Consider the following 115343-nt stretch of genomic DNA (forward strand, 5'->3'; position numbering starts at 1 on the left):
CTTGTCGGCCGCACGGCAACGCTCGAACAGGCCATCGAAAACGGCTTTGGCCGCGTCCGGCTCGATGACACGGTATGGCGTGTCGCCGGCCCGGACCTCCCGGCCGGCACGCGCGTGAAGATCGCAGCGGTGGACGGCTCCACATTGCGCGTCGAGGCAGTCTGAATCACAAAAAGCCCCGGAGCCGATGGCGTCCGGGGCTTCTTTTTATCTGCCATCAAGAACGCCTCTGCCACCGCCTGTTTCACAACAGGCAGCGCTCCGGCCATCATGATCGGGACAGGAGCAGCCTGAGACCGGCATAGCCAAAGACCAGAGCCAACACGCCTTCGATCCACTTGCTGAACTTCTGGTAGGCCCGCCCCAGAACGCCGGTGGAGAAAAGTAACGCGTAGCCAACATTCACCGTCAGGCCCAGAATGGCGCATCCCACGATGATCGTGAGCAGAGTGTATGACGGTGCATCCGGCCTCAGCCCAAGCGCCATGATCGCGACCCAGCCAAGAACGGCTTTGGGGTTGGACAGGTGCAAAAGCACCCCTCTGCGATAGAACATCACCTTCCTTGCCGGCGCCATTGGCTTCAACTGTCCGGCCTTGGCCGTCAGTGCCGACCTGGCGGACTTCCAGGCCAGAAAAAGAAGATAGAGACCACCGGCGACCTTGATGAAAAAGACCGCTTCAGCATAGGCGGTCAGCACCGTCGCAACACCGGTCGCGGCCAAAACGGCCCAGAACATGCTTCCCGTCACCACCCCGAGCGCCAGAAGGACCGCGCTTTCGCGGCCCTGCTTCATGGCAACGCCCATTATCGCCATGGTGCTGGGGCCGGGGCTGGCAATCACAACGAGATAAGCGGCGAAGACGACCAGAAGATGCTGAACGTGTTCTGCAAGCATCGGAACTCCTTCACATTGTGAGGCCTACTGGGGCCGAACAGTGGACGCTTGAGCGAAGCCGGTCTCATTCGGCCAATATGACACGCGATGGGTTCGCCCCCAATTGCAGAATTGTACCCCTTGGCATCATCCCCGCTGGCGGCACACAGCCCTGAAACAAGCAAACCGGTCAATCCTGCAAACCCTGCAGCCAAACAAAAAACGCCCCGTTTGAAACGGGGCGCCTGTCAATTTCACATGGTCCTGAATCACAGCCTGTCAGATTCAGGCAGCGCCAATCCGCAGCAGGTCGTGCAGATGCACCACGCCGCAGGGCTTGCCGCCCTCCACCACCATCAGCGTGGTGATCGACGAGGAATTGACGATCTGCAGCGCGCTTTCGGCCAGCGTTTCCGGCCCAATCGTCTTCGGATCGCGGGTCATCACCTGATCCACCGTCATCGCCAGAAGCTCGCTGTCGATGTGGCGGCGCAGATCGCCGTCGGTGATGATGCCGATCAGTGCGCCATCGCCGTCGGTGATGCCGACGCAGCCAAAGCCCTTCTGGGTCATTTCCAGAATGGCCTCGCGCATCAGCGCACCGCTTTTCGCCAGCGGAAGCTCCGCGCCCGAATGCATGATCTGGCGCACCTGCGTCAGCTTTGCGCCCAGCTGCCCGCCGGGATGGAAGGTGCGGAAATGGTCAGCCGTAAAGCCGCGCGCCTCCAGAAGCGCCACGGCCAGCGCATCGCCGATCACCAGCTGCAGCACGGTCGAGGTGGTGGGAGCGAGCCCATGCGGGCAGGCTTCGGGAGCCCGGGGCAGACCGAGCACCACCGTTGCTTCCTTCGCCAGCGCCGAAGCCTTGCCGGCGGTGATTGCGATGATCGGAATGGCGAAGCGACGCGCATAGGCGATGATGCCATGCAGCTCGGTCGTCTCGCCGGACCACGACATGGCAAGGATGACATCGTCGCTGCCGATCATGCCGAGATCGCCATGATTGGCTTCGGCGGGATGCACGAAGAATGCCGGCGTTCCCGTGGAAGCCATGGTTGCGGCAATCTTGGAACCGATATGCCCGCTCTTGCCCACGCCGGTAACGATCAGGCGGCCCCTGATCCCGGCAACGGTGCGCACCGCTTCGGCAAAGGGTTCGGCAAGCCCGTTGTCGAGGGCTTCGGCCAGTTCTTTAAGTCCGGCGCGTTCGGTTTCAAGCGTGCGAACAGCAGAAGCGATAACGCTTTGCTGGTCCAGGTTCATGGAAGAGTTTTTCAGCATGGCATTGCCATTACCGCCTTGATGCCGCGCTGTCCATTCAGTTTGTCCATTGTGCCCGCCCCAGTCGTAGACGTCCGCACACAAGGTTTTGTTAACCACGATGATTTACTGCTGGGTAAGTACAATTGTGGCGCGTCTTTATAGTCTGGATCTGAATGTCTTCTCCCGGTTTCAGAGTGGGTTGGAATACGCGCATATGGCGCAGATCCACTGCGCTGGGTCTCAGTCTTTCAGCATGTGTCTACGGCGTCGCTACGGCGCAGGAAGTCAGTGGTCTGCGCGGGCTCGTTTCCGAAACAGACATCACCTCTTCCATACAGAGTGGCGCTGGTGCGGAAACGGGCCTGCCCGCCCCGCGCTATGAACCCGTAACGCCGAGCCCCTCGGGCGATCCGGCTTCTGCGGAAGCGCCAGCCGAAACCAGCAACAGCCGTTCCAGCCGCACACCATCGACCGCCATCGCGCGCGAGCGCGCCCGCGAGGCGCGCAACGTTCCCGCGCAGGCCGGCCAGACGCCGCTTGACGGTGTCGTCACCAATGGCATTCCCGAAGGCGATCTGGACGAGACCGACGGCGTCGACCGGGCTGACAGCACGGACGCCCTCAACCCCCGCGTCGGCGCCATCGAGAGCAATTTTCAGGCTTCGGAAGAAAATCCCTATGCACCGCTCGGCCTGCGCGTCGGCACGTTCACCGTCACCCCAACGCTCGAACAGGGCGTAACCTGGACCACGAATGCCGATTCCAGCCCCGGCAGCGGCGAGGCGGCGATCTCGGAGACCACGCTCAGGCTCAACGCCGTGTCCGACTGGTCGCGCCACGCAGCCACCATCGACGCTTACGGCATCTACCGCAAATCCGTTTCGGGCGAAGCGGTCTCGGACATCGAAGGCGGCATCGATGGCGCGCTGCGTTTCGATCTGGCGGGCGACTATACGGCGCTTGCAAGCCTTGGTTACACGGTCAGCCCGGAATCCGCCTCCTCCCCCGTCGTCATCGTCGGGGTCGAAGACCGGCCAATCCGGCACATCATCGACGGCAGCCTCGGGCTCTCCAAGGATCTCGGCAAGCTGCGGCTGAGCGCCACCGGCTCGCTGACGCGCGAGCATTATGGCGACGCCACGCTCATCGATGGCAGCACGCTTTCGCAGAAAGAGCGCAACTCGACGCTGGCCACGCTGCGCCTGCGCACCGGCTATGCCATCTCGCCAGCCCTTGCCCCCTTCATCGAAGGCGAGATCGGTCGTCGCTTCTACGATGAAGAGAGAGACAGCGCCGGCTATGAGCGTTCGGCCACACGCTTCGCAGCCCGCGCCGGCGTCATGGTCGACATTGAAGAAAAACTGTCGGGCGAAGCCTCCATCGGCTGGGTCGCAGAAGACATCGACGACGACCGCCTCAACACGGTTTCAGGGCTTGCACTTGCCGCCGCGCTCAACTGGTCGCCGCAGCGCGGCACCGATGTGCGCCTCGACGCCTCGACCACGATTGAAGGCACCACCGATCCCGGTGACAGCGGCTCGATTCTTCACTCGGGAACTCTTCGGGTGGAACGCCAGATCCGCGCCAATCTGACGGCCGAAGCCGCCGCCGGACTTTCCTGGCGCGACTATGAAAATGGCGGGCACGACCTGACCATGAACGGCGAAGCCGGCATGACCTGGTGGCTCAACCGCACACTCGGTCTCACCGGTCGGGCGCGTTACGAGAAACGCACCAGCAGCGTTCCCAGCCGGGAGTATGACGCAAGCAGCGTGTTCCTGGGCGTGCGCATGCAGCGCTAGACCGTTGCGCGACCTGGAAAATCAGTTTGTTAGGAATTCGGTGCGGAATTTCCGCAAAAAAGACGAAACGCCGCCATTTCGGAGAAAATGGCGGCGTTTTTCGAAATTGCGTCAGACGCGGCCGGAGGCCTCCACGACGCGCAGCACATGCTCGCGCAGATCGGGGCGTTCCAGCGCGAAAGCGAGGTTCGCTTCCACGAAACCTTCCGGCGAACCGCAGTCAAATGTGCGGCCCGTGAAGGGGAAACCGTGGAAGGGCTGATTCTTCAGAAGCTTCAGCATGGCGTCGGTCAACTGGATCTCGCCACCCGCGCCGCGTTCCTGCTCGGCGAGAAGGTCAAAGATCTCCGGTCGCAGGATGTAACGGCCATTGATGTAGAAGTTCGACGGCGCATCCTCGGGCTTCGGCTTCTCCACCATGGCGTTGATTTCGAACCCGCCGGCAACCGTATCGCCGCGACCGACGATGCCGTATTTGTGGGTCTGCGAGGGCTCGCACTCTTCGACGGAGACAACGTTTCCGTCCGTCTTTTCAAAGAGTTCCACCATCTGCGACAGGCAGCCCCTGGGCGACTGCATGATCATGTCGGGCAGAAGAAGCGCGAAGGGCTCATTGCCCACCAGTTCGCGCGCGCACCAGACGGCGTGGCCAAGGCCCAGCGGCTCCTGCTGACGGGTGAAGCTGGTCTGGCCGGGCAGCGGCTGCATGCTGTGCAGGCGGTCGAGAACCTCGTTCTTGCCGCGCCGCTCCAGTGTGTCGTACAATTCGACCTGAATGTCGAAGTGATCTTCAATGACCGCCTTGTTGCGCCCGGTCACGAAAATGAAGTGCTCAATGCCGGCTTCGCGGGCCTCATCGACGACATACTGGATCACGGGCTTATCGACGACAGTCAGCATTTCCTTGGGGATTGCCTTGGTGGCCGGAAGAAAACGCGTTCCCAGACCAGCGACAGGAAATACCGCTTTGCGAAGTTTCGTCATCAGAAATCTATCCCCGAAAGGTTGAAATGAAGGCGTTTGGCGCTGCCTTAGCAACGTCGGATTGATGTTTCCTGAATGAATGCGCGTATATCGTGACAAGTTCCGGAGAACCCGATCACGGACATTAACAGCATGGTAAACGTTTTTCTAACCGGGACCTGCCATGGAAAGGCTGGACTACCTGTAACGGAGATCGTGATGTTGTTCCGCTTGCCCCCACGAAACCTCGTCGCGACGTTGATCGCTTCTTTCGTGCTCGCATTTACCGTAACCCTCCAGCCGGCCAGCGCCGATGCCGGCTTCCAGCGCTGGGTCCAGCAGTTTCGCGCTGTTGCGATCAAGAACGGCGTTTCCGGCGCCACCTATGACCGCGCCTTTCGCGGCATCACCGCCCCCGATCCGGAGGTGCTGGAGAAAGCCCGCTACCAGCCCGAATTCCGCGCCGAGGCGTGGGAATATTTCGACAACCGCGTTCAGGCCGACGCCATCCAGCGCGGTCAGCAGCTCGCCCGCCAGTGGAAACCCTGGCTCGACCGCATCGAAAGCCAGTACGGCGTCAGCCGCTATGTGCTGCTCGCCATCTGGTCGATCGAATCGAACTATGGCGAAGTGCTGAAGAACGAACGCGTCATGCGCAGCGTGCCACGCTCGCTGGCCACGCTCGCCTATGCCGACAAGCGCCGCGCCAAATTTGCCCGTCAGCAGCTCATCGCCGCGCTCAAGATCCTGCAGAGCGGCGACATTGATGTTGGCCACCTGACCGGCTCCTGGGCCGGCGCGATGGGCCACACGCAGTTCATCCCCACCAGCTATCAGGCCTATGCTGTCGACATGGACGGCAATGGCCGCCGCGACATCTGGACCTCAATCCCGGACGCCCTTGCCACCGCAGCAAACCTGCTGCGCCGCAATGGCTGGCGCACCGGCGAAACCTGGGGCTATGAAACGGCTGCGCTGCCAGGCGGACGCAAGTTCCCGGGCGGCAACATGTCGCTTGCCCGCTGGGCTTCCATCGGCGTCGTGCGCGCCAATGGCAAGCCTTTCCCGCGTCCGAACGACAGCGCCGAGCTGAAGGTCCCGGACGGTCGCGCAGGCCCCGCCTTCCTCGTGACCAAGAATTTCCAGGTCATCAAGCGCTACAACAATTCGGACAAATACGCACTTGCCGTGGGCCTTCTTGCCGACGAAATCGCCGGCTATGGCGGCCTCGTGCGTGACTGGAATCGTCCCTTCGAACGTCTCAGCTACAACGAGACGGAAGAACTGCAGCGCCGCCTTGGTGCGCTTGGCTATTATGACGGCCCCATCGATGGCAAGATCGGCTCCGGCTCGCGCGCCGCGATCCGCGCCTTCCAGTCCCGCAACGGAATGCAGGAAGACGGCCATCCGGGCAAGGAAGTGCTCCGCCGCCTGCGCGGGAACTGACCGGAGGCAATTGACCGGAGACAGGGGAAACAGGACATGAAAACGGACAGGGCAGAGGCAGGACGAGAAGGCGGCAAACGCTTCGTCATTGCCATCATCTCGTTAAGCCTCGCCCTGCCCGTTATCCTCTCCACGCCCTCGCCTGCCGGGGCCCAGGAGAGAAGTCGCGGCCTTCTGGATTTCCTGTTCGGCGGGCGGGCGCGCCAACGCGAGCCCGAGCGCCCTGCGGTGCGGCAACCCAGCCAGCGCCGGAGCCAGCCGGCCACGCGAAGCCCCAGCCGCTCGACAACACGCGCCGCACCCCGCCAGCCAACGACGCCTCCACCGCCGCCGGAAGTGGAGAAGCTTGAGAATGCACGCACGGTGCTGGTCGTTGGCGACTTCATGGCCGGAGGGCTCGCCGAGGGCCTGAGCGACGCATATGCAGAGTCTCCCGGTGTGCGCGTGATCAATCGCAGCAACGGTTCGTCCGGCTTTGTGCGCGACGACTATTATGACTGGAATGCCGAGATTTCGGGCATTCTGGAAGAGGTTTCCCCGACCGTCGTGGTCGTGATGATCGGCTCCAACGACCGGCAGCAACTGCGCATCGACGGTCAGCGCGAGGCCCCGCGGTCGGAGCCCTGGCTCGCCGAATACACCGACCGCGTCAAGACCTTCGCGGCGGCCATCGAAGAAAAGCAGATCCCACTCGTGTGGAGCGGCTTACCGGCCTTCAAATCATCGACCATGTCGTCCGACATGCTGGCCTTCAACGACATCTACAAGACCACAGTGGAGAGCATAGGCGGCACATTCGTCGACATCTGGGACGGTTTCGTGGATGAGAATGGAGCCTTCATCTTTACCGGGCCGGACATGAACGGGCAGCCGGTGCGGCTGCGCGGCAGCGACGGCATCAATCTCACGCGTTCCGGCAAGCGCAAGGTGGCCTTCTACGTGGAGAAACCGCTGAACAAGCTTCTCGGCGAAGCCATCTCGCCCGATATCGGCGAGGTCGGGATCGAGAACCTGCCAAACCTCGTTCTCTTCCCCGAAGAGCCCACACCTGTCGACCGGACCGTGCCGATCTCGCTGTCTGACCCGGCGCTCGATGGCGGGCTGGAGCTGATGGGCGCCGTGGTGGAGCCAATCGGGCGACAGGAGCGCAGTGACGAAGCGGACATCGACAGCGCCACATCAAGTCAGCCCGGCCGCGCCGACAATTTCTCGTTACGTCCGGTCGCACCAGTGGCAGAAAAGAAAACGCCGCCGCAGCCAGAAGCCACGGCGACGCCCTGATTTCATCCAGACCTCTTCGGGCTCGCAGATCACTGCAGGCAGGCGGGATCACCTGACGCCCGCATGATGCGTGGAATGACGCGATGGGGCACCGACTTCGAGGCCCCTTCTCCCCGCGCGCGGGGAGAAGGTGAGGATGAGGGGCGAGCGCCAGGTTCTGCCAACCCCACAATATGGCGAGATTTTCTTGCGCCGCGCTCGCCCCTCATCCCCCTGCCGGGACCTTCTCCCCGCTAGCGGGGAGAAGGGGGCCGTCATCCATCTGGCTCCCCTCTAGCGGGGAGAAGGAAGCCGTCATCCACCTGGAGCGTCCTTTGTGCGTCTAAATGGACGCACGGCGCCCTAACGCGGCAGGACCGAACTGCCCATGAGGAACGTGTCAATCGCGTGGGCGGCCTGACGCCCTTCGCGGATCGCCCAGACCACCAGAGACTGACCGCGCCGCGCATCGCCCGCTGCAAACAGACGGTCGATGGTGGTGCGATACTCACGGTCGTCAGCATTGACGTTCACAGAGTTGCGGCGGTCGATATCGGTTTTCAGCCGGTCGCCAAACTCGGACAGAACGCCTGTTTCCAGCGGGCCGGAAAAGCCGATGGCGATGAAGGCGAGATCTGCGCGAATGAGGAATTCCGTGCCCGGAACGGGCTTGCGCTTCTCGTCCACCTGACAGCATTTCACACCGGTCAGAACGCCATCCTCACCAACGAATTCAAGCGTCGCCACCTGGAATTCGCGATCGGCGCCTTCGGCCTGTGAAGAGGAGGTGCGCATCTTCGTCGCCCAATAGGGCCAGACGGCAAGCTTGTCTTCCTTCTCCGGCGGACGCGGGCGGATGTCGAGCTGGGTGACGCGCACCGCGCCCTGACGGAAGGCCGTGCCGACGCAATCCGATGCGGTGTCACCACCACCCACGACAACCACATGCTTGCCGCCGGCAAGGATGGGCTCTGCCGCCCATGCGACGGACTGAATGTCCTCACCGCCCACACGCCGGTTCTGCTGAACCAGATAGGGCATGGCGTCGTGAACGCCGTGGAATTCGCCTCCGGGGATACCGGCCGGGCGCGGGCGCTCCGAGCCACCGCAGTAGAGAACGGCGTCGTGCTCGGCCAGAAGCTCTTCCACCGGCTTGTCCACGCCGACATTGACACCGCAATGGAAGGTCACGCCTTCGCCCTGCATCTGCTCGATGCGGCGGTCGATATAGTGTTTTTCGATCTTGAAATCGGGAATGCCGTAGCGCATCAGGCCGCCGGGCCGGCTTTCGCGCTCATAGACATGGACCTGATGACCGGCACGCCCGAGCTGCTGGGCGGCAGCCATGCCGGCCGGGCCGGAGCCGATGATGGCGACCTTCTTGCCGGTCGTGTGGTCGGCCGGATAGGGCCGCACGAAACCGGCCTCATAGGCCTTGTCGGCAATGGCCTGCTCGACCGTCTTGATGGCGACGGGAATATCTTCGAGATTGAGCGTGCAGGCTTCCTCGCAGGGTGCAGGGCAGATGCGGCCAGTCCACTCCGGGAAGTTGTTGGTGGAGTGCAGATTGCGGATCGCCTCCTCCCAGTCGCCATTATAGACGAGGTCGTTCCAGTCCGGGATCTGGTTGTGGACCGGACAGCCTGTCGGGCCGTGGCAATAGGGAATGCCGCAATCCATGCAGCGCGCGGCCTGTTTCTCGACTTCCCTGTCCGACATGGGCAGCGTGAATTCGCGGAAATGGCGAATGCGGTCGGACGCCGGCTGGTACTTGTGCACCTGACGGTCGATTTCGAGAAAACCTGTAACCTTACCCATCGAGTAAACCCCGTTATTTTAGAGCTTCGAACCGAAAAGCGGATACCGTTTTCCGGTTGTTCCGATGCCCCATCAATAATTCAGATCGTCCATTGTGCGCCCCGGTGGACGCATGGCGATCTAGTGAAGTGCCGGAAGTCCGAGAACATCCTCGCACCGTGCAATCCAGCGGGTGAGCGCCCTGCGCCCGTCGAGTTCAAAGCCCCCCTGAGGGGCAAGCCGCGTGTAGCCGAGGAGCGCGATATCGGCGATGGTGAGCCCGTCACCGACAAAGAAATCGCGCGTCTTCAGCGTCTCGTCCATCAAATCGAGCGCGGCCTCACCCCGCTCGACCTTCAAAGGATCGCGCGCTTCAACCGGCTCCTTGCGGTAGAACACCTGAAAGCGCGCACCGGCCACATTGGGCTCATGGAAGTTCTGCTCCCAGAACATCCACTGATCGATTTCCGCCTGGGCAAACGCGTCTTCGGGCAAAAGCGCCGAACCGCGCGCCAGATAGCGGATGATTGCGCCCGACTGGCCAAGCGTGCGCCCGTCATCGAACCGCACGACCGGCACCTGCCCAAAGGGCGACATGGCGAGAAACGCGTCCGTGCGGCTCTCGCCAGCCATGAGGTCGAGCTCATGCCAGCGATAGGGCAGACCGAGATGGTCCGCCGTGTATCTGACCTTCAGGCAATTGCCCGAATTCCGGTCACCAAAAATATCCATGGGCAACAGATCTCCAGAACCCACGGCTATTCCGCCGCCAGACCGAGCTTCATGCGCTCCATTTCTTCCAGTGCACGGCGGTACTCGACCGGCATCACCTTGCGGAATTTGGGACGGTATTCCGCCCAATGATCCAGAATGGCGCGCGCCCGCTCAGAGCCCGTGTAGTGGAGGTGGTTGGAGATAAGCTGCGCCAGTCGCTCTTCATCGTGCCGGGTCATGTCGCCGGTAACGTCGACACGGCCCTTGTGCATGAGGTCACCGCCATGGTGGTGCAGCTTTTCGAGGATATCGTCCTCCTCCGGCACCGGCTCCAGCTCGACCATGGCCATGTTGCAGCGCTCGGCGAAGTCGCCCGCCTCATCCAGCACATAGGCAACGCCGCCGGACATGCCGGCCGCGAAGTTGCGGCCCGTCTGACCGAGCACGACCACCACGCCGCCCGTCATGTACTCGCAGCCATGATCGCCGACGCCCTCGACAACGGCGACCGCGCCCGAATTGCGCACGGCAAAACGCTCGCCCGCAACGCCGCGAAAATAGCATTCACCCTCGGTTGCGCCGTAAAGCACCGTGTTGCCGACAATGATGGAGTCTTCCGCGACAATGCGGGAATCGTCCGTCGGGCGGATGACGATGCGGCCGCCGGAAAGGCCCTTGCCGACATAATCATTGGCGTCGCCCTCAAGCCTGAACGAGACGCCGCGCGCCAGAAACGCGCCGAAGGACTGACCGGCCGTGCCCGTGAGGCGCACGTCGATGGTGTTTTCCTTCAGGCCCTTGTGGCCGTAGCGCTTGGCGACCGCGCCCGACAGCATCGCGCCGGCCGACCGGTCGGTGTTGCAGATCGGGAAGTCGAGCGACACGGGCTCACGGTTTTCAAGGGCCGGCCTTGCCGCCTCGATGAGCTTGCGGTCGAGCACATCATCGATGGGATGCTCCTGACGCTCGGTCCAGTGGATCGCCTCGCGCGGGGCATCGGGCTTGTAGAAGATCTTCGTGAAATCGAGGCCACGCGCCTTCCAGTGCGCGATCATGCCATCCTTTTCGAGAAGGTCGGACTGGCCGACGATATCGTCGAGCTTGGTGTAGCCCATCTCGGCGAGATACTGGCGCACCTCTTCCGCGACGTAGAAGAAGTAGTTGATCACATGCTCGGGCGTGCCCTTGAAGCGCTTGCGCAGCACCGGGTCCTGCGTGGCGACGCCAACGGGGCAGGTGTTCAGGTGGCACTTGCGCATCATGATGCAGCCGGCGGCGATCAGCGGTGCGGTGGAGAAGCCATATTCGTCGGCGCCCAGCAGCGCGCCGATGATGACATCGCGACCGGTCTTCAGCCCGCCATCGACCTGCAGCGCTACGCGCGAGCGCAGACCGTTCAGCACCAGGGTCTGGTGCGTTTCGGCAAGGCCCATCTCCCACGGGCTGCCCGCATGCTTGATGGAGGTGAGCGGCGAAGCGCCGGTGCCGCCATCATAGCCGGAAATGGTGATGTGGTCGGCGCGCGCCTTGGCGACGCCGGCGGCGACCGTGCCCACGCCAACCTCGGAGACGAGCTTGACGGACACATCCGCATCCGGATTGACGTTCTTCAGGTCGAAGATGAGCTGCGCCAGATCCTCAATGGAATAGATGTCGTGGTGTGGCGGCGGCGAAATGAGGCCGACGCCCGGCGTGGAGTGGCGCACCTTGGCGATGGTGGCGTCGACCTTGTGGCCGGGAAGCTGACCGCCCTCGCCCGGCTTTGCGCCCTGCGCCACCTTGATCTGCATCATGTCGGAATTGACGAGATATTCGGTGGTGACGCCGAAACGGCCGCTGGCGATCTGCTTGATGGAGGAGCGCTCCGGGTTCATCGAACCGTCGGGCATCGGCAGATAGCGATCAGGCTCCTCGCCGCCCTCGCCGGTGTTCGACTTGCCGCCCAGCGCGTTCATGGCGCGCGCCAGCGTGGTGTGCGCCTCGCGGCTGATGGAGCCGAAGGACATGGCGCCGGTGGAGAACCGCTTGACGATTTCGGCTGCGGGCTCGACCTCATCCAGCGAGACCGGCTTGCGGCCTGTATCCTTCGCCTTCCTGACAGCGAACAGGCCGCGAATGGACTTGGCGTCGGCTGCCTGCCCGTCGACCATTTTCGCAAATTCGCGATAGGTCTCCCAGGATTTGCCGCGCACGGCATGCTGGAGGGAGGCGACGGCGTCGGGCGACCAGATGTGGGATTCGCCGCGCATGCGGAAATTGTATTCACCGCCCACTTCCAGCGCGCTCTTCAGCACCGGGTCCGCGCCGAAGGCGGCGGCATGGCGGCCAACCGTCTCGGCGGAAATCTCGTCCAGACCGACACCTTCGATGGTGGTGGCGGTGTTTGTGAAGAAGTGCTCGATGAAGTCGCTTTCCAGCCCCACGGCGTCGAAGATCTGCGCACCGCAATAGGACTGGTAGGTGGAGATGCCCATCTTGGACATCACCTTGAGGATGCCCTTGCCGATGGCCTTGATGTAGCGCTGAACCACCTCCTGCGTGTCGACCTCCGGCGGGAAATCGCCCGCCTTGTGCATGGACAGAAGCGTGTCGAAGGCGAGGTAGGGGTTGATCGCCTCCGCGCCGTAGCCCGCCAGGCAGCAGAAGTGGTGCACTTCGCGCGGCTCGCCGGATTCGACCACGAGGCCAACCGCCGTGCGCAGACCCTTGCGGATCAGGTGATGGTGAACAGCCGCCGTTGCCAGAAGCATCGGGATGGCGATGCGGTCCGGGCCGATCTGGCGGTCGGACAGGATGATGATGTTGTAGCCGCCGGCAACCGCAGCCTCGGCGCGGTCGCACACGCGCTCCAGCGCACCGCGCATGCCGGCGGCACCCTCGCCCGCCGCATAGGTGACGTCGATGGTCTTGGTGTCGAACCGGTCCTCGGTGTGGCCGATGGAGCGGATCTTCTCCAGATCGCCATTGGTGAGGATGGGCTGGCGCACCTCAAGCCGCTTGCGGCGCGAAGAACCGACCAGATCGAAAATGTTGGGGCGCGGGCCGATGAAGGAGACGAGGCTCATCACCAGTTCTTCGCGGATCGGATCGATCGGCGGATTGGTGACCTGCGCAAAGTTCTGCTTGAAATAGGTGTAGAGCAGCTTGGGCTTGTCGGACATGGCCGAGATCGGCGTGTCGGTGCCCATGGAGCCGATGCCTTCCTGGCCGGTCGTGGCCATGGGCGCCATCAGCATCTTCGTGTCTTCCTGCGTGTAGCCGAAAGCCTGCTGAAGATCGAGCTGGGCCACATCCTTGCGCAGCGCGCGCGGTTCGACCGGCTTCAGGTCTTCGAGGATGAGCTGGGTGTTGTCGAGCCACTTCTTGAAGGGATGCCTGGTGGCGATGGCCGCCTTCACATCCTCGTCGGAGATGATGCGGCCTTCCTTCATGTCGATCAGAAGCATGCGGCCGGGCTGGAGACGCCACTTGCTGACGATCTTGTCTTCGGGAACCACGAGCGCGCCGGCTTCCGAAGCCATGATGACGCGGTCGTCATCCGTGACCACATAGCGGGCCGGGCGAAGGCCGTTGCGGTCAAGCGTTGCGCCGATCTGAATGCCGTCGGTAAAGGCCACGGCAGCCGGGCCATCCCACGGCTCCATTAACGCGGCGTGGTATTCGTAGAACGCCTTGCGCTCGTCGCTCATCAGACGGTTGCCGGCCCAGGCTTCCGGGATCAGCATCATCATCGAATGGACGAGCGAATAACCGCCCTGGAACAGGAATTCGAGCGCGTTGTCGAAGCAGGCCGTGTCGGACTGGCCCTCATAGGAAATGGGCCAGAGCTTGGAAATGTCGTTGCCGAACAGCTCCGAATCCACCGAGGCCTGACGCGCGGCCATCCAGTTGACGTTGCCACGCACCGTGTTGATCTCGCCATTGTGGGCGACCATGCGATAGGGGTGCGCGAGTTCCCAGGAGGGGAACGTGTTGGTCGAAAAGCGCTGGTGAACGAGCGCCAGCGCCGTTTCAAAACGCGGGTCTTTCAGGTCGCTGTAATAAGCGCCGAGCTGATAGGCGAGGAACATGCCCTTGTAGACAATGGTGCGCGCCGACAGCGACACGGTGTAGAAACCTTTGATGCCGCCCTCGAGCTCCTCGCGCACGCGGCCCGAAATGACCTTGCGCAGAATATAGAGACGACGCTCGAAATCCTCCTCGTCGTGAATGCCCGCGCCACGGCTGACGAAAATCTGGCGGTGGACGGGCTCGGAAGCGGCAATGTCGGGTGCCTTGGAAAGACAGGCATTGTCGACCGGCACATCACGGAAGCCGATCAGCTCCTGGCCTTCCGAGCGCACCACATCGGCGATGATGTCGTAGATCTGTTTGCGCAGCTCCGCATCGCGCGGCATGAAGAAGTGACCGACGCCATAATGGCCGGGCTCCGGCAGTTCGACGCCGCGCTCCGCCCATTCCTCCCGATAGAGGCGGTCGGGGATCTGCATCAGCATGCCCGCGCCATCGCCGACCAGCGGATCAGCACCCACCGCGCCGCGATGGGTCAGGTTTTCGAGCATGGCCAGGCCATCGCGCACGATATCATGCGAGCGACTGCCCTTCATATGCGCGACGAAGCCGACGCCGCAGGCATCGCGCTCATTGCGGGGATCGTAAAGCCCCTGCGCAGCGGGCACGCCCGGCGCGGACATCTTCACGGTGCGTTTGACGGCGGCCGTTTCGGCCTCGTTGGCCGGCCCGAACCCGGTCGAAAAAGAGGGCGTCATTTCCGTCATCGCAAATCCTCACATTCTAGAGCCCGGGGCAAGCCTCCCTGGGCGGTCGTTCAGTCGCCAGAAAGCCCTTGCGGCCTTCCGGGGTGTATGCACGGCATTTCCATTTAGAAGCCGGAGCAACGCTACCGATATGCTCCGGCGCGTGTTCTTGTTCTTGGGCGGGCATCCCTGCCTGTGCTCCGGTCATTGCCGGACCGCCTTTGTTGCACCGGTCGTTCGCAACACTATCACGAGCGCAAAAGCCACGCTGAGACGCTGGCAACCGAACTGCACAACAATAGGACAGCACTGCTGTCTTATTCGCTGAAATGCCAGAAATACCAACACCAGACAAGACGGAAATGCAAATTTTTTGCGCAAAACACGAAATAAAATACCTAAACTGCAAGTATTGATGACATTTTGATAAACCGCCGCAGAATATCCTGTCAGGCGCAAAAATCACCGCAACATCTCATCCGAAGGGCTTGAACCGGAGCATCGAAGCGCGCAATCTCCCGCCGCCACTGCTTATTTTGGGGTCAAAAGAGAGATCTGCCGCATGAATTTCGCCTCCGACAACTGGGCCGGCGCCCACCCGCAAATCGCCGAAGCGCTCGTCACCAATGCAGGCGGCTTTGCGCCGGCCTATGGAACCAGCGAGCTGGACAAACGGGTGGAGAAGATGTTCAGCGACATCTTCGAACGCGAGGTGGCGGTGTTTTTCGTCGGAACGGGAACGGCGGCAAACAGCCTGTCGCTCACCTGGGCCTCGAAACCCGGCGGGGTCGCCTTCTGCCATTCGGAAGCGCACGCCATTGATGATGAGGGTGGCGCACCGGAATATCTGACCGGCGGCGCGCGCCTGAAGGGCGTGGCGGGTCAGCTTGGCCGCATGGACCCGAACGCGCTCGACGCGGCGATCCGCGAACACCCGGCCCAGTTCGTGCACGCCGGGCAGCCCATGGCCGCCTCGATCACCCAGGCGACCGAGATCGGCACACTCTATTCACTCGAACAGATCGAAGAGATCGCCGGCATCTGCCGCGAAGCGGGCATTCCGCTGCATCTGGACGGCGCGCGCTTTGCCAATGCGCTCGTGTCTCTGGACACGACGCCGGCCGAGATGACCTGGAAGCGCGGCGTGGAGATTGCCTCTTTCGGCGGCACGAAGAATGGCTGCTGGTGCGCGGAAGCGATCATCGTGTTCGATCCGGCGAAGATCGGCCAGATGCACTTCCTGCGCAAGCGCGCCGCACAGCTCTTCTCCAAGTCGCGTTTCATCGCGGCGCAGTTCGAGGCCTATTTCCGTGACGACCTCTGGCTGAAGAATGCGCGCCACGCCAACGCGATGGCCGCGGAGCTCGCAACCGCCATCTCCAATGCCGATGGCGCGCGCCTTGCCTGGCAGCCGCAGGCCAATGAAGTGTTTGCGCTCATGAAGGATGAGAAGGCCCAGGCGCTTCAGGCCGCTGGCGCGCAGTTCTATCCGTGGAAGCCACCGCTCTCATTCGCAGGCGAAATGACGGCGGGCGACACGCTCTATCGTTTCGTCACAAGCTTCGCCACCGAGGCCGCCGACATCCAGAAGTGCGCGGAAGCATTGAAGGCCTGAGCAACACGGCGCGCGCGGCACGACAACAACCTTCGCGATAAACAAAGCCTCACACGCAAGTGATGCCGGCTCGCGCGCGCTTGATTTCCAAGTGAACGATCCCTCTGAAAAAACGAGTCCTGCCGGGACGGAACCCCGGTTTCGACAGGACCCGAGAGGAGATCATTCATGTCCACCAAAACCGCACTCACCGCCGCCTATATCGCCGGAACGGTCGCAGCCGCCCTTTCGGTAGGCACGCTGGCCACCACCACGGCCGCCCAGGCCCAGGAAAAAGAAAAGTGCTATGGCGTGTCCATGGCCGGCAAGAACGATTGCGCGGCCGGGCCCGGCACCACCTGCGCCGGCACCTCCAAGGTCGATTACCAGGGCAATGCCTGGAAATATGTCGATGCAGGCACCTGCGCCACGATGGAACTGCCCGGCGAGCGCATGGGTTCGCTTGAGCCGCTTGAGCGCGACATGCCCTCCTGATCCAGCCAGCATGATCTGACCTGACACCAAATGCCGGGAGGCGACCTCATGGCACGCGAAGCAAAACCCCTTTCCGCCATCCAGAGCCGCTTTCCGGCATTTCACCCCGCTGATGCCCCCACTGGTGCCCCCGCTGGCCGGGCCGGTGCGAGTTTCAAGCCGCAGCATTTCGACGCAATCGCTGAAAACCCTGCGTCAGTGGGTTTCGTAGAAGTACACGCAGAAAACTATATGGGCGCGGGCGGCCCGCCGCACGCCGCGCTGACCGCAATCCGCAACATGCTGCCCGTCTCGTTACACGGCGTGTGCATGTCGATTGGCGGTCTCGACCCGCTCGACCCCGAACATCTTCAACGCTTTGCCGGGCTGGTGGAGCGCTACGAACCCTTCAAAGTGTCGGAGCACCTGGCTTGGTCGACCCATGACGATGTATTTTTCAACGACCTCCTGCCCCTGCCCTACACCGATGAGACGCTTGCACGGGTGTGCGAGCACATCGATCAGGTGCAGGAAGCCATCGGCAGGCCGATGTTTTTGGAAAACCCGTCCACCTACGTCCTTTTCTCCGAATCCGAATGGCGGGAAACGGATTTCCTGCGTGAAATCGTGAAGCGCACGGGCTGCGGGCTGCTGCTCGACATCAACAATGTGTTCGTTTCTGCGACCAATCACGGCTTCAGCGCCACGGAGTATCTCGCCGATTTCCCGCTGGCGCATGTGGGAGAAATCCACCTTGCCGGCCATGACGAACAGGAAGACGACGAGGGTGCGCCGCTGCTGATCGACAGCCATGACCGACCGGTCGCGGACCCCGTGTGGAGCCTTTATGAAACGGTGATCGCCGCATGCGGCCCCGTCGACACGCTGATCGAATGGGATGCGGACATTCCCGACTGGCCGATCCTGCAATCCGAGGCGGCGGCGGCTGAACGCATTCTCGACCGTCATCGCACCCTCAAGCCGGAAGTGAAACGCCATGCGCTCCACTCCTGAAACCACGAGACAGGACCCTGCGCAGCCCTATGACGACGCCTTTGGCGCCGTGCTGCTCAACCCGGATCGCGCCACGCCGCAGGGCGTGAGCGGCCCGCATGGCAAGGCGGTGATCAAGCGCTTCAACGTCTATCGCAACAATGTCACCCATAGTCTCGTAACCGCGCTTTCAGAAATCTTTCCGGCGGTCGCCATGATCCTTGGCGAAGAGAATTTCCGCATGATCGCGCGGGAGTTTCTGCGCGTGCATCCACCGCGCTCACGCCTCGTCTTCGAATACGGGCACGGGTTCGGCGATTTTCTGGCCGGGTTCGAGCCGATACGGCATCTGAGATATCTGCCCGACGTGGCCCGGCTGGAACGCGCCTGGCTTGACGCCTTTCACGCAGCCGACCGCACACCGCTCGCGCCCGCCGATCTCGCTGCCCTGCCGCCGGAAGCGCTGGCAACAGCCCGTTTCACGCCGCACCCGGCCATGCATCTCATGCGTTCGGATTATGCGGTGCATACGATCTTCACGGCGCACCGCACCGGGCCGATGCCTGATCGCATCGACGCGGGCATTGCCGAAGCAGCGCTGGTGACCCGGCCCGCACTTGATGTGCAGGTGCGCGAGCTCGACCGGGGCCAATTCGCCTTTCTGAAGGCGCTCGCCAATGGCGCAGCGCTGCAACAGGCGGCCGGGGCGGCGCTTGAAGCCGATCCCGGCTTCGATCTTTCCGCCGCCATCGCCCTGATGCTCGAAAGCGGCGCATTCGAGACATGCCAGGCAGGCAATGACAGTCAGAACAAGGATGAAAGCCCGTGATCCACGCAATCCAGATGCTTCATGCGCGCGTTTTCTCCACCCTTGAGCGGATGCTCGATGGCTGGTTTCCGGGCCTTGCCGCGCGCTTTGCCTTCTTCGCCGTTCTTTATTTTTACTTCCTGAATTCGGCCCGCACGAAGGTGGGTGACGGCCTGCTCGGCTTCTTCAGCGTCGCAGACGGGGCCTATTACCAGATCGCGCTGCCGGCGGTGGAGGCTGCGGGCGGCGATGTTTCAGCCGTGCCCTTCATCCCATGGGGCGCAATCGTGTGGGCCGGCACCTATGCGGAGTTTGTCCTGCCGCTCCTGATCGTGATCGGGCTTTTCACCCGGATTGCCGCACTCGGCATGATCGGTTTCGTGCTGGTGCAGTCCTATGTGGACATTGCCGTACACAAGGTGGGCGCGGAAACCGCAGGCGCGTGGTTCGACCGCTTCTCCGACGGGCTGATCTGGGACCAGCGCACGCTCTGGGTGTTTCTGCTGCTTTATCTTGTGGTGAAGGGTGCGGGACGCATCTCGCTGGATGCCGTTCTTGGCCGCAAATTCGCGAGCACTGCCTGAAAACACAAAAGCGGCGCCACACGGGCGCCGCCATCATTCAAACTCTTATCCGTCTGCTTCTAGCAAATCGGGAATTCCCTCAGGCCGAAGCCTTAGTGGGTCCTGGCCTCGATCTCCTTCGTTTCCTTCGCCGAAGCGATGGGAATACGGCGCGGCTTCATCTCCTCGGGGATGTTGCGCGTGAGATCAATGTGAAGGAGCCCGTTTTCAAGGTTGGCGCCCGTCACTTCGACGTGGTCCGCGAGCTGGAAGCGGCGCTCGAAGCTGCGTGCGGCGATGCCGCGATAAAGCAGTTCGCCTTCGCTTTTCTGCTCGGCGTTCTTCTCACCCTTGACGGTGAGCACATTGCGATGGGCCTCAATGGAGATGTCCTCATCGCCAAAGCCGGCGACAGCCATCGAGATGCGGTAGGAATCATCGCCCGTGCGCTCGATATTGTAGGGCGGATAGGTCTGGCCGCCCTCGGGCTGGGCCAGCGTATCGAGCATGCCAAAGAGCCGGTCGAAGCCGACGGTGGAACGATAGAGAGGCGAAAAATCAACGTGACGCATGGTCTGTTCTCCAGTTGAGCAACATTGCGTTATGGCCATTTTCGGAAACCCGCTTCGGGCGTTTCCCGCTGGCCAGCGACCCCGTTCTGGCGGCCGCAGAAGATATATGGGAACCCCAAAAATCGGGTTCAAGAGCCCGTCGATTTCAGATGAACGGCGGATGAACGGACCGCTCGGATACCGTTCAGCTTCACGCTGCTAGCGTTAGCGCAATGGATCGGCGGCGGACTTATGACGCTGCCCTGCGGAACGTACCGGATGTAACGTCCCTTCCAGCCGGTGCGGAATGCCGGAAGTGGTTCAGGCCACTTCCGGCTTTCAGTTTCAGTCGCAACCGTTCTGTTTCTTGCCATTCACGCATCCCGGCTCTATTCCTTCTTAGGAATATCATCTTCCACACCCCTCAAAGCCGCTCTTGAGGTCCATGATCCTGCATGAATGACCTGCTTATCGTCGTTCCGGAAAATCCCCCGCCCGAGGGGATGAACGCGGACCTGTTCCAGACGAAGGACGGGGTTTCGATCCGCTTTGCGCGCGCACCGGGACGCGGAGCCGAGAAACACGGCACGGTGGTGATCCTGCCCGGCCGCAACGAGTATATCGAGAAATATTTCGAGACTGCGAACGACCTGACCGAACGCGGCTATGGCGCGGCGATACTGGACTGGCGCGGACAGGGGCGCTCGCAGAGACTGCTGCCGGACGCCAATAGGGGCTATGTTGAGAGCTTCGACGATTATGTGCGCGACCTGGATGCGTTCTTCGAACAGGTGGTGCTGCCCGACTGCCGTGGCCCCTACTACATTCTCGCCCATTCCACCGGCGTTCTGATTGCGCTTCTGGCCGCACCCATGATGGCCAACCGGGTGCGCCGCATGGTGCTTTGCACGCCGCTTCTGGGACTTCCGGTCTCGCCCAGAACAACACGCTGGGTGTCGCACTTCGCGCAGCTTCTCTACGCTTTGGGACTTGGCCGAATGTATATGCCAGGCCGCCGCAACCGGATGAAAATGCCTGAATTTTCGCCGGCGGCGCTGAGTTCCGACCCGCAGCGCTTTGCCCGCAACCGGGCGACGGTCAGCGCCTGGCCCGGACTTGCCATCAACGGGCCGACGGTCGCCTGGACGCGCGCCATGTTTCTGGCCATCGAACGGGTGACGGACCCGGCCTTTGCAGCCCGGATCCACATTCCCTCGCTCATCCTTTCGGCCGGAGCGGACCGCGTGGTCTCCAACCCGGCAATCGAGCGCTTTTCCCGGCAATTACGCAGCACATCGCTCCTGACCATTGATGGCGCGCGGCACGAATTGCTGCAGGAGGCAGACCTTTACCGGGAACAGGTGATGGCCGCCTTCTTCGCCTTCGTGGAAGGCACCGGCGACATCAATTTCTGAACGCCAGAGCGGGTTCTCTGCCGCAATGTTCTAGCGCAGAAGCGCCATCGCCTTCTTGTGCAGTTCGGGCGTGGCGGCGGCGATGATGTCGCCTCCGCTCTCAGGACGGCCGCCGGCCCAGCTGGTGATCACGCCGCCCGCCTGCTCGATGATCGGGACAAGCGCAGCGATGTCGTAAGTCTGAAGACCGGTCTCGATGACCAGATCGATCTGGCCGGCTGCCAGCATCGCGTAGGCGTAGCAATCGGTGCCGTAGCGGGCGAGGCAGACCGAATTTTCCACCCGGTCATAGGCGGCGCGGTGCAGCGGATCGAACAGCGCCGGCGTGGTGGTGCACAGCGTAGCGTCGGACAGCTCGGTCGTGTCGCGCGTCTTGAGACGGCGGGCGCCGCCCGGCCCCTCGTAATGCGCGCCATCGCCAACCGTATAGAAGAGCTCGCCGGTAAAGGGCTGGGACATCATGCCGGCAACGGCGCGGCCCGAAACGGTAAGCCCCACCAGCGTGCCCCAGAGCGGCAGGCCGGAAATGAAAGCGCGCGTGCCGTCGATGGGATCGATGATCCAGCGGTGGTCGCTCGCCTCGCCTTCAAGGCCGAATTCCTCACCCAGAATGCCGTGATCGGGAAACGCCTCGCTGATCAGCCCGCGAATGGCGCGCTCGGCCTCGCGGTCAGCCTCCGTGACCGGATCGAAACCGCTTTCGAGCTTGTTGTCGATCAACACCGGCTGACGGAAGCGCGGCAGGGTCTGGGCTGCGGCGGCCTCGGCAATGCGGCGCATCAAAGCCGGCGAGACGGTCATGGAACTCTCCTGAATTTACGGATTCGCTGCCTGAAAGGGCTGTTAAGAGCGGCGATCTTTGCCGCGTTTGATGCGGTTTGCAATGGGCGCGTTACGGTTAACGCTTGACAATTGTGCATCGCAACATAGACTTTGTTCAGGCAGTTGATCTGCCGGATGCCCTTATTGGGCGTTTCCTCCCTAGACTTTTGGCCGTATCGCCAGGGCGATGCGGTCTTTTTTTGTCGCCGTCCAGAGCAAATTTGCTGCACCGCAGCAAAGCGCGACTTCACTCGGCGGCGAGCGGATAGTCGGTGAAATACTGCCCGGCGATCGCCATCAGCTCACGCACGAAGCCGGTGAGATCGTCCATCAGCGCGTTGAAGCCCGGCCTTTTCTCCAGTGTGCGCTCATCCATATAGAGGCTGCGGTTGATTTCAATCTGCAGCGCGTGAAGCCCCTGTGCGGGGCGGCCGTAATGCTCGGTGATGAAACCACCGGCATAGGGCTTGTTGTGCACCACGCAATAGCCGCGCGCCGCCAGGAGACCGATCACGCATTCGGTGAGCGCCGAAGCGGCGGAAACGCCGAAGCGGTCACCGATGATGAAATCGGGCCGCAGCGCGCCATCGCCGGAACGCACACCCGCCGGCATGGAGTGGCAATCGATCAGAATGCCGTGGCCGAAGGTGCAGTGCGTGTCGATCAAAAGGCGCTTCAGGCGCTCGTGATAGGGCACGTAGATGGTCTCGATGCGCGACACGGCCTCGGCCAGCGGCAGGCGACCCTGATAGATGTCCATCCCCTCGCCCACCAGCTTGGGCACGGTGCCGAGGCCACCGGCCACACGCGGCGAGCGGATATTGGCGTAAGGCGGCACCGGCTCGGAGAACATGCGCGGGTCGAGTTCCCACGGCTCGCGGTTCACATCCAGATAGGCGCGCGGAAAATTGGCGGTGAGAAGCGGCGCGCCACAGGCGACCACGCCGGAGAAGAGCTCATCCACATAGCAGTCTTCGGAGCGCCTGATCATGGTCGCATCCAGACGACTCATGTCGAGGAAGCGCTGGGGATAATGTCGCCCGCTATGCGGCGAGTTGAAAACGAAGGGAGCAGTCTGGAACGCAGGAGAACGCACCTCGAAAGCGGGGATTTTCGCAAAATCCGCTGCGGCAGTCATACGATTTTCACGCCTCCGGCATACTATTTCGGTATAAAATCTGCCATTCGTGCGCACGCCTGTCCAGCCAGTCCACAAGCTGGATCAGCAGGTTTCACTTGATATTTACCACGCTGGAATCATATAGCTGGTCTCATTCAAGTGAATTGTGGGCAAGCGATTTTTGGGCAAGCGTTTGCGGGTCAATCGCTCTCGCACTATCTGGACGGCAAAATGGCACGGATTCTCCTGGCGGAAGACGACAATGATATGCGGCGCTTTCTGGTGAAGGCGCTGGAGCGGGCTGGTTACGAGGTCGTCGACTTCGACAATGGCGCCGGCGCTTATGACAGGCTGCGCGAAGAACCCTTCTCCCTTCTGTTGACCGACATCGTGATGCCCGAGATGGACGGCATCGAGCTGGCTCGCCGCGCCACCGAGATCGATCCGGATCTGAAGGTGATGTTCATCACGGGATTCGCGGCTGTCGCGCTCAATCCCGATTCGAACGCACCGCAGGACGCGAAAGTTCTCTCCAAGCCCTTCCATCTGCGTGACCTCGTGAACGAGGTGGAGAAACTTTTGCAGGCCGCCTGACCGCGGTTTTCAAGGCGTTCGGCGAGAGCCGGCAGAGTGATCGTCACATTGCGGTAAAAACACTCAAACTACCTATTGACGCCGGCCTGATTTGTGTGATCTATGCGCGGCGTCGGATGGGCGTGTAGCTCAGCGGGAGAGCACTACGTTGACATCGTAGGGGTCACTGGTTCAATCCCAGTCACGCCCACCATCCTTCCCAAACATCTTGAATAAAGATGATGATCTCGAACCGCTCCCGGGTCATCGAGATATCTCGAACAACTTCCATTCTACCCACTGCGCAGACGCCGCAACGGCGACAGCTCAGTCGCTCACTCCCCCTCCCCGCCGGAAGCCGCGCGGTGCACGGCCAGCGTGAACTGTACGTGGGCGCGCAGCAGCGTGGCGGCATGATCCACGTCGCGGGCAAGTGCCGCATCCATCAGGCGGGTGTGGCCCTCAAGAGCAAGCGCCTCCTCAAGAAGCGCCCGCGTTGCCGGGTCATGGGTAATGACCTCCCCGCCCGCATCGGCAGGGGAAAAGAGAAGCGCGTGGTGGTGGCGGCGCAATTGCTCGGAAAGCTGCCGCTGAAACGATTTCAGCCAGACAGAGCGTGCAGCTGCAAGAAGCGCGGCGTGAAAGGCGTCATGCGCCTCCATCCACTCCGAATAGGCCTGCGCACCGTCATCCAGCGCGGCCGAGGCGCGCGCAAGACGATGATGCGCGGCAACGATGGCAGCCTCCCACGCAAGGTCGCCATGGGCGATGGCGTCTTCCAGAAGCGCCACCTCGATCAAAGCACGCGACTGCTCAAGATCCTCCAGCTCCGCAAACGAAACGGGAGCCACCCGGTAACCCCTGTTGGGGCTCAGCACCACAAGCCCCGCCTCCTCGAACCGCGACAGCGCCTCGCGCAGCGGCGTGTAGCCAACGCCATAGCGCTTCGAGAGCGCCATCAGGCGCAGCGGCTCCCCCGGTGCGAGAACGCCGCTCACAATGTCGCGCTTCAGCGCTGCAACGCCGCCCTCGCCTTCCGGAGTTTTGGTCTGAAGCATTGTCTTGACCTGAAATCCCATATAATCAATCATATTATATATAATAATTCGATCCAGTGGGATAGCGACCAATGAATGCACGGGCGGACAATCAGGACACACAGACGATGGCGCGGGCCGATGAGGCCGACCGGCTGGACCCGCTGAAGGCGTTTCGCGAGCGCTTTGCCCTGCCCGAAGGCGTGATCTATCTGGACGGCAACAGCCTGGGCGTTCTGCCGGCCGGCCTCAGCGCGCATATGAAGGACGTGGTGGAACAGCAATGGGGCGAGCGGCTCGTGCGCGGCTGGAACGATGCCGGCTGGATCGACCTGCCGGCGCGCGTCGCGGGCAAGATCGCCCGGCTGGTGGGTGCAAAGAAAGACAGTGTCGCGGTTGGCGATTCCACGACGATCAACGTGTTCAAGGTCCTTTCGGCAGCCCTTTCGCTCAGACCTGACCGCCGCGTGATCCTTTCCGACCGCAACAATTTCCCGACCGATCTCTATGTTGCGGACGGGCTCGCGCGTCTTCTGGGCCAGGGTTACGAGCTGAAACTGGCGACCGCCGACGATATGGAAGAAGCCGTCGACGAAAACGTGGCGGCGGTGCTTTTGACCGAGGTCGATTACCGCACGGGCCGGCGCTACGACATGGCGGCCATGACGAAGCACATCCACGACAAGGGCGCGCTTGCGATCTGGGATCTTTGCCACAGCGCCGGTGCTTTTCCGGTTCATCTGGATGCAACGGGCGCAGATTTTGCCATTGGCTGCGGCTACAAATATCTGAATGGCGGCCCCGGCGCGCCCGCTTTCCTCTACATTGCAGAGCGCCACGTGGCGCATGTGGCCCCGGCGCTTTCGGGCTGGATGGGGCATCAGACGCCCTTCGCCTTCACCGAGAACTACACGCCGGCAGACGGCATTGCGCGCATGATGGTCGGCACGCCGCCAATCCTTTCCATGTCATCGCTCGACAGGGCGCTGGACGCCTTCGACGGCGTCGACATGGCGCTGGTGCGCGAGAAGTCGCAGCAGCTTTGTGACCGGTTCATCGCCGAGGTTGAGCAGCGCTGCCCGGAGCTGGAACTGGCGACCCCGCGCGACCATGACCAGCGCGGCAGCCAGGTTTCCTTCCGCCATCCGGAAGGCTATGCGGTGATGCAGGCGCTGATCGCCAATGGCGTGATCGGCGACTTCCGCGCGCCCGACATTCTGCGCTTCGGCATGACACCGCTCTATCTCAGCCATGCGGATATCGTCACGGCGGCGGAGATCCTGGAACGGGTCATGCGGGAGCGGCTGTGGGATCAGGAAATCTACCGCAAACGCGCCAAGGTGACCTGAACCGCGGCCATTTCGGCCTGCGTGCCCTGCCCTAGCCTTACGAGAATTTAATACTAGAACAGATGAAAAGCCGCCCGGAAGCTGGCATAAGACAAGTGGCCTGAAGCGACCGGTATACCGGCTGATGAATGCCACCTCCACCGCCACAAGATAACAGCCGGAGCGTGCATGTCTTTCTGGAAACAGGCAGTTCTCTGCCTCCTCATTCTCGTTGCCGCCGCGCTGGCGTGGTTCTGGTATTATCCCGGCGCGCAGAACATTCTGGCCCGTGCGGGACTGATGGAAGAGGCGCCTGCGGCCACGAGTGGAGCCGCTTCAGGCAATGGGCAGCGCGGCCCGGGTGGCGGCGCGCCCGGTCCCGTGGTCACCGCACCGGTGGCCTATGCCACGATCAATGACAGGCTGAACGCCATCGGCACCGGCCGCGCGCTGCGGTCGGTTTCGGTGAACCCGCTCACCTCCGGCACGCTGACCGAGCTTGCCGTCGCATCGGGCGCGGAGGTTCAGGCCGGCGATTTGATCGCAAAGCTGGATTCGGATTCCGAAGAGATTGCGCTCGACCGCGCCGTCATCGCGCTCGACGACGCCACGACGAAGCTTGAGCGCATCATGGCGCTGCGCGCCTCGAACACGGTGAGCGTGGTACAGCAGAACGAAGCGGAACTGGCGTTACGCAATGCCGAGCTTGCCAAGCGGGAAGCGCAGCTGGCGCTCGACCGCCGCTCCATCACCGCCCCCATCGACGGCACGGTCGGCATTCTGCCGATTTCCGCCGGCAGCTATGTAACCAACAGCACCGAGATCGCGACCATTGACGACCGCTCGCAGATCCTCGTCGATTTCTGGATTCCCGAGCGCTATGCCGACCTGATCGAGATCGGCGCGCCGCTGACCGCAGCTTCGGTCGCGCGCAGCTCTTCCGTTCATGAGGGCGAAATCAGCGCGCTCGACAACCGCATCGACCCCGACAGCCGCACGCTGCGCGTGGAAGGCCGCATCGAGAACCCGGACGACCGGCTGCGCGCGGGCATGGCCTTCACCATCACCATGCGCTTCCCCGGCGAAACCTATCCGGCAATCGATCCGCTGGCCGTGCAGTGGAGCGCGGACGGGCCGTTTGTTTGGATCGTGGAGAACGGGAAGGCGCGCCAGAAGCCGGTGCGGATCATCCAGCGCAACGCAGACAGCGTGCTGGTCGACGCCGAGTTCGCCGAGGGCGATCTGGTGGTGACGCAGGGCATTCACAACATGCGTGAAGGCGCGCCGGTGAACACGGCCGGCAACCCGGCCAGCGCCGGATCGCGCCTTGCCACCGCGGAAGGGTCAGCGACGTGAGGGAAGCGCTCCACAACGCCCAGACGGGCATTACCGCCCTTTTCGTAAGGCGACCTGTTCTGGCCTTCGTCTTCAACACACTGATCGCCGTTGCGGGTCTGGCAGCGCTGTTCGGCATCGAGGTGCGCGAACTGCCGGACGTGGACCGCCCGGTAATCACCGTCTCGACCAATTTTTCCGGCGCAGCCGCCGAGACCATGGATCGCGAAGTGACCGCGATCATTGAAGGCGCTGTCGCCCGCGTGCCGGGCGTGCAGGCGATCTCGTCGGATTCCTATTACGGACGCAGCCGCGTGACGGTGGAATTCAGCGACAGCGTCAACCTCGACACCGCCGCCTCCGACCTTCGCGACGCGGTGAGCCGCATCCAGAACAGCCTGCCCGACGACGCCGATGCGCCACGCATCATCAAGGCCGACAATGACGCGCAGGCCGTGATGCGCATTGCACTCACCTCCACCACCATGCCTATCCAGGACATGACGACGCTGGTGGAAGACGAGGTGGTGGACGTCTTGTCCGCCGTGCCCGGCGTCGCCGATGTGCAGGTCTATGGCGACCGCACCGAGATTTTCCGCATCGACATCAACCAGACGAGGCTTTCGAGCCTTGGGCTGACGGTGGCCGATGTCTCCAGAGCGCTTGGCACGGTCGCGTTCGACACGCCGGCCGGATCTCTGAGCAACACGACGCAGAACCTGACGGTGCGCGCGACGGCGGCCATTTCGACGCCCGGGCAGTTCGAAGCGATCTATCTGAAAGACCATGTGCGGCTCGGCGACGTGGCCACGGTGACGCTGGGCGGCGACATCGGCGAAAGCCAGTTACGCGCCAATGGCCGCACGGGCATCGGCATCGGCATCGTGCGTCAGGCCCAGTCGAACACGCTGGAAATCTCGTCCGGCGTGCGTGCCGCAGTGGAGCAGCTGAGCACCACCCTGCCCGACGGGGTGGACATTGAGGTGACCAGCGATGATGCGACCTTCATCAATGGCGCAATCCATGAGGTGGAAATCGCGCTGGTGATCGCCGTGACGGTCGTGCTTCTGGTGATCTTCCTGTTCCTGCGCGACTTCCGCGCGACACTTATTCCCGGGCTTGCCATTCCGGTGGCCCTGATCGGCACGCTGGCGACGATCTATCTGGCGGGCTTCTCCATCAACATTCTCACCCTTCTGGCGCTGGTGCTCGCCACCGGCCTTGTGGTGGACGACGCCATCGTGGTTCTGGAAAACATCGTGCGCCGTCGCAATGAGGGCATGGGCGCGCGGGCAGCCGCCGTTCTGGGCACGCAGGAGGTGTTTTTCGCCGTGCTTGCGACCACGGCAACGCTGATCGCGGTGTTCGTGCCGATCTCCTTCCTGCCGGGACAGGCCGGCGGCCTGTTCAAGGAATTCGGCTTCGTGCTGGCGATGGCGGTGTTCCTGTCTTCGCTGGTTGCGCTTTCGCTCTGCCCGATGCTCGCCTCACGCATGCTGATCGCGCATCCCGAAGGCGAAGCACGCGAAGACACCGGCGTCATCGCCAGGGTGGGCGGCGCGATGACGACGCTCTATCGGAAACTTCTGCGCTTCTGCCTCGATGCACCGGCGCTGATCCTGCTCATTTCGGTGCTGTTTGCGGGCGCATCCTATGGCGCGTTCGGCTTCATCAAATCCGAAATCACGCCGAGTGAAGACCGCTCCATGGCGTTCATGCGGGTCTCGGCACCGCAGGGTGTGAGCCTCGATTATTTCGCAGAGCGCCTGCGCCGCATCGAAGCGCTGATCGAGCCGCTGCGCGACAGTGGCGAGATCGTCAGCACCTTCTCCATTGCCGGACAGGGTGCTGGCAATAGCGGTTTTCTGGTGCTGCGGCTTGCCCCGTGGGACGAGCGCGACCGCAGCCAGCAGGAAATCGTCGCCGACATCTCCGAACGGGTCCGCAATGAGCCGGGTGTGCGCGCCTTTGTCTTCCAGCCCAACAGCCTCGGCATCCGTGGCGCGGGCAACGGGCTGAGCTTCGCGGTTGCGGGCAACAATTTCACAAAGTTATCGGCCACCGCCGCCACCATCGTAGAGGCCATGGGCGAAGATCCGAGTTTCCGGCAGGCGCGGCTTTCCAGCGATTCCACGCAGCCGCAGCTCTCCATCGCCATCGACCGCGACCGCGCCTTCGATCTGGGGATCGACATTGACGGCCTCGGCAACACGATCCAGGCCATGCTCGACGGCCGCAGGATCGGCTCGGTGTTCATCAACGACCGCAGCGTCGACGTGAAACTCGTCTCGACCACCAATCCGGTCGATGACCCGACCGACCTCGAAAACACCTATGTGAAGGCCGGTGACGGGCGTTTCGTGCCGCTTTCGGTGATCGCGCGGCTCGAAGAACAGGCCGTGCCGCCATCGCTCTCACGCGAGAACCAGCTGCGCGCCGTGGGCGTCAGCGCGTCGCTTGCGCCGGGTGTTGCGCTGGGCGAAGCCTATCAGCGGGCGCAGGAGATCGCGGAGCCCCTGCTCGAACCCGGCATGCGGCTTGTCCCGCTTGGCGAGGCTGCGGCCCTTGGCGAAACCGCCAATTCGATGCAGATCATCTTCGGCTTTGCGCTGGTGATCATCCTTCTGGTGCTGGCGGCGCAGTTTGAGAGTTTCATCAGTGCGCTGATCATCATGGCAACGGTGCCGCTGGGGCTGGCCTGCGCGGTGTTCGCCATGCTGCTGACGGGCACGAGCCTCAACGTCTACAGCCAGATCGGCCTTGTGCTTCTGGTCGGCATCATGGCCAAGAACGGCATCCTCATCGTGGAGTTCGCCAATCAGCTTCGTGACCGCGGGCTCGGGGTGCGCGAAGCCATCGAACAGGCGTCCCTCATCCGCCTGCGGCCCGTGGCGATGACCATGATCTGCACGATCGTGGGCGGGGTGCCGCTGGTGATGGCGAGCGGTGCGGGCGCAGAAGCGCGCATCGCGCTCGGCTGGGTGATGGTGGGTGGTCTCGGCCTTGCCACCGTCTCCACCCTCTTCCTCACGCCGGTCGCCTATCTGCTGCTCGGCCGGTTCATCACGCCCAAGGCGGAAGAGGAGGCGCGGCTGGTGCGCGAGCTCGATCATGCGACCCGACTTGGGGACAAAACCACCTGAATGGGCGCGCCGCGCAATCGCGCGGCGCCAGGCGGGTGACAATCGCAAAACAAAACTGTATCTGTTCGCGGCGCGCAGGCGGGATCCATCCCGCCCGCCTGACCAGCTCAACAGCCACGGAGTGCCCCGTTGACCACCGGGACAATCAGCATTGAAGAAGCGCAGAAACTGGTGGGACAGGAAGTCGGCCTGTCCGACTGGCGTGTTGTCACCCAGGAGATGATCGACCAGTTCGCTGCGGCGACGGACGATCACCAGTTCATTCACACCGATCCAGAGCGCGCCGCACGCGAGACGCCCTATGGCGGAACCATCGCGCATGGTTTCCTGTCGCTCTCGCTGCTCTCGACCATGGTTTTCGAGGCCGTGCCCCGTCTCGACGGTTCGGCGATGGGCGTGAATTTCGGCTTTGAGCGCATCCGCTTTCTGGCTCCTATCCGCAGCGGCGCACGCATTCGCGCACGCTTCGTGCTCGCCAACATCAAGCTGCGCCCCTCGGGCATTGCAGAGGTCAATTACGATGTGACGGTGGAGATCGAGAACTCGATCAAACCCGCCCTCACCGCGCACTGGCTGACGCTTGCCATGCCGGACCGCTCGCGCGAGGACTAGTTTCGCAAAGCAGGAAGCAGGCGAACACTGGCTGATGCGAATTGCAACAGTCGGTGGCTTTCGCACAGGACATAAGCGCGCTGCATCATCAACTGTTCAGCGACCTGTTTTTTTTGCAGAAAGAGACAGAATAAGAGAATTATTCTTTATCTTTCGCAAATATCAAATCATAAGGCCTGAAACGCAGAGCGACGGGCGCGAAAAGAATATTTTCATGACTACAGATTTTAAAGTTCTGAATGATGAGCCAGCAAAGAAAACTCCATACGACAATCCTAAAAGCATCGAGTTCAATTTTCGGGCAAAGCGTTTTCAAAATGTACGGACGCTGATCGAGGACGCTCTTTCAGAGAAAACCCAGATTCGCATTCTGGACCTTGGCGGAACCGAGGAATACTGGAAAATCGGATCCGATTTTCTTGAAAAACACCGTCAGAATCTGAAAATCACGCTCGTCAACCTCGAAGCCGAGCGCGTCAAGAACACCGAACTGTTTGATTCACTTGCCGGTGACGCTGCCGATCCGCAGCTCCTGGCGGGAGAGAGCTTCGACCTGGTGCATTCCAATTCCGTGGTCGAGCATGTCGGAAGCTGGGAACGGATGATCCAGTTTGCCGAGAACACCAAGCGGCTTTCGAAGCGCTATTTCGTGCAGACGCCGAATTACTGGTTTCCCTTCGAGCCGCACTTCCGGACACCGGGATTTCAGTATCTGCCAAACAGTGTGAAGGTTGGCCTTGTCAGGCGCTTTCAGCTGGGCTTTTTCCCGCGCACCCCGGACCTTGAGGAAGCGCGCAATCTGGTCGAGCACAACAAGCTCATTTCGGCCCGCCAGATGCGGCGTCTGTTCGACGATGGAGAGATCCTGTTCGAGAAACTCGCATTCCTCAACAAATCGATCATGGCGATCCGGGCGGGCTAACCGCCAATCACTGACAGAGCGCCTCCCCTGACGCAATGAAGCGGCGGGAGGTCAGGCGACAGCGCCACCTGCAATAAAGACCGGCGATGAACCGCGCAGTCATGAGGCGGGCCGGCAGCGCATGCGCCACCGGCCCGGCCCCCTATTCTTCCGTCAGAGCCTGAACATCATGCTCCGGCGCAGCCGAAACCAGCTCCGAGGCCGGCGACTGCACGAGCAAGAGATAACGCTCATACTGGATCAGAACATCGTGGATGATCTGATCGCGCGTCATGCCCATGATGTCATAACCCTTGCTGCCACTGGAGAACTGCGTCCGCGCCTCATAGCGCAGGCCCGAGCGCGCAGCCTCGAACGCCGAGAATGCAGGCAGTTTCTGAGAAACGGGCGCAACGCCATAGACGAAGTCGCGCATGTCTTCGGCCGGTGAGGTCAGAGCGATGGCGCCCGCCTCTCCATCCTCGACAAAGGCCTCGCGACCGCGATCCGTCAGTTCCTTGGCAACCTGCTCCAGCGCGGGCTTCACATTGCTCTGAATGAAGGTGTGAATTTCCTTCTCGCTGGGCGCATGCATCATCAGGCTCAGCCGGCGCTGCCAGGTGATGCCCGACGCCGGATGCGCCGGCGCAACCTGCGGAATTCCGGCATGCGCCTCACGTTGGGCAAGGTCTGCCCGCATGCCCACGAAGAGCGCCCAGACAAGCGCCAGCATGACGAAGGTGAACGGCAGCGCACTGGCGACGGTTGCAGACTGCAACGCGCCGAGACCGCCGGCCAGAAGCAGGCTTGCCGCAACCAGCCCTTCCATGCCGCACCAGAACACGCGCTGCAGGGTGGTGGTTTCGGTTTCGCCACCGGCGGCGATTGTGTCGATGACCAGCGAACCGGAATCCGAGGAGGTGATAAAGAAGATCGCCACCAGAAGGACGGCCAGCGTCGAGGTAATCGCCGTCAGCGGCAGGTAGGTGAAAAACTGGAACAGGCCGACCGAAACATCGGCCGCGACCGCAGCGCCAAGCTCGCCGGCGGCAACACCGGTGTCGATGAAGATCGCGGTGTTGCCGAACACGGTCATCCAGAAGAAGGTGAAGCCGGCGGGGATGAACAGAACCGCCGTCACGAACTGGCGCACCGTACGGCCGCGCGAGATGCGGGCGATGAACATGCCCACGAAAGGCGACCAGGAAATCCACCAGGCCCAGTAGAACAGCGTCCAGCCGTCGATCCACGGGGTCGGCTCATAGGCGTAGATGTTGAAGGTGCGTAACACCAGCGTGTCGAGATAGAGACCGATGTTCTGCACGAAATCGCGGAACAGCGCTGATGTCGGACCGACAACCAGCACGAAAACCATCAACAGAACGGCGACGATCAGGTTGGTCTCGGAGAGGATGCGCACGCCCTTGTCGAGGCCGGTGACGACCGAAATGGTGGCAAGCGCGGTGATGACCGCAATGAGCGGCACCTGCACCCAGGGGGCGATGGGAACGCCGACCAGATAGTTGAGGCCGGCATTGATCTGCGTCACGCCAAGACCGAGCGACGTGGCGATGCCGAACATGGTGCCGACGATGGCGAAGATGTCCACCGCGTGGCCAATGGGACCATTGATGCGGTCTTTCAGAAGCGGATAAAGGCCCGAACGAATGGTGAGCGGCAGGTTGTAGCGATAGCCGAAATAGGCGAGCGACAGACCGACCACCGCATAGATGGCCCAGGCGTGAATGCCCCAGTGGAAGAAGGTGACCGACATGGACTCGCGCATGGCGGCGATGCTGCCCGGCTCCGCAGTGGGCGGTGCGAGGAAATGCGTCATGGGCTCGCCCACGGCATAGAACATCAGGCCGATGCCCATGCCGGCGGCAAAGAGCATGGCAACCCAGGAATGATATTTGAAGTCAGGCTCGGAATCGTCCGGTCCCAGCTTCAGCCTGCCGAAACGGCCGATGGAAAACAGAAGAACGGAAGCAAGGAAAATACCGACGGAAAGCAGGTACAGCCAGCCGAATGCGGACAGGATATTGCTTTGCAGGGCGGAAAAAACATCGCCGGCCCGGCCGGGGAAGATAACGCCGATCAGGAGAAACACGGCGATAATAATCACCGAGCCGAAAAAGACCGGCGGGTTGATGACAAAACGACTAAACATGGGGAATTACTTTGCGCTCCCGTTTGTGAAACTGGCAGATGGCGCTCGCGATAAAAGCTCCCGACAGAAGCTGACAGCCTGTACAAGGCAAAAAAAGCTGAAATCGAGCACCGGCGGCAGGCCTCCCGTTTCTGCTTGCCGCCGGCTAACTTGTCAATGATAGACACGTCAGGCTCACGACAAGACACGAAATGACTTTGCTGAACGGCAATTATCCTGTGTTTTTCTCTAAAAACCCAGAGAACAGAACCATTCAGGATCGCACGTGGCCTTGCGGGATCAAACGACCCCGCACGCCCGAACAAGCTTGAGCAGACGCGGCAGGGATGGCGGCGTGTTTAGCGCACACCAGGTTTCACGCGCCTCGCCGCCATAGCTTTCCTTGTGCCGGGCAAGCGACTGGGTCGGGTAAACCAGTTTCTGGGCGATCGGGTTTGTGTAGATGAACCGGAAGGCGCGGCGCGTGAGCCAGTCCTTCTGGAACTCCTGATCCTCGATCTTGTGAAACGGCATGAGGCCCAGATAGAGCTTCGGCACGCCTTCGGCCTGAAAGGTTTCCACCGCACGGCGAACGAGGAAATAGGCCGCCAGCGGATCGGTATCGGGCAGCCAGCGGCGCGTGGCTGACAAATAGCCGATCAGCCTGCCATCTTCATAAAGCGGGTCGAAGAAAGCGAAGGCGACCGGCTGGTCGTTCTCGTCGAGGATAAAGAACTTTCGCACATCCGGTTCGTCGCGAAGCTGGATCGGTCGCACGAGAAAAGAGAGTTCGCGCCGCTTGGTGGTGCGGGTGCGCCGCCAGCCCAGCGAAATGGCCTCCACGCGTTTCGGGTCCAGCGAGGCCACCGGCACTTCGGCAACACGATGCCCCATGCGCTCGAAGCGGTTGGTCGCGGTGCGGAAACTGCGTCGGCTGGGACCGGTGAAACTGTAGGTATCGAGGTCGATCAGGCTTTCGATGCCGAGCGCGTTGACGAAAAAACCCTTGGTCGAAAGCAGTTCAGCCATGGGGCGCGATATCTGCCAGAAGGTGACGTCCGGCCGGACCGCGACAAACGCATCGATCAGATCGGACCAGAGCGCACGCGGGGCAAGCGGGTCTGCCAGCACATAGGCCGTACGGCCCACCATGCGATAGGCGATGGCGCCATGCTCACTGCCGAAATAACGCATGTCGGGCTGATGCGCGACGGAATAGGCCAGCACGAAATTTCCGTGCCGCTGAAGAAGCGCATGGCGCTGTTCATCGGAAAGGTGAGCGTCGTCGCTCGGGAGACTGGTTCTGGACAAGCGCGTAATCTGGTTCACGGCGAAGAATCAAGTTCTGCGCCCCCACGTGGCGATGGATGCCACGCATCGCGGAAAGTGACAAGGTGGAATTGACAATAAAGAAACCATTAGGTTATTTAATTGTCGACTGGAGACTCGCCATGACTGCCTCGATCCTGCCCGCCCAGCCTGAAGCCGCCCCGGAAACGGCGGATGAACGCGTTCTTTTTGCCCTGAAGACCAAAGGGGCCATGACCGCGCAGCGTCTTGCACATCATCTCGCAATCTCGCCGGTCGCCGCGCGCAAACAGCTCGCCCGGCTGGAGGATGCAGCGCTGGTGCAGTTTCAGGAGGAAGCGCGCGGACCGGGCCGCCCGGAGCGCGTGTGGCGGCTGACGGCAAAGGGCCATGGTCGCTTTCCCGACAGCCATTCCGACCTGACGCTGGAGTTGATCGGCTCGATCCGCCGCCTGTTTGGCGAGGAAGGTCTCGACCGCCTGATCGGCCAGCGCGAGCAGATCATGCAGCACTCCTATGAGAGCGCGCTGGAGACACAGGACGACCTGAAGGACCGGGTGGCCGCACTGGCCCGCATTCGCGCCCGCGAAGGGTATATGGCGGAGGTGGAGGCGCTCGAAGACGGGGCCTTTCTCCTGATCGAGAACCACTGCCCGATCTGCGCTGCGGCGACGGCCTGCCAGGGTTTCTGCCGCTCCGAACTCAGCGTTTTCAGAACCGTGCTCGGCCCGCAGACGCGGGTGGAGCGCACGGACCACATTCTGGCGGGCGCGCGGCGCTGCGCCTACCGCATAGAAGCCCGTTCAGGCGACTGAACATTTGAAAGCCGGATGCCGCTTTTCGGCCCGGCGCACCAGACGAGGCACATCATGAGCACGACAGACACCGGGCAACAGCCCGGCAATTCCGGCTGGGCTGCCATCTCGCAAACCGGCCAGCTGGGGCAGTTCGCCCTCTTATGTCTCGGCATCTGGCTACACGCCGCCGACACGCTTCTGGTGGCGACGGCGATGCCGGCTGCGGTGGCGGAAATCGGTGGCGACCGGCTGGTGAGCTGGACGCTGTCGCTCTACCTTTTAGGCTCCATCATCTCGGCGGCGGCTGCCGCACTCATCGCCTCGGCGGCGGGCCTGCGCCGCGCTTTCGTGATCGCAGCGCTCATCTACACGGTGGGCTGCGTGATCAGCGCGCTCGCCCCGAACATGCCAGCCATGCTGCTTGGCCGTTTTGGCCAGGGCGTGGGCGGCGGTCTTCTGGTGGCGCTTACCTATGTGGCGACCCAGCGCCTTTTCCCGGAAGAGATGTGGCCGCGGCTGATCGCCCTGATGTCGGCCATATGGGGCGCATCCGCCTTTTGCGGGCCGATGATCGGTGGTTTCTTCGCCGATATGGGCCTGTGGCGCTGGGGCTTCTGGACCTTCGCGATACAGGCGGTTCTACTGGCGGTTCTGGTGCCGTTGTTCATGCGCCCGACCAAAGGGGCCTCGGAAACGGCGCAGCGCTTTCCGGTGGTGCGGCTCGCGCTCCTGTCACTCGCCGTTCTGGCGGTTGCGACCGCCGGCATTTATGTGACGCCCGGCATCTCGCTGCCGCTGGTGACGGCGGGCGCGCTGCTCTTCTATCTGTTCCTGAAGCGTGACGGCAGCCGCGCGACCGACAAAATGTTCCCCACCCGCGCCTTCGACCCGCGCACGGTGGTTGGCTGCGGCTTCATCGCCAATCTGGCGCTCGGAACGGCCATCATGTCCTTCACCGTCTACGGGCCATTCTTCCTGCAGCGCATTCACGGCATGTCGGCACTGGGCGCGGGCTATGTGATGGCGGCGGAAGCCGTGGCCTGGAGCACGATGGCAGTGGTGTTTGCCGGCGTGGGCGCAAAGGGCGAAGTGCGGGTCATCAAGGGTGGCGCATTGCTGATCGTGCTGGCGATTGCCCTGCTCGGGCCGGCGATGGCGGAGGGGCCGCTCTCAGCCATCGTGCTTCTGTCGATCGCGCAGGGCGCGGGCTTCGGCATGATGTGGGGCTTTCTGATCCGCCGTGTGGTCGCGGCAGCGCCCGGAGACGAGCGCGACAGCGCATCGGCCGCCATGCCGACCACGCAGCAGATCGCCTTCGCGCTGGGGGCAGCCCTTTCCGGCATCATCGCCAACTTGGCGGGCTTCGCGGAAGCGCAAACGCCGGCAGCCATGCAGCCGGTGGCCATCTGGGTGTTCATCAGCTTCCTGCCGCTGGCCGTGCTTGGCGCTGCTGCTGCCTGGCGGCTCGCCCGCGAGGTTGCGGCAGGAGATTAGTCATCCCGCCTCGGACGGCCCGTATGGGTGGTCGAGGTGACGGAAACGGGATCACTGGCCGGGAAGGTGTCTTCGAGACCTTCCTCCAGCTCCTCTTCCAGTTCCTCGTCATCCAGCTTTCTGCGCGCCGGCTTTTTGGCGAATTCGGCAGGTGCGCCGGTGCGGGTCGTGCGTGTGACGGAAACCGGATCGCTTGCCGGGAAACTATCCTCAAGCCCTTCTTCAAGGGCTTCTTCCCTGGCCGCGCGTTCGCTTTCGGTTTCAGGTTTTGGCTTCTTGGGGTCAGGCTGCATCGAAATCATCCCTTTTCAGGGTCAATGACGAGACAGCCCGTCCGGTTCCAATCTTTCAGCGATTACCGGTCGCGCGAGGCTGCCTCCAGAAGCATGAAGACATAGTCGGAAAAGGAGCGCCAGCATTCCACACGGAAAGCGTCCCTCTCCGTGCGCCACAGAATGACCTCCGCCTTGCCGAACACCGTGCGTGAACATGCGCCAACGGGAAAGACGTCAAGCGAGAGATCCTGCGGGCAGCCGGCATTGAGTACCGCCTCGACACGCGGGCCGGAGACAAGCACCGCCGTGTTGCGGTGCGAGACATCGACGGCGGAGTGAAACGCGCTGACAGAGGCGCAGTCCTCCATCAGGTCGCCGCCATTCTCATCGATCACCAGCCATTCGTCGGGACCGAGCCAAAGCGCTGCGCGTTTGCCGCCTGAAACCGACGCTTTGGGGCGCTGCGGCAGGTCGAGCCCGAGCGCCTTCGACAGCGGTTTTAGCGCCGTTTCGGGTGCGCGAAGCAAAAGCCGCGTGGCCGGCTCCGCACGCACCAGCGTGATGCCTTCATCATTGAGAAAGCGCCCTTCGAGCGCGCCTGTGCGGGCGATTGCGTCAGCCATTGGTGCGCGCTCCCTTCTCGTCAAAGAAAACCGTGGAGGTGACTTCCACCGTGATCGCGCCTTCGGGCATTGGCACGTAGAGGGTTTCGCCCATGCGTTCATGTCCGCCTGCCACCAGCGCCAGCGCGATGGAATGGCCGCAATTCTCCGACCAGTAGGAGGAGGTGACATGGCCGAGCATGGGCACGGGAACCGGGGCGTCCGGATCGGCGACGATCTGCGCGCCCTCTTCCAGAACGGTTTTCGGGTCGCGCGTCCTGAGGCCCACGAGCTGTTTGCGACCGGGAGCCACGAGATCCGGCCGGGCAAGGCCGCGCATGCCGACGAAATCCGTCTTCTTCTTGCCAATGGCCCATGAAAGCCCCGCATCGTGGGGCGTTACGGTGCCATCGGTCTCCTGCCCGACAATGATGAAGCCTTTTTCGGCGCGCAGCACATGCATGGTTTCAGTGCCGTAGGCGCAGGCCCCGTGCTTTTCGCCTTCCGCCCAGACGGCCTCCCACACGGCGCGGCCATAGTCGGCCGGGACGTTGATCTCGAAACCGCGCTCGCCGGTGAACGACATGCGGAAAAGCCTCGTGGGAACGCCGCAGATCATCCCCTCGCGCACCGACATATGCGGCATCGCATCGTCGGAGAGGTCGATGCCTTCCACCAGCGGGGCGATGATGTCGCGGCTTTTCGGCCCCTGAACGGCGATCACCGCCCATTGCTCCGAGGTGGAGGTCAGATAGACCTTCAGATCCGGGAACTCGGTCTGGAGATAGTCTTCCATGTGGTTGAGCACGCGCGGCGCGCCGCCGGTCGTGGTGGTCACGTGGAAGCGGTCTTCGGCGAGCCGCCCCACCACGCCGTCATCATAGATGAACCCGTCCTCGCGCAGCATGACGCCATAGCGGCAGCGCCCGACGCCGAGCTTCTGCCACGGGTTGGTGTACATCAGCTCCATGAAGCGCGCGGCATCCGGCCCGACGACCTCGATCTTGCCAAGCGTGGTGGCGTCGAAAATGCCCGCACTCTGACGCACCGTGCGGCACTCGCGGGCAACCGCTGCATGCATGTCTTCACCGGCTTGCGGAAAATACCATGCGCGCTTCCACTGGCCGACATCCTCGAACACGGCCCCGTGCGCCTCCGCCCAGTCATGCATGGGCGTGCGCCGCACCGGCTCGAACAGACGGCCCTTGCCGTGCCCCACAAGCGCACCGAAGGTGACGGGCGTGTAGGGCGCGCGGAACGTGGTGAGCCCCACTTCGGGGATCGGCCGGTCCAGCATCTCGGCGGCAATGGCGAGCCCGTGCATGTTGGATGTCTTGCCCTGATCGGTCGCCATGCCGGTGGTGGTGAAACGCTTGACGTGCTCGATGGAGCGCATGCCCTCGCGCACCGCCTGGCGGATGTCCTTCGCGGTCACATCGTTCTGGAAATCGACAAAAGCCTTGGCCGTGCTTTCGGCTCCGGCCCCCTCGCCCGCACCCAGCATGCCGCCGGACCAGCGCTCGGTGCTGTCGGCCGCAAGTTTTGGCAGCTTGCGGGCCACGCCACCGGCGGCCTCATGCCCGGCCTTCAGGGCCTCGGCGACGGTTTCGCCAAGATCGATGTTGCCCGCACACGCGCCAACCGAGACCAGTTCCTGCACGGCATTGCCCGGCAGGAAGCGCTGTGTTTCCGCATCGAAGGCCAGCTTGCCGCGCGACTGCGAGAAGAGGTGGACGGCCGGTGTCCAGCCAGACGAGGTCAGAAGCGCATCGCAGGCGATCGTGCGCTCCGCGCCGCCGGAAACCGGTCGTACCTTTATGGATGAAACCCTGAGCCGCCCGCCCGTGCCGGTGACGGCATGCCCCGTCAGGCACTCGATGCCAAGCCGGCGGGCCTCTTCCACATGCGGCCCCTGCGGATCGGGCCGGCAGTCGACGATGGCGGCAATGCTCACGCCGGAACGCTTCAGGTCCAGAGCAGCCTGCCAGGCACTGTCCCCGGCCGTGTAGATCGCCACATTGCGCCCCACCGTGACGCCGAAATGGTTCAGATAGGTGCGGGCGGCGGACGCCAGCATGATGCCCGGCCTGTCATTGTCGGGAAACACCATGTGCCGCTCGATGGCACCGGTGGCGAGCACGACACGCTTTGCCCGCACCTGCCAGAGCCGTTCGCGCGGCTGATCGGTGGCCGGACTGACCAGATGATCGGTCAGCCGCTCGACGAGCCCCACCATGTTCTGCGCGTAATAGCCGAAACCCGTGGTGCGGGTGAGAAGCCGGACATTGTCGCGCGCGGCGAGATCCGCCGTCACGGCCTGCGCCCAGTTCCAGCCGGGCATGCCGTCGATCATCGCGCCGGTCTCATAGCGCAGAGCACCGCCCGTTTCCGCCTGTTCGTCGGCCAGAATGACGCGCGCACCGGCATTGGCGGCAGCAAGCGCTGCCGAAAGCCCGGCAGCCCCACCGCCGATGACAAGAACGTCGCAATGGGCGAAACGGTTTGCATAACAATCCGGATCGGGCCGGTCGGGCGCTTCGCCAAGACCGGCGGCGCGCCGGATGAAGGGCTCGTACACCCGCTCCCAGGCAGCCTTCGGCCACATGAAGGTCTTGTAGTAGAACCCGGCGGAGAAGAAGGGCGACGCCAGATCGTTGAGCGCACCGACATCGAAGGAGAGCGAGGGCCAGCGGTTCTGTGACACCGCGTTGAGCCCCTCATGAATTTCCTGAACCGTAGCCCGCACATTGGGCGCCCTGCGTGCTGCATCACGGTGAACGCCGACCAGCGCATTGGGTTCTTCCGCACCGGCGGAGACCATGCCGCGCGGGCGATGATATTTGAAGGAGCGGCCGACAAGATGCACGCCATTGGCAAGCAGGGCCGATGCAAGCGTGTCGCCATGCAGCCCCTCGAAGGACTTGCCATCGAAGGTGAAACGAACGGGATCGGCCTTGCCGAGCCTGCCGGCGGTGGCGATGCGGAAAGGCTGAGCCATCACTTGCCCTCCCCGTCTAGATCAGGTTTGGGCTCGCCTGCCTTATAGGTCGTCAGGAACCGGTCCGACACGGTGTCGCGCGCGGCATTGAAAAACCGGGCGCAGCCATGGATGTGCCGCCAGCGTTCATAGACGATGCCCTTGGGGTTTGAGCGAATGAAGAAGAAGCGCTCGAAATCTTCATCCGACAGTTCGGCCATGTTTTCAGGCCGGGCGATATGCGCCTCGCCGGCATGGCGGAACTCCAGCTCAGGCCGGCCTTCTTCGCAATAGGGGCAGTGAATGAGAAGCATGTGATCCCCTTGTTTTTAGAGCGCCGTGCGTCCATTCGGACGCACAAAGGTCGCTCTGACCTGTTGAATCTGCGCATCGTGCTTTCCGAAGATCGTTTCCGATTTTCGGGCCGATGCGCTAGTGCGCCACGGCGGCAGCAGCCGCCTCATCGATGAGCCGGCCATTGCGGAACCGCTCCAGCGTGAAAGGCGCGTTGACGGGATGCGGCTCGTCGCGCGCGACGGTGTGGGCAAAGACATGCGCCGAGCCCGGCGTCGCCTTGAAGCCACCCGTGCCCCAGCCGCAATTCACATAGAGCCCGCTGACCGGCGTTTTTGCGAGAATGGGCGAACGGTCGGGCGTGACATCGACAATGCCGCCCCAGGACCGCAGCATCTTCATGCGGGTGAAGATCGGGAACATCTCGCAGATGGCGTCGAGCGTGTGCTGGATGATGTGCAGCCCGCCGGTCTGTGAGTAGGAGGTGTATTGATCGGTGCCCGCCCCGATGACCAGTTCGCCCTTGTCGGACTGGGAGATATAGGCGTGGACCGTGTTGGACATGACCACGCAGGGGAAGACCGGCTTGACCGGCTCCGACACCAGCGCCTGAAGCGGGTAGGATTCCAGCGGCACCTGAACGCCCGCCATCTGCATCAGCACCGAGGAATGACCGGCGGCGACGACGCCCACCTTCTTCGCGCCGATGGTTCCACGCGTGGTCTCCACGCCGGTGACGGCCCCGTCTGGCCCGCGATTGATGTCGGTGACCTCGCAGTTCTGGATGATGTCGACGCCGCGCGCGGCGGCTGCCCGCGCATAGCCCCAGGCAACCGCATCATGGCGGGCCGTGCCGCCGCGCCGCTGCAGCGCTGCACCCATGACCGGATAGCGCGCCTCGCGCGAAATGTTGAGCGGCGGGCAATAGGCCTTCGCCTCTTCAGGCGTCAGCCACTCATTGTCCACGCCGTTCAGCCGGTTGGCGTGGATATGGCGCTTGAACACCTGCACATCGTGCACATTGTGCGCCAGCATCATCACGCCGCGCGGCGAATACATGACGTTGTAGTTCAGATCCTGCGAAAGCCCGTCCCAGAGCTTCACGGAATGATCGTAGATGCCCGCGCTCTCGTCATAGAGATAATTGGAGCGGATGATGGTGGTGTTGCGGCCTGTGTTGCCGCCGCCGAGCCAGCCCTTTTCCAGCACGGCGACATTGGTGATGCCGTGCTCCTTTGCGAGATAATAGGCCGTTCCGAGCCCATGGCCGCCGGCTCCGACAATGATGACGTCGTAACTCTTCTTCGGCTCGGGAGAGGACCACTGTTCCGGCCAGCCCTTGTGGCCACGCATGGCCTCGCGGGCGATGGCGAAGACGGAATATTTGCGCATGGGCCTCTCCGCAATGCAGGCAGCGCGCCGCAGCCGGGCGCGTTCAGACACAGCCTAGCAGTAACGAAATCCCGCGCAATGGCTTGCGCTGATTGCGACGGCGCTTGCCGTTTTGCGTCAAATTTCGCGCTGAAGAAGACCCGTTGTCACGCAGCCAGATACTGGCTCTCTGCCTGCCGGCGAACACGCTGCGCCAGCAGACAGCCATAGGCCAGGAAAAGAAGCGAGATATAGAGCTCGCGCACCTCGGAGAGCTCATATCCATCCACCATGTCGACGCCGCGAATGATGAACACCAGCTTGGAGAACACATAAATGGCGGCAAGGGCGATGGCGGCAAGGCGCAGCTCGGAGGATTTGAGCTGGCGCACGATATCGAGACAGATCAGCAGCCCCAGGAAAAACCAGACCTGATAGGGCACGATGTTCCAGGATTCGAACATCAGTGACGCCACGGGCAGCCCGAAAAGCGCGAAGATGCGCGGCGGGATATAGGGCTCCACCTGACCGAAGAGACCGCCCGCACCACGCGGCCAGCACCAGGGCAGGACCACGAAGCAGAAGATCGCGCTCGTGTAGTAGATGGCCTCGAACTGGTAGGTGTAGAAATTGTGGATGTTGGTTTCATTCTGGATGTTCTTGCTGAAGAGATCGGGCGTACCCCAGCCCAGCCAATGCTGCCCCCAGGACATCTCCTCCATCAGAATGAGAAACACCACGCCGGCCATGCCGGCCAGCACGAGACATGGCGGGAAGACACCGAGAAGGCGCGCGCCGCGCACGCTGCGCGACCGCCAGGCCGCAACGAGGAAGCTGATGACTGCCGCAATGAGCAGAACCTCGGTCGCCATGCCCAGCGGCTGCATCTCGCGCACAAAATCATTCAACGAGGTGGGAACGAAATGAACGGCGGCGGCGACCGCCAGAAGGAACCCACCAGCGACACCAATGCCCCAGAACGCCTGCGCCCGCTCGCCCCGAACGACCTCCAGGGTGCGCATGACAGGCTTCAACGCGATGAAAAGAAAAAGTGCAGCCAGAAAGGAAATGCCAATCCGGGCGCGACCGAAGGGCGTGAAGTCCGGATCCCCCTTGCGCAGCAGGCCATATCCATGGATGAGTTCGCCATAGACGGCCGAGCCAACAACCAATGCGAAAGCGGCCATGCCGAAACCGAGCCTCATCACGCTGGTTTTTAAGCCAGTGCCGGCCCGCCCATACTTCTCCGACATGTCGATATACTCCAATATACAAGACACGCCTGTGTAGTGCTCTTTCCTTTTCTCTACGTTAACGGGAACTGCCAGTTGAGCGCTTCCGGAAAAAATGCGAAAGAAAGCGCTCGACAGAAATATACCGTTCTGGTATGAGCCAGCGCTATTCGTGGCAGAATATGGCTGCGGAAACCTCTGCCCATGGGCGGAGGAAACCAGAATTCACTTTTGAAAATTAGAAGACCAACGTTCTGACAGGAAACCCACGTGCAGGTACTCGTCCGCGACAACAATGTTGATCAGGCGCTTCGCGCGCTGAAGAAGAAAATGCAGCGCGAAGGCATCTTCCGCGAGATGAAGATGCGTGGGCATTACGAAAAGCCGTCGGAAAAGCGCGCCCGCGAAAAGGCTGAAGCCGTTCGCCGCGCCCGCAAGCTGGCCCGCAAGCGCGCCCAGCGCGAAGGTCTGGTCGGCGGTCGTCCGGGCGCACGCTAACAGCGCCCATCTTTCGACGATTTCTGTCTGTATCGAACGCGGTTCGACCCTGTGGTCGCGCCGCGTTTTTGCTTACATATATCTCTGCACGAGGATGGGAGTTCTGCATGAGGACGGCAATGGCTTGGTTTGACACTTCGGTTATGGCATTAAAAGCCATGACTTTTTTCCCAGCGCCTTCGCCCAACCCCCAGAGCCCTCGTGACATGAGCCCCCGTAACATGAGCCCCCCTGACATGAGGCCCAGCCGCATGCGTTCCCGCCCCCTCAGCCATGGACTTGCCGGCCTCGCACTGGCGGCCCTGTTACCGCTGGCCGCCTGCCAGTCCGGCTCCAATCCGGCGACGGACATCAGCCGTGTGGATACGGCTCAGGGTTCTGCGCAGAACATCGGGTCGCTCAGCTCGGTCATCGACCGCACACCCAACGAGCCCGAAGCCTACAATATGCGTGGCGCGGCTTACGGACGTGCAGGGCGCTATCAGGAGGCGCTGAAGGATTTCGACAAGGCGATCTCGCTTAATCCGCGCTCGCCAAACGCCTATGCCAATCGCGCGCTGATCCACCGCTATATGGGCAACGACCAGCAGGCGCTGGCGGACTATAATCAGGCGATCTCGCTCGATCCCAATTACGACACCGCCTATATCGGCCGCGCGGAAATCTATCGCCTGGCCGGCCGCAGCACGGATGCGCTGGCGGATCTGGAGCGTGCGATCCAGCTCGATACGACGGACCCGCGCGCCTATTACCGTCGCGGCCTTCTCTATCAGGCTACGGGCCAGCATCCGTTCGCCATCGAGGATTTCGCCAAGGCGATCTCGCTCGCGCCCGATCAGCCCTATGGCTATAATGGCCGCGGCCTCTCCTACCTCGCCCAGGGCGACGACGAGAACGCATTCTCCGACTTCAACACGGCCATCCGGCTCGACAAGGACGTGGCGGAGAGCTGGGCAAACCAGGCGCTTGTCTACGAGAAACGCGGCGACAGGGCGAAGGCTGCCAAGTCCTATTCGCGCGCCCTTCAGCTCGATCCGGACTACATTCCCGCACGCGATGGTCTGGCGCGCACCCGCGCCTGATTCTCACGCACTCGCAGACTGCTGATCTTCTTTCAACGGCCCGCCATCGCGCGGGCCGTTGACGTATGGTCACCAAATTTAATCTGGAACCTTCTCTTTCGTGACGGGTTGTGAGGCCGGACGAAAAAGGAGTTCCAGTGATGAAAAAAGCAATCATTCTCGCTTCCGCCCTGACCGCCGCAGCCGCAGCGCCTGCCTTTGCGCAGGAACGCGTCGAGGTCGGCGTTCTGGACTGCGTGATCGAAGGCGGCGCGGGCGTTGTGATCGCCTCTTCCCAGGAACTGGCCTGCACCTTCGAGCCCGCCGGTGACGAGCGCCCGCCGGAGACCTATGTGGGCGTGGTGAACAAGTTCGGCATCGATGTGGGCGTGAAGGACGCCACGCAGATGCAGTGGCTGGTTCTGGCCCCGACGGCGGACGCCTATGCGCCGGGCGCGCTTGAGGGCGACTATGCCGGCGTGAGCGCGGAGATCGCAGCAGGCCTGGGTGCGGGTGCAAACATCCTTGTCACCAAGGAGAGCGAGAGCCTGATGCTGCAGCCGGTGAGCCTTGAGGGCAAGACCGGGCTCAACGTCGCCCTTGGCGTCAGCGAATTCCAGCTGCGTTCGACCTCTGCTGCCGAGTGAGCCCTCCCTGCCCCACCCGGCACCAATAAAAAAGCCCGGCTTCAGGCCGGGCTTTCTTTTGTCCAGAGCGCTTCCACTGTTCGTTGAATCGCGGAAGCGCTCTCATTCACTGTCTTTGCGCAATTCCGGGCGGAAAACCGGTTCCCACTTTTCCTGGAACTGCTCTAGTGATCCATCGCCTTGACGATGTCTTCGGTCATCTTCTTGGCGTCGCCCAGAAGCATCATCGTGCCGTCCTTGTAGAACAGCGTGTTGTCGATGCCGGCATAGCCGGAGCCGAGCGAGCGCTTGACGAAGAGACAGGTGCGCGCCTTGTCCACATCGAGGATCGGCATGCCGTAGATCGGCGAGGTCTTGTCGTCACGCGCGGCCGGGTTGGTCACGTCGTTCGCGCCGATGACATAGGCAACGTCTGCCTGAGCGAACTCGGAGTTGATGTCTTCGAGCTCGAACACCTCGTCATAAGGCACCTGGGCCTCTGCGAGCAGAACGTTCATGTGACCGGGCATGCGGCCTGCAACCGGGTGAATGGCGTATTTCACCTCGACACCGGCTTCCTTCAGCTTGTCGGCCAGCTCACGCAGCGCATGCTGCGCCTGGGCGACGGCCATGCCGTAACCGGGCACGATGATGACCTTCTGCGCATTGGCCATCAGGTAGGCGGCATCGTCTGCCGAACCCTGCTTGACCGTGCGCTCGATGCCATCGTCTGCAGCCGCTGCCGTCTCGCCGCCGAAGCCGCCGAGAATGACCGAGATGAAGGAGCGGTTCATGCCCTTGCACATGATGTAGGACAGGATCGCACCGGAAGAGCCAACCAGCGCGCCGGTGATGATGAGCGCGAGGTTGCCGAGCGTGAAGCCGATGCCGGCTGCGGCCCAACCCGAATAGGAGTTGAGCATGGACACGACGACCGGCATGTCAGCACCGCCGATCGGGATGATGATGAGTACACCGAGCACGAGCGAGGCGATCACGATCAGCCAGAAGATCGAGGTGCTCTGCGTGGTGACGAGCAGCACGATCAGAACGACCAGCGCGATTGCCAGACCTGCATTCACCACATGGCGCATGGGCAGGAGGATCGGCTTGCCGGACATGCGGCCATCGAGCTTCAGGAAGGCGATGATGGAGCCAGTGAAGGTGATCGCGCCAATGGCAACGCCCAGCGACATCTCGACCAGCGCCTGCGCGTGGATCGCGCCCAGCGTGCCGATGCCGAAGCTTTCCGGCGCATAGAGCGCCGCGGCGGCAACCATCACGGCGGCCAGACCGACCAGCGAGTGGAAGGCAGCCACGAGCTGCGGCATCGCGGTCATGGCGATGCGCTTTGCAATCACCGCGCCGATGCCGCCGCCGATGGCGAGGCCGAGCACGATGAGCACGAACCCGCCGAAGGAGGGCGTTGCGTAGAGCAGCGTCGTGCCGATGGCGATGGCCATGCCGACCATGCCGTAGACATTGCCCTGACGGCTGGTGGTGGGATGCGACAGGCCCCTCAGCGCGAGGATGAAGAGAATGCCGGAAACGAGGTAGAGGAAGGATGCAAGATTGGCGCTCACGTCACTTGTCCTTCTTCTTGTACATGGCCAGCATGCGGCTGGTCACGAGGAAGCCGCCGAAGATGTTCACCGACGCCAGGATGAGCGCGATGAAGCCAAAGCCCGTGGCAAGCCCGGAAGCGGAGATGCCCACGGCGAGCAGCGCACCGACCACGATCACCGAGGAGATCGCGTTGGTGACCGACATCAGCGGCGTGTGCAGCGCCGGCGTCACCGACCAGACAACGTAGTAGCCAACGAAAATCGCCAGTACGAAGATCGCGAAGCGGAAGACGAACGGGTCGATCGCCCCGCCGGATGCGGCATGCGCGAGTGCGCTGGCTGCATCGGCGACTTCGGCCGACTGCATGCTTTCAACGGCGGCGCGAACGCTCGCCCCGGCGCTGTCGAGCTGGTCGAGCGCCTTTTCTAGTGCGGTTGGTTCCATCAGGATTCTCCCCCCGATTTGGCTGCGGCAGGCTTGTCGGCAGCGCTGGACGCGCCAGCAGGCTTTGCTGCCGTTTTCTGGGCCGCTGTTTTCTTCGTCGCCGCGCCTGCTGCAGCCTTGGCTGCGGGCTTGCGGGCCGGCGCCTTCTTGGGCGCGGCCTTCCTGGGCGCGGCCGCCTTGGCCACCGGCTTTACGGTGTCGACGAAATTGGGATGAACCACCTTGCCGTCATGGGTGAGCATGGTGGCCTTCACCAGCTCGTCTTCCATGTCGACGGCGAGTTCCTTCTTCTCCTTGTCGACCATGGTCTCAAGGAAGGTGTAGAGGTTCTTGGCGTAGAGCAGCGAGGCGGAAGCAGCCACACGGCCCGGCACATTGAGGTGACCGACGATCTTCACGCCATTGGCCGTGGTGACGACCTCACCCGCCTTCGCGCCTTCCACATTGCCGCCTCGCTCGACCGCCAGATCGACGATGATGGAGCCCGGCTTCATGGACTTGACCATGTCGGTGCTGACGAGGCGCGGCGCGGGCCGGCCCGGAATGAGCGCCGTGGTGATGACGATGTCCTGCTTGGCGATGTGCTCGGCGACGAGTTCGGCCTGGGCCTTCTTCTCTTCATCCGTCAGCTCGCGGGCATAACCGCCATCGCCGGAAGCATCCTTCAGCGCCTCGGTCATGATGAACTTCGCGCCGAGCGACTGGACCTGCTCGCCCGCAGCCGCACGAACGTCGGTGGCGGTGACGACAGCGCCCAGACGGCGCGCGGTTGCGATGGCCTGAAGGCCGGCAACACCAGCGCCCATGACGAACACCTTGGCAGCCGGAACGGTGCCGGCGGCGGTCATCATCATCGGCAGCGCACGATCATACTCGGCGGCTGCGTCGATCACCGCGCGGTAACCGGCAAGGTTGGCCTGCGAGGACAGGACGTCCATGGACTGGGCGCGCGTGATGCGCGGCATGAACTCCATGGCAAAAGCGGTGACGCCCGCAGCAGCCATGGCCGCAACGTCGCCCTCATTGCCGTAAGGGTCCATGCTGGCGAGAACCAGCGCGCCTTTTTTGTAGGTTTTGACTTCGGCCGGCGTCGGACGCCGCAGCTTCAGAACGACATCGGCTTTCGAGGCATCGGATGCCTTGCCGATTTTCGCTCCGGCTTTTTCAAATTCACTATCGACAATACGCGACTGCTCGCCTGCGTTCTTCTCGACGACAATGTCGAAACCCAGTCCAGCAAGCCGTTTGACCGTTTCGGGAGAGACCGCAACGCGACCTTCCGTAACGTCAACTTCTTTAGGCACAAATATGCTTTGTCCCACCGTCATATCCTTTCGGTTGGACCGTCCTCCCGGTCACGGAGCTGCGGCGGCAGCCCCGTTTGTTGTAGCGGATGACTGCTTCAGGGCAGCAGCCAGACACCCAGCGCAGTGATGAGGATGAAGAGAACGGTGCTGGAGAAAAAGCCAGCAGGGGTGAAGAAACCAAAAGCCATGGCCACCAGAATGGCGACGATCACCAGGCTTGAATATTTGATGACGGCCAGGAAGAGATTGTAGGTCTTCTCGTGCTCGGCGTAGTCCATTTCTGCGCCCGTTTCGGCCGGTCCGGCCGGCATATTCTCTGCCATCACAAAAACCCCATCGGAATAGAATTGGTCTTGGGAGATAGCGAAAAGATGGCGCAAGGGCAATGGGAGGATTGCCCGATAAACAGCCAGATGCGCTTTCAAACGGTTTGGGAGAACCGTTTTGGCCCAATCGGTACGCTTTTTGGAACAAATCGTCGGCACACCGCCGCAATGGAGGCGCGCAATCTCACTGCCAGATGAGAAAAGCCAGCCCGGGCGTCAGGAAAGCCAGCGCTTGCGCCGCTTGTAGTGCTTCACATTGCGGAAGGAGCGCCGTCCCTCGCCGCCGACGCCAAGGTAGAATTCCTTCACGTCTTCGTTTTCGCGCAGGGCCTTGGCCTCGCCATCCAGCACCACGCGTCCCGATTCCAGAATGTAACCGTATTTTGCATAGCGCAGCGCCACATTGGTGTTCTGCTCGGCCAGCAGGAACGACACGCCCTGCTCTTCATTGAGCTGTTTGACGATCTCGAAAATCTCTTCGACCAGCTGCGGCGCGAGCCCCATGGAGGGTTCGTCAAGCAGGATCATCTTCGGGCGCGACATCAGCGCCCGGCCAATCGCCGTCATCTGTTGCTCGCCGCCCGATGTGTAACCGGCCTGCGAGTTGCGCCGCTCCCTGAGGCGCGGGAAATAAGTGTAGACGAGTTCGAGATCCTCGCGGATCGCGGCCTGCCCGTCGCGACGGGTGAAAGCGCCCGTCAGGAGATTGTCCTCGACCGAGAGATGGCCGAAACAGTGCCGCCCTTCCATGACCTGAATGCAGCCCCGGCGCACCAGATCATTGGGCGAGAGGTTCTGCACCTCATCGCCACCGAACAGGATGGATCCCTTGGTCACTTCTCCGCGCTCTGCGTGAAGCAGGTTGGAGATCGCCTTCAGCGTCGTGGTCTTGCCGGCGCCATTGGCCCCCAGAAGGGCCGTGATGCCGCCGCGCGGCACCGAGAGCGAAACGCCCTTCAAAACCAGAATGACGTGATCGTAGATCACCTCGATATTGTTGACTTCAAGGATCTGCTCTGCGGCTTCTGCCGGTGATGCTGGCGCTGTGGTCGTCATGCTTGCATGTCCTGTTTGAGCGGATCGCCGCTCCCCGTCGGGGCATTGAAGGGGAGCGGCGGCAGAAGGTGCTACATCTTGCACTCTTCATTGACCGGCCAGGGCGCATTCGCCTCGGCATACTCCTTGGCCTTTTCAAGCTCGAGCGGCTCGATCTCGGCGCGGTCGGGCGTCAGGAGGTCGGACGCCTTGACGAACTTTGCGCCGTCCCACTGCAGCATCCAGCCGCCGCCATGGCCCGTGTGGTTGGAGCAGGAGGTGCTGAAGGGCACGAGCATGCCATCCGCGCCCAGCTCTTTCAGGCGGGCTTCATCCAGATTGATGTTCTCCAGCCCCCAGCGCAGCTGCTCCGGGCTCGGCGTGCGAACGTCGAACTCTTCCTGAGCGGCCTTGATGCCTTCGACCAGGATCACGGAGATCATCAGACCGCGCTGATAGAACACGGAGTCGAACTCGCCCTCGGACTGGTTGATCTGCGACTTGCCGGCATCGACGACATATTTCTTGATGTCGGCCATCAGCGGGGCTTCGGAATTCGGCACACTCCACGAGATGGAGCGATAACCCTTGCCCTGTTCGCCAACCAGTTTCAGGTCGCCATCATGGCCGGACCACCAGACGCCGACGAACTGATCCATCGGATATTTCGTCTTCACGGCTTCGGTGATGGCGCCGGCGTTCATCGCGCCCCAGCCCCACATGACCACGAAATCCGGACGCTCACGGCGGATCTGCAGCCACTGCGCCGACTGGTTCTGCATCTCGGTCAGACCGACCGGGATCGGCACCAGTTCGAAGCCGTGCTTCTCGGCCAGCACTTCAAGCAGCGGAATGGGCTCCTTGCCGAAGGGGTGATCGAGGTGCAGGAAGGCAATCTTCTTGTCCTTGAGACTGTCGAGATTGCCGTCGGAAATGTTCTTCAGGATCATCGACGCGCCATCCCAGTAGGACGATGGCGGGTTGTAGGCCCACTGGAACACCTTGCCGTCGGCCATCGGCGAGAAGCCGTAGCCGGGAGCCAGAATCGGGATCTTGTCGACATTCGATTTCGGCAGAACCTGAAGCGTAATGCCCGTGGACCAGGGCTGCGTGACCACGGCCCGCGCCTTGGTCTTCTCGTAGCACTCGACGCCCTTTTCGGTGTTGTAGCCGGTCTCGCACTCGTCATAGTCGAGTTTGACGCCGTTCAGCCCGCCATCACGTTCGTTGAGCAGGGTGATGTAATCGCGCTGACCGTTCATCAGCGGCGTACCGGTGGCCGCAAACGGGCCTGTGCGGTAGGCCAGGTTCGGAATGTAGATGCTATCGTCCTGCGCCATGGCAGGCCCGGCAATGCCAACGCCCATCATGAGCGCCGACGACAGGATCGCAGTTTTGAGCATTCTCTTCATACTGTCTCCTCCACTTGTTCCGTTCTTCAAAAGGAAGGGGCGAACAATCCCCGTTTGATGCCCCCTGCCCGCCTAGTGCGGGAAGGGCCAAAGAATGAACTTTTCGCGGATCATGGCCCAGAAACGCGCCAGACCGTGCGGTTCGATGATCAGGAAGGCGATGATGAGCGCGCCGATGATCATGATGTTCAGGTGCTCGACCATGGCGGAATCGACCGGGATGCCGAAGGCCCCCGGCACGCTGCTGATGATGACCGGCAGCGCCACGATCAGGATCGCCCCGAGGAAATTGCCGAGGATCGAGCCAAGCCCGCCGATGATGGCGATGAACAGCACACGGAACGAGAGCGGAATGTCGAACAGGTTCGCTTCCGCCGCGCCGCGCCACAGGAACACGAACAGCGCCCCGGCAATGCCCACCACATAGGACGACACGAAGAAGGCCATCAGCTTGGTGCGCATCAGGTTGATGCCCACGAGCTCGGCGGCGATGTCCATGTCGCGCACCGCCTTCCACATGCGCCCGATGCGGCCGCGCGTGATGTTGATGGCGAAGAAGGTGATCGCACAGACCACGCACAGAACGAAATAATACTGCGCCATGGCCGTGGCGCGCGGCCCCGCGACCGTGATGCCGAACAGATCGATATTGGGCACCTGGATCGCGCCGGAGGCGTTGTAATTGTAGAGCCAGGCCCATTTCTGGAACAGCCAGACGAGGAAGAACTGCGCCGCCAGCGTGGCGATGGCCAGATAGAAGCCCTTGATGCGCAGCGATGGCAGGCCGAACAGCACGCCAATGGCCGCCGAGAAGAAGCCCGACAGCGCGATCGCCACGACGATGTTCATCTCCGGAAAGATTGAGACGAGCTTGTAGCAGGCATAGGCACCCACGCCCATGAATGCGCCGGTGCCGAGCGACAGCTGCCCCGCATAACCGGTGAGGATGTTGAGGCCGAGGGCTGCCAGCGAATAGATGAGCACCGGGATCAGGAGTGCGCGAAACGCGAACTCGCTTGCGGTGAACGGAAAGATGACGAAGGCGAAGATCAGGATGACGCCGAGCAGGATCGCATCCTGACGCACCGGAAACAGCGCGTGATCGGCTTCATAGCTGGTCTTGAACTGGCCTGCTGTGCGGTAAAACATGGATTACACCCGCTCGATGATTTTTTCGCCAAACAGCCCCTGCGGGCGGAAGAGAAGCACGAGCAGCGCCAGCATGTAGGCGAACCACGCTTCGGTGTTGCCGCCAAGCAGCGGCTGGCCCCAGTAGATCTCGAAGACCTTTTCCAGAATGCCGATGGCCAGCCCGCCGATGATCGCGCCCATCACGCTTTCCAGACCGCCGAGCATGAGCACCGGCAGCGCCTTGAAGGCGATGACCTCCAGCGCGAAGGACACACCGGCCCGCGCGCCCCAGACAATGCCCGTGGCGAGTGCGATGACACCGGCGATGAACCAGACGATCACCCAGATGGTGGAGAGCGAAATGCCGACGGACAGCGCGGCCTGATGGTCATCGCCAAGCGCGCGGATGGCCCGGCCGATCTTGGATTTGTTGAGGAAGACCAGAAGAGCCGCCACGAGAACCATGGCTCCGATGACCGCCGTCAAATCCTTTTCCTCGATGGAGACGAAACCGCCAAACGGCTCGAACACAATGCTGCCGGTCGGGATGAAGAGCTGCTCGGTGATCATCACCTTGTTCTCGCCGCCGAAGATCAGTTCGCCGAAGCCGATCAAAAACAGGGTGATGCCGATGGTCGCCATGAACAGGATGATGTCGGGCTGGTTGACCAGCGGCCGAAGCACCACGCGCTCGATGGTCATCGCAAGGATCAGCATGACGACGAGCGTGAGCGGCAGCGCCAACAGGGCGGGAACGCCCTTTTCATAGAGGCCCACCAGCGTCAGCGCGGCAAACACCACCATGATGCCTTGGGCAAAATTGAAGATGCGCGAGGATTTGTAGATCAGCACGAAGCCGAGCGCGATCAGCGCGTAAAGCACCCCGCCGACGAGCCCTTCCCAGAGCACCTGAAGCAGGAAATCGGGAGCCGCAGCCATATCGGCGAAGGGCTGCACCAGAACATCGTTCAAGAATTCCATACGTTCCTCCCCTCGCCGCCTAGTGCGGGACACCCAGATAGGCGTCGATCACGTTCTGATTGTTTTTCACCTCGTCAGGCGGGCCGTCGGCGATCTTCTTGCCGTAATCGAGCACCACCACGCGGTCGGACAGATCCATGACCACGCCCATATCGTGCTCGATCAGCGCAATCGTGGTGCCGCGCTGCTGGTTCACGTCGATGATGAACCGGCTCATGTCTTCCTTTTCCTCGAGGTTCATGCCCGCCATGGGCTCGTCGAGGAGAAGAAGGGTCGGCTCCATGGCGAGTGCGCGGCCGAGCTCGACGCGCTTTTGCAGGCCATAGGGCAATTTGCCCACCGGTGTGCGGCGAATGTGCTGGATCTCCAGAAAGTCGATGATTTCCTCGACCTTTTCGCGATGCTCGATCTCTTCGCGCAGCGCAGGCCCATGCCAGAGCATCTGCCAGCCAATGTTGCGCTTCATCCTGACCGAACGCCCGGCCATGATGTTGTCGAGCGTCGACATGCCCTTGAAGAGAGCCACGTTCTGGAAGGTGCGGGCGATGCCCTGCCCCACCGCCTGATGCGGCTTCATGGATCGGCGCTCCTTGCCGCGAAAGATGATGGTGCCTTCCTGCGGCGTGTAGAAACCGTTGATGACGTTGAGCATCGAGGTCTTGCCGGCGCCATTGGGACCGATGATGGCGCGGATCTCGCCCTTCAGAACGTTCAGCGAAATGTCGGTGATCGCCTTCACGCCGCCGAAGGAAAGCGAGACATTCTTCACGTCGAGAAGCACACCGCCCCTGGCAATGCCGTCATCGGGCGCGGTGAGCTCATTGGGATCGGGGCGCGGGTTCATTCGGCAGCCTCCCGGACATTTTCGGCCGGAACCTCATGGATCTCGGCATCGACGATCTTGACCGTCGCGCGGATGACGCCCTTGCGGCCATCCTCATAAGTGACCTGGGTTTCCACGAACTTCTCCGTCGAGCCATCGTAGAGCGCCTCGATCAGCTCGCCGTAACGCTCGGCGATGAACTTGCGGCGCACTTTCTGGGTGCGGGTCAGCTCGCCGTCATCGGCATCCAGCTCCTTGTGCAGAACGAGGAAGCGCTTCACTTGCGAGGCCGCCATCAGGGGCTCGCGGGCGAGCCTGCGATTGGCCTCGTTCACATGCGCGGCGATGGTCTCATAGACGCGCGGATGCCCGGCCAGTTCCTGATAGGACGCGTAGGCGATGTTGTTGCGTTCGGCCCAGTTGCCGACCGCCTGCAGGTCAATGTTGATGAAGGCTGCGCAGAATTCGCGCCCATGGCCGAACGCCACCGCTTCCTGAATGTCGGGGAAGAATTTTAGCGTGTTCTCGATGTATTTCGGCGCAAACAGCGCGCCCGAGGCGAGCTTGCCGACATCCTTGGCCCGGTCGATGATCTTGAGCTGGCCGTCGGTGTCGAAAAAGCCGGCATCGCCGGTGTGCACCCATCCATCCTCGGTCTTGGTTTCGCGGGTTGCCTCGTCGTTTTTGTAGTAGCCGACGAAAACGCCCGGCGAGCGATACATCACCTCGCCGCTCTCGGCGATGCGGATTTCCACCTCGGGCGATGGCAGCCCCACCGTGTCGGGACGGATCTTTCCGTCTTCCTGTGCGGTGATGTAGACGGTGGCTTCCGTCTGGCCGTAGAGCTGTTTCAGGTTCAGCCCGAGCGAGCGGTAGAATGAGAAAAGTTCCGGACCGATGGCCTCACCGGCCGTATAGCCGACCCGCATGTTCGAAAAGCCCATCCGGTTTTTCAGCGGGCCATAGACCATGAATTCGCCGAGCCGGTATTTCAGCCGGTCCACGAACCCGACCTGCTCGCCATTCAGAATGCGCTCACCGACCTTTGCGGCATGGGCGAGGAAATAGTCGAACATGCCCTTCTTGAGCCTTCCGGCATCTTCCATCCGCACCATGATTGAGGTCAGCATGGCCTCGAAGACACGCGGCGGCGCGAAGAAATAGGTCGGCGCGATCTCGCGTCGGTCTTCGTTCACCGTTTCCGGACTTTCGGGACAGGCAACGCAGAAGCCCGCCGTATAAGACTGGGCGTAGGAGAACAGGTGATCGCCCACCCATGCCAGCGGCAGATAGGCAATGATCGTCTCGTTCTCGGTCAGATTGTCGAAGGCGTTGCCGTTGATGGCCGAGCGCACGAAATTGTCGTTCGACAGCATCACGCCCTTGGGGCGGCCGGTGGTGCCGGAGGTGTAGAGAATGACCGACAGGTCATCCCCGCGCCCCTTCCCGATCTCGGCCAGCCAGCCGGCATTCGCCTCGGGCTCCCCGGCAAAGCGGCGCATGCCCGTTTCGCGCACGCTGTCATAGGCATGAAGATGGGTGTGGTCGTAATCCCTGAGGCCGCGCTCCTCGTCATAGACGATCTCGGTCAGCAGCGGCACCTCATCCGAGATGGAGAGAACCTTGTCGACCTGCTCCTGATCCTCGACCACGGCGAAGGTGACCTCGGCATGGTTGAGCACATAGGCCATCTCTTCCGCCACGGAATCGGCATAGACCGGCACGGGAACCGCGCCCAGAGACTGGGCGGCGGCAAAGGTCCAGTAGAGCCTTGGCCGGTTGGAGCCGATGACGGCGATCTTGTCGCCGCGCTTCAGGCCGATTTTCTGAAGGCCGAGCGCGAAAGCCCGGACCTCCTCAAGCTGTTCTGCCCAGGTCCAGCTCTGCCAGATGCCATAGTCCTTGAAACGCATGGACGGCCGGTCGCGGAACCGCTCGGCGTTCAAGAGCAGATATTTGGCGAACGTATCCTTAGACGCGTCTGTATGCGCCAAGTCGCTTACCTCCCACTGTCAGCGGTAGATCCGCTGTTGTTCCGGTTCCTCCCCGAACCGGACTATTGATTGGGTTGAGGGTTCCACGAAACCCGCAGCCATTCAACACGCCCCTTGACAGACACCGCACCAGTTTGTCTTTATACTGGAGGAAGTCTATGCGCAGGCGGCAGTATTTCCGAAGCGCGAAAAGCATCTTTCAGACCAAAGTCTAAAGCTGATCTTGGAGCCGGACGGCGCGCGCCTTTGCGCCTGCCGAACAGGCCCGGACGTTGCTGCACATCGGCCGATCAGCATTTTCCCGTCCGGCACTTTCCCGTCAGGAATCGTAGCGGCTCAGCGCCTCGGCATCGACAACCGTGATGCGCCCGTGCTCGGCCTTGAGAAGCCCCTCGTCTTCCAGCTCGTGCAGGGCGCGATTGACCACCTGGCGCGAAACGCCGGCCAGAAGGCCCAGTTCCTCCTGGCTGATCTCGATGGCGTTGCCGGCGCGCGGATAGAGCGTTCGATTGAAAAACCACGACAGATTGCGCGCCACACGGGCGTTCGGCCCGAGAATGCGGTCATATTCGATGGTGGCGATGAACTGGCCCATACGCTCGTTGAGCTGGCGCACGAGGAAGCGATTGAAGCCGGTGCTGTTTTCAAACAGCCACATGAAGGTCGGGCGCGACAGCATGGTGAGCCGCGTGTCGCGGATGGCGACCACGTCATACTGGCGCGGCTCGCCCTTGAGCACCGACCCTTCGCCGAACCAGCCGCCATCGGTCACGCCGGCAAAGGTCATTGCCTTGCCGGCAGCCGAAATCGCGCTGATCTTGATGAGCCCCTCGGCGACGCCGGTCCAGTGGTCCAGCCGGTCACCGCGGTGACAGATATAGCTTCCCTTGGAAAACAGGCGTTCCGTCAGGCCGCGCCGCGCACGCTCCAGCTCGTCGTCGCTCAGTTCGACAGACCAGATGGCATCCGCTGCAATGTCCTTTTTGATGCTCATGTCTTTTCGATAACCCGCCTGCCGGCGAGCGACAAGAAGCGATCCCGGCGAATGGCAAATAGATCAGGCAGCGTCGAGCAGATATTTCGCGGTCGGGAGAACGGTCAGCGGCGCCACTTGGCCGGGCGCCGGGCGCTCAAAAAGGAGCCGCTGTTCGGATTTCGTCGACAGGAAGAAGGGAAAACGCTCGACAATCGGGCCGAATTCCTTGGAACAGATGCCGCCAAAGAGCATCAGGGGGATGCTGATCGGCGGGTATGCGCGCTCCGGGCTCATCTGACGCGCGCCAAAGATGCGGCGGTAGAAGGCCGTGTGTTCCTGACGGATCAGACAGGCGCAATAGGTTGAATGAAAATACTCATAGGCAGCAATGACCAGACGCAGCGACACATAGGGTAACGCCCGGTATTCGCGCGCGATGTCCGGATCGGCCGCAAGCATGCTCGGATTGATACAGGTTTCGCCGTCATCGATATGCGGCAACATGATATCGCCAAACCCCTTGGTGACGGGGCCAAGCGGATTGTCATGGTCGATCTGGTGCAGACGCACAGTGCTGACCAGACGCTTGTCTATGTAAACAGCGAAATTGTAGCAGTTGGGAAGATCGTCCAGATCATCCTTCACGATCTGCCGCTCCGACTCCGGCACGAAGCCATGCGCATGATAGGAGCGATAGCGAAGGTGAAAGATCTCTTCCCGATCTTCGCTCGTATCGCAACGGCGATACTCCGTGCGCTCCAGAAGCGCCATCACACCATCGATGAAGCTTGAGGATTTTCTTTCCGGTTCACGGACGAAACGCTCCGCCCCCGGTTTTAGGCCGACCAGGCCGGTACTCGTGACCATTGCCGCATGCCCCACGTCGACTTTTACAACCTCTCGTACATTTCAAGCGTAAACCCCTCACGGTTTATGTAAAGCTGAAATTCGTACGAATTATATTTAGGTTTTATTAACCTTAACAAAAGCTTTTCGGGCAAACGCCATTGCAAAGCAAAGAATCACGCCTTGTCAGACAGATGCGCGATTGGTGCCGGAAGGGGAATGGGCGGGGAAGGACTGCTTCACTTCCGCCATGGTCTCGATGCCGGAAGCCGTGAGCGCTGCGCCGAAGAGGAAACCCTGTAAAAGATCGGGTTTCACATGGCTTTCGAGCAGGCGGAGCTGGTCGAAACGCTCGACGCCTTCGACGGTCACATCGAGGCCGAGCTTGCGCGACAGGTCCACAACGCCCTGAAGCAGGTGAAGCGAACGCTCGCCCTCCTTCAGATTGGCAACGAAGCTGCCGTCGATCTTGACCTTGTCGAGCGGTAAGGTGTGCAAATAGCTGAGTGAAGAATAGCCGGTGCCGAAATCATCGAGCGCAATCCGAACGCCAAGCTTCTTGAGCGTGTTGATGTAGCGCACCGTGGCTTCGGTGTCGTTCAGAAGCGCGGTCTCGGTCACCTCGATTTCGAGGCGCGCCGGATGCAGCCCTGCCCTCTCGAGCGCGCGCTCCACCTTGCCGATCACGTCACTGGAACGAAAATCCTTGGCCGACAGGTTGACCGAAACGCCCACATGTTCGGGCCATGTCACGCATTCCTTGCAGGCCGCTTCCAGCACGATGGTGCTGATTTCGGAGATCAGCCCCATTTCCTCGGCAAGCGGAATGAAGATGGCCGGCGACACGAGACCAAGATCCGGGTGATCCCAGCGGCACAGCGCCTCGCAGCTTGCGATCCGCATCGTGTGGGCGTCCACGATCGGCTGGTAGACAACCCGCAGGCTGCGCGCCTCAATGGCGCTTCTGAGGTCGGCCTTCATCACCTGGCGGTTGCGGAAGGCAACATCCATCTCCGTCTCGAACAGGCTCCAGCCGTTCTTGCCGAGCTCCTTGGCCTTGTAGAGCGCAAGGTCGGCCTTGACGATCATGGAATCCACATCGCTGGAGCGAACAGGAACAACCACGGCGCCACCGCTCGACTGGATGCGCATCGCGTGGCCGGCAACATCGACTTCACCACTGAGCGACGAGAAGATCTGCTCGAACTGACGGGCGAACTCCGCCTCGTCTTCCACCTGATTGAAATAGAGCATGAACTCATCGCCGCCAAAGCGGCTGATGCGCACATTGGCGCTCTCAAAAGCGGAAAGCCGCTCCGCCATGGCGTAGATCAGCCCGTCGCCGACCGGATGACCGAGCGTGTCGTTCACCGTCTTGAAATCGTCGAGGTCGAGAACGGCCAGACCGCACAGGCGATCCTGATCGCCCGCAGCCATGGCCTCGGAAACCTTTTCATGGAAATAGGCCCGGTTGGGCAGGCTGGTGAGGCTGTCATAGCGCGCCATGAAGCGGATCTTCTCTTCCGCCTCCACACGGCTTGTCACCTCTTCAAAGGTGAGCACACCGACCTCGTCATGGCCTTCGCGCGCGGCGAACTCGAAGTGACGGCCATTGGTCATCCGCAGCAGGACCTTCCGGTTACGGCCCTCGCGCAGGGCCTTCGAAAGGTGCTCTTCTGCATAGTCGTAATCACGCTGGGACAGGAGACCGCTCGCCACGCCGCGCATCAGCAGCGATTTGAGCGTGCGGCCAAGCATCTGCTCCGGTGTTTTGAAGCCCAGCATTTCGGCGGCCTGGGTGTTGCTGACCACCACCCGCTCCTCATTGTTCAGCATGAGAAGGCCGTGGTGCATGGTGTTCAGCGCCCGGTCGAAACGCTGCGCCAGGCGCGTGGAGCGCTTTTCCTCGCTGATCGCCGTGAACAGCACGGTGCGCACCAGATCCGCCATTTTGGTGACCACCAGCATGAAGGGCGCGATGAAAAGGCCAAGCGCGAAATGATAGAAATCGCCCTTCAGCATCAGGCCGAGCGCCATCGGGAAGACGATGGTGAGCGTCAGGATCGACACCATTTTGTGGGAGCCGTAATTGCGCCCGGCAATGGTGATTGTGCCGCTGAGAATGGCGGAAACAGCGGCGAGTTCACTGAAATTGTCGCTCGACCAGACGATTGCAAAGAAGCCGAACGCACCAACCACAAGGCCGTGCAGGCTGCCCCACCACAGATAGCGGTTTTCCCAGGCAAGCGCCGAGGGGTAATCAGAGATCAGATCGTGATCGACGCGCGTGATCTTGAAATAACGCCACAGGCCGGCGGCAAACATGCCCGGTCCGAAGAACAGATGCGCGGCCTGGCCGGTTTTATAGTAGAGAAGAAGCGCAATCAGGCCATAGCAAGCCGCGCCTACGGGCAGTACTCCGACGTCCTGAAACAACGAACGGATGTACCCAACGTAGACGTCTTCCGGTATGCTGTTCTTAGAGTTTTTCACTGCATGAGCCCGATTGACGGGCCCATTTGTGACACAACAGCATTAAGAAAAGTTTATCCGGCTTTTCACCATGCCAGCCGGCAAAATCCAGCTATTCCGCAGCCTTCAGAAGCGTCCCCGGCTCATCGCCATCCTCAAGACGCTGCCTGAGCCGCGCCCGCTCGCCGGCAGCCTTTTCGGCGTTGCCTTCCTTGATGTAGCCGAAACCGCGAATGAGAGAAGGCACCGAAGCCAGAGCAACAGCGGCCTCAGCACGCTCGGGCGACAGAAGCGCCTCGATGCGATCCAGATCGCCTTCATACTCGGCAAGCAGCCTGCGCTCCATGCGGCGCTCTTCGGTGCGACCGAAGAAATCCAGAGCGGTTCCGCGCAGGCCCTTCAGGCCCGCAAGCAGGCGGAAAGCGGTCATCATCCACGGACCGAAAGCCGACTTCCTGGGATGGCCCTGCGCGTCGTGACGACCAAGGATCGGCGGAGCCAGATGGAACTCCAGATGGTCGTAGCTCTCGAACTCGGCAGCGAGCTGACGCTTGAAAGCGCCATCCGTATAGAGCCGGGCAACCTCGTACTCATCCTTGATGGCCATGAGCTTGAAGAGGTTGCGGGCGGCAGCTTCCGTCACAGCCGTCGAACCCGGTAACGCCTTTTCCTCTGCGGCGCGCAGACGGGCGATGCGGGCGCGATAGCGTTCCGCATAGGCCGCGTTCTGATAGCCGGTGAGGAAGGTCGCCCGCCGCTCGATGACCTCGTCCAGCGTCTTCGACAGCGGCTGGCGCACATTGCCATTGGACGATTTGGCGACAAGCCGGCGCACATGCTCGGGATCATGCGCGGCGCGGCGGCCCCAGCGGAAGGCCGAGACATTCATGGAGACGGCCTGCCCGTTGAGTTCGATGGCCTTCTCGATGGCTTCCGCCGATACGGGTAACCCGCCGTACTGATAGGCCATGCCGAGCATGAACATGTTTGCGCCGACGGAATTGCCAAACAGCACGCTGGCCGTGCGCGTGGCGTCGAAGAAATGCGCCTTCTCCTCGCCTGCCGCAGCGCGAATGGCCTGTTTCAGCCGTTCGATGGGCAGCAAGAAATCAGCGGAGCGGGCGAAATCGCCCGGCATGACTTCCGCCGTGTTGGCCATGAACAGCGTGTGCCCGTGGCGTGCGGACGCCAGAACCTTCTTCGCGCCGGAAACGACGAGATCGCAGCCCAGAACCAGATCGGCCTCACCTGCGGAAACGCGGATGGCGTAAATGTCTTCAGGCGTCGGCGCGATACGCAGATGCGTGAACACCGCCCCGCCCTTCTGCGCAAGGCCGGCCATGTCGATGATGCCAGCGCCCTTGCCTTCCAGATGCGCGGCCATGCCGAGGATTGCGCCGATGGTGACGACGCCGGTGCCGCCGATGCCATCCACCACGGCCGACCAGCCGCGCTCCATCTGGTAAAGCGCAGGCTCCGGCACACCTTCCAGCGGATCGTTCGCACCGGTGACGCCCTTCGCCTTCTTCAGCTTCGCCCCGTGAACGGTGACGAAGGAGGGGCAGAAGCCGTTGACGCAGGAGAAATCCTTGTTGCAGCTGGACTGGTCGATGCGGCGCTTGCGGCCGAATTCGGTTTCCTGCGGCTGCACCGAAACGCAGTTCGACTTGACGCCGCAATCGCCACAGCCCTCGCAGACCAGCTCATTGATGAACACGCGCTTGTCGGGATCGGGGAACGTGCCGCGCTTGCGCCGGCGGCGTTTTTCGGCGGCGCAGGTCTGATCGTAAAGCAGGACCGAAACGCCCTTCACCTCGCGCAGATCGCGCTGCACCTGATCGAGATCGTCGCGGTGGTTGATGGTCGTGCCCTGCGGGAACGCCACCACGCCGGCATATTTTTCCGGCTCGTCGCTGACCACGGCGATGCGTTCCACGCCTTCGGCGCGCACCTGATCGGCAATCATGTCGACGGTGAGACCGCCCTCATGCGGCTGGCCGCCGGTCATGGCCACGGCGTCATTGTAAAGAATCTTGTAGGTGATGTTCGCACCGGACGCGATGGCGAAGCGGATCGCCATGGAGCCGGAATGATTGTAGGTGCCGTCACCCAGATTCTGGAAGAAGTGCTCGCGTTTCGAGAAGGGAGCCTGCCCGATGAACTGCGCGCCCTCCCCGCCCATGGCGGTGAAGCCGATGTTCGAGCGGTCCATCCAGGTGGCCATGAAGTGGCAGCCAATGCCGCCGCCGGCGATGGAGCCCTCGGGCACATTGGTGGAAGTGTTGTGCGGGCAGCCGGAACAAAAATAGGGTGCGCGACCGGAGACATCCTTGGTGTCGGCAAGCATCGCCTGAAACTGGCGCAGGCGCGACACATGCGCCGCGATCTCTTCGGACGGGCCGATTACCCGCAAGATGCGCTCGCCGATGGCGATGGCGATCTCGTTGGGATCGAGTGCCGCAGTGGGCGCAAACAGGCGCTCGCCCCTCTCGTTCACCTTGCCGATGATCTCCGGCTGGTTGGCCGTGCCGTACAGGTTTTCGCGCAGCTGCACCTCGATGAGCGAGCGTTTCTCCTCAACGACGATGACCATGTCGAGACCGCGCGCGAAGTCGCGCATATGCTCCACGTCGAACGGCCAGGGACAGGCCACCTTGAAGAGACGGATGCCAAGCTGGTTGGCGCGCGCCTCGTCAATGCCCAGATCGTCGAGCGCCTGACGCGTATCGAGATAGCTCTTGCCGAGCGTGACAATGCCGATCTTCGCCTTCGAACCGCCGGAATAGATGATGCGGTTGAGGTTGTTGGCCTGCACGAAGGCGGCGGCGGCAGCGCGCTTGTAATCGTAAAGCCGCGCCTCCTGGCCGAGCATGTTGATCTCGTTGCGGATGTTCAGCCCGCCGGGCGGCATGTCGAATTCCGGGCGAACGATGTTCAGCCGTTCAAGCGAGACATCCACGGCTGCAGTGGACTCGATGTTGTCCTTCACGCATTTGATCGCCGTCCAGGTGCCGGCGAAACGGGAAAGCGCGTAGCCGTAGAGCCCGTAATCGATGAGCTCCTGAACCCCGGCCGGGTTCAGGATGGGGATCATCGCATCCACGAAGGCGAATTCGCTGGCGTTGGCGACGGTGGAGGACTCGGCCGTGTGGTCGTCGCCCATCAGCGCCAGAACGCCGCCATGCTTGGAGGAACCGGCCTGGTTGGCGTGGCGGAACACGTCGCCGGACCGGTCGACGCCCGGCCCCTTGCCGTACCAGACGCCGAAAACGCCGTCATATTTGCCCTCGCCCAGAAGCTCGGTCTGCTGCGAACCCCAGCAGGCGGTGGCGGCCAGTTCCTCATTGAGGCCCGGCTGAAAAATCACATTGGACGCTTCAAGCTGCTTCTTGGCCTTCCACAGCTGGAGATCGAGACCGCCGATGGGCGATCCGCGATAGCCGGAAACGAAGCCTGCCGTGTTGAGCCCTGCGCGTCGATCACGCTCGCGCTGCATCAGGAGCATGCGGACAACCGCCTGCGCGCCGGAAACGAAGATGCGTTCCTTGGTCAGATCATACTTGTCGTCGAGCGCAACATCATGAAGCGTCATGAATTATTTCCTCCTCCGCGGACCACGTGTTGGAAACGTTTCCGCAAGGGTAGTTTTGTATTCGGCCGGCATCCCGTCAAACGAATTTGCCGCTCGGGCCACAATGCGCAACACCGCAGCAAAGCAGCGATTTGAAAGGACATTTTATTAGCCCTGCAACGCGTGTGACGAACGAATCTAACGGCGCCGCACTTACACTTCTCCCGTTCCGTGCGGCGAGTGCAACAGCCACATCCATTAATTTAGGTGGGCAGCGCAAAAAGGCGACTTTTCTTGCGCCATTACTTTTGCAGCCGCAACAAAGCTGCTAATCACTCGATACCCGTTTTACGGGCAGGAAGGGCAGGACAGGGAACAACTGCCGCCCAACCAAAGGGGAAATGCAAGAGGGCCCATATGGCAGATCACACCGCGCAACTCGCCGTGCGCGCAAACGGCGGAGGTTTGTGACCCCGTGCGCGCAATCGCTTCTCTCGTCCGCGCCATAAGCGGATTGAACGCCTTTATCGGAAACGTCTTTTCCTGGCTTTCGCTGGCCATCGTTCTGGTCTGCTTCACCGTCGTGGTGCAGCGTTATGTCTTCTCCGTCAGTTTCGTGTGGATGCAGGATCTCTACATCTGGCTGAACGGCGCAATGTTCACGGCGGTGGCCGGCTTTGCGCTGTTGAGAAACGACCATGTCCGCGTCGACATCTTCTACCGGCCCGCCAGCACAAGGCGGAAGGCGGTGGTCGATCTGATCGGCGTGTTCCTGTTCCTGCTGCCTTTCTGCTGGATCGTCGTCTATTACGGCTGGAGCTTTGTCAGCCGCTCATGGCGGCTGGGCGAAGCGTCCGCCAATGTGGGCGGCATGCCGGGGCTTTTCATACTCAAGGGGTTCATCCTTGCTTTCGCGGTGCTTTTGGCGTTGCAGGGCATCGCCATGGCGCTGCGGTCCATTCTCGTCCTCAATGACGCAGAAGACCTCCTGCCCCCGAAACTCCGTTACACCAACGATGAAGAAGAGCAGCCGGAGGCAAGCGTCTGATGGATCCGGTTCTTATTGGCGAGCTCCTTTCGGGGCTCATGTTCTTCGGCATTATCGGCTTTCTGCTCCTGGGCTTCCCGGTGGCTTTCACGCTGGCCGGCGTATCGCTCATGTTCGGCCTTGTCGGCATGTGGTTCGGCGTGTTCGACCCGTCCAATTTCGGCAGTCTGGCCAACCGCTATATCGGCTACATGACCAATGAAGTGCTGGTGGCCGTGCCGCTCTTCATCTTCATGGGCGTGATGCTCGAACGCTCCAAGATCGCCGAGCAATTGCTGCTTACGATGGGCAAGCTGTTCGGCAATCTGCGCGGCGGCCTTGGCATGTCGGTCATCATTGTCGGCGCGCTTCTTGCCGCTTCCACCGGCGTGGTGGGCGCAACGGTCGTCACGATGGGCCTGATTTCGCTGCCGGCCATGCTGCGCGCGAATTACGATCCAAAGCTGGCGACCGGCGTCATCTGCGCGTCGGGCACGCTCGGCCAGATCATCCCGCCATCCACCGTTCTCATCTTCATGGGCGACATGCTTTCGGGCATCAACGCGCAGGTGCAGATGGCCAAGGGCAATTTCGCCCCGGTGCCCGTCTCCGTCGGCGATCTGTTCGCCGGCGCGCTTCTGCCCGGCGTCATGCTGGTGGCGCTCTATCTCGGCTGGACGATCTTCAAGGCCATCTTCGATCCCGCCTCCTGCCCGGCAACGCCGGTGCCGCCTGAAGAGAAGAAAGAGCTGCTTGGCGAAGTCGCGGTGGCGCTGGTGCCGCCGCTGCTTCTGATCATGGCCGTTCTGGGCTCCATTCTGGGCGGCATCGCAACGCCGACAGAGGCCGCTTCCGTGGGCGCGGTGGGCGCAATGGTGCTGGCGGGGCTCCGCTGGCGGCTTTCCTTCGCGGTTCTGCGCGAGACGGCCATCGCCACGGCCTCCATCACCTGCATGGTGTTCATCATCCTGTTCGGCGCGTCGGTGTTCTCCATCGTCTTCCGCCTGATGGGCGGCGACAATCTGGTGCACGAGTTCCTCGCCAACCTGCCGGGCGGCACGCTGGCGGCCGTGGCCGTGGTGATGCTGATCATGTTCCTTCTGGGCTTCATCCTGGATACGTTCGAGATCATCTTCATCGTGATCCCGATCACCGCACCGATCCTGCTGGCTCTCGACGTGGACCCAGTGTGGCTCGGCGTTCTGGTGGGCGTGAACCTGCAGACGAGCTTCCTGACACCGCCCTTCGGCTTTGCGCTGTTCTATCTGCGCGGCGTCGCACCGCCCAATGTGAAGACATCAATGATCTACAAGGGCGTGCTGCCCTTCGTGGGACTGCAGGTGCTCGCAATCGCGATCATGTTCATGTTCCCGGAGATCGCGACATGGCTGCCAAGGGCGATCTACAATTAAGGCGTCCGGCAACCGGCTGATCTCCTCCGGCTGCCGCATGCAAGGACTGCCGCTCGAGAGGCGACAGTCTGACGGCAACAAAAAAGCCCGGGTCAATGCCCGGGCTTTTTCATTTCAGCCGAAACCGGTCAGATCGAGAAGTACTTCTTGCGCGCCTCGATGAAGGGACCATCCGTGCCTTCGGTGCGGGTGCGCAGGATGTTGAGCGACTCGATGAAGCTCTCGGTCGTCTTCTTGGTGAGCGCATCACCGGAATCGCGCAGCTCGCCCATGATCTCGGCAGCAGCCACCGCACCGGCCTCGATGATATCATCGGGGAACTGACGCACATTCACGCCATGCTCTTCGACGAGCGTCTTCAGCGCGCGCGGATCGTTGGCATAGAAGTCCGAAGCCACCTGGTCGTACTCGGCCTGGCAGACGTCGCGGACGATTGCCTGAAGGTCGGACGGCAGTTCCTGATACTTCGCCTTGTTGACCACCAGCTCGGTTGCCAGACCCGGCTCCACGAAGCTCGGGAAGTAGTAGTTCTTGGCAACCTGATAGAAGCCCAGCGCCAGATCGTTGTAGGGACCGACGAACTCGGCGGCGTCCAGCGTGCCGGACTGCAGCGCCTGGAAGATTTCGCCGGCGGCCATGTTGGTGACCGTTGCGCCAAGCTTCTCCCACACGCGGCCACCGAGGCCGGGGGTGCGGAAGCGCAGACCCTTTACGGAATCGAGACCCGTAAGCTCATCGCGGAACCAGCCGCCGGCCTGCGTGCCGGTGTCGCCCGACAGGAAGCCCTGAACGCCGAACTGATCGTAAATCTCATCCCAGATTTCCTGACCGCCCATGTAACGCACCCAGGCAGCCATCTCGCGCGAGGTCATGCCATAGGGAACGCCGGTGAAGAAGGAGAGCGCGGGGCTCTTGTTCTGCCAGTAATAGGCCGCGCCGTGGCTCATCTCGGCCGAACCGTCAATGACGGCGTCGAGCGACTGAAGCGGCGGCACGAGTTCACCGGCGGAGTAAACCTGTACGGTCAGGCGACCGTCGGATGCGGCGGTAATGCGGTCGGCGAGACGCTGCGCGCCAACACCCAGTCCCGGAAAATTCTTCGGCCAGGTCGTAACCATGCGCCAGGTCTGGTTGCCCTGCGCAATCGCCGGCGTGGCCAGTGCTGCAGCGCCTGCGCCGGCGCCGGCAAGGCTGGCCTTCCGGAGAAATGAACGACGATCCATGAAATACCTCCCAAGTATTCAAAAAGCGAAAAAAATGGCCGTTAAACGGCCTCTTCTACTGAACAGTGACGCGTGTAAACACAATCATCCCGTTCCGAACTGTTATCAATACACGCAGCCGCGTGGGTGTCTAGCGCGAACGGAATCTGGCCCGATGAAATTTTGTGAGTGCCTCTAGCCAGCGAAAAACCGCAGAGAAAGCCGGCTTTCAAAGAAAATACCCCTTTTCGAACCCGGCTGAATCCTCCCCAAACGCCTCAAAACGCCCCCTTACCCCTCATTTTCAACAGGAAAACGTCCACGCACCCCCAGGGCGGCCCGCGCAATGTCGACTTTTGGCTCACTTGAAGCCACGCTGCATATGCAACACAAAGCAAACACCCGAGAATCATAAAAAAACGATCCGGGGGGAACACATTGCTGGGAGGAAAGCATGGCGGGGCTCCTTGGCCTTTCGCGCCTCATAGACGCTATTAATCGTTTCATCGGGAAACAGGTTTCCTGGCTCATCCTGTTCGCGGTGCTGGTCTCCGCCTACAACGCCATCGTGCGCTTTCTCGGCGACGGGCTGCCCGCCTATCTGCCGATTCCCCGCGCCTCCAACAGTCTTCTGGAACTTCAGTGGTATCTCTACGGAACCGTGTTCCTGCTGGCGTCCGCCTACACGCTGCAGCGCAATGAACACATCCGCATCGATATCGTCTCGAGCCTGTTTTCCAAGCGCACGCGCGACTGGATAGACCTGTTCTGCCACATCTTCTTTCTGCTGCCCTTCGTCACGCTGATCGTCTGGCTGAGCTGGCCATGGTTTCAGCGCTCCTTCGTGTCGGGCGAGATTTCGGCCAATGCGAGCGGACTGATCATCTGGCCGGCGAAATTCATGGTGCTCGCCGGCTTCGTGCTTCTGACCGCGCAGGCGGTTTCCGAAATCATCAAGCGCTGTGCGGTTCTGAGCGGCATGATCGACGAGCCAAATCCGCAGCATGAACTCCACCCGGCAGCGGAAGCCGCCATCGAGATGGAGGAAAAGCGCGATGATTGATTTTATCGCCCACAACCTCGCGCCCATCATGTTCGTCACCGTCATGGCGATGCTGCTGATCGGCTACCCGGTTGCGTTCACGCTGGCCGCGGGCGGTCTGCTGTTCTTCGTCATCGGTGTCGAGCTCTCGCACATTTCGAGCGAGATCCGCCTCTTCTGGCCGCTCCTGCAATCGCATCCCGAGCGCATTTACGGGATCATGTACAATGACACGCTGCTGGCGATCCCGTTCTTCACCTTCATGGGGCTGATTCTCGAACGTTCGCGCATGGCCGAAGACCTGCTCGACACGATCGGCCAGCTCTTCGGGCCGGTGCGCGGCGGGCTTGCCTATGCGGCGGTTCTGGTCGGCGCGCTTCTGGCGGCGACGACCGGCGTGGTCGCCGCATCGGTGATCGCGATGGGGCTGATCTCGCTGCCGATCATGATGCGCTACAATTACAATCGCGGCTTTGCGACCGGCACCATTGCGGCGTCCGGAACGCTGGCGCAGATCGTGCCGCCGTCGCTGGTGCTGATCGTCATGGCCGATCAGCTCGGCCGTTCGGTCGGCGACATGTATGTGGGCGCGTTACTGCCGGCACTGGTCATCATCGCGGCCTATTGCCTGCTGGTTTTCGCGGTCACCATCTTCAAGCCGGAATGGGCGCCTGCACTGCCGCCGGAGACCCGCAAGCTCGGCGGCGGCGTCATGTCTCTCATCCTTCTGATCGCCGCATCCGTGGCGATCTATTTCGCCACCTATCACACCGTCTTCGCCGAAATGCGCGGCGAGGTGCGGCTCGTCTGGGCGGCCACCACGGCGACGATCTTCGCGCTGCTGTTCAGCCTCGCCAATCGCTATCTCAAACTGAACATCCTCTCGCGGCTGGCCGAACAGGTGGTGATCGTGCTGATCCCGCCGCTGGCGCTGATCTTCCTCGTGCTCGGCACCATCTTCCTGGGCATCGCCACGCCGACCGAGGGCGGCGCGATGGGGGCCGCCGGGGCGCTGCTCCTCGCCATCGTCAAAAGAAGGCTCACCTTCACCGTTCTCAAACAGGCTCTCGACGCAACGACGAAGCTCTCGGCATTCGTCATGTTCATCCTGATCGGCGCGCGCGTCTTCGGCCTGACCTTCTACGGCATCAACGGCAATGTCTGGATCGAGGAGCTTCTTCTGGCGCTGCCTGGCGGCGAGATCGGCTTCCTGCTCACCGTCACGGTGATCGTGTTCATTCTCGGCTGCTTCCTCGACTTCTTCGAGATCGCCTTCATCATGGTGCCGCTTCTGGTGCCGGCAGCGGAAACGCTGGGCATCGACCTGATCTGGTTCGGCGTCATCCTCGGCATCAATCTCCAGACATCGTTCCTGACGCCGCCCTTCGGCTTCTCGCTCTTCTATCTGCGCTCCATTGCGCCGATGAAGGAGTGGAAGGACGAGGTGTCCGGGCGGATATTGCCGGCGGTGAAGACGACGGAGATCTACAAGGGGGCGATCCCGTTCATCATCATCCAGTTCCTGATGATCATCCTTGTGATCAGCTTCCCCGGCCTCGTGACCCACTACAAGAAGGAAAGCACGGTCAATCCCAGCGAGGTGGAGATCAACATTCCCTCCTTCGGCAGCGGCAATGATGGCGGACCCGGATTTGGGCTGCCCGGCGGGCTCGGCAGTTCGCCCTTCGGCGCGCCACCCGGCCAGTCCGGCGGCAGCGATGGCGGCGCGCAGAACAACGGGCTGCAATTGCCGGGCCTTGGCGGCCTGCCCCCGATCGGTGCACCCGCCGATGCGCCGGAAGCCGCACCGCAGGAGCAGGAGCAGGAGCAGGAGCAGAAGCCGGCGACCCCGGATCTCAGCCAGCCGCCAAGCTTCGACTGACCGAACCGACAGCCAAAAGAAAACCCCGGAGCGACCGCTTCGGGGTTTTCACTGTCTGCATCCAATCAGAAGGCTAGAGCTTGCCGGCCCGCTGCTGGATCATCATGAAGGTATCGAACGTGTACTCGGAAAGCTGCGCCCACAGATAGGCGTCCTTCTTGAAGGCCTGCTGATTGTCGTAGATCTTCTTGAAGGTCGCGTTCGAGCCGTTGATCTCGCCATAGGTGTCCATCGCGGCGTTGTAGCAGGCTTCCAGGATTTCCTGGCTGAACGGCCGCAGCTGCGCGCCATCCGCCACCAGCTGACGCAGGGCTGCCGGGTTCTTGTAATCGTAGCGCGCCATCATGTCGGCATTGGCCGCGCGACAGGCCGCATCGACAACGGTCTTGTAGGCGTCCGGCAGTTCGTCCCACTTCTGCTTGTTGAACATGGCGTGGAGAACCGGACCGCCTTCCCACCAGCCGGGATAGTAATAATACTGGGCGACCTTGTTGAAGCCGAGCTTCTGATCGTCATAGGGGCCGACCCACTCCGTCGCGTCGATCGTGCCCTTCTCCAGCGCCGGATAGATGTCGCCGCCGGCGATCTGCTGGGGAACGACACCGAGTTTCTCGATGATCTTGCCGCCCATGCCGCCAATGCGCATCTTGAGGCCCTTGAGGTCCTCGACCGTGTTGATCTCCTTGCGGAACCAGCCGCCCATCTGTGCGCCGGTGTTGCCGCATGGCAGGGCATGGAGACCCTGCTCATTGTAGAACTCGTTCATCAGCGTGTTGCCGTCGCCATAATAGAACCAGGCATTCTGCTGACGGTAATTGAGGCCGAAAGGGATGGCGGTGCCGAGCGCGTATGTCGGGTCCTTGCCCCAGTAATAATAGGAGGCCGTGTGCGCCATCTCGACCGTTCCGGTGGCGGCTGCATCGGCTGCCTGCAGACCGGGCACGATCTCGCCGGCGGCAAACACCTGAATTTCGAAATTCCCGTCCGTCGCGCCTTTCACGAAATCGGCCATGGTCTCGGCTGCGCCGTAAATCGTGTCGAGCGCCTTGGGAAAAGACGAGGTGCAGCGCCAGGTGATCTTTGGCATTGACTGGGCGATTGCCGGCGTTGCCAGGGCTGAAGCGGCAGCGACACCTGTGCCGGCCATGCCCGCCTTCTTGATGAAGGTTCTGCGGTCCATATGTTTTCCTCCCATTCTGGAACCGTCTGCCGAAGCACGCATGCACTTCGACCCGTTTATGGTTTCGTCGCTCCATATGTTTGCTTTTCTTGAGCGCCGAAAGCCTTGCGCATCAATGCACGCAGGGGTTTTTAAGTCCAGCGCCGAGCCCCCCGTTTACGACCAATGTCGAAGACCCAAGAAAAGCCTCAAACGCCCCCTTTGGAAACGCTTCAGCAATCTCTACATTCGGCTTCAACACACAGAGCCGCCAACCTACGGAATTTCAAATGCCCACGCCCCTCATCGCCGTCACGACGGACGCAAAGGATCTTGAGAAATACACCTGGCACGCAACGCCGCAGCCCTATCTTGACGCGGCGATCTCGACCGCCGGCGTGCTGCCGGTTCTCGTGCCCTCGCTCGGCGACAAATACGACCTCGACAGCCTGCTCGAGACGGTCAACGGCGTGCTGGTGACGGGATCGGCATCCAACGTCTATCCGGCGCTCTATGGCGGAGACGCCACGGACGAGAACGGCCCCTACGACCATGCGCGCGATGCGACGACACTGCCGCTCATTCGCCGGGCCATCGAAAAGGGTGTGCCGCTTCTGGCGATCTGCCGCGGCATTCAGGAGCTCAACGTGGCGCTTGGCGGAACGCTGGCCATGGAGGTCCACGAGCGCGACGGCGCGTTCGACCATCGCGGCGACGAGGAAGCCGCGTTCGATGCGCGTTTCGCCATCCGCCAGTCGGTGAAGATCACGCCGGGCGGGTGCCTGGCGGGACTGTTCGATACGTCAGAGATCGCGGTGAACTCGGTGCACCGGCAGGCGGCATCGACTGTCGCGCCGCGCCTTCAGGTGGAAGCCATGGCCGATGACGGAACCGTTGAAGCCGTTTCGGTGAAGGATGCGCCGGGATTTGCGCTTGGCGTGCAATGGCACCCCGAATACTGGGCGCACAATGACAATGCGTCGGCACGAATCTTCAAGGCTTTCGGCGAGGCCGTTCACCGGCACGCAAACGCCCGCATCAGCGCGCGGATTGCGGCGGAATAGGCTCAGTCTTCGCGGTAGAGGCTGAGAAGGGGCGAGCTGGGTCGCAGGGACTCATAAGTCACCCCGTCGCCGGGGAAGAACTCGACCAGCGTTTCACCGGAAGCAGAGAGGAACGCGACCGTGCCATCGGCGCGTTCCTGCCAGACCCGCGCACCGGCAAGTGCGGGCACAAGCTGCGCGCAGGCGCTGTCGAGGGTCAGTGGCGCCTCGCCGGATGTGTCCGCGCGGCGCACCTTGCACACATCTTCAAAACCGATGCGCATCAGGGTGAATTCGGAGGCGTTCGTTCCTGCAAGCGCTTCCTGCGTCAGCGGGGTTTCGGAGCCATCCCTGGCCGAAACCGCATCTGAGAAATAGCCGCCCGAGGCCAAAAGCGTGGCCAGCAATGCACCCGACACAAACAGTTTCATATAGGCGGAACCCCCAACTCAAAGTAGAATCGGAAGTTCCGCTTTCCTGGTTAACAAATCGCTAACGAAGCGCCTTTCAGCGCGTGACGGAAGCCGTTTCCGGCACCGGCGTAATCGGCTGCCCTTTGACGAACCAGGAGACGAGATTATCCGCCACCAGATCGGCCATTCCCTGCCGCGTGGCCACCGAGGCAGAGCCGACATGCGGCAGCAGGGATGCGTTCTCCACGGCAAGCAGCGCCTCGGGCACGTTGGGCTCATCCTCAAACACATCAAGCCCGGCAGCGAAGATCGAGCCATCCTCAAGCGCCCTGATGAGAGCTGCCTCATCAACCGTGCTGCCGCGACCGATATTCACGAAAACACCATTGGAGCCCAGCGCCTTCAACACCGCTTCATTGATGGCCTTGCTGGTTTCCTCGCCGCCGGGCGCGACGCAGATCAGCGTATCGACGGCAGAAGCGAGCCCCAGAAGCGTGTCGTGATAGGCATAGGGCACATCATCGACCGCTCGGCGGTTGTGATAGGCAATCGGCAGGCCAAAGGCTGCAAGACGCTGTGCAATGGCGCGGCCGATGCGGCCCATGCCGAAAATGCCGACCGTGCGCCCGCGAAGCGACCCGCGCGAGAATGGGTAAGCGCCCTCGCGCACCCAGCGGCCCTCGCGCAGCCATGCTTCGGCGCGCGGCAGCTCGCGCACCGTGTTGAGAAGGAGCCCGACGGCCGTGTCGGCAACTTCGTCAGTCAGCACGTCGGGCGTGTTAGTCACCATCACACCCTTGCGGGCGGCATGCGCGGCATCGACCGCATCATAACCCACGCCGAAATTCGCGATGATCTCAAGATTGGGCAGCGCATCGATAAAGGCGGCGTCCACCACCGTCATTGAAGCAATGCCACGCACTTTCGCGGCCATCTCTTCCGTGACCAGAGTGGCGTCGGCCTGCTCCAGCGTCAGGAGTTCAAATTCTGCATCAATGCGTTCCAGCGCGTGCGGGTGCAATCGCCCCGGCACCAGAATGGCGGTCCCCTGCGTTTCCGACAAATCCACTCTCCCAATAAGATCAACAGTAAAGGCCAGGACGAAACCGGTCAGCGCTCGACCGGTTTCCCCGTCGACTGGCGTATGTGCAGCTCCGGCTTGATCAGCTCCTGAGCAAGGTTCACATCGGCGCCGTTCAGCCGGTCCAGAAGAACCCGCGCAGCGCGGCGGCCAACTTCACGCTGACCGTTCCAGACCGTCGTCAGCGCCGGCGTGGCGATGGCGGCTTCCTCCAGATCGTCATAGCCGGTGACGGAGACATCCACACCCGGCACGAGGCCAGCGCGCGCAATGCCGTTCATCAGGCCGATGGCAACGAGGTCGTTCCAGCAGACGGCAGCCGTCGGCTTGTCCTTGAGCGCGAGGAAAGCACCGGCGATCTCGAAGCCCGCCTGCTTGGTGCGCGGCCCCGGAAAACGCCATTGCGGCTTGATCTCCAGCCCCGCCTTCTGCATGGCGTCGACATAGCCCTGATAACGGTCGCGACCCGTAGAGGTCTGATCGGTGCCACCGATCATGGCGATGCGCGTGTGACCGAGCGAGATCAGGTGGTTGGTGGCAAGCCCCGTGCCATAGGCGTCGTCACCCCGGAACACGGGCACGCGCGCGCCCTCTACCGAACGTGCAATGAGCACCGTCGGCAGACCGTTCTCCTCCACAAGACGAATGTCCTGCGGGGGCGTGCCGATGGCCGGTGACATGATCACCCCGTCTGCGCCAAGCTGCAGAAGCGTGTCGATGAAGGTGCGCTGCTTCTCCAACTGGTCGTAATGGTTCGACAGCAGAAAGGTCTGGCGCGACCGGTCCAGCTCGCTTTCGATGGAGCGGAGAATCTCGGCAAAGAACGGGTTCATGATGTCGTGCACCACAACCCCGATAATGCCGGATCGCGAGGTGCGCAGGCTGGCTGCGCGCCTGTTGTAGATGTAACCGATCTCCCGCGCATGCTCCTTGATGCGCTGGCGCGTGGCATCTGCCACCAGCGGGCTGTCGCGAAGCGCGAGAGACACGGTCGCCGTTGAAACACCAAGCGCTTCGGCGATTGTTGAAAGCTTGATCTTCTGCGCCAGTCGACCTCTCCCCTACCCGCAATACCAACCCGCATCTGGTGTCGGACAACGACAGATGCGTCGTATCCAACCCAAAATCAGGTCGTGACAGATTAAGCCACCTTAAACTGTTTAAGGTTGCTTATGCCATGGCTGGGGAAAAGGTCAATCTAGTTACGCATTCTGCGTAGAAAGCTTGATCAAGCCGATCCTCGGGCGTCGCTGGAAACGCCGAAGATCCTAACTACGCATCGACCTCCGCATCTTCGTCCTCGTCAATCATGTCGTGGCTTTCGCCATTCAGATTGGCTTCGATTTTCAAGAGGAGCGTGGCGAGGGCCTTTTGATCTTTTTTATCGAACCCCTTCAGTGCGAGCTTCTCGGTTTTGCGAACCGATTTTTCGATTGCCTTGATGGCCTGCTCGCCCTGTTCGGTCAGAAAAATATGGGCACGTCGTCCGTCTTCGTCCGATAATCGCTTTTCCAAAAACCCCTGATTTGCAAGTCGATTGATTGTTTTCGTAATGGTTGGCGGCCTGACGCCTAACAGTCCGGCAAGCTGACTTGGCGCTTGCCCGTTTTCAATGGATAAGGCTAACATGATCTTGTCCTGGCCGGCATAGAAGCCGTGTGCCAGAAGCCGCTCGGCCAGAGCGGTACGTGAAAGCCTGGCGGCCGACTGCAACAACCCTATCGTCGCGCCCCTTACAGCTTTGGCCATATATTTAGTCCCCTTTAGACATCCTCGAGAATGAGTTAGAACGCCCCTGCGGTCAAAATAGCCGTAACGAAGCTCAATGCAACCTAAGATTGACCAGTTTCATACCAATGGGGATGGTCTACTTTTGGCTAAGCATACAACGTTATCTCGTCTTGAGGCAGTCGGTATTAAGCAATGACCACACAAGAAGTTCCCTCCGCTCAAGGCAAAAAGATTTCCATTTTGCCTCTGGGCGCAACAGAGCAGCATGGCCCGCACCTGCCGCCCGAAACCGACTGGATCATCGCCCAAGCCATTGCTTCAAAAGCAAAAAGCGCCTGCCCCGCAAATCTCGACATCACGTGTCTTCCGGTTGAGAAGATAGGCTATTCTATCGAACACTCGGACTCGCCGAAAACGCGCAGCCTTTCTTTCGATGAAGCCGTTGAACGCTGGGTCGGCATCGGTGAGGCGCAGAACAAAGCCGGCGCAAAAAAACTGGTCCTTTTGAACGCTCACGGCGGAAACTCACCGCTTTTGACCATCGTGGCGACGGAATTGCGCGTTCGATTCGGCATGCTGGCGGTCGCCACGAGCTGGACACGCTTCGGCTATCCGCAGGATCTGGTCTCCGACGAGGAGCGCGCGCTGGGCATCCATGGCGGCTTCATCGAAACATCGGTCATGCTGGCGCTGCGACCGGATCTCGTCGACATGGAGAAGGCCGCCGACTTTCAGTCCGCGCAGGCCGCTTTCCGCCGCGACTTCAAGCATCTGCGCGCCTACGGCCCACACGCTTTCGGGTGGATGATGCGCGATCTCTCGCCGGAAGGCGTGACAGGCAATGCAGCGGCTTCCAGCGCAGAAGCGGGCGAACGCATCATCGACAACGCAGTCACAGGCTTCGTCGAGCTGCTTGTCGATGTCGACCGGTTCGATCTGTCCCATTTCGAAGACTGACCGTGCAATCGGCAAAACGCCGTCTTATATAGTCGAGAAACCTTTCAAGTTATGCGAGAAACCATGTCCGACGCGCAGACCGAGACGCCCAGCGAAACCACCCCGAACCAGATCCCGGTCACGGTGCTGACCGGCTATCTCGGATCCGGCAAGACGACGCTTCTGAACCGCATTCTCACCGAAGACCACGGCAAGCGTTATGCGGTGATCGTCAACGAATTCGGCGAGATCGGCATCGACAATGATCTGATCGTGGAATCCGACGAGGAGATCTACGAGATGAACAATGGCTGCGTGTGCTGCACGGTGCGCGGCGACCTGGTGCGCGTGGTCGAAGGGCTGACCCGGCGTCCGGGCCGGTTCGACGCCATCGTGGTGGAGACCACGGGCCTGGCCGATCCCGCCCCCGTGGCGCAGACCTTCTTCATGGATGACGATGTGCGCGCCAAGACCCGCCTCGATGCGGTGGTCGCACTGGTCGACGCCAAGCACCTGCCGCTGCGCCTGAAGGATTCCAACGAGGCCGAAGACCAGATCGCGTTCGCCGATGTCGTGATCGTCAACAAGACCGATCTCGTGACGCCGGAAGAACTGGCGGCGGTCGAGGCAACGATCCGCGCAATCAACCCGATGGCCCGCATTCACCGCGCCGAACGCGCCGGCGTTTCGCTGACCGAGGTTCTGGACCGTGGCGCATTCGATCTGAAGCGCGTGCTCGACAATGATCCGCACTTCCTCGATCACGACGATCCGGACCATGTGTGCGGCCCCGACTGCGACCACGATCATCATCATCATGACCACGGGCATGATCACGACCATGGGCATGGGCACCACGATCATGCGCATGACCATGGCGCTGCCTCGCCGATCCACGATGCGGGCGTGAAATCACTGTCGCTGCGCGGTGGCGAGATGGACCCGAAAAAGTTCTTCCCGTGGATCGAGAAGACCACCCAGATGGACGGGCCGAGCATTCTGCGCCTCAAGGGCATCATCGCGTTCCCGGACGATCCGGACCGGTTCGTGGTGCAGGGCGTACACATGATCATCGAGGGCGATCACCAGCGCCCCTGGCGCGACGACGAAAAGCGTGAGACGCGGCTCGTCTTTATCGGTCGCGACCTCGACACCGAGCGTCTGCAGCGCACGTTCGAGGCCTGTCAGGCATAAGGCCTGACAGAGCAACACGCGCCGCGCCACACGAAAATCCATAGACCGGCATCGCCCAGGACCTGCCCACATGCCCACAGTCGCCCCGCTCGACCTCGAAAGCCATTGCATTGCCACTGCCTGGCTGAACGACATTCCGCATTTCGCGCTGGCCGATGGCGTGGTGCATCGTCTCGACAATGGCCACAAATGGGCAGAGGTTCATGACGGGCTGCTGGCCGCCTGCCCCGACGTCGATCATGCACGCCTTATCACCGGCGGCGAAGATGGACGGGTCGCAGCACTCGCGGCTGACGGCACGGTGGAAACGCTGGCCGAGATCGGCCGCAAATGGGTGACCAGCGTTGCAGCCGGCCCCCAGGGCACGGTCGGTTTCGCGGTCGGGCGCAACGCCTATGTGCGCTTTGCCGATGGAAAACAGCGCGAATTCCAGCACCCGCGCTCGGTGGAAGGCATCGCCTTTGCGCCGAAGGGGATGCGGCTTGCGGTTGCCCGCTACAATGGCGCGACACTGCATTTTCCGGCCACCGACGGCAAGCCGACAGAGCTGGAATGGGCGGGCGCGCACACCGGCATCACCTTCTCGCCGGACGGCAAGTTCCTTGTCACCACCATGCAGGAAAACGCCCTGCACGGCTGGAAACTCGCGGATGGCAAGCATATGCGCATGGCCGGCTATCCGGGAAAGGTGAAGAGCTTTTCGTGGAGCGCCAAGGGCAAGTGGCTCGCCACGTCCGGCGCGCCGGCAGCCATTGTCTGGCCCTTCCAGGCGAAGGACGGCCCGATGGGCAAGGCGCCACTTGAGCTGGGAACACGCGGCGACACGATGGTGACGCAGGTTTGCTGCCATCCGACCGAGGAAATCGTCGCCATCGGCTATGCCGACGGCATGATCCTCGCCGGGCGCTTCGCCGACCAGAAGGAGGTGCTTCTGCGCCGGCAGGGCAAGGGCGCGATCACCGCCATGGCCTGGGACGATGATGGCCGCCGCCTTGCCTTTGGCTCCGAGACCGGTGAAAGCGGCGTGGTGGATATAGCGGGCTGAATTTCACGTCCTGTGCCTCAGTCTTTGCTTGCAGCGCGCACTGCGTCCTGTAGCTTCCTCACCTGACTGGAAGCATGGGGGAGCGAGCGGTGGATAGCAGGCGCACAGTGCAGGAGATGCCTGCCCGGCTTGAACTCACCCCCGCGACCTATCGCCATCTTCTGAAAACGGCGCATCGCCACGCATCGCACCAGATTGAAGCGGAAGACCTGCTGCATGAAACGCTGATCGCAGCGCTGAATGCCGGCAACCGGCCATGCGTGGAGAACCGCGCCTGGCTTCAGGGCGTCATGCGCAACGTGGCGGCGACGAAACGGCGCTCCGCCTATCGCCGGACAAGGCGTGAGAACGCTGCAAGCCTTTTCGAGCCTGCAGACGACGGGGATGTCCCGAGCGCGTTTCTCGCCGGTCTGCCAAGGGGCCAGAGAATTGTTGCGCTCCTCGCGCTCGGCGGTCATACGCGCAGTGAAATCCGGCACCTTCTGCGCATTTCCGATGCGAGCCTGCGTCAGCGCATTGCCGGCCTTCGCAAGCGTTGGCGCGATGCCCCGCCCGATGCAGCTCCCCTTCCCGGAAAGTTGCTGGCGGGCACGCTCGCCTTCGGCACGATCCGGCAGAACCTTCTTCCGCTGACCGGTCGCAATTCTGCATTCCTTGCAAGCCACGATCCGGACGGACACCTCTTTGCGGTAAGTTTTTCTCACCCCAAAGCTCACAAACCTGGCTCCTGCGGCAATCAAGAAGCAGAACCAACATTGTAACATCAGGAGACACACATGCTTTCCAACGTCCGCATCGGCACCATCTGCTACTACGTCAACGACATCGACCGCACGGAAGCGTTCTACCGCGACGTGGCCGGGCTGAATGTCCAGAGGATGGAAGGGGACGAGGAGACGGGCGACTGGCTGCTGGCCAGCATCGAAAACAATATCGAGCTTATCTTCTTCAAGATGGAATCCCGCCCCGGAAACACGCCCATTGTGGTGTTCGACCTCTCAGAAGGTGGCATCGACAATGTCGTGGAAGGCCTCGCCGAGAAAGGCGCGACCATTGTGACGCCCGTCAGCCATGCTCCGGGCGGCTGGTCTGCCGAATTCGCAGATCCGGACGGGCATGTCCTGTCCGTTTATCAGTCGGAAGAGCGCCCGCGCAGAAGCGCGTAACCATCACCGCACCAGAACCGCTCGCAGATCGTTGACATTCGTGCCGGTTGGCCCCGGCGCGAACAGATCGCCCAGAGCATCAAACGCGCCCCAGGCGTCATGCGCGGCAAGCAGCGCCTTCGGGTCGTGGCCGGCAGAGCGCAGCCGCGCGACGGTGCCGTGATCGGCAAATGCGCCGGCATTCTCCTCAGACCCGTCGATGCCGTCCGTATCGGCGGCGAAAGCCGAGACACCGGAAATACCCTCGATGCCAAGCGCAAGCGCCAGAAGGAATTCGGTGTTGCGCCCGCCGCGCCCGCCGCTTCGGCGCAGCGTCACCGTGGTTTCGCCGCCCGAAAGCAGCACGACCGGCTTTCTGAAAGGCCGGTCGCGCAGCGCAACCTCGCGGGCAATCGCCGCATGAACGCGGCCCACCTCACGCGCCTCACCCTCAATCGCATCCGACAGGATGACGGCAGGCACGCCCTGCGCTTCGGCGGCGGCGGAAGCCGCTTCCAGCGAACGCGCGGCCGAGGCGATGACATGGACCTCATGACCTGCAAAACGCGGATCATCCGGCTTTGGCGCGTCTGCCGCCGGTGATGCGAGATGCTGCATCACCGCATCGGGCAGCTGCATGCCATAGGTCTCGATCACCGCAAGCGCGTCCGCGCGGCTGGCCATGTCGGGCACGGTCGGACCGGATGAAACAAGCGCCGGATCATCGCCGGGAATATCCGAAACGATCAGTGAGACGACGCGCGCGGGATGAGCCGCAGCGGCCAGCCTGCCGCCCTTGATTGCGGAGATGTGCTTGCGCACCGTGTTCATGGCCGAGATCGGCGCGCCGGACGCCAGAAGCGCCTCGTTGACGGCGATCTCGTCGGCGAGCGTAAGGGAACCTGCGGGGGCGGGCAGCAGTGCCGATCCGCCGCCGCAGACGAGCGCGATCACCAGATCATCCGGGCCGAGCCCGCTCACGCTCTCCATGAGACGCTTTGCGCCGGAAAGGCCGGCCTCATCCGGCACCGGATGCGCCGCCTCCAGAACCTCGATCATGCGGGTCGGCGCGCCATAGCCGTAGCGGGTGACGACCACGCCTTCCAGAGGCCCGTCCCAGGCATCTTCCAGCGCCGCCGCCATCTGGGCCACCCCCTTGCCGGCCCCGACCACAATTGTGCGGCCCCGGGGCTTTTCCGGCAGGAATGCGCGAATGGTTTTGGCCGGGTCGGCGGCGGCGACGGCAGCGTCGAACAGTCTTGTGAAAAACGCCTTCGGATCGATGCTGCCGGTCACATGCGCCCCCAGAATTTATAAGGCGCTTTTGGCAGCCTCTCCTGCGACATAGGTTTCCACGATGGCGCGGTCGTCGGCAAGCGTCTGGAGCAGGAAAAGCTCCTCGGCCAGCGTTTCGATGCGCTCCATGCGCAGCGCCATGACCGGCGTTGCGCGCGCGTTCAGAACCACGATATCGGCGTCGGTGCCCGGTTCCAGCGTGCCCACGCGCTCCGACAGGGAAAGCGCCTCGGCATTGCCGCGCGTGATCTGCCAGAAGGAGGCAAGCGGGTTCAGCTTTTCGCCATTGAGCGCGATGACCTTGTAGCCCTCATCCATGGTGCGCAGCATGGAGTAATTGGTGCCGCCGCCCACATCCGTCGCCGAGGCCAGACGCAGCGGCTTCTCACGCTTGCGATAACGCAGATAGTCGAACAGGCCGGAGCCGAGGAAGAGGTTGGAGGTGGGGCAGAACACGGCAACCGAGCCCGTGTCCGAAAGCACATCCGCCTCGCGCTCGGAAAGATGAATGCAATGGCCGAGCAGTGCCCTGGGGCCAAGCAGACCGTACTGCTCGTAGATGCCGGTATAGTCCGGCGCGTCGGGATAAAGCTCCGCCGTCAGCGCGATCTCGTCGTGATTTTCGGAGAGATGCGTCTGCATGTGAAGGTCGGGGAATTCGCGCATCAGCGCTGCGGCCATCTCCAGCTGCCCGGGGCTGGAGGTGATGGCGAAACGCGGCGTGACGGCATAATTGAGCCGGCCCCTGCCGTGCCATTCGCCGATCAGCGCCTTCGTGTCGTCGTAGGAGGACTGCGGCGTATCGGTGAGTGCGGCCGGCGCGTTGCGGTCCATCATCACCTTGCCGCCCACAACGCACATGTTGCGCGCCAGCGCCTCGCTGAAAAACGCCTCCGCGCTTTCCTTGTGAACGGAGCAATAGGCGGCAACCGTGGTCGTGCCGTTGCGCAGCAGCTCATCGAAGAACAGACGGGCGATGTGACGGCCGTGCTGAATGTCGGAGAACCTGGTTTCTTCGGGGAAAGTGTAGTTGTTCAGCCAGTCCAGAAGCTCGGCGCCATAGCTCGCGATCACCTGCATCTGCGGAAAATGCGCATGGGCGTCGATGAAGCCCGGCAGGATGAGGTGCGGGCGATGATCCACCACCGCGTGCCCCGCTTCTGCGCCTGCTGCGACCTCGGCAAAGCTGCCGGATGCAAGGATAACGCCATCTTCGACCAGAACCGCGCCATCCTCTTCAAACAGATAGGCGTCGTGGTCGTCGATGCTCCGCGGTTCGGCTTTGAACGACAGGAGCCGCCCGCGGATGAGTTTCTGTGCCATGCGCTAGCGCGCCTCCTCGAACCAGGTAACGATCAGTTGCCGCTCCTCGTCCGTGATGCCCGAAACATTGCCGGGCGGCATGGCGTGGCTGCGGCCTGCCTGCAGATAGATTTCACGCGCGTGCTCGGCAATAGCCGCATCCGTGTCGAGCACAACATTCTTCGGTGGGTAGGGAATGCCCTCATAGCCCGGCACCACCGCGTGGCACATGGCGCAACGTCCCATCACCGTGTCGCGCACCGCCGGAAAATGGGTCGAGGCGACGAAGGTCTGCCCCGTCGCCGAAAGCTTCGTCTCGCCCGTCAGCACCTGCGGCACGGTGGAGAGCCACATGATGATGATGAAGAGAACGCCGGCCAGCCCCCAGGTCCAGTGCGGGGTGCCCTTGCGGGCGTGCACGGTGTTGAAATAGTGCCGGATCAGCACGCCGATGATGAAGATGAGCGATGCGATGATCCAGTTGAACTGGGTGCCGAAGGCCAGCGGATAATGGTTCGACAGCATCAGGAAGACGACGGGCAGCGTCAGGTAATTGTTGTGCAGTGAACGCTGCTTCGCCTGCAGGCCAAGTTTCGGGTCGGGCGTGCGCCCCGCCTTCAGATCGGCCACCACGATCTTCTGATTGGGAATGATGATCAGGAAGACATTCGCCGTCATGATCGTCGCGGTGAACGCGCCCAGATGCAGGAAGGCCGCGCGACCGGTGAAGAGCTGCGTATAGCCCCACGCCATCACCACAAGGATCACATAGAGCACCAGCATCAGCGCCGTGTCGTTCTTGCCGAGCGGCGATTTGCACAGAAGGTCGTAGAGCAGCCAGCCAAGCCCGATTGAAGCGAGCGAGATCAGGATGCCGCCCCAGGCCGGCACATCAAGCACATTGCGGTCGACCAGATAGAGATCCGCGCCCGCATAATAGACGATGGCGAGCAGCGCGAAACCGGACAGCCAGGTGGAGTAGGATTCCCATTTGAACCAGGTCAGGTGCTCGGGCATTGAGGCCGGCGCGACCATGTATTTCTGGATATGATAGAAACCGCCGCCATGGACCTGCCATTCCTCGCCATGCACGCCCTCGGGCAGACCCGGCCGTTTCACCAGCCCCAGATCCAGCGCGATGAAATAGAAGGATGAGCCAATCCAGGCGATGGCCGTGACCACATGCAGCCAGCGCACGCCAAAGGACAGCCAGTCCCACAAAACCGCGTAATCGTTCATGCCCGTTCCCTCAACTCCCGTCAGCCCTGCCCCAATAGCCAGCCTTGTTCCTGCGCGCTTCCTTTTGCCCAACTTCGGACGGAAAACCGGTGACCACTTTTCCTGGAATTGCTCATTCATTGTTCCTGCGCAATTCCAGACGGAAAACCGGTAACCACTTTTCCTGGAATTGCTCTGGCGGCCCAAGGTGACGGAACCCGGTATAAACGGAAAGCGGGGAAGATCACGATGACTTTCAAAAAAATATGGAAAATAATGCGCGCGAATCTTGGGGGAACCGCATGGCCTATCTCGACAATATCGCCGTTTTTGTCCGCGTCGTGGAACTCGGCAATCTGTCTTCAGCAGGCCGCGACATGCGGCTTTCTCCGGCCGTTGCCTCGAACCGGGTGAAGGAGCTCGAAAAGCATCTTGGCGTGCGGCTCTTCAACCGCACCACGCGCCAGCTCACCCCCACCGAGCAGGGCCGCGTCTTCTATGAGGGCGCGCGCAAGGTTCTCGAAGCGGTGGCGGAAGCCGAAGCCTCGGTCGCAGATCTTTCCGGCCAGCCGCGCGGCACGATCCGCGTCACCGCGCCGCTCGGCATCGGCAAGCGTCTGATCGCCAGCGGCATTCCCGAATTCCGCGACCAGTATCCCGAAATCGAGGTTCGCTTACGGCTCTCCGACCATGAGGTCGACATGATGCGCGAGGGCATCGACGTCGCCTTCAAGCTCGGCATTCTGGAGAATTCCTCTTTCCGCATGCGCGGCATCATGGATTGCGAGCGTGTTCTGGCGGCGGCCCCTGATTATCTGAAACGGCGCGGCGAACCGAAGACGCCCGAAGCGCTGATCGATGAGCGGCACGACTGCCTGATGTTGCGCTTTCCCGGCGCACGCGAGCATTTCTGGATGCTGCAAACGCCGGAGGGCGCGCGAAAGTTCGAGGTCGGGGGACCGTTCGATTCCGACGATGGCGACGTGATCACCGACTGGGCGCTTGCCGGGCGCGGCATCGTCAACAAGCCCCGCTTCGAGATCGAACCATTCTTGCGCGACGGGCGGCTCCAGGTGGTCCTGCCCGAAACCCCGCCAGTGCCGGTAAAGCTCGCCGCGCTCTACCCGCACAAGAAGTTTCAGGACCCCAAAGTGCGGCTCCTGGTGGACTTCATGGCAGGCCGCTGCCAGCGCATGATTGGCGCGACCCTGTCAGAGCAATAATGGTCAGCCTGCACGCAGACTTTCCAGACCGCGCTGAACAAGCTCGCGCATGAGCCGCTGATAGGGAACACCACGCTTCTTCGCCTCAGCCTTCACGGCATCCAACTGGCTTTGCGGCATGCGCATATTCACCCTTGCCGCCTTGTTCTCGAACTCGAACCCGGCGGGTTTGAATGCACCAAAATCCAGATCGGAAAGATCCTGATCGAGGAAGTCTTCCGCATCCTTATCAGTTTTCAGTTTGGGAACGCTGCGTTTCATAGCGTTTCACCTCCTTGGCATGCATATAGCGCGCTGTGATCGGACGAATAAGACGCTTCCCGTCAACCATGCGAAAGGTCACGCCCATGAACATGGGGCGGCCCTGCCGGTTGCGTCCGATGACGATGTAGCGATCTTCGGGCCCAGAGTGTGCTGGATCAGGCGCAATCAACGGGTCATGAAGAAGCGCATGTTCGATCTCGTCCTTCGAGACACCATGCTTTGCGCATTTCGGCCAGTTTCCGGTGTCCCAGTCAAAGCCCGCGATCTTCATTTATGAAGTATGTAAGTTTGTACACACAAATGTCAACATCACGACTGCAAAGCCGTCAGTATCTCCGCAGCCGCCATGGCTGCGATGACGGCGGGGCGCTTGTCGTGGACGGCGTTCCCGCCAATGGGGGTGGTCAGCTGCGCGAAACGGCGTTCATCGCCGCCATTCTTCAGATACCAGCTCCGGAAGGTCGCGCGTTTGGTTTTCGAGCCGATCATGCCGACATAGGCCGCATCATCGCGCGCCAGCGCCTCGGCAACCAGCAGGAAATCGAGCGCATGATCGTGGGTCAGGACCACGAAGGCCGTCCCGGCGGGGGCTGAACGCACCGCCTCTTCCGGCAGGGCCGCAAGGCGCGTCTCCACATCGCTTGGAAAATCCTCCAGCGCTTCCTCACGGGTCTCGACCACCAGCACCCGCACGGGCAGCGGGATCAGCGCTGCCGCCAGCGCATGGCCGACATGGCCGCCGCCAAACAGGATCACCTGCGGGAAGGCGTTCGCCTCATCGCCGACGCGCTTCACCAGCGCCCTGCGCTCCGCCTCATCGAGAAGGCGAATGTCGAGCGCCACCCGGCCGCCGCAGCACTGGCCGATTTCCGGTCCCAGCGGAATGTCGAGAGCACCGTTTGCAAGATTGTCCGAGATGAGTTCGCGCGCCCTGGCAATCGCCATGAATTCAAGCTGGCCGCCACCGATGGTTCCAAAAATCGCCTCGGGCGAAACCAGCATCCACGCGCCCTCTTCGCGCGGGGTGGAGCCTTTCGCCTCGCGCACCTCGACGAGAGCGGCGGACGGCGCGGCATCCAGAAATGTCCGAAGGGTTTCAGTTGGATGGCTCATTGCCGCCCCCATGCATGACGGTGAGAAGACGCGAACCAGAGACCAGTGCGAAGAAGCAGAAGCATGTCAGAACGATAACGGCAGGAAGGCGCCCAATCTAGGGTCAGGACCCATTAATATGGCCGCAATGGTCGGCCTGATTTGTTCGGATACGCGAAGCAAGGCCGCAGGAAGACTTCACGTCTTTCAAGGACTTGCGACAAAGTAGCCCGTGCAAATCAGGCCGACCATTGCGGCCATATTAATGGGTCCTGACCCTAGCGCGCGCCTTCAGCCTTCATGCGTTCCACCGCCATCAGCACACGCTCCGGCGTGGCCGGCGCATCGAGACGCGGGCAGACCGTGTGACCGGCAACGCTCGCCACCGCATCGGACAGTGCGTGAAGCACGCACATGGCCAGCATGAAGGGCGGCTCGCCCACGGCCTTGGAACGGTGCACCGTCGGCTCGGCGTTTTCCGCCCAGTCGGCAAGCGCCACGTTGAACGCTTTTGGCCGGTCGGACGCGAGCGGGATCTTGTAGGTTGAAGGCGCATGCGTCCGAAGCCGCCCCTTGCCGTCCCAGACCAGCTCTTCCGTCGTCAGCCAGCCCATACCCTGAATGAAGCCGCCCTCGATCTGGCCAATGTCGATGGCGCGGTTCAGCGAGCGGCCCGTCTCGTGCAGAATATCAACGCGCTCGACCATGTATTCGCCGGTCAGCGTGTCCACGGAGACCTCGGCGCAGGCTGCGCCATAGGCGAAGTAGTAGAACGGCCGCCCCTGCCCCTTGTCGCGATCCCAGTGGATCTTCGGCGTCTTGTAGAAACCGGCTGCGGAAAGCTGGATGCGGGCCATATAGGCCTCGCCGATCAGCTCGGCGAAGGGAATTTCACGGTTGCCGATGCGCACCCGGCCCGGGAGGAACACCACCTGATCCTTCGGCACGTCATGCGCCTCAGCGGCGAAGGCGATCAGCCGGTTCTTGATCTGGCGCGCCGCGTCCTGCGCGGCCATGCCGTTCAAATCCGTGCCGGAGGAAGCCGCCGTTGCGGAGGTGTTGGGCACCTTGCCCGTGGTCGTGGCGGTGATCTTCACCTGATCGATGTCGATCTGGAATTCCTCGGCAACGATCTGCGCCACCTTGGTGTGCAGCCCCTGCCCCATTTCGGTGCCGCCATGGTTCAGATGCACCGAGCCATCCGTGTAGACATGCACCAGCGCGCCGGCCTGATTGAAATGCGTGGCCGTGAAGGAGATGCCGAACTTGACCGGCGTCAGCGCCAGACCACGCTTGATGACCGGGCTTTTTGCGTTGAAGGCCGCGATTTCACGCCGACGCGCGGCATAATCGGCACTCGCTTCCAGTTCGGCGATGACCCGTTCTGCAACATTGTCCTCCACCGTCTGGTGATAGGGCGTGACGTTGCGGTCGTCCGTGCCGTAGAGGTTTTTCTTGCGGATTTCGAGCGGGTCCCTGCCCAGCGCGAAGGCCACCTCATCGATGATGCGCTCTGCGCCAACCATGCCCTGCGGCCCACCGAAACCGCGAAACGCGGTGTTGGAAACGGTGTTCGTGTAGAGCGGGCGCGAGACGGCCCGCGCAGCCGGGTAGAAATAGGTGTTGTCGCAGTGAAACAGCGCCCGGTCTGTCACCGGACCGGAGAGATCCGCCGCATAGCCGCAGCGCGCGGCATAGGTGAAATCGACGCCGAGAATGCCGCCCTCATCATCGAAACCGACCGTGTAATCGATCAGGAAGTCGTGACGCTTGCCGGTCGCGGTCATGTCGTCATCCCGGTCGGGACGCAGCTTGACCGGCCGGTTCAGCTTCTTGGCGGCAATGGCCGCAATGGTGGCGAACAGATTGGCCTGTGTTTCCTTGCCGCCGAAGCCGCCACCCATGCGCCGCACCTCGATGGTGACGGCGTGGGAGGGAACGCCCAGCGCATGCGCCACCATGTGCTGCACCTCGCTTGGGTGCTGGGTGGAGGAAAACACGGTCACATCGCCGTCTTCGCCCGGAAGCGCGAAAGCGATCTGGCCTTCAAGATAGAAATGGTCCTGCCCGCCAACCCGCATCTGACCGCGGACCGTGTGCGGCGCAGCGGCAATCGCCGCAGCGCTGTCACCGCGCTCAAGCTTCAGCGGTGCGGTAACGAGCTTCGCGTCATCCGCGGCATCGGCGACATCGATCAGTGCGGGTTCTTCCGCATAGTCGATCTTCGCCAGACGGCAGGCGCGCCGCGCCGCTTCGCGCGTTTCGGCAATGACGGCGAAAACCGGCTGGCCGAAAAACTGCACACGCCCGTCTGCCAGAATGGGCTCGTCATGCAGCCCGGTCGGGCTCATATCGTTGTCGCCGGGCACATCGTTCGCCGTCAGAACGGCGACAACGCCGGGCGCTGCCCGCACATCGGAAAGGTCAAAGCCGGTGATCGCGCCATGCGCCACCTCGGAAAGACCGAGACAGGCATGCAGCGTGCCGGCGGGTTCGGCCATGTCATCGATATAGATGGCCTCGCCGCTTACATGTTTGCGGGCGGAATCGTGCTTCTCGTCGCTGGCGACACCGCCATCGATCTTCGCCTTGCCCTGCGTGCGTGGTTCATGCCGCGTCATGGTCAGGCCGCCTCATGTCTGGAGAGGTCCACCGCGCCAGCGCCGGTGCTTTCAAGGAAATAGCGGCGCAGCAGGTTCTTCGCCGCCATCATGCGATAGTCGGCGGATGCGCGCATGTCGGAGATGGGCTGGAAGTCCCCGTCATAGGCCGAAAGTGCTGCCTCGACGGTTTCCTGCGTCCATGCCTTGCCGGTCAGCGCCGCCTCGACGGCTTTTGCGCGTTTCGGCGTCGCGGCCATGCCGCCATAGGCGATGCGGGCGGCTTCAACCCGGCCATCGGCGATCCGCAGATCGAACGCGCCGAGAACCGCCGTGATGTCTTCATCCCGACGCTTGGAGATTTTCCAGACCGCGAAACGGGAGGCCGCATCGGGCACCGGAACATGCACCGCCTCGACGAACTCGCCGGGCGCGCGATCCTGCTTGCCGTAGTCGATGAAGAAATCTTCCAGCGGAATTGTGCGGCGCGCGCTGCCCCTGCGCAGTGTGAGCGTTGCGCCAAGCGCGATCAGTGGCGGCGGCGTGTCACCGATGGGCGAGCCATTGGCGATGTTGCCGCCAATCGTGCCCATATTGCGCACCTGCTCGCCGCCAATGCGGTCGATCAGTGCGCCCAGCGCGGGAATGCGTTTCGCCAGAAGTTCAAATGCCCCGGTGTAGCTCACGCCCGCGCCAATGCTGATGACGCCATCCTGCTCACGGATTTCCTGCAGGCCGTCGAGCCCGCCGATGAAGACCACCGGCGCGATGTCGCGCATGAATTTGGTGACCCATAAGCCCACATCCGTCGCACCGGCGACGATGGTGGCCTCGGGCTCGGCTTCAAGGATCGCGGCAAAATCATCGACATCCGCCGGGATGAGCAGACGCTCGCGGCCCGAGCCGATCTCCACCCGCGCGCCATCCTTCATGCCTTGCAGCGCAGCGATCACCGCAGCACGCTCCGTCGCCAGCGGGTCAGACGCGGCATTGCCATAGTCGGAGACCGCGCGCGCAGCCCGCACGATGGGTTCATAGCCGGTGCAGCGGCACAGATTGCCCTGCAATGCCTTTTCGATGGCCCTGTCGGAGGGCTGCGCCTCGCGCATCCAGAGCGCGTAAAGCGACATGACGAAGCCCGGCGTGCAGAAGCCGCATTGCGAGCCGTGATAATCGACCATCGCCTGCTGGACCGGATGCAGGCTGCCATCGGCCCGCTTCAAATGCTCCACCGTCACCACGTGACAGGCATCCAGCGATCCCAGGAAGCGGATGCAGGCATTGACGCTCTCATAGGAAAGCGCGCCATTGCGCAACCGACCGACGAGCACGGTGCACGCACCGCAATCGCCTTCCGCGCAGCCTTCCTTGGTGCCGGTCAGGCGCTGCCGCAGGCGCAGATAGTCAAGCAGGGTTTCGTCCGGGCGGACATTGCCCAGCGCCACCGGCGCGCCGTTCAAAAGAAAACGGATTTCACCGCGCGCGCCCATCAGCTCCCCCTGTAGGTGGAATAGCCATAGGGCGAGATGAGAAGCGGCACGTGATAATGCGTGTTTTCAGCCATGCCGAAGCGGATCGGCACCTGATCGAGAAAGGCCGGTGCCGGCAGATCAACGCCCTGCGCACGCAGATAGGCGCCGGCTTCAAACACCAGTTCATAGAAGCCGGTGCGAAACGCATCGCCGGCAAGCAGCGGCGCATCGCAGCGGCCATCGCTGTTGGTCGTGACCGTCTTCACATGAGTGCGCGCATCCCCCTCCAGGCGATAGAGCGCAATCTCCAGTCCTCCGGCCGGTTTTCCGCTGGCCGTGTCCAGCACATGGGTCGTCAGACGGCCCTCACCCGCATTGCTCATGCGGCCTCCCTTTAAATTCACTAAAGCCACTTGCCCTATATATAGGGTTGATTGTGGGACAAATCCGCAGCGAGCATAAGAGCCCCGGCGAAGGATCGACAACTAAACTCTTTCAAATTTTTCGGGAAAGTTCACACCCCATTCCATCGATTATCCTTGCCAATAAAGAATATCGGAAAGTTTGCATGACCCGCTACCTCAGAAACATGACCGGCTACGGCCAGAACCCGCCGAATGCCGACTGGCCCGATGGCGCACGCGTAGCCGTGCAGTTCGTCGTCAATTACGAGGAAGGCGGCGAAAACTGTATCCTGCACGGCGACGAGGCCTCCGAAGCCTTCCTGTCGGAAGTGGTGGGCGCTGCGCCCTGGCAGGGCATGCGCCACTGGAACATGGAATCCATTTATGAGTACGGCTCGCGCGCCGGGTTCTGGCGGCTCCACCGCATGTTCACGGCAGTCGGCGTGCCGGTCACCGTTTTCGGCGTCGCTTCAGCGCTTGCCCGAAGCCCCGACCAGCTTGCCGCCATGCAGGACGCCGGCTGGGAAATCGCGTCGCACGGCCTGAAATGGATCGACTACCGCGCCCATTCGGAAGAAAGCGAGCGCGCCGACCTTCTGGAAGCCATCCGGCTGCACACCGAAGTGGTGGGCGAACGCCCGCGCGGCCTGTATCTCGGACGCACCTCGGTCAATTCGGTGAAACTGGCCATCGAGGAAGGCGGGTTCGACTGGATTTCCGACACCTATGACGACGACCTGCCCTACTGGATCGACCATGACGGCCACGGGCACGGCACGCGCGCGCAACTGGTCGTCCCCTACACGCTTGATGCAAACGACATGCGCTTTGCAACGGCGCAGGGCTTCAATTCCGGCGATCAGTTCTTCAGCTATCTGAAGGACGCTTTCGACACACTCTATACCGAGGGGGGCTCGGGGCGGCCGGCCATGATGAGCATCGGCCTTCATTGCCGTCTCATCGGCCGGCCGGGACGCGCTGCAGCCCTTCAGCGCTTCATCGACTATGTGAAGAGCCACGATCATGTGTGGCTTGCGACACGTGGCGAGATCGCCCGGCACTGGCGCGAAAAGCACCCCTATAAAGCGCCGGCGCTGCGCCCGAGCCGCATGAGCGAACCGGAGTTCATCGAACGGTTCGGCAGCATCTATGAGCATTCGCCATGGATCGCCGAACGCGCGGCAAAGCTGGAACTCGGCCCCGCACATGACACGGCCGGGGGCCTCGCCAATGCGCTCGCCCGCGCCTTCCGTTCGGCCAGCGAAGACGAACGCCTTGGCGTTCTGAAAGCCCACCCGGACCTTGCGGGCAAGCTGGCGGCAGCCAAAAGGCTGACCGAGGAATCGAGCAAAGAGCAGGCTTCGGCAGGGCTCGATGCGCTGACCGACAGCGAACGCGCACGCTTTACCGAACTCAACACCGCCTATACGCAAAAATTCGGGTTTCCCTTCATCATCGCCGTCAAGGACAACACCAGGGACAGCATTCTGAAGGCCTTCGAAGCCCGCTTGGAGAACAGCCGCGACGAGGAATTCGCCACCGCCTGCCGGCAGGTGGAGCGGATCGCCCGGCTGCGGCTCAACGACATCCTCCCCGTGTGAAATCAGGACGAGACCAGATGAACGCCCGCACCTATTACGCCCCGCATGGCGGGCATCCGCCGCAGACCCAGCTCCTGACCGACCGCGCGGTTCTGACGGACGCCTATGCGCTGATGCCGAAAGGCGTCATGCAGGACATCGTCACCAGCCTGCTGCCGTTCTGGGAGAAGACCCGCTGCTGGATCATTGCGCGTCCCCTTTCCGGCTTTGCCGAGACCTTTTCGCAATACATCATGGAAGTGGAGCCCGGCGGCGGCAGCGACCGGGCCGAACTCGATGAGACCGCGGAAGGCGTGCTTTTCATCGTCGAGGGCGAGTTGACCGTCGAGATCGCAGGCGAGACGCACAAGATGACGCCCGGCGGCTACGCCTATCTGCCGCCATCGAGCGGCTGGACCGCGCACAATCGGGGCGACGCGCCCGCGCGCTTCCACTGGGTGCGCAAGGCCTATGAGCCCGTTGCCGGCCTCGACACGCCCGATCCGCTGTTTCTGAACGAGGCCGATGTCGCGCCCTCTCCCATGCCGGGAACGGATGGCAAATGGGCAACGACGCGCTTTGTCGATCCGGCCGATCTGCGCCACGACATGCATGTGACCATCGTCACGCTGCAGCCCGGCGCGGTGATCCCCTTCGCCGAAACGCATGTCATGGAGCACGGTCTCTATGTGCTGGAAGGCAAGGCCGTCTACCGGCTCAACCAGGACTGGGTGGAGGTGGAAGCCGGCGACTTCATGTGGCTGCGCGCCTTCTGTCCGCAGGCCTGCTATGCGGGCGGGCCGGGCAATTTCCGCTACCTGCTCTACAAGGACGTCAACCGGCACGCCCGGCTGGGTGGCAGCTTCGCGCGATGAAGCGGATCGAAGCCGAGAAGCTGACACGCGCAGCCTTCGCGCCCTTCGGCGACGTGATCGAAACCGAAGGCGCGGAAAGCTTCCTCATCAATGCCGACAAGTGCCGCCGCTTTCACGATCTGGCGACGGTCGAAGCGGCGGGTGAGAATGCGCGTGTTCTGATCAACATCTTTCGCGGCACGCCCTATGCGCTGCCGCTGCGGCTTTCCATGGTGGAGCGGCACCCGCTTGGAAGCCAGGCCTTCATGCCGCTTTCGCCAGCCCCCTTTCTGGTGATCGTGTGCCCGGATGAAGACGGGCAGCCCGGCTACCCCCGCGCCTTCATCACGCATCCCGGACAGGGCGTGAACTATGCGCGCGGCACCTGGCATGGCGTTTTGACGCCCATTGCCGCACCCCAGGATTTCGTGGTGGTCGACCGTGGCGGAGACGGCAACAATCTGGAAGAATTCCACTTTCAGGAACCCTATGAAATCACAGTGCCATCCCTCCCATGACCGCTCCCGACCTTCACCTCATCAACCGGCTGCTCGACGTTATCGAACAGGACATCCTGCCGAAGACCGCCGCGGGCGTCGCCCATGGCAACAAGCTCTTCGGCGCGGCCATCCTGAAGAAAAGCGACCTGTCGCTGGTGCTTGCCGAAACCAACAATGAGCTGGAAAACCCGCTCTGGCATGGTGAGGTTCATACGCTGAAGCGGTTCTACGAACTGCCGAAGGATGCGCGCCCGGACACGAAGGACTGCATTTTCCTGTCCACGCACGAGCCCTGCTCGCTGTGTCTTTCGGCGATCACCTGGACCGGCTTCGACAATTTCTACTATCTGTTCAGCCACGAAGATTCGCGCGACGCCTTCGCGATCCCGCACGATCTGAAGATTCTCAAGGAAGTCTTCACGCTGGAGCCCGGCGGCTACAATGCCGAAAACGCCTTCTGGAAAAGCTACGCCCTGCCCGCTCTGGCAACCGCACTGCCAGCGGCTGATGTGGAAGCCGTGAAAGCCCGCATTGCAAAGCTCGCCACAGCCTATGCCGCCCTTTCCGAACGCTATCAGGACAGCAAGGCAGAGAACGACATTCCGCTGAACTGACGGGGATGACCGGGGTGGAGGCACGCGCCAACGTCACCGCCTGAGCCCGTCATGCCGCCCCCGCCCTTCGACAGGCTCAGGATGAGGGCTGTGTTGGTGAAGTCGACGCGCGAGACGATGGGCTGAACATTTCGAAGACCAAGACGGTGCGGAAGCGCTGATATGTGAGAGGCGAACAGCCACCTCACGGCATTGCAAGGCGCTGCAACGCAACCCAAGGCGAGGCAACCCAAGGCGGGGCAACCCAAGGCGGGGCAACGCAACGCGAGACAAGACAACGCAAGGCAAGCGCCTCACATCTCCCTGCTTTCACCTCATCCTGAGCCTGTCGAAGGGCGAGGTGAAGGCACGCGCCAACGTCACCGCCTGAGCGCGTCAAACCGCCCTCGCCCTTCGCCTTTCGGCAAGCTCAAGAGGCTCAGGATGAGGGCTGTGTTGGCGCTACTGTGCTGTGAGGGCTCATGTTGTCACCCTGCGAGGATAAAGGCCCCCACCGCAATGAGCGCGCCCAAAAACAAAAGGGCGGGTTACCCCGCCCCATCGCCATCGTGATTAAACGCGTTCCATCGCCAGTGCGATGCCCTGGCCAACGCCGATGCACATGGTGGCGAGCGCGCGCTTGCCGCCGCCGGCCTGCAACTCAAGCGCAGCGGTGCCGGAGATGCGGGCGCCCGACATGCCGAGCGGATGGCCAAGCGCGATTGCGCCGCCATTCGGGTTCACCTGCGGCGCATCCTCCGCAAGCCCCAGTTCGCGCAGCACGGCGATTCCCTGCGAGGCGAACGCCTCGTTGAGCTCGATGACATCGAAATCCGAAGGTTTCAGGCCAAGCCGTGCACAAAGGCGCTGCGTTGCCGGAGCCGGGCCGATGCCCATGATGCGCGGCGGAACGCCAGCCGTCGCGCCGCCGAGAATGCGGGCGATCGGCGTCAGGCCGTACTTTTTCGCCGCTGCTTCCGAAGCGATGATGAGCGCAGCCGCACCGTCATTGACGCCGGAGGCGTTGCCGGCGGTCACGGTGCCGCCCTCGCGGAAAGGCGTCGGCAGCTTGCCGAGCTTTTCAACCGTGGTGCCCGGACGCGGATGCTCGTCCCTGTCGACCACCACCGGGTCGCCCTTGCGCTGGGGAATGGTGACGGGGATGATTTCCCTGGCGAGACGCCCGTTTTCCTGCGCGGCAACAGCCTTGTTCTGGCTGCGCACGGCAAAGGCGTCCTGATCGGCGCGGCTGACAGAGAAATCAGCCGCCACGTTCTCACCCGTCTCCGGCATGGAATCGACGCCATACTGCTTCTTGAGCAGCTTGTTGACGAAACGCCAGCCAATGGTGGTGTCGTAGATTTCCGCATGACGCGAGAAGGCCGTTTCGGCCTTCGGCATGACGAAGGGCGCACGGCTCATGGATTCCACGCCGCCGGCGATCATGATCTCCGCCTCACCCGCCTTGATGGCGCGCGCGGCAATGGTGATCGCATCCATACCCGAACCGCACAGGCGGTTCACCGTGGAGCCCGGCACCTCGATGGGCAGGCCCGCAAGAAGCACGGCCATGCGCGCCACGTTGCGGTTGTCCTCACCGGCCTGGTTGGCGCAGCCATAGAACACATCGTCCAGCGCCGCCCAGTCGACCTTCGGGTTGCGCTCCATCAGCGCCTTGATCGGCAGGGCAGCCAGGTCGTCGGCGCGAACGGAGGAAAGCGCGCCGCCGAAACGGCCGATCGGCGTGCGGATGTAGTCGCAGATGAAAGCTTCAGCCATGAGTGAGGTCTCCTAACCATCAATGCCGGGCAGCGCCCAGCCGCCGCGTGCGCCACGCGACGGAAAGATCATGCGCCCTTATGGGCCGCTTCGGTGCGGGCTTTCAAGTCGCGCAATGTCGCAAGCTCGAGTTCGGTGGGCGGCGGCGTCTCTTCGACACCGTCAGCAAACGTCACGGTCCAGCCGCAGGTTTCCTGCACCTGATCACGCGTAACGCCGGGATGCAGCGACACGACGGTGAACTCCTTCGTCACCGGATCCGGCTTCCAGATCGCAAGATCGGTGATGAGCAGCGTCGGCCCCTTGGTGTCGATGCCGAGCTTCTGGCGGTGGTCGCCGCCATCGCCATGTCCAAAGGAGGTGTAGAAATCGATCTTCTCCACCATGCCCCGCTTCGACTGGGCGAGCGTGATGTAGACTTCCTGCGAGGAGGTCGCGATTTCCGGAGCGCCACCGCCGCCGGGAAGCCGCGTCTTCGGGCTGTCATAGTCACCGATGACGGTGGTGTTGATGTTGCCGTATTTGTCGATCTGGGCCGCGCCCAGAAAGCCGATGGTGATGCGCCCGCCCTGCAGCCAGTAGCGGAACATTTCCGGCACCGGCACCGTGGTCAGCGCGGTGTCGCACAGCTCGCCATCGCCAATCGAGAGCGGCAGAACGTCCGGCGCGGTGCCGATGGTGCCGGATTCGTAGATCAGCGTGATGTCGGGCGCATGCGTCAGACGCGCAATGTTGCACGCAGCCGAGGGCGCGCCGATGCCGACGAAACACACATCGTTGTTCTTCAGCGCGCGTGAGGCGGCAATCGTCATCATTTCATTGGGAGTGAATTCGGGCTTGCTCATCCTGCGTCCCTCAGCTTCTCGACGCGGCCTGCGAAATCCTCGGGCGTCGCATCAAGCACATTCTTCTGCATCCAGTCGCGGAACAGGTCGCGGTCTGCGGCGATCTTGTCCCATTTCAGATATTCGGCGTTGTCACGCGCGTAATAGCCATGCGTGTAGGAGGGGTGTGCGCCACCCGGCACCACGGCGATGTCGGTCACCGTCCAGTGGGGCAGAATGGTCAGATTGGGGTGCAGGTCGGAGAAATCGTCGACGACTTCTTCGACGGTCACAACAGCGCGTTTCGCTGCAAGCACCGCCTCTTTCTGAATGCCGACAATGCCCTCGACCAGAACATTGCCCTTCCGGTCCGCCTTCTGCGCATGAATGAAGACGACATCGGGCCGCAGTGCCGGCACGGTGGCCAGGCTCTCGCCCGTGAAGGGGCACTCGATGAACTTGATGTTCGGGTTCACACGGGCAAGCTCCGCGCCGCGATAGCCACGGAAAATCGCGCAGGGAAGCCCGGCCGCACCCGCCTCATAGGCATTGGCCATGGCGGCGTGGGAGTGTTCCTCTATCTCGAGCTTGTGCGGAAAGCCGTTTTCCACCGCATCGCGCAGGCGGCGCAGAAGCCCCACCCCCGGATTGCCGGCATAGGAAAAGACCAGCTTGCGGGCGAGACCCATGCCGATCATCTGGTCGTAGACCACATCGGGGGTCATGCGGATCAGCGTGAGATCACGGAAACCCTGGCGGATCGCCTCATGGGCGGCGGCGGTGGGGATGAGATGGGTGAAGCCTTCAAAAGCGACGCTGTCGCCATTGTTCAGGTTCTCCGCAACCGCCTGGGGCAGCGGGACGAAACGCGCCATGGCACTCCTCGTAAGTTCGTATTGCGAACAAAAGTTTTATATGCGATACTTTCTAGATGGAGAATGAAACCGAGTCAAATGCCCCCGCCACAGCTGAAGCCCAGGCTTCGCGCGATCTCGTGGGATCGCTGCAGAAGGGGCTGGGCGTTCTGGAGATTCTGGCAAATGCGCCGGACGGCATGACGCTGACGGAAGTGGCGACGGAGGCCGGGCTGACACGCGCAGGCGCGCGGCGGCTGCTCCTCACACTGGTGGCGAGCGGCTATGCGCGCCAGACGGACCGGCGCTTCCTGCTTTCCGCGAAACTGCTGGGGCTCGCCCGGACATGGATGGGCGACGCCGCGCTCTGGCGCTATGCAGAGCCCGTCATGCGACGTGTGTCCGCAACGCTTGGCGAATCCTGCTCCGCAGCCGTTCTGGAGGGCGAGGATGTCGTCTATGTGGCCCGTGTGGCCGGCCGGCGCATCGTGTCCGTGAGGCTCAATGTCGGCACGCGGCTTCCGGCCTATTGCACGTCGATGGGCCGGGTTCTTCTGTCAGATCTGGAAGCGTCCGAACTCACCGGTTTTCTCGCGAAGGCGTCGATCAGCGCCAAGACCGAACGAACGGTGACGGACCGGGCCGAACTCGCCCAAACGGTGACCCTGGCCGGCGCGCGCGGTTACGCCATCGTCGACCAGGAGCTGGAGCTCGGACTGCGCTCGATTGCGGTGCCGATACGCAACAAGGCGGGGCGCATCACCGCCGCCCTCAACGTCTCCACGCAGTCGGCGCGCTTCACCTGCGCCGAGATGGAGCAGTCCATCCTGCCCACCCTGCTGGCTGCCGCGCGCGAAATCGAAGACTTTCTCGCCCTGCAATAGGCGGCCGCCCTCAAGCGGTATGACACAGCGGTTCATGCGGCACTCCTTGGACGTTTGTCGTCATTGCCTGGAGATTGCTCGATGGTCTGGCGCATACGGCGTGCAAGGCGCGCTTCGAGCCGCGCCTCCAGCACACGCTCCAGCACGTCGCGCGCGCCGGCATGGCCATGCCCCTTTGACATGGTGAAAAGCGAATCCACGATGGACACCTCATCCTGCGGAGACAGGAGGGCATCGATTTGCGCATCAGTCTGCGCGTCCGAACGGGCGTTTTGAATCAGTCTTCTCATAATTTGGAATCTTGCGCGCCGAACCTGACGGCAAAGCGGCGGCTGGGTGAAATTTTGACGACAGTTTCTAGGCATAACAGCGCCGCGCAGAGACCTGCGCGGCGGCATGCCGATTTGGCGGGCGCTATCTATTGATGGGCCAGGCCCTGCCCCTGATAGGCAGAAGGCGGGGGTGTCATGCGATGCAACTCCCCCTGCAGAAGCTCGAAAATGTCCATTGCGAGCCGCAGGTTGAAACGCTTGTCATCGAAGAACATGCCGTAGCGGATCTCGAGCCCGCCCGGAATGACCTCGACACAGTCTTCATGCAGCGCCGGATTGCCATCGAAAACGAAACCCGGCAACGGTGAGACCGCAGCCCCGTTGGCGACCAGCTTCATGGCGTTGGTGATGTCATCCACCTCGCCGATCACGTCATAAGAGACACGGCGATGGCGGAGCCATTCGCGGGCGACGATGCCGAGCGGCGACTGCGGATTGGTCAGCACCACCGGTATGGAGCCGCTGTTTCGCTTGGTCTGTTCGGCCAGCTCGCGCGAGCCCATCCACCGCATCGCATATTCGCTGATCAGATCCGGCCCCATTTCATTCGGGTAGAGCGCGCGGAAAACGGCATCCACCTGCCCCAGATCGTACATCTCTTCAAGCCGCCTGGAATCGGCGATGCGCCAGCTCACGCTTTCCTTGATCTTGCCAAGCCGCCCGAGCCCGGCAAGCAGCAGCGGCGCGGTGTAGGTGCAGATACCGACCTTCAGCTTGGAAACATTCTTTTCATAGCCCACCGTGCGCAGCCGCCGCTCAAGATCGAGCATCTGGCGGATAAGCCGGGAAATCTCTTCCTTCACGATGATCCGGTTGCCGAGTTTCTTGATCAGCGGCGTGCCGATCGCCTTCTCAAGACGCCCCAGATGCATACTCACTGCCGGCTGGCTGATGCCCAGCTTCTGCGCCGCGCCGGTCAGGCTGCGTGTGTCGATGACCGCTTCGGCAGCCCGCAAAGTTGCAAATGAAAGTCCATCCTGTCTGTGCATGCCCATATGCTCTACGCCTCGCTTCATAAGAGGTGGGAATCTGACCCGAAAGACGCTGCCGCGAACGCGGCACACAACGCTTCTGCAAGACGGCGATAACCGTCCGTCCGCATCACACGGCTCACCCGCGCAATGCAGTTTCACGATGCGCTCTGCACCGTTCTGCATCAGCCACGCCAAGCGCTGCCGATGCGACGCCAACTCATCAGCCCGGACCCGAATGACCCGGAAAACCGATCAAAGCGGCGCTACAAACATGTCCGCTGAAACATAAGTACCCCCGGAATTCCGACGTACCCTGCTCGATACAACTTCTGAACGATATCGGATTCAGATTACATATACAACCTGTAATGGATTATGTGGATATCTATGCAGCCTTTGAGGAATCAATATCGGGAAAATCCATATTTTTCATAAGGATACTCGATTATCAACATCGATAAGTGATAAACAAGAAATACAACTTATACGCTAAATTCCACGTATAATTATGCGTATACAACCCCGTAAAAAAGCCGGCCACGAGGGCCGGCTTTTGCCGATTCTGAAGGGAGCGAAAAAGCGTCGAAGCCGACGGCTGCTCCACCAATATTCCAGACCGCCTCTTGAGCGCCCGAACGCTCGCAGGACGATCTAACGCTCCATGCGGAAGCCCAGAAGCCTCAGCGCATTCAGCGTCACCAGAACGGTCGCGCCGGTGTCTGCAAGGATTGCGATCCAGAGCCCCGTGACGCCCAGCACCGTGGTGACCAGGAACACGGCCTTGAGCCCCAGCGCGATGGCGATATTCTGATGGATATTGGCCATCGTCGCACGCGCCAGCCGCACCATGCCGGCGACATCGCCCACACGGTTGCGCAGAAGCGCGCCATCGGCCGATTCGAGCGCCACATCGGTGCCCGAGCCCATGGCCACGCCAACATTGGCGGTGGCCAGCGCCGGCGCGTCGTTGATGCCGTCGCCAACCATCATCACCGTATTCCGACCGGTCAGCTCACGGATCGCGGACACCTTGTCATCGGGCAGAAGCTCGGCGCGATACTCCATCGAAAGGCGTCCCGCGATGGCTTCCGCCGTGCGCGCATTGTCACCGGTGAGCATCATGGTGCGCACGCCGAGCGCCTTGAGCTCCTGCATGGCGGCGGCGGCATCCTCGCGCGGCTCGTCGCGCAGGGCGATCACGCCTGAAAGCGCACCGGCGCGGAAAACGGCGGCAACCGTCTTGCCCTCGGCCTCGAGAGCCTCAATGCGGCTCCTTGCCGGCGCGGTCATCGCGCCTTCTTCCTCGGCATGGCGCGGCGAACCGACGAACACGGTCTCACCACCCACGCGCGCTTCCACACCGCGGCCGGGAATGGCGCGCGCATCCCTGCCCGCCTCATAGGAAACGCCAAGGCTCTCGGCATGGGCCAGAACGGCCTCGGCCAGCGGATGGCTGGAACCGGCTTCAACGCCGGCAGCCAGCGCCAGAACACGCGCCTCATCGCCATCGGCCGCCCACACATCCGTCACCGCCGGACGGCCGACCGTGAGCGTGCCGGTCTTGTCGAAGGTCACGAGATCGGTCCGGGCGGCAGCCTCGATAACGGCCCCGCCCTTCAGAAGCAGGCCACGCCGCGCACCGGTGGAGAGTGCGGAGGCGATGGAAGCTGGAACGGAGATCACCAGCGCACAGGGGCAGCCGATCAGGAGCAGCGCCAGCGCGCGATAGATCCAGACATCCCAGGCAGCCCCCGCCGCAAGCGGCGGCACGATGGCGACCAGCAGGGCGAACCCCACCACTGCCGGCATGTAGTAACGGCTGAACCGGTCGATGAAACGCTCTGTTGGCGCACGCGCATCCTGCGCTTCCTCGACCAGACGAATGATGCGCGCAATGGTGTTGTCCTCCGGCGCGCGCGTCACGCGCACACGGATCGCCGCATCGGTGCTGATCGAACCGGCAAAGACATCTTCGCCCTCGCCCTTCGTGCGCGGCACGGATTCGCCCGTCACCGGCGCTTCGTCGATGCCGGCAATGCCGTCGACGATCTCGCCATCGGCAGGAATCCGGTCACCCGGCCGCACCATGACGATCTGGCCGATTTTCAGCTCTGCGGCCTGCACCTTGCGGGTCTTGCCGTTTTCCTCAAGCAGCGCGGTCTTGGGCACCAGATCGCCCAGCGCCCGGATGCCGGCGCGCGCGCGGTTGGCCGCCACACCTTCCAGCACTTCGCCCACCGCGAACAGGAAGACGACAAGCGCCGCCTCCTCGGCAGCGCCAATGAACAGGGCACCGGCGGCGGCCACCGTCATCAGCATCTCGATGGTGAAGGGCATGCCTGCGCTCAGCGCGGCGAAGGCCCGGCGGGCGATGGGCGCAACGCCGATCAGACAGGCCGCAACGAATGCCCACATGCCGAGTTCACCCGGCAGCAGGAATTCCGCACCCCAGGCGGCGACCAGAAGAAGTCCGGTCAGGATCACCAGACGCCCCTTGCCGGTCTGATACCAGCTGCGGTCGCCATCATCCGCACCGTGCACATGACCGGCAACGCCATGTCCCGGATCGGCGCGCTCAACTTTAGAACCCTGCCCATGCGTGTGGTCATGCCCACCACAACAGGAGCTCTGCGTAACCGCGCCCGTTTCGGCCGCTTCCCCGCGCTGACGCGGCGCAATCGAATAGCCGAGTTTCTTGACCGCACGCTCCACCTTGTCGCGCCCGGTCTTGTTTTCATCCAGCGACAGGGCCAGCGTCTCGGACATCACCGAAACACTGACATCACTCACACCGGGAAAACGCTCCACGGCGGTGCGGATCTTGTTCGCACAGCTTCCACAATCCATGCCGCCCACCTTCCAGGAATAGGGGTTTGCGGCGCTATCATCCTGTTTCAAGGACACGATGATTCTCCTTACAGACTTTCAACGCCTGCAAGGATAGGATCTCTAGTTACTAGAGCTTCAAGAGGAAAAATGCGCGAATTCGATCAGCCGGCCTGATGCACGGGTTCGCCGCCGATCCAGGTGGAGACAACGCCGAGATCATCGTTCAGAACCACGAAATCGGCGTCCCTGCCAGCGCCAAGGCGGCCCTTGGCGTGATCGAGCCCGATGGCCTGCGCCGGATAGACGCTTACCATGCGAAGCGCTTCCTCGAGCGGCAGCCCGACCGTGCGGTGCAGATAGGCAACCGTCGCAATCATGTCGATATCCGCGCCGGCCAGCGTCCCGTCCTCCAGCGTCAGCCGGCCGTTTTCACGCATGATCGTGCGGCCGTTCAGCGTAAAGGATTTCAGATCGGTGCCGATGGTCGACATGGCGTCCGTCACCGCGAAAATGCGGGCCGGGCCATTCTTGCCGCGCAGGGCAACGCCAATCGCCACCGGGTCGACGTGAACGCCATCGGCAATGATGCCAACCCACAGACGGCCACTGTCGAGCGCAGCGCCAACGACACCCGGCTCGCGATGGGCAAGCGGGCTCATGGCATTGAAGAGATGGGTTACCAGCGATGCGCCCGCCTCGGCATAGGCCAGCGCCGTGTTGCAGGTCGTGTCCGTGTGCCCAAGACTCACCTTCACACCGCCCTCGACCAGCGCCTTCACCTGTTCAGCCGTCGCATTTTCGGGCGCCAGCGTCACCATCAGCGCCGGCAGTTCCCGGCGCGCCTCGATCATGGCGGCGAGATCGCCATCCTCCAGCGGACGGATCAGCGCCGGGTCATGCGCGCCCTTGCGCGCGATGGAAAGGTGTGGCCCTTCCAGATGCAGGCCGAGAAAGCCGGGCATCTTCATCCGCGCCGCTTCAACACCGGCGGCAATCGACGCTGCGGTCGATTCACGCGTATCGGTGATCAGCGTCGGCAGAAGCCCGGTCGTGCCGAATTTCGCATGCGCGCTGCAGATTTTCTGCAGTCCCCCGACCCCGCAATCGCCGTCGAACATCACGCCGCCGCCGCCATTGACCTGCAGATCGATGAAGCCCGGCACGACCATCGCACCGCCCGCCTCGCGCCGTTCGCAATCGGGAGCAAGCGCGTCCAGCGGCTCGATCCCGGCAATCCGGCCGTTCTCGACGATCAGCGCCCGGTTATCCTGCCAGGCGTCTCCATCAAAGATGCGCGCGCCGACGAGTGCGAAAGAAGACATGTCTCGGTTCCGATTTTCTGGATTACATCAACGTTCCGGGATCTTCAGCTCGGCGACGAAATCATAGGCGTCGCCGCGATAGATCGAACGGGTGAATTCAATGACCCGGCCATTGGGCAGGTAGGAAACGCGCTCGATATAAAGCGCGGCCTCACCGGGCGCGACCTTGAGAAGCTTGGCCTCGCGCTCATCCACATTGCGCGCGGAAATGCGCTGCGTGGCGCGGCACGGCCGGGCAGAACGCATGTCCAGCGCATCATAGAGCGAATCCGTCACCGATGCCGGATCGGGAAGGAAGCTGCCGATGATGGATGCCCGCTCGATGGCCATGGGCACATCGTCGGCGATGCGCAGGCGCTCCAGCCGGGAGACCGTATCCCCCACCGAAAGCCCCAGCACCATCATTTCGTCAGGAGACGGCGCGACAACCACCCGCTCCAGCCACTCGGACCGGGCAGACAGTCCGCGCCGCGCCATGTCCTCGGTGAACGAGGTCAGCAGCGAGAGAGACTGCTCGACGCGCGACACCGAGGGCGCAACGAACGTGCCGGAGCCATGGCGGCGAATGAGACGCCCCTGCTTCACCAGATCATCGACGGCGCGGCGCACCGTGACACGGCTCAAGCCCGTCAGTTCGGCAATGTCGCGCTCGGTCGGCAGGGCCGCGCCCTCGCCCAGCACGCCGCCGCTGATCGCATCTTCAAGAAGGCGACGCAGGCGCACATAAAGCGGGCCGGACCCCATGGCCGCAACGCTCTCTTCGGTGAAGAGTTTCGATACGCTCATCGTCGCCCCTCCCCTTCCATGGCCGGCGGGAACGCGCGCAGCGCAAGCTGCACCGCACCACCCAGCGCGTCGGCCAGTGGCTCTTTCAGGATCGCCTGATGCCGCGGCTCAAGCCGCCCGGCATAGAGCGCCCCGAGACCACCCAGGAGGCAGAGGCGTTCGCACCCCTCGAAAACGACCGTGTCGAGCGTCTCGGTGATATCGCGCACCGTGTCGCGCAGAATGCGTCCGGCCAGAGGGTCGCCCTGATCGTCGTACTCGAAAACCATCGGCGCGAAGGAGCCATAATCGGCCGGTCGCGCATTCTGCTGCGCGAACTCCACCATCGCTTCCGGATTGTTCTGGAAATGCGCCATGACGGCGCGGCTGAGCGGCGTGTGTTCGCGAATGCCGTCATGGGCGAGCAGGGTCTGCTGTAGCAGTGTACGGCCAAGAACAGCACCACTGCCCTGATCGCCGATGGCGAAACCCCAGCCGCCCACATTGCGCAGCTTACCACCGGATCGCGCCACATAGGCGGAGCCGGTGCCCAGAATGGCCATGACGCCGTCATTGTCGCCCAGCGCGCCCTGAAGCGCGATCAGACCGTCATGTACGAATTGTGTGTCGGCAAAGGGCAGTGCCCGGGCAAGCGCCCGCTGACGCTCACCCACATTGATGCCCGCAAGCCCCAGATAGGCCGGAATGCCGGAGAGATCGAGCGCATTGAGCCCCGCATCGTGTAGCGCCTCGCGGGCGGCCATCACGATGTTTTCGCCAATCGCGTCCGACGCGGTAAAAATATTGGCGGAGCCGCGTTTTCCGCGCCCGAGAACATTGCCATGCCGGTCGGCCAATGCGGCCCGGCAGCTCGTTCCCCCACCATCGATTGCAATGACAAATTCGCTCATGATCACTCCTCGCAATCATGATACCAAAAAGATACCTCTAGGAAACAAGAAAAAACAGAGCGCCGAAAATTTAACGCATCCATCTGTTTTTGCATCATAAAAATCTGCGCCACTCAAAAAACCGTTCGAAGATGAAAGATTCACCTCTGGACAAATGGTATTTTTTTGGCCTTTAATTTCTCCATTGGAGGAGCAGAGGGGTCCGGGGAGCGGAGCGCACAAGGCACACAAAGAAGCGCCAGTGCGTGACCAGAAAACCGGAAATGCCGGCCGGGCTCAAGAGCCGGCTACCAAAAAGAACCTCCATAGGAACAGTTCAGCAGCGCTCCGGGCGCCGTTGCGACCTGTCGTGCAGGCGCGGCTGCGATGCCCCGGGGCAAACCAGGGAGAAGACCATGATGAAATCCACCAAACTGGCGTTACTCGCCGCAACCATGCTCGGCGCGTCCGGCGTGGCGATGGCGCAGGATGCCGAGCTCACCATCGAAAGCTGGCGCAATGACGACCTGACCATCTGGCAGGAAAAGCTCATCCCGGCTTTCGAAGCCAAGAATCCCGGCATCAAGGTCAAGTTCGCGCCGAGCGCGCCGACCGAGTACAACGCGGTCCTCAATTCCAAGCTGGACGCCGGCACGGCTGGCGACCTGATCACCTGCCGTCCGTTCGACGCATCGCTCAGCCTCTACCAGAAGGGTCACCTGTCGGCGATCCAGGATCTGGAGAACATGGCGAACTTCTCCGACGTGGCGAAGGCCGCATGGAGCACGGATGACGGCGCGGAAACCTTCTGCGTGCCGATGGCGTCCGTGATCCACGGCTTCATCTACAATGCCGACGCTTTCGAAGAGCTGGGCATCGAGCCGCCGAAGACCAATGAAGAGTTCTTCGCCGTTCTCGAGAAGATCAAGGAAGACGGCACCTACATTCCCATGGCCATGGGCGCCAAGGACCAGTGGGAAGCCGCCACGATGGGCTACACCAATATCGGCCCGAACTACTGGAAAGGCGAAGAAGGCCGTCTGGCGCTGATCAGCGGCGAGCAGAAGCTCACTGACGACCAGTGGGTCGAGCCCTTCCGCCAGCTCGCCGCATGGGCGCCCTATCTGGGCGACGGCTATGAGGCGCAGGCCTATCCCGACAGCCAGAACCTGTTCACGCTCGGCCGCGCGGCGATCTTCCCCGCCGGTTCGTGGGAAATCTCGATCTTCAATGACCAGGCCGACTTCAAGCTGGGCGCATTCGCACCGCCGGTGCAGAACGCCGGCGACGAGTGCTACATCTCCGATCACACGGATATCGGCATCGGCATGAACGCCAAGACCGAGAATGCGGAAGCCGCCCGCACCTTCCTGAACTGGGTCGGTTCGGCTGAGTTCGCCTCGCTCTACGCCAACTCGCTGCCGGGCTTCTTCTCGCTCTCCAGCGAAACGGTCGAGATGGAAGATCCGCTGGCGCAGGAATTCGTTTCCTGGCGCGAAAACTGCAAATCCACCATCCGTCCCGCGCATCAGATCATCTCGCGCGGCACGCCGAACCTCTGGAACGAGATGTGGAACGTCTCGGCCAATGTTCTGCGCGGCGCACAGTCGCCCGAGGATGGCGCGAAGCAGCTTCAGGACGGTCTGGCAGGCTGGTACGAGCCGCAGCAGTAAATCCTGATCCTTTGAACAGGAAGCCGGGTCCGCCACCTGCGCGGGCCCGGCGCCATAGAGCCTTTTCCGATCAGATGAAATCACCTGATCGGCAAGAAATGGCTCCAGATTCAATAAGTTGAGCAATTCCTTTTCATTCGCATTGGTTCATTCCGAACGGGAAATGCTCCAGAGAGACGTTCCATGGCCCAAGCCACCAAGAAGCCCATACGCTGGCATATCGCCGTGTTTCTGGCGCCCGCCGTGCTGATCTACACGGCCATCATGATCATCCCGCTGTTCAGCACACTGCAGCTGGCCATGTACAGCGACGTGGAAAACAGCCAGGTCTATGTGGGCCTGCAAAACTTCCGCGCCCTGTTCGGCGATCCGCAATGGTCGGATCAGTTCTGGAACGCGCTCAAGAACAATACCTGGTTCTTCATCGTTCACATGATCGTGCAGAACCCGATCGGCATTCTTCTGGCTGCGCTGCTTTCAAGCCCGCGCCTGCGCATGCGCTCCTTCTATCGTACGGCCATCTTCATCCCGACGATCCTTTCCTTCGTCATTGCAGGCTTTGCGTGGAAACTCATCCTGAGCCCGTTATGGGGCGTGGCCCCCAACCTGCTCGACATGGTCGGCCTGAAAAGCCTTTTCCAGCCCTGGCTCGGCAAGGAAGCCTACGCGCTGACGACGCTGGCGCTGATTTCGGTGTGGCAGTTCGTCGGCATTCCGATGATGCTGATCTATGCCGCGCTGCTCTCCATCCCGGACGAGCTTCTGGAAGCCGCCGAATGCGACGGCATCACTGGCATGTCCCAGTTCTGGAAGGTCAAACTGCCGCTGATCCTGCCCGCCATCGGCATCATCTCAATCCTCACCTTTGTCGGCAATTTCAACGCATTCGACCTGATCTACGCCACGCAGGGCGCGCTGGCGGGACCGGATTTCTCGACCGACATTCTGGGCACGTTCATGTTCCGCACCTTCTTCGGCTTCCAGCTTCAGCTGGGTGACCCGAACCTGGGCGCGGCCATCGCCACCGCCATGTTCGTCATCATTCTCATCGGCGTGTCGATCTATCTGTTCGGCATCCAGCGGCGGCTGCGCCGCTACCAGTTCTGAGCGGGAGGACACAGACATGAGCATGGCAAGACACTCCCCCGCCCGCTCCATCGCCGCCCATGCGGTGCTGGCCACCTACACGATCATCGCACTGTTCCCGGTGTTCGTGATCGTCATCAACGCCTTCAAGTCGCGCAAGGCCATCTTCCGCACGCCGCTGGAGCTGCCCAATGCGGAAAGCTTCAGCCTGGTCGGCTTCGAAACCGTTCTGAAACAGGGCGACTTCCTGCTCTATTTCCAGAACAGCTTCATCGTCACCGTCGTGTCGCTGTTCATGGTGCTGCTGTTCGGCGCCATGGCCGCCTTCGCGCTTGCCGAATACCGCTTCAAGGGCAATTCGCTGATGGGCCTTTACCTGGCGCTCGGCATCATGATCCCGATCCGGCTCGGCACCGTGGCGATCCTGCAGATGATGGCCGCCTCCGGCCTCGTCAACACACTGACCTCGCTGATCCTCGTCTACACGGCGCAGGGCCTGCCGCTGGCCGTCTTCATCCTGTCGGAGTTCATGCGACAGGTATCCGACGACCTGAAGAACGCCGGTCGCATCGACGGGCTCAGCGAATACCGCATCTTCTTCCGCCTCGTCCTGCCGCTCGTACGGCCGGCCATGGCCACGGTCGCGGTCTTCACCATGATCCCGATCTGGAACGATCTGTGGTTCCCGCTGATCCTCGCCCCTGCCGAGGAAACGAAAACCATCACGCTTGGCGCACAGGTCTTCATCGGCCAGTTCGTCACCAACTGGAACGCGGTTCTGGCGGCCCTCTCGCTCGCCATCCTGCCGGTGCTGATCCTCTACCTGATCTTCTCGCGCCAGCTCATCCGCGGCATCACTTCGGGAGCAGTGAAATGAGTGCGCAGGAGACGCCCGTGCGGGTGCTGGTCGCAGGCCTCGGCAATATGGGAATGAGCCACGCACTCGCCTATCACGCCAATCCCGGTTTCGAGATCGTCGGCCTTGTCAGCCGCTCGAAGCCGGACCTGCCGGATGCGCTGAAAGCCTATCCGCATTTCACCGGCTATGAGGAAGCGCTGGCCGAAACCCGGCCGGATCTCGCCTCCGTCAACACCTATTCCGACAGCCATGCGGCCTACGCCATCGCAGCGATGGAAGCCGGCGCACATGTGTTCGTGGAAAAGCCGCTGGCCACCAATGTCGCAGATGCAAGGCGCGTGGTGGAAACGGCAAAGGCCCATGGCCGCAAGCTGGTCGTCGGCTACATCCTGCGTCACCACCCCTCCTGGGTGCGGCTGATCGAGGAAGCGCGCGGGCTCGGCGGGCCTTACGTGTTCCGGCTGAACCTGAACCAGCAGTCCTCCGGTCCGAGCTGGCACACACACAAGCAGCTGATGGAGACCACGCCGCCCATCGTCGACTGCGGCGTGCACTATGTGGACGTGATGTGCCAGATCACCGACGCCAAACCGGTGAAAGTGCGCGGCATGGGGGTCCGGCTTTCAGACGAAATCGCCCCGGACATGTACAATTACGGACATTTCCAGGTGATGTTCGAAGACGGTTCCGTCGGCTGGTATGAAGCCGGCTGGGGGCCGATGATGTCGGAAACCGCCTTCTTCGTGAAGGACATCGTGTCGCCGAATGGCTGCGTCTCCATCGTCATGGACGAGGGCGCGAAATCGGACGACATCGACGCCCACACGAAAACCTCACGCATCCGCATCCACAGGGCCGAAACCAATGCCCAGGGCCGCTTTGCCAATGAGGACACGCTCCTCTCCATGGAAGGCGAGCCGGGTCATCAGGAGCTGTGCGACCGCGAACAGGCCTTCGTTCTCAAAGCCATCCGCGAAGACATCGATCTCTCGCGGCACATGAACGATGCCGTGCAATCTCTCAACATCTGCCTCGCCGCCGACGAAAGCGTGCGAAGCGGCAAAGAAGTAGAACTGTAGGACGAAACCGTGGGCTCACTCGCACTCAAGAACATCACCAAGTCGTTCGGCCAGGTAGACGTCATCAAGGGCGTGGACCTGGAGGTTCAGGACGGCGAACTCGTCATCTTCGTCGGCCCGTCGGGCTGCGGAAAATCCACCCTTCTGCGCATCATCGCCGGGCTGGAAGACGCCAGCGGCGGCCATGTCGAAATCGACGGCGCCGAAGTCAACACAACGCCGCCCTCCAAGCGCGGCATCGCCATGGTGTTCCAGACCTACGCGCTCTATCCGCACCTCACCGTGCGCGACAATATGAGCCTCGGCCTGAAACAGGCGAAACACCCGGCCGCGCATATTGCCGAACGTGTCGATTTCGCTTCGAAAATGCTGTCGCTCGAGCCCTATCTCGACCGCCGGCCGGCAGAGCTTTCGGGCGGCCAGCGCCAGCGCGTCGCCATTGGTCGCGCGGTGGTGCGCAAGCCCAAGCTCTTCCTGTTCGATGAACCGCTTTCAAACCTCGATGCGGCGCTGCGCGTCAACACGCGTCTGGAGATCGCGCGTCTCCACCGCGAACTGGGCGCGACCATGGTCTACGTCACCCATGACCAGACCGAAGCCATGACGCTGGCCGACCGCATCGTCGTTCTGAACGCCGGCAGGATCGAGCAGGTCGGCACGCCGATGGAACTCTACAACGATCCGGCCAATCTGTTTGTCGCCGGCTTCATCGGGTCGCCGCAGATGAACTTCATCGAGGCTGCACGGCTTGGCCGCGACGATGCGAAAACCATCGGCATTCGTCCCGAGCACATCTCCATCGTTGCCGAAGGCGGCGATATCGAAGGCCGTGTCTCTCACATCGAGCATCTGGGTGCAGACACCAATGTCTATCTGGACTGCGGCGAATCCGGCCTCGTCTGCGCGCGCCTGTTCGGCGAGCAGAACTTCGAGATCGACAGCACTCAGCAGGCAAAGTTCGACGAGAACCGCGTCTTCCGCTTCGACGACGAGGGCAAGGCCATCCGCCGGAACGGCTGAACAGGCTCCACTCAATATCGCAGGGGGCGCGGGCAGGTTTCATGTCTGCGCCCCTCCCTGCCCACTCCTGCCCTCCCTGTTCCCCCTGCGCCAAAACGCGCCGCAACCATTGCTTAGTCTATCCTTAACCCGTCCACCGGAAGCTGTTATCGTGCGTTTGATACGGACAGGAGGTTGGATTGGCCATGGATAGCGGATTTGTCCCGGTCTCCCGACGCGTCACCATTCAGGACGGCGTCTACCAGCAGCTTCGTCATGCGCTCATGGTCGGTCGTTTCGATCCCGGCCAGACACTCACGATCGCATCGCTCGCGGAGACTTTTGGCACCAGCCACATGCCGGTGCGCGAAGCCCTTCGCCGGCTTGCTGCCGAGAACGCGCTCGAAATCGCCTCAAACGGCTCCGCCCGCATCCCCGGCATCAGCATCGCAAGGCTCGATGATCTGTGCCGCGCCCGTGTCGCAGTGGAAGGACTTGCCGCAGAGCTCGCCTCCACCCAGGCGACGGACGAGGCCATCGGCACGCTCGAGCGCCTCACCACCGCACATGACGCCTCAAGCGGCGAGGAGAGCATCTACGAGATGCTCGTGAAAAACCGTGATTTCCATTTCACACTTTATCGCTGTTCCGGTTCGGACGTGCTGCTGCAAATCGCGGAAACCTTATGGCTGCGCTTCGGCCCTTACATGCGCCTGCTCTCACGCCACCTGGAGCAAATTCTGCGCTCGCCGGAAGGCAAGAACTTCACCCGCCATCATCACGACGCCATCGCCGCCCTGCGCAGACAGGACGGCATTGGCCTGCGCCAGGCCATCAATGCCGACATTGGCGCAACACAGGCCCTGCTGCGTCCGCTCTGCAAGTGAGGAGCGATCCGCTTGGTGCCCCGCGCCCTCGTGGTTCGACAGGCTCACCATGAGGGCTGTTGGACTGCCGAGGGCGGTGTAATGCGCTGAATTGCGCTTTCTGAACATGTGAGGCAGAGCATTTTCAATGCCTTGCGCCGGCCTCCAGTATAGCCCTCATGGTGAGCCTGTCGAACCACGAGGGCGCTCGGCGCAACCGGCTACTCCGTGGCAGGCGGCTTGTTCCAGTGAATGTGCTCCAGCGCCTGAATGCGGCTGCGCGCGGCGTCCCAGTCCCGGTGCGTCACGCGGTCGACAATGGCTTCCGCCAGCGCCATCAGCACCACGCCGGAATCCCAGGTGCGGCCGGAATCGATGGCGCAGGGCAGAACCACCCGCGCGTAATGCGAGATCGGCGAAAGCCAGGTGTCGGTGATGAGCACAATGCGCGCCTTGCGTTCGCAAAGAAGCTCACTCAGATGCACGAGGTCGCGCTGGTAGCGGCGAATGTCGAACAGCACCACCACGTCCCCTGCCCTCACATCCAGCAACTGATCGTCCCAGGTGGAGGTCTGGTCCTGAAAGCGGCGCACATTGGGGCGCACGATGCGCAGATGCGCCGCCATGTAGCGCGCAATGGCATCGCTGAAGCGCCCGCCAAGCATGTAGCAGGCCGATTTGTGATCTGAAAGCAGCGCGCAGGCAGCCTCGAACTCGCTTTCGGGAATGGCGTCGAGCGTCGCCTGAATGTTGGCGGTCGCCCGTGCGAAGTATGACCCGAGCGCAGAGCCATCCGCGCTGCGCGCTGGCGAGGTGTCGCCTTTTTCCAGCGGCGAGAGAAGCTCCGCCTGGATTTCCGTGCGCAGCAGGCGCTGAAACTCCGGATACCCGGAGAAACCCAG

Annotated in this window: 100 protein-coding genes and 1 tRNA gene (2 of these 101 running past the window's edge); 44 read left to right on the top strand and 57 right to left on the bottom strand. The window is 62.2% G+C overall.

All coding sequences use genetic code 11. The features are described 5' to 3' along the window. Nucleotides 1-165: the end of an NfeD family protein gene (locus tag JYP46_RS08195; RefSeq protein WP_206544182.1), read on the top strand. It extends 297 nt beyond the left edge of the window; 165 of the gene's 462 nt are visible here — the last part of the coding sequence; its start codon lies off the left edge, out of view; the stop codon is at nt 163-165. A 103-nt stretch (nt 166-268) separates the two neighbouring features. Here the strand turns inward: JYP46_RS08195 and JYP46_RS08200 are convergent, their stop codons facing one another. Then, on the bottom strand, nt 269-898 hold the full coding sequence (locus JYP46_RS08200) for a LysE family translocator (protein WP_206547811.1): 630 nt from the start codon (nt 896-898) through the stop codon (nt 269-271). A 264-nt stretch (nt 899-1162) separates the two neighbouring features. Beyond that, complete coding sequence (locus tag JYP46_RS08205; protein ID WP_222474019.1) at nt 1163-2140, bottom strand: KpsF/GutQ family sugar-phosphate isomerase; 978 nt, start codon at nt 2138-2140, stop codon at nt 1163-1165. A 194-nt stretch (nt 2141-2334) separates the two neighbouring features. Here JYP46_RS08205 and JYP46_RS08210 point away from each other — a divergent pair, with 194 nt between their 5' ends. Next, on the top strand, nt 2335-3942 hold the full coding sequence (locus JYP46_RS08210; protein ID WP_222473989.1) for an outer membrane beta-barrel protein: 1608 nt from the start codon (nt 2335-2337) through the stop codon (nt 3940-3942). 111 nt (nt 3943-4053) lie between these two features. On the opposite strand, the gene galU is transcribed toward JYP46_RS08210, so the two are convergent. Continuing rightward, nucleotides 4054-4926 (bottom strand): UTP--glucose-1-phosphate uridylyltransferase GalU, encoded by an 873-nt coding sequence (gene galU, locus JYP46_RS08215; RefSeq protein WP_113152930.1) that lies wholly within the window; start codon nt 4924-4926, stop codon nt 4054-4056. Nucleotides 4927-5124: 198 nt separating this feature from the next. On the opposite strand from galU, the gene JYP46_RS08220 reads away from it, so the two are divergent. Further along, nucleotides 5125-6351, top strand: a complete 1227-nt coding sequence (locus JYP46_RS08220) for a lytic murein transglycosylase (protein WP_113152931.1) — start codon at nt 5125-5127, stop codon at nt 6349-6351. Nucleotides 6352-6387: 36 nt separating this feature from the next. Further along, nucleotides 6388-7632 carry an SGNH/GDSL hydrolase family protein gene (locus JYP46_RS08225; protein ID WP_206547813.1) on the top strand — a complete coding sequence of 415 codons (1245 nt, stop codon included), beginning with the start codon at nt 6388-6390 and terminating at the stop codon, nt 7630-7632. A 342-nt stretch (nt 7633-7974) separates the two neighbouring features. On the opposite strand, the gene JYP46_RS08230 is transcribed toward JYP46_RS08225, so the two are convergent. The 3 genes from JYP46_RS08230 to gltB form a co-directional block, all read right to left on the bottom strand. Beyond that, nucleotides 7975-9429, bottom strand: coding sequence for a glutamate synthase subunit beta (locus tag JYP46_RS08230; protein WP_206547814.1), 1455 nt, complete (start codon nt 9427-9429; stop codon nt 7975-7977). 120 nt (nt 9430-9549) lie between these two features. Further along, nucleotides 9550-10140, bottom strand: a complete 591-nt coding sequence (locus tag JYP46_RS08235; RefSeq protein ID WP_206547815.1) for a glutathione S-transferase family protein — start codon at nt 10138-10140, stop codon at nt 9550-9552. Nucleotides 10141-10166: 26 nt separating this feature from the next. Further along, nucleotides 10167-14900, bottom strand: a complete 4734-nt coding sequence (gltB, locus tag JYP46_RS08240) for a glutamate synthase large subunit (RefSeq protein WP_113152935.1) — start codon at nt 14898-14900, stop codon at nt 10167-10169. A 541-nt stretch (nt 14901-15441) separates the two neighbouring features. Here gltB and JYP46_RS08245 point away from each other — a divergent pair. From JYP46_RS08245 to JYP46_RS08265, 5 genes are all read left to right on the top strand, one after another. Beyond that, nucleotides 15442-16494 carry a threonine aldolase family protein gene (locus JYP46_RS08245; RefSeq protein ID WP_206544189.1) on the top strand — a complete coding sequence of 351 codons (1053 nt, stop codon included), beginning with the start codon at nt 15442-15444 and terminating at the stop codon, nt 16492-16494. A gap of 168 nt (nt 16495-16662) precedes the next feature. Further along, entirely contained in the window at nt 16663-16968 is a 306-nt protein-coding gene (locus JYP46_RS08250; protein ID WP_113152937.1) for a BufA1 family periplasmic bufferin-type metallophore, read from the top strand. A gap of 48 nt (nt 16969-17016) precedes the next feature. Next, nucleotides 17017-17961, top strand: a complete 945-nt coding sequence (gene bufB, locus JYP46_RS08255) for an MNIO family bufferin maturase (RefSeq protein WP_206547816.1) — start codon at nt 17017-17019, stop codon at nt 17959-17961. Beyond that, on the top strand, nt 17945-18769 hold the full coding sequence (locus JYP46_RS08260; RefSeq protein ID WP_206547817.1) for an HvfC/BufC N-terminal domain-containing protein: 825 nt from the start codon (nt 17945-17947) through the stop codon (nt 18767-18769). Before bufB ends, JYP46_RS08260 begins: the two co-directional genes overlap by 17 nt. Nucleotides 18770-18783: 14 nt before the next feature. Beyond that, a complete protein-coding gene (locus tag JYP46_RS08265; RefSeq protein WP_206547927.1) occupies nt 18784-19332 on the top strand; it encodes a DoxX family protein in 549 nt (182 codons plus the stop codon). 92 nt (nt 19333-19424) lie between these two features. Here JYP46_RS08265 and JYP46_RS08270 read toward each other — a convergent pair whose 3' ends face one another. Beyond that, nucleotides 19425-19883 carry an Hsp20 family protein gene (locus JYP46_RS08270; protein ID WP_206544192.1) on the bottom strand — a complete coding sequence of 153 codons (459 nt, stop codon included), beginning with the start codon at nt 19881-19883 and terminating at the stop codon, nt 19425-19427. A 434-nt stretch (nt 19884-20317) separates the two neighbouring features. Here JYP46_RS08270 and JYP46_RS08275 point away from each other — a divergent pair, with 434 nt between their 5' ends. Further along, nucleotides 20318-21277 (top strand): alpha/beta hydrolase, encoded by a 960-nt coding sequence (locus JYP46_RS08275; protein ID WP_206547818.1) that lies wholly within the window; start codon nt 20318-20320, stop codon nt 21275-21277. 30 nt (nt 21278-21307) lie between these two features. Here the strand turns inward: JYP46_RS08275 and hisN are convergent, their stop codons facing one another. Then, entirely contained in the window at nt 21308-22078 is a 771-nt protein-coding gene (hisN, locus tag JYP46_RS08280; RefSeq protein ID WP_206547819.1) for a histidinol-phosphatase, read from the bottom strand. 268 nt (nt 22079-22346) lie between these two features. Further along, nucleotides 22347-23237 carry an N-formylglutamate amidohydrolase gene (locus tag JYP46_RS08285; protein ID WP_113152943.1) on the bottom strand — a complete coding sequence of 297 codons (891 nt, stop codon included), beginning with the start codon at nt 23235-23237 and terminating at the stop codon, nt 22347-22349. A 213-nt stretch (nt 23238-23450) separates the two neighbouring features. Here JYP46_RS08285 and cpdR point away from each other — a divergent pair, with 213 nt between their 5' ends. Then, a complete protein-coding gene (gene cpdR / locus JYP46_RS08290; RefSeq protein WP_007008549.1) occupies nt 23451-23813 on the top strand; it encodes a cell cycle two-component system response regulator CpdR in 363 nt (120 codons plus the stop codon). Between the two features lie 118 nt (nt 23814-23931). Beyond that, nucleotides 23932-24006 (top strand) — tRNA-Val (locus JYP46_RS08295). A gap of 121 nt (nt 24007-24127) precedes the next feature. Here the strand turns inward: JYP46_RS08295 and JYP46_RS08300 are convergent. Then, nucleotides 24128-24850: a GntR family transcriptional regulator gene (locus JYP46_RS08300; RefSeq protein ID WP_222473988.1), complete on the bottom strand. Its 723-nt coding sequence runs from the start codon at nt 24848-24850 to the stop codon at nt 24128-24130. A 107-nt stretch (nt 24851-24957) separates the two neighbouring features. On the opposite strand from JYP46_RS08300, the gene kynU reads away from it, so the two are divergent. The 5 genes from kynU to JYP46_RS08325 all read left to right on the top strand — a co-directional run bounded on the left by kynU (nt 24958) and on the right by JYP46_RS08325 (nt 32169). Beyond that, nucleotides 24958-26178, top strand: coding sequence for a kynureninase (gene kynU / locus JYP46_RS08305; protein ID WP_206544338.1), 1221 nt, complete (start codon nt 24958-24960; stop codon nt 26176-26178). 168 nt (nt 26179-26346) lie between these two features. After that, nucleotides 26347-27513: an efflux RND transporter periplasmic adaptor subunit gene (locus JYP46_RS08310; RefSeq protein ID WP_206547820.1), complete on the top strand. Its 1167-nt coding sequence runs from the start codon at nt 26347-26349 to the stop codon at nt 27511-27513. Beyond that, nucleotides 27510-30635 (top strand): efflux RND transporter permease subunit, encoded by a 3126-nt coding sequence (locus tag JYP46_RS08315; protein WP_206544197.1) that lies wholly within the window; start codon nt 27510-27512, stop codon nt 30633-30635. The genes JYP46_RS08310 and JYP46_RS08315 overlap by 4 nt, the downstream gene beginning before the upstream one ends. A gap of 129 nt (nt 30636-30764) precedes the next feature. Beyond that, on the top strand, nt 30765-31247 hold the full coding sequence (locus tag JYP46_RS08320; protein WP_113152956.1) for a MaoC family dehydratase: 483 nt from the start codon (nt 30765-30767) through the stop codon (nt 31245-31247). A gap of 34 nt (nt 31248-31281) precedes the next feature. Next, nucleotides 31282-32169, top strand: coding sequence for a class I SAM-dependent methyltransferase (locus JYP46_RS08325; protein ID WP_222473987.1), 888 nt, complete (start codon nt 31282-31284; stop codon nt 32167-32169). Nucleotides 32170-32311: 142 nt separating this feature from the next. Here JYP46_RS08325 and JYP46_RS08330 read toward each other — a convergent pair whose 3' ends face one another. Then, nucleotides 32312-34318, bottom strand: a complete 2007-nt coding sequence (locus JYP46_RS08330) for a BCCT family transporter (protein WP_206544199.1) — start codon at nt 34316-34318, stop codon at nt 32312-32314. Nucleotides 34319-34597: 279 nt separating this feature from the next. After that, nucleotides 34598-35626 carry a DUF2156 domain-containing protein gene (locus JYP46_RS08335; RefSeq protein ID WP_328850215.1) on the bottom strand — a complete coding sequence of 343 codons (1029 nt, stop codon included), beginning with the start codon at nt 35624-35626 and terminating at the stop codon, nt 34598-34600. 122 nt (nt 35627-35748) lie between these two features. Here JYP46_RS08335 and JYP46_RS08340 point away from each other — a divergent pair, with 122 nt between their 5' ends. Together JYP46_RS08340 and JYP46_RS08345 are read left to right on the top strand one after the other, a co-directional pair. Continuing rightward, nucleotides 35749-36420 carry a helix-turn-helix transcriptional regulator gene (locus JYP46_RS08340; protein ID WP_206547822.1) on the top strand — a complete coding sequence of 224 codons (672 nt, stop codon included), beginning with the start codon at nt 35749-35751 and terminating at the stop codon, nt 36418-36420. A gap of 54 nt (nt 36421-36474) precedes the next feature. Beyond that, on the top strand, nt 36475-37896 hold the full coding sequence (locus tag JYP46_RS08345) for an MFS transporter (protein ID WP_206547823.1): 1422 nt from the start codon (nt 36475-36477) through the stop codon (nt 37894-37896). Here JYP46_RS08345 and JYP46_RS08350 read toward each other — a convergent pair. From JYP46_RS08350 to JYP46_RS08375, 6 genes are all read right to left on the bottom strand, one after another. Beyond that, on the bottom strand, nt 37893-38189 hold the full coding sequence (locus JYP46_RS08350) for a hypothetical protein (RefSeq protein ID WP_206547824.1): 297 nt from the start codon (nt 38187-38189) through the stop codon (nt 37893-37895). The two genes, JYP46_RS08345 and JYP46_RS08350, sit on opposite strands and share 4 nt — an antisense overlap. Before the next feature lie 62 nt (nt 38190-38251). Further along, entirely contained in the window at nt 38252-38794 is a 543-nt protein-coding gene (locus tag JYP46_RS08355) for a sarcosine oxidase subunit gamma (RefSeq protein ID WP_206547825.1), read from the bottom strand. Continuing rightward, nucleotides 38787-41771: a sarcosine oxidase subunit alpha gene (locus JYP46_RS08360; RefSeq protein ID WP_206547826.1), complete on the bottom strand. Its 2985-nt coding sequence runs from the start codon at nt 41769-41771 to the stop codon at nt 38787-38789. Before JYP46_RS08360 ends, JYP46_RS08355 begins: the two co-directional genes overlap by 8 nt. Beyond that, the gene (locus JYP46_RS08365) at nt 41771-42064 is read right to left on the bottom strand and encodes a sarcosine oxidase subunit delta (RefSeq protein ID WP_206547827.1); all 294 of its coding nucleotides are present in this window, start codon (nt 42062-42064) and stop codon (nt 41771-41773) included. The genes JYP46_RS08360 and JYP46_RS08365 overlap by 1 nt, the downstream gene beginning before the upstream one ends. Nucleotides 42065-42182: 118 nt before the next feature. Beyond that, a complete protein-coding gene (locus tag JYP46_RS08370; RefSeq protein ID WP_206547828.1) occupies nt 42183-43436 on the bottom strand; it encodes a sarcosine oxidase subunit beta in 1254 nt (417 codons plus the stop codon). A gap of 146 nt (nt 43437-43582) precedes the next feature. Then, nucleotides 43583-44668, bottom strand: a complete 1086-nt coding sequence (locus tag JYP46_RS08375) for a hypothetical protein (RefSeq protein ID WP_206547829.1) — start codon at nt 44666-44668, stop codon at nt 43583-43585. A gap of 249 nt (nt 44669-44917) precedes the next feature. Between JYP46_RS08375 and rpsU the strand changes: the two genes are divergently transcribed. The 3 genes from rpsU to JYP46_RS08390 all read left to right on the top strand — a co-directional run bounded on the left by rpsU (nt 44918) and on the right by JYP46_RS08390 (nt 46853). Continuing rightward, the gene (gene rpsU, locus JYP46_RS08380) at nt 44918-45145 is read left to right on the top strand and encodes a 30S ribosomal protein S21 (protein WP_007008828.1); all 228 of its coding nucleotides are present in this window, start codon (nt 44918-44920) and stop codon (nt 45143-45145) included. Between the two features lie 251 nt (nt 45146-45396). Next, nucleotides 45397-46227: a tetratricopeptide repeat protein gene (locus JYP46_RS08385; protein WP_162742200.1), complete on the top strand. Its 831-nt coding sequence runs from the start codon at nt 45397-45399 to the stop codon at nt 46225-46227. A 140-nt stretch (nt 46228-46367) separates the two neighbouring features. Then, nucleotides 46368-46853, top strand: a complete 486-nt coding sequence (locus JYP46_RS08390; protein ID WP_113152966.1) for a DUF992 domain-containing protein — start codon at nt 46368-46370, stop codon at nt 46851-46853. 164 nt (nt 46854-47017) lie between these two features. Here the strand turns inward: JYP46_RS08390 and JYP46_RS08395 are convergent, their stop codons facing one another. From JYP46_RS08395 to JYP46_RS08460, 14 genes are all read right to left on the bottom strand, one after another. Beyond that, nucleotides 47018-48415 carry an NAD(P)(+) transhydrogenase (Re/Si-specific) subunit beta gene (locus tag JYP46_RS08395; RefSeq protein WP_113152967.1) on the bottom strand — a complete coding sequence of 466 codons (1398 nt, stop codon included), beginning with the start codon at nt 48413-48415 and terminating at the stop codon, nt 47018-47020. A 1-nt stretch (nt 48416) separates the two neighbouring features. Further along, nucleotides 48417-48842, bottom strand: a complete 426-nt coding sequence (locus tag JYP46_RS08400) for a proton-translocating transhydrogenase family protein (protein WP_113152968.1) — start codon at nt 48840-48842, stop codon at nt 48417-48419. Continuing rightward, a complete protein-coding gene (locus JYP46_RS08405; protein WP_206547830.1) occupies nt 48842-50164 on the bottom strand; it encodes a Re/Si-specific NAD(P)(+) transhydrogenase subunit alpha in 1323 nt (440 codons plus the stop codon). The genes JYP46_RS08400 and JYP46_RS08405 overlap by 1 nt, the downstream gene beginning before the upstream one ends. An 80-nt stretch (nt 50165-50244) precedes the next feature. Further along, on the bottom strand, nt 50245-50472 hold the full coding sequence (locus JYP46_RS08410) for an aa3-type cytochrome c oxidase subunit IV (protein WP_113156012.1): 228 nt from the start codon (nt 50470-50472) through the stop codon (nt 50245-50247). 219 nt (nt 50473-50691) lie between these two features. Further along, complete coding sequence (locus JYP46_RS08415) at nt 50692-51531, bottom strand: ABC transporter ATP-binding protein (protein ID WP_206544209.1); 840 nt, start codon at nt 51529-51531, stop codon at nt 50692-50694. A gap of 71 nt (nt 51532-51602) precedes the next feature. Continuing rightward, the gene (locus JYP46_RS08420) at nt 51603-52922 is read right to left on the bottom strand and encodes an ABC transporter substrate-binding protein (protein WP_206547831.1); all 1320 of its coding nucleotides are present in this window, start codon (nt 52920-52922) and stop codon (nt 51603-51605) included. Nucleotides 52923-52994: 72 nt separating this feature from the next. Then, the gene (locus JYP46_RS08425) at nt 52995-54071 is read right to left on the bottom strand and encodes a branched-chain amino acid ABC transporter permease (RefSeq protein ID WP_113152971.1); all 1077 of its coding nucleotides are present in this window, start codon (nt 54069-54071) and stop codon (nt 52995-52997) included. A 3-nt stretch (nt 54072-54074) separates the two neighbouring features. Then, nucleotides 54075-55034: a branched-chain amino acid ABC transporter permease gene (locus tag JYP46_RS08430; protein ID WP_206544211.1), complete on the bottom strand. Its 960-nt coding sequence runs from the start codon at nt 55032-55034 to the stop codon at nt 54075-54077. A gap of 19 nt (nt 55035-55053) precedes the next feature. Beyond that, entirely contained in the window at nt 55054-55878 is an 825-nt protein-coding gene (locus JYP46_RS08435; RefSeq protein ID WP_113152973.1) for an ABC transporter ATP-binding protein, read from the bottom strand. Beyond that, a complete protein-coding gene (locus tag JYP46_RS08440; RefSeq protein ID WP_206547832.1) occupies nt 55875-57851 on the bottom strand; it encodes an AMP-binding protein in 1977 nt (658 codons plus the stop codon). Before JYP46_RS08440 ends, JYP46_RS08435 begins: the two co-directional genes overlap by 4 nt. 319 nt (nt 57852-58170) lie before the next feature. Then, on the bottom strand, nt 58171-58845 hold the full coding sequence (locus JYP46_RS08445) for a Crp/Fnr family transcriptional regulator (protein ID WP_113152975.1): 675 nt from the start codon (nt 58843-58845) through the stop codon (nt 58171-58173). A 63-nt stretch (nt 58846-58908) separates the two neighbouring features. Then, nucleotides 58909-59694 (bottom strand): N-acyl amino acid synthase FeeM domain-containing protein, encoded by a 786-nt coding sequence (locus tag JYP46_RS08450; RefSeq protein ID WP_206544213.1) that lies wholly within the window; start codon nt 59692-59694, stop codon nt 58909-58911. A 165-nt stretch (nt 59695-59859) separates the two neighbouring features. After that, nucleotides 59860-62166, bottom strand: coding sequence for an EAL domain-containing protein (locus JYP46_RS08455; RefSeq protein ID WP_206547833.1), 2307 nt, complete (start codon nt 62164-62166; stop codon nt 59860-59862). Nucleotides 62167-62257: 91 nt separating this feature from the next. Then, entirely contained in the window at nt 62258-65737 is a 3480-nt protein-coding gene (locus tag JYP46_RS08460; RefSeq protein WP_206547834.1) for an indolepyruvate ferredoxin oxidoreductase family protein, read from the bottom strand. Nucleotides 65738-66191: 454 nt separating this feature from the next. On the opposite strand from JYP46_RS08460, the gene JYP46_RS08465 reads away from it, so the two are divergent. Continuing rightward, complete coding sequence (locus JYP46_RS08465) at nt 66192-66764, top strand: TRAP transporter small permease subunit (protein WP_113152978.1); 573 nt, start codon at nt 66192-66194, stop codon at nt 66762-66764. Then, on the top strand, nt 66764-68155 hold the full coding sequence (locus tag JYP46_RS08470) for a TRAP transporter large permease (protein WP_113152979.1): 1392 nt from the start codon (nt 66764-66766) through the stop codon (nt 68153-68155). The genes JYP46_RS08465 and JYP46_RS08470 overlap by 1 nt, the downstream gene beginning before the upstream one ends. A 128-nt stretch (nt 68156-68283) precedes the next feature. Here JYP46_RS08470 and JYP46_RS08475 read toward each other — a convergent pair whose 3' ends face one another. Then, entirely contained in the window at nt 68284-69378 is a 1095-nt protein-coding gene (locus JYP46_RS08475) for a TRAP transporter substrate-binding protein (protein ID WP_206547835.1), read from the bottom strand. A gap of 433 nt (nt 69379-69811) precedes the next feature. Between JYP46_RS08475 and JYP46_RS08480 the strand changes: the two genes are divergently transcribed. Beyond that, nucleotides 69812-70420, top strand: a complete 609-nt coding sequence (locus JYP46_RS08480) for a TRAP transporter small permease subunit (protein ID WP_206547836.1) — start codon at nt 69812-69814, stop codon at nt 70418-70420. Then, entirely contained in the window at nt 70413-72281 is a 1869-nt protein-coding gene (locus JYP46_RS08485) for a TRAP transporter large permease (RefSeq protein WP_206547837.1), read from the top strand. The genes JYP46_RS08480 and JYP46_RS08485 overlap by 8 nt, the downstream gene beginning before the upstream one ends. A 73-nt stretch (nt 72282-72354) precedes the next feature. Here JYP46_RS08485 and JYP46_RS08490 read toward each other — a convergent pair whose 3' ends face one another. Further along, complete coding sequence (locus JYP46_RS08490) at nt 72355-73461, bottom strand: TRAP transporter substrate-binding protein (protein ID WP_206544218.1); 1107 nt, start codon at nt 73459-73461, stop codon at nt 72355-72357. Between the two features lie 269 nt (nt 73462-73730). Here JYP46_RS08490 and JYP46_RS08495 point away from each other — a divergent pair, with 269 nt between their 5' ends. Continuing rightward, nucleotides 73731-74504, top strand: a complete 774-nt coding sequence (locus tag JYP46_RS08495; protein WP_113152984.1) for a gamma-glutamyl-gamma-aminobutyrate hydrolase family protein — start codon at nt 73731-73733, stop codon at nt 74502-74504. 2 nt (nt 74505-74506) lie between these two features. Here the strand turns inward: JYP46_RS08495 and JYP46_RS08500 are convergent, their stop codons facing one another. The 4 genes from JYP46_RS08500 to JYP46_RS08515 all read right to left on the bottom strand — a co-directional run bounded on the left by JYP46_RS08500 (nt 74507) and on the right by JYP46_RS08515 (nt 77726). Then, nucleotides 74507-74914 carry a hypothetical protein gene (locus JYP46_RS08500; RefSeq protein ID WP_206547838.1) on the bottom strand — a complete coding sequence of 136 codons (408 nt, stop codon included), beginning with the start codon at nt 74912-74914 and terminating at the stop codon, nt 74507-74509. Between the two features lie 76 nt (nt 74915-74990). After that, nucleotides 74991-75959: a 2-hydroxyacid dehydrogenase gene (locus JYP46_RS08505; RefSeq protein ID WP_206547839.1), complete on the bottom strand. Its 969-nt coding sequence runs from the start codon at nt 75957-75959 to the stop codon at nt 74991-74993. Nucleotides 75960-76006: 47 nt separating this feature from the next. Next, nucleotides 76007-77026, bottom strand: coding sequence for a LacI family DNA-binding transcriptional regulator (locus tag JYP46_RS08510; RefSeq protein WP_113152987.1), 1020 nt, complete (start codon nt 77024-77026; stop codon nt 76007-76009). A 223-nt stretch (nt 77027-77249) separates the two neighbouring features. Continuing rightward, nucleotides 77250-77726 (bottom strand): MarR family winged helix-turn-helix transcriptional regulator, encoded by a 477-nt coding sequence (locus tag JYP46_RS08515; RefSeq protein WP_113152988.1) that lies wholly within the window; start codon nt 77724-77726, stop codon nt 77250-77252. A 174-nt stretch (nt 77727-77900) separates the two neighbouring features. Between JYP46_RS08515 and JYP46_RS08520 the strand changes: the two genes are divergently transcribed. From JYP46_RS08520 to JYP46_RS08540, 5 genes are all read left to right on the top strand, one after another. Further along, entirely contained in the window at nt 77901-78665 is a 765-nt protein-coding gene (locus tag JYP46_RS08520) for a creatininase family protein (RefSeq protein WP_206547840.1), read from the top strand. A 63-nt stretch (nt 78666-78728) separates the two neighbouring features. Further along, on the top strand, nt 78729-79838 hold the full coding sequence (locus JYP46_RS08525) for a CobW family GTP-binding protein (protein ID WP_206547841.1): 1110 nt from the start codon (nt 78729-78731) through the stop codon (nt 79836-79838). 70 nt (nt 79839-79908) lie between these two features. Further along, entirely contained in the window at nt 79909-80883 is a 975-nt protein-coding gene (locus JYP46_RS08530) for a WD40 repeat domain-containing protein (RefSeq protein ID WP_206544223.1), read from the top strand. Nucleotides 80884-80972: 89 nt separating this feature from the next. Beyond that, nucleotides 80973-81644, top strand: a complete 672-nt coding sequence (locus JYP46_RS08535; RefSeq protein WP_206547842.1) for an RNA polymerase sigma factor — start codon at nt 80973-80975, stop codon at nt 81642-81644. Between the two features lie 15 nt (nt 81645-81659). Then, nucleotides 81660-82049, top strand: a complete 390-nt coding sequence (locus tag JYP46_RS08540; protein ID WP_206547843.1) for a VOC family protein — start codon at nt 81660-81662, stop codon at nt 82047-82049. Nucleotides 82050-82052: 3 nt separating this feature from the next. On the opposite strand, the gene JYP46_RS08545 is transcribed toward JYP46_RS08540, so the two are convergent. Genes JYP46_RS08545 through JYP46_RS08555 form a run of 3 tightly spaced genes read right to left on the bottom strand, consistent with a single transcriptional unit; the run spans nt 82053 to nt 85865 of the window. After that, the gene (locus JYP46_RS08545) at nt 82053-83324 is read right to left on the bottom strand and encodes a glycerate kinase type-2 family protein (RefSeq protein ID WP_206547844.1); all 1272 of its coding nucleotides are present in this window, start codon (nt 83322-83324) and stop codon (nt 82053-82055) included. 15 nt (nt 83325-83339) lie between these two features. Beyond that, nucleotides 83340-84647 carry a guanine deaminase gene (guaD, locus tag JYP46_RS08550; protein ID WP_206547845.1) on the bottom strand — a complete coding sequence of 436 codons (1308 nt, stop codon included), beginning with the start codon at nt 84645-84647 and terminating at the stop codon, nt 83340-83342. Between the two features lie 3 nt (nt 84648-84650). Continuing rightward, nucleotides 84651-85865 (bottom strand): urate hydroxylase PuuD, encoded by a 1215-nt coding sequence (locus tag JYP46_RS08555; protein ID WP_113152996.1) that lies wholly within the window; start codon nt 85863-85865, stop codon nt 84651-84653. Between the two features lie 281 nt (nt 85866-86146). Between JYP46_RS08555 and JYP46_RS08560 the strand changes: the two genes are divergently transcribed. After that, entirely contained in the window at nt 86147-87067 is a 921-nt protein-coding gene (locus JYP46_RS08560) for a LysR family transcriptional regulator (RefSeq protein WP_206544227.1), read from the top strand. Between the two features lie 3 nt (nt 87068-87070). On the opposite strand, the gene JYP46_RS08565 is transcribed toward JYP46_RS08560, so the two are convergent. The 6 genes from JYP46_RS08565 to uraH all read right to left on the bottom strand — a co-directional run bounded on the left by JYP46_RS08565 (nt 87071) and on the right by uraH (nt 92878). Further along, on the bottom strand, nt 87071-87328 hold the full coding sequence (locus JYP46_RS08565) for a CopG family antitoxin (RefSeq protein ID WP_065815836.1): 258 nt from the start codon (nt 87326-87328) through the stop codon (nt 87071-87073). Continuing rightward, a complete protein-coding gene (locus JYP46_RS08570) occupies nt 87297-87602 on the bottom strand; it encodes a BrnT family toxin (RefSeq protein ID WP_113152997.1) in 306 nt (101 codons plus the stop codon). Before JYP46_RS08570 ends, JYP46_RS08565 begins: the two co-directional genes overlap by 32 nt. Nucleotides 87603-87640: 38 nt before the next feature. Next, nucleotides 87641-88444: a xanthine dehydrogenase accessory protein XdhC gene (xdhC, locus tag JYP46_RS08575; RefSeq protein ID WP_206547846.1), complete on the bottom strand. Its 804-nt coding sequence runs from the start codon at nt 88442-88444 to the stop codon at nt 87641-87643. Nucleotides 88445-88701: 257 nt separating this feature from the next. Continuing rightward, nucleotides 88702-91044, bottom strand: a complete 2343-nt coding sequence (xdhB, locus tag JYP46_RS08580; protein ID WP_206547847.1) for a xanthine dehydrogenase molybdopterin binding subunit — start codon at nt 91042-91044, stop codon at nt 88702-88704. Nucleotides 91045-91046: 2 nt separating this feature from the next. Continuing rightward, nucleotides 91047-92513 carry a xanthine dehydrogenase small subunit gene (gene xdhA / locus JYP46_RS08585; RefSeq protein ID WP_206544230.1) on the bottom strand — a complete coding sequence of 489 codons (1467 nt, stop codon included), beginning with the start codon at nt 92511-92513 and terminating at the stop codon, nt 91047-91049. Then, nucleotides 92513-92878, bottom strand: coding sequence for a hydroxyisourate hydrolase (uraH, locus tag JYP46_RS08590; RefSeq protein ID WP_206547848.1), 366 nt, complete (start codon nt 92876-92878; stop codon nt 92513-92515). Before uraH ends, xdhA begins: the two co-directional genes overlap by 1 nt. Nucleotides 92879-93063: 185 nt before the next feature. Between uraH and puuE the strand changes: the two genes are divergently transcribed. From puuE to JYP46_RS08610, 4 genes are read left to right on the top strand one after another with little or no spacing between them, the layout of a single operon-like run. Beyond that, on the top strand, nt 93064-94500 hold the full coding sequence (gene puuE, locus JYP46_RS08595) for an allantoinase PuuE (RefSeq protein WP_206547849.1): 1437 nt from the start codon (nt 93064-93066) through the stop codon (nt 94498-94500). 17 nt (nt 94501-94517) lie between these two features. Then, complete coding sequence (locus JYP46_RS08600; protein WP_206547850.1) at nt 94518-95354, top strand: bifunctional allantoicase/(S)-ureidoglycine aminohydrolase; 837 nt, start codon at nt 94518-94520, stop codon at nt 95352-95354. Next, entirely contained in the window at nt 95351-95851 is a 501-nt protein-coding gene (locus JYP46_RS08605; protein WP_206547851.1) for an ureidoglycolate lyase, read from the top strand. The genes JYP46_RS08600 and JYP46_RS08605 overlap by 4 nt, the downstream gene beginning before the upstream one ends. Further along, nucleotides 95848-96447, top strand: a complete 600-nt coding sequence (locus tag JYP46_RS08610) for a nucleoside deaminase (RefSeq protein ID WP_206547852.1) — start codon at nt 95848-95850, stop codon at nt 96445-96447. Before JYP46_RS08605 ends, JYP46_RS08610 begins: the two co-directional genes overlap by 4 nt. Nucleotides 96448-96999: 552 nt before the next feature. On the opposite strand, the gene pcaF is transcribed toward JYP46_RS08610, so the two are convergent. The 3 genes from pcaF to JYP46_RS08625 form a co-directional block, all read right to left on the bottom strand. After that, nucleotides 97000-98205: a 3-oxoadipyl-CoA thiolase gene (pcaF, locus tag JYP46_RS08615; RefSeq protein ID WP_206544236.1), complete on the bottom strand. Its 1206-nt coding sequence runs from the start codon at nt 98203-98205 to the stop codon at nt 97000-97002. A gap of 68 nt (nt 98206-98273) precedes the next feature. After that, nucleotides 98274-99050, bottom strand: a complete 777-nt coding sequence (locus JYP46_RS08620; protein ID WP_206547853.1) for a CoA-transferase subunit beta — start codon at nt 99048-99050, stop codon at nt 98274-98276. Further along, a complete protein-coding gene (locus tag JYP46_RS08625; RefSeq protein WP_206547854.1) occupies nt 99047-99904 on the bottom strand; it encodes a CoA transferase subunit A in 858 nt (285 codons plus the stop codon). Before JYP46_RS08625 ends, JYP46_RS08620 begins: the two co-directional genes overlap by 4 nt. 56 nt (nt 99905-99960) lie before the next feature. On the opposite strand from JYP46_RS08625, the gene JYP46_RS08630 reads away from it, so the two are divergent. Continuing rightward, entirely contained in the window at nt 99961-100767 is an 807-nt protein-coding gene (locus JYP46_RS08630) for an IclR family transcriptional regulator domain-containing protein (protein ID WP_206547855.1), read from the top strand. A gap of 32 nt (nt 100768-100799) precedes the next feature. On the opposite strand, the gene JYP46_RS08635 is transcribed toward JYP46_RS08630, so the two are convergent. The 6 genes from JYP46_RS08635 to JYP46_RS08660 form a co-directional block, all read right to left on the bottom strand. Further along, nucleotides 100800-101057 (bottom strand): hypothetical protein, encoded by a 258-nt coding sequence (locus JYP46_RS08635; protein ID WP_113153011.1) that lies wholly within the window; start codon nt 101055-101057, stop codon nt 100800-100802. Between the two features lie 128 nt (nt 101058-101185). Next, on the bottom strand, nt 101186-102088 hold the full coding sequence (locus JYP46_RS08640) for a LysR family transcriptional regulator (RefSeq protein WP_222473985.1): 903 nt from the start codon (nt 102086-102088) through the stop codon (nt 101186-101188). Nucleotides 102089-102724: 636 nt separating this feature from the next. Continuing rightward, on the bottom strand, nt 102725-104920 hold the full coding sequence (locus tag JYP46_RS08645; protein ID WP_210346596.1) for a heavy metal translocating P-type ATPase: 2196 nt from the start codon (nt 104918-104920) through the stop codon (nt 102725-102727). Between the two features lie 143 nt (nt 104921-105063). Continuing rightward, nucleotides 105064-106224 carry an N-acetylglucosamine-6-phosphate deacetylase gene (gene nagA, locus JYP46_RS08650; protein WP_206547858.1) on the bottom strand — a complete coding sequence of 387 codons (1161 nt, stop codon included), beginning with the start codon at nt 106222-106224 and terminating at the stop codon, nt 105064-105066. Between the two features lie 27 nt (nt 106225-106251). Next, complete coding sequence (locus JYP46_RS08655; protein WP_206547859.1) at nt 106252-107010, bottom strand: GntR family transcriptional regulator; 759 nt, start codon at nt 107008-107010, stop codon at nt 106252-106254. Beyond that, nucleotides 107007-107900: a glucosamine kinase nucleotide-binding domain-containing protein gene (locus JYP46_RS08660; RefSeq protein ID WP_206547860.1), complete on the bottom strand. Its 894-nt coding sequence runs from the start codon at nt 107898-107900 to the stop codon at nt 107007-107009. Before JYP46_RS08660 ends, JYP46_RS08655 begins: the two co-directional genes overlap by 4 nt. A 395-nt stretch (nt 107901-108295) precedes the next feature. Here JYP46_RS08660 and JYP46_RS08665 point away from each other — a divergent pair, with 395 nt between their 5' ends. The 6 genes from JYP46_RS08665 to JYP46_RS08690 all read left to right on the top strand — a co-directional run bounded on the left by JYP46_RS08665 (nt 108296) and on the right by JYP46_RS08690 (nt 114462). After that, the gene (locus JYP46_RS08665; protein WP_113153015.1) at nt 108296-109552 is read left to right on the top strand and encodes an ABC transporter substrate-binding protein; all 1257 of its coding nucleotides are present in this window, start codon (nt 108296-108298) and stop codon (nt 109550-109552) included. A gap of 183 nt (nt 109553-109735) precedes the next feature. Next, nucleotides 109736-110659: a carbohydrate ABC transporter permease gene (locus JYP46_RS08670; protein ID WP_206544242.1), complete on the top strand. Its 924-nt coding sequence runs from the start codon at nt 109736-109738 to the stop codon at nt 110657-110659. A gap of 16 nt (nt 110660-110675) precedes the next feature. Next, on the top strand, nt 110676-111515 hold the full coding sequence (locus JYP46_RS08675) for a carbohydrate ABC transporter permease (protein ID WP_113153017.1): 840 nt from the start codon (nt 110676-110678) through the stop codon (nt 111513-111515). Beyond that, nucleotides 111512-112576 (top strand): Gfo/Idh/MocA family protein, encoded by a 1065-nt coding sequence (locus JYP46_RS08680; RefSeq protein WP_206544244.1) that lies wholly within the window; start codon nt 111512-111514, stop codon nt 112574-112576. The genes JYP46_RS08675 and JYP46_RS08680 overlap by 4 nt, the downstream gene beginning before the upstream one ends. Before the next feature lie 9 nt (nt 112577-112585). After that, entirely contained in the window at nt 112586-113596 is a 1011-nt protein-coding gene (locus JYP46_RS08685; RefSeq protein ID WP_113153019.1) for an ABC transporter ATP-binding protein, read from the top strand. Between the two features lie 185 nt (nt 113597-113781). Beyond that, nucleotides 113782-114462: a GntR family transcriptional regulator gene (locus JYP46_RS08690; protein WP_206547861.1), complete on the top strand. Its 681-nt coding sequence runs from the start codon at nt 113782-113784 to the stop codon at nt 114460-114462. 200 nt (nt 114463-114662) lie between these two features. Here JYP46_RS08690 and JYP46_RS08695 read toward each other — a convergent pair whose 3' ends face one another. Continuing rightward, nucleotides 114663-115343, bottom strand: the 3' portion of a protein-coding gene (locus tag JYP46_RS08695; RefSeq protein WP_113153021.1) for a MurR/RpiR family transcriptional regulator. 165 nt of this gene lie beyond the right edge of the window; the window shows 681 of its 846 coding nt (coding positions 166-846); its start codon lies off the right edge, out of view — the gene reads right to left on this strand; the stop codon is at nt 114663-114665.

The organism is Nitratireductor aquimarinus, assembly GCF_017255295.1.
GTDB lineage: Bacteria > Pseudomonadota > Alphaproteobacteria > Rhizobiales > Rhizobiaceae > Nitratireductor > Nitratireductor aquimarinus.

Excerpts from the sequence above, each read along its gene's own strand:
- JYP46_RS08200 (WP_206547811.1), bottom strand. The coding sequence starts at position 898 with ATGCTTGCAGAACACGTTCAGCATCTTCTGGTCGTCTTCGCCGCTTAT.
- JYP46_RS08205 (WP_222474019.1), bottom strand. The coding sequence starts at position 2,140 with ATGAACCTGGACCAGCAAAGCGTTATCGCTTCTGCTGTTCGCACGCTT.
- galU (WP_113152930.1), bottom strand. The coding sequence starts at position 4,926 with ATGACGAAACTTCGCAAAGCGGTATTTCCTGTCGCTGGTCTGGGAACG.
- JYP46_RS08220 (WP_113152931.1), top strand. The coding sequence starts at position 5,125 with ATGTTGTTCCGCTTGCCCCCACGAAACCTCGTCGCGACGTTGATCGCT.
- JYP46_RS08225 (WP_206547813.1), top strand. The coding sequence starts at position 6,388 with ATGAAAACGGACAGGGCAGAGGCAGGACGAGAAGGCGGCAAACGCTTC.
- JYP46_RS08230 (WP_206547814.1), bottom strand. The coding sequence starts at position 9,429 with ATGGGTAAGGTTACAGGTTTTCTCGAAATCGACCGTCAGGTGCACAAG.
- JYP46_RS08235 (WP_206547815.1), bottom strand. The coding sequence starts at position 10,140 with ATGGATATTTTTGGTGACCGGAATTCGGGCAATTGCCTGAAGGTCAGA.
- gltB (WP_113152935.1), bottom strand. The coding sequence starts at position 14,900 with ATGACGGAAATGACGCCCTCTTTTTCGACCGGGTTCGGGCCGGCCAAC.
- JYP46_RS08245 (WP_206544189.1), top strand. The coding sequence starts at position 15,442 with ATGAATTTCGCCTCCGACAACTGGGCCGGCGCCCACCCGCAAATCGCC.
- JYP46_RS08250 (WP_113152937.1), top strand. The coding sequence starts at position 16,663 with ATGTCCACCAAAACCGCACTCACCGCCGCCTATATCGCCGGAACGGTC.
- bufB (WP_206547816.1), top strand. The coding sequence starts at position 17,017 with ATGGCACGCGAAGCAAAACCCCTTTCCGCCATCCAGAGCCGCTTTCCG.
- JYP46_RS08260 (WP_206547817.1), top strand. The coding sequence starts at position 17,945 with ATGCGCTCCACTCCTGAAACCACGAGACAGGACCCTGCGCAGCCCTAT.
- JYP46_RS08265 (WP_206547927.1), top strand. The coding sequence starts at position 18,784 with ATGCTTCATGCGCGCGTTTTCTCCACCCTTGAGCGGATGCTCGATGGC.
- JYP46_RS08270 (WP_206544192.1), bottom strand. The coding sequence starts at position 19,883 with ATGCGTCACGTTGATTTTTCGCCTCTCTATCGTTCCACCGTCGGCTTC.
- JYP46_RS08275 (WP_206547818.1), top strand. The coding sequence starts at position 20,318 with ATGAATGACCTGCTTATCGTCGTTCCGGAAAATCCCCCGCCCGAGGGG.
- hisN (WP_206547819.1), bottom strand. The coding sequence starts at position 22,078 with ATGACCGTCTCGCCGGCTTTGATGCGCCGCATTGCCGAGGCCGCCGCA.
- JYP46_RS08285 (WP_113152943.1), bottom strand. The coding sequence starts at position 23,237 with ATGACTGCCGCAGCGGATTTTGCGAAAATCCCCGCTTTCGAGGTGCGT.
- cpdR (WP_007008549.1), top strand. The coding sequence starts at position 23,451 with ATGGCACGGATTCTCCTGGCGGAAGACGACAATGATATGCGGCGCTTT.
- JYP46_RS08300 (WP_222473988.1), bottom strand. The coding sequence starts at position 24,850 with ATGCTTCAGACCAAAACTCCGGAAGGCGAGGGCGGCGTTGCAGCGCTG.
- kynU (WP_206544338.1), top strand. The coding sequence starts at position 24,958 with ATGGCGCGGGCCGATGAGGCCGACCGGCTGGACCCGCTGAAGGCGTTT.
- JYP46_RS08310 (WP_206547820.1), top strand. The coding sequence starts at position 26,347 with ATGTCTTTCTGGAAACAGGCAGTTCTCTGCCTCCTCATTCTCGTTGCC.
- JYP46_RS08325 (WP_222473987.1), top strand. The coding sequence starts at position 31,282 with ATGCGAATTGCAACAGTCGGTGGCTTTCGCACAGGACATAAGCGCGCT.
- JYP46_RS08330 (WP_206544199.1), bottom strand. The coding sequence starts at position 34,318 with ATGTTTAGTCGTTTTGTCATCAACCCGCCGGTCTTTTTCGGCTCGGTG.
- JYP46_RS08340 (WP_206547822.1), top strand. The coding sequence starts at position 35,749 with ATGACTGCCTCGATCCTGCCCGCCCAGCCTGAAGCCGCCCCGGAAACG.
- JYP46_RS08345 (WP_206547823.1), top strand. The coding sequence starts at position 36,475 with ATGAGCACGACAGACACCGGGCAACAGCCCGGCAATTCCGGCTGGGCT.
- JYP46_RS08350 (WP_206547824.1), bottom strand. The coding sequence starts at position 38,189 with ATGCAGCCTGACCCCAAGAAGCCAAAACCTGAAACCGAAAGCGAACGC.
- JYP46_RS08355 (WP_206547825.1), bottom strand. The coding sequence starts at position 38,794 with ATGGCTGACGCAATCGCCCGCACAGGCGCGCTCGAAGGGCGCTTTCTC.
- JYP46_RS08360 (WP_206547826.1), bottom strand. The coding sequence starts at position 41,771 with ATGGCTCAGCCTTTCCGCATCGCCACCGCCGGCAGGCTCGGCAAGGCC.
- JYP46_RS08365 (WP_206547827.1), bottom strand. The coding sequence starts at position 42,064 with ATGCTTCTCATTCACTGCCCCTATTGCGAAGAAGGCCGGCCTGAGCTG.
- JYP46_RS08370 (WP_206547828.1), bottom strand. The coding sequence starts at position 43,436 with ATGCGCAAATATTCCGTCTTCGCCATCGCCCGCGAGGCCATGCGTGGC.
- JYP46_RS08375 (WP_206547829.1), bottom strand. The coding sequence starts at position 44,668 with ATGTCGGAGAAGTATGGGCGGGCCGGCACTGGCTTAAAAACCAGCGTG.
- JYP46_RS08385 (WP_162742200.1), top strand. The coding sequence starts at position 45,397 with ATGCGTTCCCGCCCCCTCAGCCATGGACTTGCCGGCCTCGCACTGGCG.
- JYP46_RS08390 (WP_113152966.1), top strand. The coding sequence starts at position 46,368 with ATGAAAAAAGCAATCATTCTCGCTTCCGCCCTGACCGCCGCAGCCGCA.
- JYP46_RS08400 (WP_113152968.1), bottom strand. The coding sequence starts at position 48,842 with ATGGAACCAACCGCACTAGAAAAGGCGCTCGACCAGCTCGACAGCGCC.
- JYP46_RS08410 (WP_113156012.1), bottom strand. The coding sequence starts at position 50,472 with ATGGCAGAGAATATGCCGGCCGGACCGGCCGAAACGGGCGCAGAAATG.
- JYP46_RS08415 (WP_206544209.1), bottom strand. The coding sequence starts at position 51,531 with ATGACGACCACAGCGCCAGCATCACCGGCAGAAGCCGCAGAGCAGATC.
- JYP46_RS08420 (WP_206547831.1), bottom strand. The coding sequence starts at position 52,922 with ATGAAGAGAATGCTCAAAACTGCGATCCTGTCGTCGGCGCTCATGATG.
- JYP46_RS08425 (WP_113152971.1), bottom strand. The coding sequence starts at position 54,071 with ATGTTTTACCGCACAGCAGGCCAGTTCAAGACCAGCTATGAAGCCGAT.
- JYP46_RS08430 (WP_206544211.1), bottom strand. The coding sequence starts at position 55,034 with ATGGAATTCTTGAACGATGTTCTGGTGCAGCCCTTCGCCGATATGGCT.
- JYP46_RS08435 (WP_113152973.1), bottom strand. The coding sequence starts at position 55,878 with ATGAACCCGCGCCCCGATCCCAATGAGCTCACCGCGCCCGATGACGGC.
- JYP46_RS08445 (WP_113152975.1), bottom strand. The coding sequence starts at position 58,845 with ATGAGCATCAAAAAGGACATTGCAGCGGATGCCATCTGGTCTGTCGAA.
- JYP46_RS08450 (WP_206544213.1), bottom strand. The coding sequence starts at position 59,694 with ATGGTCACGAGTACCGGCCTGGTCGGCCTAAAACCGGGGGCGGAGCGT.
- JYP46_RS08460 (WP_206547834.1), bottom strand. The coding sequence starts at position 65,737 with ATGACGCTTCATGATGTTGCGCTCGACGACAAGTATGATCTGACCAAG.
- JYP46_RS08470 (WP_113152979.1), top strand. The coding sequence starts at position 66,764 with ATGGATCCGGTTCTTATTGGCGAGCTCCTTTCGGGGCTCATGTTCTTC.
- JYP46_RS08475 (WP_206547835.1), bottom strand. The coding sequence starts at position 69,378 with ATGGATCGTCGTTCATTTCTCCGGAAGGCCAGCCTTGCCGGCGCCGGC.
- JYP46_RS08480 (WP_206547836.1), top strand. The coding sequence starts at position 69,812 with ATGGCGGGGCTCCTTGGCCTTTCGCGCCTCATAGACGCTATTAATCGT.
- JYP46_RS08485 (WP_206547837.1), top strand. The coding sequence starts at position 70,413 with ATGATTGATTTTATCGCCCACAACCTCGCGCCCATCATGTTCGTCACC.
- JYP46_RS08490 (WP_206544218.1), bottom strand. The coding sequence starts at position 73,461 with ATGGACCGCAGAACCTTCATCAAGAAGGCGGGCATGGCCGGCACAGGT.
- JYP46_RS08495 (WP_113152984.1), top strand. The coding sequence starts at position 73,731 with ATGCCCACGCCCCTCATCGCCGTCACGACGGACGCAAAGGATCTTGAG.
- JYP46_RS08500 (WP_206547838.1), bottom strand. The coding sequence starts at position 74,914 with ATGAAACTGTTTGTGTCGGGTGCATTGCTGGCCACGCTTTTGGCCTCG.
- JYP46_RS08515 (WP_113152988.1), bottom strand. The coding sequence starts at position 77,726 with ATGGCCAAAGCTGTAAGGGGCGCGACGATAGGGTTGTTGCAGTCGGCC.
- JYP46_RS08520 (WP_206547840.1), top strand. The coding sequence starts at position 77,901 with ATGACCACACAAGAAGTTCCCTCCGCTCAAGGCAAAAAGATTTCCATT.
- JYP46_RS08525 (WP_206547841.1), top strand. The coding sequence starts at position 78,729 with ATGTCCGACGCGCAGACCGAGACGCCCAGCGAAACCACCCCGAACCAG.
- JYP46_RS08530 (WP_206544223.1), top strand. The coding sequence starts at position 79,909 with ATGCCCACAGTCGCCCCGCTCGACCTCGAAAGCCATTGCATTGCCACT.
- JYP46_RS08540 (WP_206547843.1), top strand. The coding sequence starts at position 81,660 with ATGCTTTCCAACGTCCGCATCGGCACCATCTGCTACTACGTCAACGAC.
- guaD (WP_206547845.1), bottom strand. The coding sequence starts at position 84,647 with ATGGCACAGAAACTCATCCGCGGGCGGCTCCTGTCGTTCAAAGCCGAA.
- JYP46_RS08555 (WP_113152996.1), bottom strand. The coding sequence starts at position 85,865 with ATGAACGATTACGCGGTTTTGTGGGACTGGCTGTCCTTTGGCGTGCGC.
- JYP46_RS08560 (WP_206544227.1), top strand. The coding sequence starts at position 86,147 with ATGGCCTATCTCGACAATATCGCCGTTTTTGTCCGCGTCGTGGAACTC.
- JYP46_RS08565 (WP_065815836.1), bottom strand. The coding sequence starts at position 87,328 with ATGAAACGCAGCGTTCCCAAACTGAAAACTGATAAGGATGCGGAAGAC.
- JYP46_RS08570 (WP_113152997.1), bottom strand. The coding sequence starts at position 87,602 with ATGAAGATCGCGGGCTTTGACTGGGACACCGGAAACTGGCCGAAATGC.
- xdhC (WP_206547846.1), bottom strand. The coding sequence starts at position 88,444 with ATGAGCCATCCAACTGAAACCCTTCGGACATTTCTGGATGCCGCGCCG.
- xdhB (WP_206547847.1), bottom strand. The coding sequence starts at position 91,044 with ATGACGCGGCATGAACCACGCACGCAGGGCAAGGCGAAGATCGATGGC.
- xdhA (WP_206544230.1), bottom strand. The coding sequence starts at position 92,513 with ATGGGCGCGCGCGGTGAAATCCGTTTTCTTTTGAACGGCGCGCCGGTG.
- uraH (WP_206547848.1), bottom strand. The coding sequence starts at position 92,878 with ATGAGCAATGCGGGTGAGGGCCGTCTGACGACCCATGTGCTGGACACG.
- puuE (WP_206547849.1), top strand. The coding sequence starts at position 93,064 with ATGACCCGCTACCTCAGAAACATGACCGGCTACGGCCAGAACCCGCCG.
- JYP46_RS08600 (WP_206547850.1), top strand. The coding sequence starts at position 94,518 with ATGAACGCCCGCACCTATTACGCCCCGCATGGCGGGCATCCGCCGCAG.
- JYP46_RS08605 (WP_206547851.1), top strand. The coding sequence starts at position 95,351 with ATGAAGCGGATCGAAGCCGAGAAGCTGACACGCGCAGCCTTCGCGCCC.
- JYP46_RS08610 (WP_206547852.1), top strand. The coding sequence starts at position 95,848 with ATGACCGCTCCCGACCTTCACCTCATCAACCGGCTGCTCGACGTTATC.
- pcaF (WP_206544236.1), bottom strand. The coding sequence starts at position 98,205 with ATGGCTGAAGCTTTCATCTGCGACTACATCCGCACGCCGATCGGCCGT.
- JYP46_RS08620 (WP_206547853.1), bottom strand. The coding sequence starts at position 99,050 with ATGAGCAAGCCCGAATTCACTCCCAATGAAATGATGACGATTGCCGCC.
- JYP46_RS08625 (WP_206547854.1), bottom strand. The coding sequence starts at position 99,904 with ATGGCGCGTTTCGTCCCGCTGCCCCAGGCGGTTGCGGAGAACCTGAAC.
- JYP46_RS08630 (WP_206547855.1), top strand. The coding sequence starts at position 99,961 with ATGGAGAATGAAACCGAGTCAAATGCCCCCGCCACAGCTGAAGCCCAG.
- JYP46_RS08635 (WP_113153011.1), bottom strand. The coding sequence starts at position 101,057 with ATGAGAAGACTGATTCAAAACGCCCGTTCGGACGCGCAGACTGATGCG.
- JYP46_RS08640 (WP_222473985.1), bottom strand. The coding sequence starts at position 102,088 with ATGCACAGACAGGATGGACTTTCATTTGCAACTTTGCGGGCTGCCGAA.
- JYP46_RS08645 (WP_210346596.1), bottom strand. The coding sequence starts at position 104,920 with ATGGATTGTGGAAGCTGTGCGAACAAGATCCGCACCGCCGTGGAGCGT.
- nagA (WP_206547858.1), bottom strand. The coding sequence starts at position 106,224 with ATGTCTTCTTTCGCACTCGTCGGCGCGCGCATCTTTGATGGAGACGCC.
- JYP46_RS08655 (WP_206547859.1), bottom strand. The coding sequence starts at position 107,010 with ATGAGCGTATCGAAACTCTTCACCGAAGAGAGCGTTGCGGCCATGGGG.
- JYP46_RS08660 (WP_206547860.1), bottom strand. The coding sequence starts at position 107,900 with ATGAGCGAATTTGTCATTGCAATCGATGGTGGGGGAACGAGCTGCCGG.
- JYP46_RS08665 (WP_113153015.1), top strand. The coding sequence starts at position 108,296 with ATGATGAAATCCACCAAACTGGCGTTACTCGCCGCAACCATGCTCGGC.
- JYP46_RS08670 (WP_206544242.1), top strand. The coding sequence starts at position 109,736 with ATGGCCCAAGCCACCAAGAAGCCCATACGCTGGCATATCGCCGTGTTT.
- JYP46_RS08675 (WP_113153017.1), top strand. The coding sequence starts at position 110,676 with ATGAGCATGGCAAGACACTCCCCCGCCCGCTCCATCGCCGCCCATGCG.
- JYP46_RS08680 (WP_206544244.1), top strand. The coding sequence starts at position 111,512 with ATGAGTGCGCAGGAGACGCCCGTGCGGGTGCTGGTCGCAGGCCTCGGC.
- JYP46_RS08690 (WP_206547861.1), top strand. The coding sequence starts at position 113,782 with ATGGATAGCGGATTTGTCCCGGTCTCCCGACGCGTCACCATTCAGGAC.